This is a genomic window from Roseococcus sp. YIM B11640, assembly GCF_049727625.1.
GTDB lineage: Bacteria > Pseudomonadota > Alphaproteobacteria > Acetobacterales > Acetobacteraceae > Roseococcus.
Map to the genome: position 1 here is coordinate 1 of NZ_JBBJOZ010000005.1, position 113,767 is coordinate 113,767.

Sequence of the window (113,767 nt, forward strand, 5' to 3'; positions counted from 1 at the left end):
GAACCGCCGCGTGGAGATCGTCCTGCGCTAAGCAGGACTTTCCTCACCGGAAACGAGAAAGGGCGCCGAAAGGCGCCCTTTTTTGTGCCCTCGCCTTGCAGGTTCCGGGCATGAAAAAGGGCGCCTCGCGGCGCCCTTCTCATCGTCTCGCTGTGCCGAAGGATCAGCGCGTCGCGGTGCTCGCCGGCGCCGAAGCCTGCCGGCGGGGCTGCTGCGAGCTCTGCTCGGCGGAACGGGTCCGGTTGCGCGTCGCCGCGGGGGTGGCGCGAGCCGGGCACTCCGGCGAGGTCATCGCCTGGTGGATCTGGTTCTGCGTGGTGATCTGCGCCAGCGCGGCCGGGTTGGTGGCGGCCATCGCCTGCTGGAAGAGCGGCGTCTGGTTCCGGCAGAAGAAGCTGCCCTGCGAGATGCCGACCTGCGACTGACCGTTCGCCAGGTTGGTGATGTACTGGTCGAGCATGCGCTGGTGCGCGCCGCCGGCCGTCCGGCGGAAATGCGCCTGGATGCTGTTGTAGGCGCGGCCCAGATCGCCACGGAAATGCATGACGAAGGCGTTGTACTGATCCTGCTGCTGGCAGGAGAGCGCCACGACCATGAGCTGGCTCTGCAGAGCGCGCACGTCGAAGGCAGTCTTTTCCGCCGGCTGCAGGCAGGCCTCAGCGGCGGAAGCAATCGTCGGAGCCAGCATGGCGGCAGCCACACCGGCCAGAAGGCGTCGTGAAGGCGTCATTCCGCCCATTCTCCTAATTCCGGTTGACCGGCTCCGCAGCGGCTGGGGCATTCCGGCGCCACGGAAAACGAATCGGCCAAATCAATGTGCCCCTTACACGTATTGTCGCGAAGCGCGAAGCCCAATCAAGCCACTTTCCGCTTTGGCTGAGGCAAATCTGCTAACCTTCTGTCCAAGAAGGATAATGTTTGCTCGATATCGGGTTGTGCCGGGCCCAGCCAATACACCATCACGGCTGCATCGACGCTCATTAGCGTCGCGCGGCGCGTGTACCAGGAGAAATCGGAGGACTGATCGCCCGCCGCGTACCAGATCGCAGACGCCGTCCGCGCGGCGCAGCGCAGGGCCAGAGGAAGGTTCCAGGGCAGCGCCAGATGCCTCATCGCGCCGCGCCATGCGTCCCGGTCGGGCTCCAGCATCCGCAAGCGGATCGCGAACAGGCGGCGGATGCGCTCCGGGGTGCGGAGCGCACTGAAATCCTCGCCCGCGGCTGCCGCCTCCATCGCCGCGTTCACACTCGCGAGCCAATCCTCGATCGCGCCAGGCACGCCGCGCGGAAAGGCGCTGGAAACCATTTCCGGCGGCTCTCCGCGGTCCGCCAGGGCATCGCGCAGGGTCTGGCGGGTCCAGCCATCCCGGCCCGTGCGGGCGACGACGGCACGCAGCAGCGCGGCCTCCTCGCTCATGACTGGGGCGCCGCGGCGAGGCGGGCGAGTTCCTCGTTGAAGCCCAGCATCGAGAGATCCTGCATGCGCATCAGATAGAAGATTCCGTCGAGGTGGTCATTCTCATGCTGCAGCACGCGCGCCGCGATTCCGCTCGCCTCGCCGGAGACCTCCCTGCCCTCCTCGTCCAGCCCGCGCCAGGCGACGCGCGAAGGCCGCTCCACCCGGCCGCGCAGGCCGGGGATGGAGAGACACCCTTCCCAGGCCGCATCCGTCTCGGTGCCGAGCGGCTCGATCTCCGGGTTGAAAAGGACCCGCAGCTCGTTCCCGTCCCGCCAGAGGAAGAGGCGCAGGGGCTGGTAGACCTGGGGCGCGGCAAGGCCGATGCCACCGGCGTCCACGAGGGTCTCGGCCATGTCGTCCACCAGCCGGCGCATCTCCTCGCTGGTCGGGTCGGCGACCTCCTGCGCGCGGCCCAGGAGGACGGGATGGCCCATGCGGGCTATTTTCAGGATGGCCATGCGGCACGCTCTCCTCGGATATCCGTGTTCCGCGTGTATTTCGGGGCTTCCCGGCCGCGCGGCAATCGTGTTAATCCCCCGTCACGGCCACGGGGCGAGTCTCGCCCCGCGGTCTTTCCGTGTTTCAGTGGCCTGGGAAGGCCAGCAGGAGATTCGCCCGCGTGCAAGTCGTCGTTCGGGACAACAATGTCGATCAGGCGCTGAAGGCGCTCAAGAAGAAGCTGCAGCGTGAAGGCGTGTTCCGCGAGATGAAGCTTCGCCGGCATTACGAGAAGCCCTCCGAGCGCCGCGCTCGCGAGGCGGCCGAGGCCGTGCGCCGCGCCCGCAAGGTTGAGCGCAAGCGCATCGAGCGCGAAGGCTTCTGAGCCTCGGGGCCGGTCATCCGGTCCCTCTTCAGAGACCACGGAAAACGTGAACGCCGCTTGGCTCAGCCAAGGCGGCGTTTTCGCCGTTGGGCGCGAATTGAACGGGTAAGATAGTAAGATAGTAAGGCGAGCCTCCGCCTCCTCCGGCCGCAAAGCGGCCGGCCCAACCGACTACAACTGATGGCACTGTTGTCGCGCGGTGAAGCCAAGGCGGCGGATGCCGCCGCCCGGCGTCTGAGCGCGTGGAAACTTGCAGAAGTCTACTTCTGCAAAGCCTGCACGATTTCCTGCGTGACCTTCTTCGCGTCGCCGAAGAGCATCATCGTGTTCGGGCGGAAGAAGAGCTCGTTGTCCACGCCGGCATAGCCGCTGGCCATGCCGCGCTTCACGAAGAACACCGTCTTGGCCTTCTCCACGTCCAGGATGGGCATGCCGAAGATCGGGCTCGACTTGTCCGTCTTGGCGGCGGGGTTGGTCACGTCGTTGGCGCCGATGACGTAGGCGACATCGGCCTCGGCGAACTCGGGATTGATCTCCTCGAGCTCGTGCACTTCCTCGTAGGGCACGTTCGCCTCGGCCAGCAGCACGTTCATGTGGCCCGGCATGCGGCCCGCAACGGGGTGGATGGCGTAGGAGACCTCCGCACCCTCCTTCTTCAGCAGGTCGCCCATCTCGCGCAGCACCTGCTGGGCCTGCGCCACCGCCATGCCGTAGCCGGGCACGATGATGATCTTCTGCGCGTTCTTCATGATGAAGGCCGCGTCCTCGGGGCTGCCAGCCTTCACCGGCGCCCGCTCGCCACCGGCGCCGCCGGCCGCCGCCGCGCCGCTCTCCGAGCCGAAGCCGCCGAGCAGCACGTTGATGATCGAGCGGTTCATCCCCTTGCACATGATGTAGCTCAGGATGGCGCCCGAGGCGCCGACCAGTGCGCCGGTCACGATCAGCAGGGTGTTGCCGATGGTGAAGCCGATGCCTGCCGCCGCCCAGCCGGAATAGCTGTTCAGCATGGACACCACGACCGGCATGTCCGCGCCGCCGATCGGGATGATCAGCAGGAAGCCCAGCGCGAAGGACAGCAGCGCGATCACCCAGAAGAGGAAGCTCGAGCCCGTCGCGACGAAGACGACGATCAGCACCAGCAGCAGCGCGCCGAGGCACGCGTTCAGCATGTGCTGGCCCTTGAAGAGGATCGGCGCGCCAGACATGCGGCCGTCCAGCTTCGCGAAGGCGATGACGGAGCCCGAGAAGGTGATGGCGCCGATGGCCAGGCCCAGCGACATCTCGATCAGCGACTGCGCGTGGATGTTGCCGCGCACGCCAATGCCGAAGCTCTCGGGGCTGTAGAAGGCCGAAGCCGCGACGAAGACCGCCGCCATGCCGACGAGGCTGTGGAAGGCCGCGACCAGCTGCGGCAGGGACGTCATCTGGATCTTGCTGGCCAGGTAGGCACCGACAGAGCCGCCGATCGCCAGCCCCGCGATGATCAGCGCGAAGCCGCCGAGATCCATGTGGGAGCTCGCCATGGTCGCGATGATCGCGATCCCCATGCCGATCATGCCGAACATGTTGCCCTGGCGGGACGTCGTCGGATGCGAGAGGCCGCGCAGCGCCAGGATGAAGAGGACCGACGCCACCAGGTAGGCGAGGCTCGAAAGGGTCGCCATGGCGTTCAGGCCTTCTTCTTGTTCTGGAACATCGCGAGCATGCGCCGCGTGACAAGGAAGCCGCCGAAGATGTTCACGGCGGCGAGCGTCACGGCGATGAAGCCGAAGAGCCGCGCCGCCCCGCTCTCGGCCGAGGCCGCGGCGTGGATGGCGCCCACCACGATGACCGAGGAGATGGCGTTGGTGACGCCCATCAGGGGCGAATGCAGGGCCGGCGTCACGTTCCACACCACGTAGTAGCCGACGAAGCAGGCCATCAGGAAAATGGTGAGGAGCAGCAGGAAGGGCTCCGCATGCTCGGCCACCGGCTGGGCGGCGAGGGCCGCCTGGCGGGCCATCTCGGCCAGCTCATTGGCGCGGGCGGCAAGAGCGGAGGCCGCGTTGGCGATATCCGTCTGGGTCATGGGGAGTGCTCCTCAGGCCGCGTTGGCGGGGAGAAAGTTCTTGTGAACCACGGCTCCGCCGCGGGTCAGGCTCACGCCGGCGACGATCTCGTCCTCGGGCGGCAGCTTGGGCGCCTTCGCCTCCTTGTCCCAGAAGGTGGTCAGGAAGGTGAGAAGGTTGCGCGCGTAGAGGGCGCTGGCGGCGGCGGGAATGCGGCCGGGCCAGTTGCTGTAGCCCAGCACCTTCACGCCGTTGCCGGTCACGATCATCTCGCCCGGGACGGTCGCGGCGCAGTTGCCGCCCGCATCGGAGGCGATGTCCACGATCACGGAGCCCGGCTTCATGCTGGCGACCATCTCGGCCGTGATCAGCGTCGGCGCGCGGCGCCCCTGCACCAGGGCCGTGCAGACCACGACATCCTGCTTGGCGATGTGCGCGGCCACGACCTCGGCCTGCTTGGCGTAGAACTCGGCCGAGAGCTGCTTGGCATAGCCGCCGGCCGTCTGGGCCGCCTTGCTCTCCTCATCCTCGTAGCCGACGAAGCTGGCGCCGAGGGACTTGATCTCTTCCTTGGCCGCCGGGCGCACATCGGTCGCCGAGACGCGCCCGCCGAGGCGGCGGGCGGTGGCGATCGCCTGCAGACCCGCCACGCCGGCGCCCATGACGAAGGCATTGGCGGCCGGAATGGTGCCCGCCGCCGTCATGAGCATGGGGAAGCCGCGGTCGAAGGCGCCCGCGGCCGCGACCACCGCACGGTAGCCCGCGAGGTTCGCCTGGCTGCTCAGCACGTCCATGCTCTGGGCGCGGGTGATGCGGGGCAGGAGCTCCATGGAGCAGGCGTCGATGCCGCCGGCCGCATAGCCCGCGACCGCGTCGGCATCCGCCGCCAGCGTGCCGATCAGCAGGGTGCCGGGCGGCAGGGGGGCGTCGGGGGCACGGACGCTGAAGACGATGCCCGCGCCACTCAGGGCCGAGGCGGCGTCGGCCGCCACTTCCGCGCCAGCCGCGGCGTATTCGGCATCGGGGAAGCCGGAGGCGAGGCCCGCGCCGGCCTCCACCGCCACGGTCAGGCCCAGGGCGATGAGCTTCCTGACGGTCTCGGGCGTCGCGGCGACACGCGTCTCGCCCGCTTTTCTTTCCTTCAGAACGGCCAGACGCATCAGTTCCTATCCCCAACTCCGTTGCCATGCTGCATAGCCATGCAGGCGCATCGGAGGCAAGTGACGGGCCGCTGCCGCTGAAGCAACCGCATGGTTTCCATGCAATTGCCTGCGCCGGCCTCAGCGGCTGAAGACGACCGTCTTGCTGCCGTTGAGGATCACACGGTCTTCCAGGTGGAAGCGGATGGCGCGCGCCAGCACCCGGCGCTCGATGTCGCGCCCGATGCGGATCAGGTCGTCGGGCGTGTCATGGTGGCTGATGCGCTCGATGTCCTGCTCGATGATCGGCCCCTCGTCGAGGTCCGCCGTGACGTAGTGGGCGGTGGCGCCGATGAGCTTCACGCCGCGGGCATGCGCCTGGTGATAGGGACGCGCGCCCTTGAAGCCTGGCAGGAACGAGTGGTGGATGTTGATGCACCGCCCCGAAAGCTTGGCGGCCAGCCCATCCGAGAGCACCTGCATGTAGCGCGCGAGCACGACGAGATCGGCACCGGTTTCCTTCACCAGCCCCCAGATCTGCGCTTCCTGCTCCATCTTCGTCTGCTTGGTGACGGGCAGGTGGTGGAAGGGGATGCCGTCGAAGTCGAGATGCGCGTAGCCCTCGCGCGGGTGGTTCGCGATGATGCCCACGATGTCCATCGGCAGCTCGCCGATGCGCCATCGGTAAAGTATATCCGCCAGGCAGTGGTCGAACTTCGAGACCAGCAGCATGACCTTCTGCCGCACGGAGCGGTCGCGCAGCGTGAACCGCATGGCGAAGCGCGCGGCGACCTCGCCGACCTTGGCTTCCAGCACCGCCGTCTCCGGGACGCTGTCCAGGTGGTCGAAGACCACGCGCATGAAGAACTTGCCGGTCTCGGTGTCGTCGAACTGCTGCGCCTCGAGGATATTGGCGCCCGTCTCGAAGAGGGCGGTGGCGACGGCGGCGACGATGCCCGGACGGTTGGGGCAGGAGAAGGTCAGAACATGCTGGGGCGCGGCCATGGGGCGGCTCCTGTGACGAAGGTGGGACGATAGGGGCATGCGGGGGTGGGCGCGCGACGCGCTGCCCTCAACCTCGGCCCAGAATCGTCACAACCTCCGTCATCGCAACCTCTGCCAGAATTGACCGTGATCCTGGCGCCTCGTCCCGCCGGGCGCCAGCCTTCGAGTCCGCAAGGGAGCCAGACCGCGCTTGCAGACCGGCATCAGGCCGTGGGCGGCACCCGCGCCTCGGCCAGCGCCGCCGCCTGGCGTTCCGCGAGCTGCTGCTCGTCGAAGCCCTCGATCAGCTCGTGGAACAGGCGGTGCCAGTTCAGCCGGGCGTCGAGCCGCAGGAAGACGCTGCCGAGCCCGATCGCGGAACGGTCCATCAGCGGGAACTCGCGCGGCACGCGGACGCCACCGGTGCGCTTGAGGCCCTGGTGCACCTCCTCCGCCACCTTGCGGCCGAACATGGGGTCGTTCGTCTCGGTGATCGGGCGGACGCGGTCCTGCATCAGCGGTTCGTAGAGGAACTCCGCCCATTTCTTGAGGACCTGCATCGTGTCCTTGGAGAGGTCGCGGAAGCCCCAGATGCGGAAGCCCTCGGCCGCCTTCTCGTCGTCGCCGTCGCGCACGCCCTCGTAGAGGGTCAGCACGCCCGTGATGAAGCTCGGCGGAAAGACGCGGATCGTGCCGAAGTCGAGCAGGTTGATGCCGCCATCCCAGGGACGCACCTGGTAGTTGCCCAGATGCGGATCGCCATGGATGACGCCGTAGCGGTACAGCGGCACATACCAGGCGGCGAAGAGGTGGCGCGCATAGGTGTTGCGCTCCTCCTGGTCCGCGCCTTCCTCGATGCGCTTGAGGATGGATTCGCCCTGCAGCCAGCTCATGGTCAGCAGGCGGCGTGTCGTCAGCTCCTCGACCGGCTGGGGCACGTGGATGTCGGGCTCGCCGGCCAGCATGATGCCGTAGAGGCGCTGCTGCGCCGCCTCGCGCTGGTAGTCCAGCTCCTCGCGCAGGCGGTCCTTCAGCTCGGCGAAGGCTTCCTCGTTGTCGAGGGCATTGTCCATACGCTTGTAGAGGCTGAGCGCGAGGCGAAGCTGCTTGAGATCCGCCTCCACCACCGCCGGCATGTCGGGGTATTGCAGCTTGCAGGCGACGTCGCGTCCGTCATGCAGCGTGGCACGATGCACCTGGCCGAGGCTGGCGGCGGCCGCCGCTTCCAGGCCGAAGCTCGCGAAGCGGGATTGCCACTGCGGGCCGAGCTCGGTCGCCATGCGGCGGCGCACGAAGGCAGGGCCCATGGCGGGCGCGTTCGACTGCAGCGTCGCGAGCTCGCGCGCATATTCCTCGGGCAGGGCATCCGGCACGGTGGCGAGGAACTGCGCCACCTTCATCATCGGCCCCTTGAGGCCGCCGAGGATGGCCTTCAGATCCTCCGCATGCGCGCCCTTGTTGGTCTTGATGCCGAGGAAGCGCTGGCCCGCCACACGCGCCGCGATGCCCGTCACGGCGCCGGAGGTGCGGACCATGCGCCGCACCTCGCCGAAGAGGCTGCCCTCGCGGTCGTCGCTCAAGAAGCGGCCTCCAGCTCGTCGATGAAGCCGGAGATGACGTCGAGGCCCTTCTTCCAGAAATCCGGGTCCGAGGCATCGAGGCCGAAGGGCGCCAGCAACTCCTGGTGGCGCAGCGTGCCGCCGGCCCTCAGCATGTCGAGATACTTGGCCTGGAAGTCCGGCACCGTGCCGTCGCGATAGACGCCGTAGAGCGCGTTCACCAGGCAATCCCCGAAGGCGTAGGCATAGACATAGAAGGGCGTGTGCACGAAGTGCGGGATATACGCCCAGTAGCTCGCATAATCGGGCGTGAACTCGAAGATGGGGCCGAGGCTCTCGGTCTGGATCTCCATCCAGATCTCGCCGATGCGCTCGGGCGAGAGTTCGCCGTTGCGGCGCTCGGCATGCACGCGGGTCTCGAACTTGTAGAAGGCGATCTGGCGGACGACCGTGTTCAGCATGTCCTCCACCTTGCCGGCCAGCAGCAGGCGGCGCTTGGCCGGGTCCTTCTCCGTATCCAGCAGGGCACGGAAGGTCAGCATCTCGCCGAAGACGCTGGCCGTCTCGGCGAGCGTCAGCGGCGTGGAGGACATGAGGTAGCCCTGCTCGGCGGCGAGGCGCTGGTGCACGCCATGGCCCAGCTCATGCGCCAGCGTCATCACGTCGCGGGCCTTGCCGTGGTAGTTCAGCAGCAGATAGGGGTGGACCGCCGGCACCGTCGGATGCGCGAAGGCGCCGCTCGCCTTGCCGGGGCGCAGCGCGGCATCGATCCAGGCCTTCTCGAAGAAGGGCGCGGCGAGCTTCTCGAGCTCCGGACTGAAGGCGCCATAGGCGGCACGCACGCGGCTCACTGCGTCGGGCCAGGCGATGAGGCTGTCATCGTCGCGCGGCAGCGGCGCGTTGCGGTCCCAGTGCTGCAGCTTCTCGAGACCCAGCCACTTCGCCTTCATCGTGTAGTAGCGGTGCGAGAGGCGCGGGAAGCTGTCGGTCACGGCCTTCACCAGCGCGTCCACCACCTGGTCCTCGACCATGTTGGCGAGGTTCCGGGAAGAGCCGGGGCGCGGATACTGGCGCCACTTGTCCATCACCTCCTTGTCCTTCACCAGCGTGTTGGTGATGAGGCTGAAGAGGCGGATGCGGCTGCCGAAGGCCTCGGACACGCCCTTGGCCGCGGCGGCGCGGACCTCGCGATCCTTGTCGGACAGCTTGTTGAGCGCGGCGGAGACGGAAAGCTCCTCCTCGCCCACCTTCACCGTCATGGTGGCCAGCGTCTCGTCGAAGAGGCGGTTCCAGGCGGCCCGGCCCGTCACCTCCTTCTCGTGCAGCAGGCGCTCCATCTCGTCGGAAAGCTGGTGCGGCAGCCAGACGCGCAGGTCGCGCAGCCACGGCCGCCAGCGGGCGAGCGCGGCGCTGCCGGCGATCTTCGCCTCCAGCACCTTCTCCTCGACGTGGTTCAACTCCAGCGTGAAGAAGACGAGGTGGGAGGAGATCTCCGTCACCCGCTCCTGCATGGTCTGGTAGAATCGGCCGTTGCCGCCATTCAGCGAGTCGCCCGCGAAGGTCAGCGAGGCGAGGCTCATGGCGCGGCCCAGGATCTCCTCGATCCCCTCATAGGTGACGAGGGCCGCGGCCAGATCGTCCCCGGAAAGACCGGCGAGCTTGCCCTGATAGCGTTTCGAGAAAGCAATGGCCTCGGCCTCGGCGCGGGCCAGATCCTTCTTGAGCGCGGGGTCGTCCTCGCCCTTGTAGAGATCGGAGAGGTCCCAGGACGGCAGCGCGGCATCACCGCCGGCGGCGTCGAGGGGAGAACGCGCGATTTCGCGAGAACGGCCTGGGAGGATTTGCATTACTTCCATATATGCCTCCTGACGGCGGGGCCAAGCGGGAAGTCCAGGGAACCAGCGTATGACGCCAGGAGTGGAGGCAGCACAAAGCCTGCCGGGTCTGCATTTTGCTCTCGCGGTCGACGGGCCGGACAAGCCTTTGCTCTGCTGGTGGCGCGACGGCGCCTGGCAGCGGATGAACCGGGGCCAGTTCGTCCAACGGGTCGCCCATATCGCCGCCGGGCTGCGGCGCCTGGGGTTGCTGCCGGGCGAGCGCGTGCTGCTGGTCAGCGAGAACCGGCCGGAATTCCTGGTGGCGGACACCGCCATCATGGCCATCGGCGCCGTCTCCGTGCCCACCTACACGACCAATACGGTTGCCGATCACGCTCATATCCTGCGGGATTCCGGCGCTCGGACGGTGATCTGTTCGACGGCGGCCCTGGCGCGCAAGCTTCTGGACGCGGCGGCCGAGGCGAATGGGATCGACCTCCTGGTTTGCATGGAGGACCCGCCTCAGGGCCCCGACTCCACGACCACCGCGCCTTGGTCCGAGCTTGAGGACACGCCGGCGGATCTTCCCGCGCTCATCGCGGAGGTGGAACAAATCCCTTCGGGGCGGCTGGCCTGCCTGATCTACACCTCGGGCACGGGCGGTCCGCCCAAGGGGGTGATGCTGCCCCACCGCGCGATGCTCACGAACTGCAGGGGCGTGCGCCAGGTCATCAAGCAGCTCGGGATCGACTTCCCGGGGCGCTACCTTTCCTTCCTGCCGATGTCCCATGCCTATGAGCACACGGTCGGCGGCTACCTCATGCCCTCCTGCGGGATCGAGCTGATCTTCTCCCGCGGGGCCGACAAGCTCCTGGCCGATTTCGCGGAGCACAAGCCCCACCTCATCACCACCGTCCCCCGCCTCTTCGAAGTGATTCGCGAGCGCGTGACGGCCCAGGTGAACAAGGAGGGCGGCTGGAAGGAGAAGCTCTTCCGCAAGGCGCTGGACCTGGGCCTTCGCAAGCTCGACGGCCCGGGTCTCAACCCCATCGAATGGGTGATGGACCGGGTACTCGACCGCCTGGTGCGGGAGAAGGTGCGCGCGCGCTTCGGCGGCCACCTCAATGGCCTGGTCTCCGGCGGGGCGCGGCTCGACCCAGAGCTCTCGGGCTTCTTCCTGGCGCTCGGCGTGCCCGTGCTGCAGGGCTACGGCCAGACAGAGGCCGGGCCCGTCATCAGCGTGAACCTGCCCTGGGACAACGACCGCCGCAGCGTCGGCAAGCCGCTGGCGGGCGTGGAGGTTCGTATCGCCGAGGATGGCGAGCTTCTGGTCCGCGGCTCGCTCGTCATGGATGGCTACTGGAACAACCCGACCGCGACCGCGCAATCGCTGCGGCCGCCCGCCGGCGAGGCCGAGCCCTGGCTGCACACCGGCGATGTCGCGGAGCTGCGGGACGGCCGCATCTTCATCACCGACCGCAAGCGGGACTTCTTCAAGCTCAAGGGCGGCGACATGGTCGCGCCCGCGAAGATCGAGGCCATGCTTTGCGGCGAGCCCGAGGTCGCGCAGGTCGTCGCGGCCGGCGAGGGCATGGCGGGCGTCGTGGCTCTCATCGTGCCGGCCGAGGGCCGGGAAGCGCAGGTCGGCGATGCCGTGAAGCGCGTGAACGCGCGCCTCTCCAGCATCGAGCGCATCCGCCGCTTCGCCGCCATCGCCGAGCCCTTCACGGTCGAGAACGGGTTGATGACGCCCACCATGAAGGTCCGGCGACGGCAGGTACTGGAACGCTACGCCGAGGAGGTGCGGGAGCCGGGCTGAGGACGCGCCGTCACGCGGACGCAACCAAGCCATTCTCCCGCCGTTTTCTCCTGATGACATCTCTCATCATGTGGAGAAAACCGATGACGACCCGGCTTGCAGGCCGAATCCGCTGGAAACCGCTAATGGCTGCGGCGCTCGCGCTGGCCGTGACGCTGCCCGCCGGAAACGCGCAGGCGGAGCGCTGGGACCGTGGCGGCCGCGGATGGCATGGCGATCGCGGTTGGCATCGCGGCCCGCCGCCGCCGCCGCCTCCCCGCTACTACGGTGGCGGCCGGCGCTATGACAATTCCGGCGCGGTTATCGGCGGTGCGCTGCTGGGGCTCGGCATCCTGGGCGGGGCGCTGGCGCTGCAACAGCAGCAGCAATATGCCGCGCCGCCGCCGCCGACCTACTACGCGCCTCAGCCGCCGCCTCCGGGCTACTATTACGAGGGCGGCGGCTACTACAAGTAAGCCGTCAGGCCACCTCGCGCTGCCGGACCCAATTCGGGTTCAGCAGCGGCGAGGGAGCGCCCAGGCGCTGCCGCGCGGCCTGATACTCTGCATGAAGGCGGTCGATGAGTTTCGCCGCCGGCATGACCTCGTGGATGCCGGAGACGCTCTGGCCCGCGCCCCAGATATCCTTCCACTTCTTCTTCCGATCCGAGGCGAAGGTCATCTGCGACTTATCGCCCGTTTCCAGATTCTCGGGATCGAGCCCTGCATTGCGGATCGACGGCTTGAGGTAATTGCCGTGCACGCCGGTGATCAGGTTCGTGTAGACGATATCGCTCGCACCCGAGGCCACGAGCATGGCCTTGTACTCGTCCACGGCACGCGCCTCGTCGGTCGCGATGAAGGCGCTGCCCATATAGGCAAAGTCCGCGCCCATGGCCTCGGCCGCTAGGATGCTGGCGCCATGGGCGATGGAGCCCGACAGGGCGACCGGCCCATCGAACCAGGCGCGCGTCTCCTGGACCAGCGCGAAGGGGCTCTGCGCGCCGGCATGCCCACCCGCTCCGGCCGCGACCAGGATCAGCCCATCCGCGCCCTTCTCGATCGCCTTGCGGGCAAAGAACTGGTTGATGACGTCATGCATCACATGGCCGCCATAGGAGTGGATGGCCTGATTGACCTCCTCCCGCGCGCCCAGCGAGCTGATGACCATGGGCACCTTGTGCTTCACGCACAGAGCCATGTCCTGCTCCAGCCGGTCGTTTGACTTGTGGACGATGAGGTTCATCGCGAAGGGCGCGGAGGGGCGGTCCGGATTCGCGGCGTCGTGCGCGGCGAGCGTCTCGGTGATCTCGGCCAGCCAGTCGTCCAGCTGCTCCACCGGGCGCGCGTTCAGCGTCGGCATGGAGCCGATGACGCCCGCCTTGCACTGCGCGATGACAAGCTGCGGCACGGAAATGATGAAGAGCGGCGAGCCAATCAACGGCAGGCGCAGGCGGCCCTTGATCTTGTCACGCAGGTCCATGTCGAACGTTCCCCTGAATCCTCAGGGCGCAGGTTAGACCCGGCTCCGCACCGCGTATAGGATGTTGCGGAGCCAGTCATGTCTTGTCAAACCGACAAACTTTCGGGACTTTGCTTCGAAATGAACACATATGGCCGGGCCCAGCGCCCCACCCTTCCCGGACACGCGCTTTGATGGCCGCTGATCCCGTTATCGTCGCAGGCGCTGGTCCTGTCGGACTGGTTGCCGCCGCCTCGCTGATCCGCGAGGGCATTCCCGTCACCGTCCTCGAATCCGGCCCCACCATCTCGCAGGAAATGCGGGCCTCTACCTTCCACGCGCCCACGCTCGACATGCTGGATGATCTCGGCGCCGCGAAGGGCATGATCGAGCAGGGCATCATCGGCCCCAAGCTGCAGTACCGGCAGCGCGACCAGAAGCTCATCGCCGAATTCGATTTCGGCGTGCTGGCGGACGTCACGCGCCATCCGTACCGGCTGCAGTGCGAGCAGTTCAAGCTGACGCGCATCCTGCACGACCTGCTGAAGGACAAGCCCGGCTTCTCCATCGCGTTCAACGCCCAGGTCTCGGGCGGCACGGACCATGGCGACCATGTCGAGGCCGTTCTGGAGGGCGGCACGCGCATCCGCGGCAGCTACCTCATTGGCGCCGACGGCGCGCGCAGCGCCGTCCGCAAGGCGTCGGGGATCGAGTTCGAGGGCTTTACCTGGCCCGAGCGCTTCCTCGTCCTCTCCACCGAGTTCGACTTCGCGACGATCATCCCGGGCCTCGCCGACGTCTCCTACTACGCGGATCCGGAGGAATGGTTCTTCCTGCTGCGCGTGCCGGGCGTGTGGCGCTGCATGTTCCCCGTGGCGCCCGAGGTCTCCGACGAGGAGATCATGACCGACGCCTTCGCCCGCGCGCGCTTCGCGCGCATCGTGGCGGGGCGTGACGACTATCCGGTGAAGCACCGCACGCTCTACCGCGTGCACCAGCGTGTGGCGGAGACCTTCCGCAAGGGCCGCATCCTGCTCGCGGGTGATGCCGCGCATATCAACAATCCGCTCGGCGGCATGGGGCTCAACGGTGGCGTGCACGACGCCGTGAACCTCGTCGAGAAGCTCGCCCGCGCGATCCGCGGCGAAGCGCCGGAGGCGGAGCTGGACCATTACGTCCGCCAGCGGCGCGGCGTGACGATCGAGCACGTTCAGCGCCAGACCATCCAGAACAAGAAGAACCTCGAGGCCAAGACGCCGGAGGACCAGGCCGATTTCCGCAACCGCATGGCGGAAGCGGCCTCGGATCCCGCCAAGGCGCACGCCTATCTGCTCGGCGTTTCCATGATCAACAGCCTCCGTCGCGCGGCCGAGATCGAGTAGCGGTTCAGCAGGCAGTCACCAGCACCGGCTATCCTCAAATCAGCATGATCAGAAAGGATTGACGATGAAGCTCCGACGCGCGCTCTCCGTCACGCTCGCCGCCGCCTTCCTCGCGGGCCCTGCCCTGGCGCAGACCTGGCCCGACAGGCCCCTGCGCGTCGTGGTGCCCTTCGCGCCCGGCGGCGTGACGGACAGCATCGGCCGTCTCGCCGCCGACCGTCTCGGCCAGCGGCTGGGCCAACCCGTCGTGGTCGAGAACCGCACGGGCGCCAACGGCGCGATCGCGGTGGAATACGTGGTCCGCAGCCGGGCCGACGGCTACACCCTGCTCACCGCCAGCGCCTCGCAGATGGTGATGCTGCCGGCGCTCACGCAGCTCAGCTTCAACCCGCCGCGCGACATCGCGCCCATCTCCATCGTAGGCTCCAACCCGCAGGTGCTGGCCGTCTCCGCGCGGCTCGGCATCAACAACCTGCAGGAGTTCCTGGCCTATCTGCGCGCCAATCCGGGCCAGCTGAACTATTCGAGCGGCGGCAACGGCTCCTCCAACCATTTGGCGATGGAGCTTCTTCTGCACCGAACGGGGCTGCAGGCGACGCATGTGCCCTATCGCGGCGGCTCGCCGGCGATGCAAGCCGTGCTCTCGGGCGATGTGGGCGCCTATTTCGGCAATCCGTCCGACATCATCCCCCATCTGGGCGGGCCGGCGATCAAGGTGATCGGCGTCGCTGGGCCGCAGCGCATGTCGCAGCTGCCGGGCGTGCCCACCATCGCAGAACAGGGCCTGGACGGGTTCCAGGCTCAAACCTGGAACGGCATCGCCGCCCCGGCCGGCACCCCGCCCGAGGCGATCGAGCGCATGGGCCAGATCCTCTCCACGGCTTGCGAGGATGCCGCCTTCAAGACCGCGGTCGAGCGGCTGGGCGCCGTCCCGGTCTGCTCGACGCCGGCGCAGATGCGCGCCCAGATGGAGGCCGATGCCCCGCAGTGGCGGGAACTCGTGCAGGCGGCCGGCCTGAAGCTGGAATAGCCGCCGGCCGGATGCCGGTCAGCGGTTGACCGGCATCCTCGGCTCGCCCGCGGCCTTCCGCGTGCTGTTGCGCCGCGAGATCATGTTCAGCGCCTCGACCGCCGCCGAGAAGGCCATCGCGGCGTAGATGTAGCCCTTGGGCACCTTCACCCCGAAGCCCTCCGCGATCAGCGTCGTGCCGATCATCAGGAGGAAGGCCAGCGCCAGCATCACGACGGAGGGGTTGGCGCCGATGAAGTTGCCGAGCGGATTGGCCGCCACCAGCATCACCGCGACGGTCACGACCACGGCGATCACCATGATCTCGATATGGTCCGTCATGCCGACGGCCGTGATGATGCTGTCGAGCGAGAAGACCAGGTCCAGCAGCAGGATCTGCGCGATCGCCGCCGTGTAGCCCACGCTCACCGCCGCGGAGGTACCGCCGTCGAAGACGTCCGGCGCGCGATGCGGGTCCACGTTGTGGTGGATCTCCTTCGTCGCCTTCCAGACCAGGAAGAGGCCGCCGCCGATCAGGATCAGGTCGCGCCAGGAGAATTCCTGCCCGAAGACCGTCACCACCGGCTCGGTGAGCTGGACGATGACGAAGACCAGGCTGAGCAGCAGGAGGCGCAGCACCAGCGCGGCGCCGATGCCGATATAGCGAGCCCGGGCCCGCTGATGTTCCGGCAGCTTGTTGGTGAGGATCGAGATGAACAGCAGGTTGTCGATGCCGAGCACGACTTCCATGACGATGAGCGTGCCAAGCGCCATCCAGGCCGCGGGCTGACTCGCGAGGGCCAGAATGCTGTCCATGAACCGATGTGCCTCCGTTGGGGATGGATCGTTCTAGCGGACGATTTATGTCGTTCTAGTCGATTTCCGTGACGGAGTATGTCAGCTCCGGGCGGCGGCTGGCAGCCGGAGACCCGGCTGCCAGCCGATGCATCACATGCCCAGCGCGCGGCGGTAGAGGTCGAGCAGCGTCTCCTGCTCCTCCACCTCGGCCGGCTCCTGCTTGCGGATGCGGATGATCTGGCGGATCACCTTCACCTCGAATCCCGCGGACTTCGCTTCGGCGAAGATGTCCTTAATGTCGTCGGCCAGCGCCTTGCGCTCTTCCTCCAGCCGCTCGACCCGCTCGATGATCGAGCGCAGCCGGTCGGCGGCGATGCCGCCCACATCGGAATCGGGGTCCGCGGCCTGCCGGGCGCGGCTGGCCGCGGCCTCTTCATGATTGTCTGACATGGAACCCTCTCGAAATGCGGTGGGCGAGCGACGTAGCCGCTCTAGCCGTGCTTGGCCATGGCTTGACTGAAGGCCGCCTTCTGCTCCGGCGACGCCTCCGTCTGGTGCGCCGCCTGCCAGGCCTTGTAGTCCATGCCGTAGACGATCTCGCGCGCCGCCGGGGTCTCCAGCGGCAGGCCGGCCTCGGCCGCGGCCTCCTGATACCAGCGGCTCATGCAGTTCCGGCAGAAGCCCGCAAGGTTCATCAGGTCGATATTCTGCACATCGCCGCGCTCGCGCAGATGGGCCACGAGCTTGCGGAAGGCGGCTGCCTCGATCCGGTCGCGCGTCGCGGCGTCGAGACCGGCGGCGGCGCCCAGGGCGAGATCGGCTTCAGGCTGGGGTGCGGGCATGGGACGGTACTCCTTTGTCCCGCAGAGATACGCGAAAGGCCCGGCGGTTCAAGCCGCCGGGCCTGGGCCTGGCTAAGCCTCCACCGGCACCTTCACCACGCTGGTCCAGCCGTGCGGGTCAGGCTGTGTGCCGTACTGGATGCCGACGATCGAGTCGTAGAGCTTCTGCGTCAGCATGCCGGTATGGCCGTTGCCGATGCTGATCTTCTCGCCCTTGTAGCCGAGCTCGCCCACCGGGGAGACGACGGCGGCCGTGCCCGTGCCCCACATCTCGCGCAGCATGCCGTTGCGCCCGGCCGCCATCACCTCGTCGATGGAGACCTTGCGCTCGGAGACCTTGAGGCCCCAGTCGCGCATGAGCTGCAGGCAGGAGTTGCGGGTCACGCCATCCAGGATGGTGCCGGCCAGCGGCGGGGTGATCACTTCGTCGCCGATCTGCATCATGATGTTCATGGTGCCGACCTCGTCGATCCACTTCCGCTCCACGCCGTCGAGCCAGAGGACCTGCGTGTAGCCCGCGGCCTCGGCCTCCTGCTGGGCGGAGAGGGAGGCGGCGTAGTTGGCCGCCGTCTTGGCCTCGCCCAGGCCGCCCTGCACGGCGCGCACATGGTTGTCGCTCACCAGGATGCGGACGGGCTTCACGCCCTCCTTGTAGTAGGCGCCCACCGGCGAGCAGATCACGAAGTAGATGTAGCTGTGCGCCGGATGCACGCCGAGCATCACGTCGGTCGCGATCACGGTCGGGCGGATGTAGAGCGAGGTGCCCTTGGCATGCGGCACCCAGTCATGATCCGCCGCCACGATCGCCTCGAAGGAACGGCGCACGAGGTCGGCGTCCAGCTCCGGGATGCAGAGGGCGCGGGCGGACTTGTTCAGCCGCTCGGCATGGCGCTGAGCGCGGAAGAGGCGGATCTGCCCGTCATGGCCGCGGAAGGCCTTCAGCCCGTCGAAGATCGCCTGGCCGTAGTGCAGGACCGATGTCGCGGGGTCCAGCACGAGCGGCTCGTAGGGGACGACGCGCGGGTCGTGCCAGCCTTTGCCCTCGGTGTAGTTCATCATGAACATGTGGTCGGTCAGGACCTTGCCGAAGGACAGCGAGGAATCGTCGGGCTTCGGCAGCGGCTTGCGCGTGCGGGTGGTCTGGATCTCGCTCATGGCTCTCACTCTGGCCTTTCCTGGGTCACGCAATTATCTTGCGTACAAATACAGATTATCGCAACAACACGCCGACTGAACCCATGGGTTTGGCAAGCCACCCATGCGCCCTGCGCAGGATGGGTCAGCGATACTGCCCTTCTTGCGCGATCAATCGGCGAACTGGCCGGCGGCCAGGATCAGGGGGCGGAGCCGCTCGATCTCCTGGCCGAGGAAGGCCGCGTGGTGCGCCGGGTCGGCCTCGTTCGCCGCGGCGACAGTCGTGAAGGTCTCGCCGAAGCGCTGCTTCAGCCGTTCCTCGCCCAGCGCGGTGCGGATGGCCTGGGCCAGGCGCTGCTGCACCTCGGGCGGCGTGCCGCCGGTGGCATAGAGCCCGTGCCAGGCGGACATGGAGAGGTTCACGCCGAGCTCCGCCGTCGTCGGCAGCTCCAGCCCCGGCACGCGCTGCGGCAGGGTGACGGCGAAGCCCTTGATCCGGTTGTCGCGCAGGAAGGGCGCGGTCACGGTGGCCTGGTCGCAGGTGATGTCGAGGCGCCCGGCCATCAGCTCGGTCATCGCCGGCGCGCTGCCGCGGAACACCACATTGGTCACGCTGCGCCCGGCGGCATGCTGCAGCAGCATGGCGCAGAGCTGGTTGGACCCGCCGAGGCCGCTATGCCCGAGGTTCAGCGCATCGCCCTTCGAGCGGATCTCGGCGAGATAGGCCGCCAGGTCGGTCGCCGGGAAATCGGGCCGCGCCACGAGCGTCATGCCCGTGTGCGAGACCACGCCGAGCGGCGACAGCCCGCGTTGGATGTCGAAGGGCAGGCGGCGATAGAGCGTCGCCGCGCTGGCGAGCCCGATGTGATGGATCAGCAGCGTGTAGCCATCCGGCCGGGCCTGGGCGACGCGCGCGGCGGCGATGGTGCCGCCCGCGCCCGTCACGTTCTCGACCGCGACGGGCTGGCCCAGCTCCTTGGCCATGCCCTCGGCCACGAGCCGGCCGATCATGTCGGTCGGCCCGCCCGCGGCGAAGGGCACCAGCAAGGTCAGCGCCCGCTGGGGAAAGGCCCCCTGCGCCAGCGCCGGCGTGGCCAGCAGGGACGGAATCGCAAGCGCAGCGCGGCGAGAGATCATTCGGAGGCTTCCCCAGTTGCGGGTCAGCCTCTGTAGGGCCGCCCTTAGTCGTTGGAACTACGGATAGCCTCCACGACGGCCGCCGTCACCTCCGCCGTATTGGCCTTGCCGCCGAGATCGGGCGTGACGACGCCATTCGCCGTCGCGACCTCGATCCCGCGCATCAGCCGGTCGGCCGCCGCCTTCTCGCCCAGGTGCTCCAGCATCATGCAGGCGGTCCAGAAGGTGGCGATCGGGTTGGCGATGCCCTGGCCCGTGATGTCGAAGGCCGAGCCGTGGATGGGCTCGAACATTGAGGGCGCGCGCCGCTCGGGGTCGAGGTTCGCCGTCGGCGCCACGCCGAGCGAGCCCGCCAGCGCGCCCGCGAGATCGCTCAGGATATCCGCATGCAGGTTGGTGGCGACGACCGTGTCGATGCTGCCGGGCTTGCGGACCATGCGGGCCGCCATGGCGTCCACCAGCTCCTTCTCCCAGGTCACCTCGGGGAATTCCTGCGCGACCTTCGCCGCGACCTCGTCCCAGAAGACCATGCCGTGCTTCTGCGCATTGGACTTGGTGACGACGGTCAGCAGCTTGCGCGGGCGGCTCGCGGCCAGGCGGAAGGCCGTGCGCATGATCCGCTCGACCCCGACGCGGGTGAAGATGGAGGTCTCGGTCGCGACCTCGATCTCATGGCCCACATGGGCGCGGCCGCCATGGCCGGCGTACTCGCCCTCGCTGTTCTCGCGCACGATCACCCAGTCGATGGTGCCGGGAACGGCGCCGCGCAGCGGGCTCAGCAGGCCGGGCAGGACGCGCGTGGGGCGGATGTTCGCGTATTGGTCGAAGCCCTGGCAGATGTTGAGGCGCAGGCCCCAGAGCGTCAGCGAGTCCGGCAGGTGGGGGTCGCCCACCGCGCCGAAATAGATGGCGTCGAAGCCGCGCAGCTCGTGCAGCCCATCCTCGGGCATCATGCGGCCGGTTTCGCGGTAGTAGTCGCTGCCCCAGGGGAACTCGACCACGTCCAGCTCGAAATCGCCGGCGCGGGCCTGGAGCGCGCGCAGGACCTCGAGCCCCGCGGGGATGACCTCCTTGCCGATGCCGTCGCCGGGAATGGCCGCGATTCGATAGCTGCGCATGAGAGGCTTCCTGCTCCTGGATCTGGGGTTGCCGCCTGCATGGCATGTTCGCCGCGTGGCTTGAAGGGGCCTTACGCCACCGACATGATGCCCCCTCCCCGGAGGAAAACAGGACGCGGATGAGCTCGAACTGGACCGAAGCGCGGGCGCAGGCAGTGCTGCGCGGCTTGTTCGACGCCGGCGTCCGCGCGGCCGATCCGCTGGCCGTGCTGGCCCGCCACCTGCCGGAGCCGCCGAGGAAGGGACGCGTCGTCGTGGTCGGCGCGGGCAAGGCCGCGGCCAAGATGGCGCTGGCGGTCGAGCTCGCCTGGCCGGACGTGCCCCTCGCCGGCATCGTGATCGCGCCCCATGGCGCGGACCTGCCCGACCCGCCGGCCCGGCGCCGGATCGCCCTCCGCTTCGGCGCCCACCCCCGGCCGGATGCCTCTGGCGCCGCGGCGGCCGCCGAGATCCTGGCCGCCGTGCGCGGCCTCACGGCGGACGACCTGGTGCTGGCACTCATCTCCGGCGGCGGCTCCTCCCTCTCCACCCTGCCGGCCGAGGGGTTGACGCTGGAGGAACTCATCGCCGTGAACCAGGCGCTGCTGGATTCCGGCGCGCCCATCCACGAGATGAACTGCATCCGCAAGCATCTCTCGGCCTTTTCCGGCGGGCGGCTGGCCCTGGCGGCAGGGCCCGCGCGGGTGGTGACGCTGGCCATCTCCGATGTGCCGGGCGACGATCCGGAGGTCATCGCCTCCGGCCCCACAGTGGCCGACCCTTCCACCTTCGCCGAGGCCCGGGCGCTGGTGGCGCATTACCGCATGCCGCTGCCCGAGGCCGCGCTGCGCCACCTGGCCGAGGCCCGCGACGAGACGCCCAAGCCCGGCGACCCGCGCCTCGCCCGGCATGAGCTCCGCATGATTGCCACGCCGCTGATGGCGCTCCAGGCCATGGCCGGGGCAGCGAAGGCCGAGGGGCTCACGCCTTTGATCCTGGGCGACGCGCTGGAGGGGGAGTCCCGCTATGTAGGGCAGGCCCTGGCCGGGATGGCCCGCAGCGCCGCCGCGCATGGCCTGCCGCTGCCCGGGCCCTGCGTGCTGCTCTCGGGCGGCGAGACGACCGTGACCATGCCGCCCGGCGGCAAGGGCTCGGGCGGGCGCGGGACGGAATGCCTGCTGGGCATGGCGCTGGCCCTCAACGGGGCGCGGGGCATCTGGGCCCTCTGCGCCGATACGGACGGGATCGACGGGAAGTCCGACGCCGCCGGCGCGTGGGCCGGGCCGGGGACACTGGAAGCCGCCCGTGCCGCCGGAGTCGATCCCCGTGCGGCCCTGGCGGAACACCGCAGCTACGACGTCTTCGACGCCGCCGGCAACCTCATCCGGACCGGACCGACGCTGACTAACGTCAATGATGTCAGGATCCTGCTGGTTACTTAGTAAATTTAAGCCCCGAAGGCTTCACTTGCGATTTGGCCTTAAAGTTTCTAAGTAAGCCGCATGCGTGATCCGATCCTCGAGGAACTCCTCGCCCGCCGCGGTGCGGTCACCCGCATCGCCGACGCCCTCAATATCTCGACGGCGGCCGTCAGCCAGTGGAAGCGCGTCCCGGCCGATCGCGTCGACGACGTGGCCAAGCTCTTCGGCCTCCCGGCCGAGCAGCTGCGCGGCGAGGACGCGGCCCCGCGCCCCGCGCCCCGCGCGGAAAGCACGCCCCGCGCCTCCAACCGCATCCCCCTGCGCCGCCACCGCCGCACGAAGATCGTCGCGACCCTCGGCCCGGCGAGCTCCACCGTGGAGATGATCGAGAAGCTCTACCGCCAGGGCGCCGACGTCTTCCGCCTCAACTTCTCCCATGGCAGCCACGAGGACCACGCGGCCCGCATCGTCGCGATCCGCGAGGTGGAGCGCCGCACCGGCCGGCCCATCGGCATCCTGGCCGACGTCCAGGGCCCCAAGCTGCGCGTCGGCAAGTTCGGCGCAGGCCGCGTCCAGCTCGCGACCGGCAGCCGCTTCCGGCTCGACCTCAACCCGACACCGGGCGACGTGAAGCGCGTGCAGCTTCCGCACCCGGAGATCATCAACGCCGCCCGCATCGGCACGACCCTGCTGCTGGACGACGGCAAGCTGCGCCTGCGCGTGGTGCGCCAGGTCGCCAACGACCACCTGGAAACCGAGGTGGTGGTCGGCGGCGCGCTCTCGGACCGCAAGGGCGTGAACGTGCCGGATGTGGCGCTGCCCATCCCAGCCCTGACCGCCAAGGACCGGGCGGACCTCGACTTCGTCCTGCCGCTCGGCATCGACTATGTCGGCCTCTCCTTCGTGCAGCGGCCCGAGGACGTGGCCGAGGCCAAGGCCATCGCCGACGGCCGCGCCTGGATCATGGTGAAGATGGAAAAGCCCCAGGCGGTCGAGAACCTCGACGGCATCCTGGCGCTGACCGACTGCGTCATGGTCGCCCGCGGCGACCTCGGCGTGGAGATGCCGCCGGAGGAGGTTCCCCTCGTCCAGAAGCGCATCGTCCGCGCCGCCCGCAAGCTGGGCAAGCCCGTCGTGGTGGCGACCCAGATGCTGGAGAGCATGATCTCCGCGCCCTCCCCCACCCGCGCCGAGGCCTCGGACGTCGCGACCGCCGTCTTCGACGGGGCCGATGCCGTGATGCTCTCGGCCGAGACGGCGGCCGGCCAGTTCCCGCTGGAGGCCGTCAACATCATGGACCGCATCGTGGCCCGGGTGGAGCAGGACCCCGACTGGCGCGCCCAGACCGATGCCAGCCGCCCCGAGCCGGAAGGCACCAGCGCCGGCGCCATCGCGGCCGCCGCCCGGCAGGTGGCCCATACCATCAACGCCCAGGTCATCGGCACCTTCACCAGCACCGCCTCGACCACGCTGCGCGCCGCGCGCGAGCGGCCGGATTGCCCCATCCTGGGCCTGACCCCGCAAATTCAGTCGGCGCGCCGCCTGGCCGTCGTCTGGGGGGTGCATCCGGTTGTGGTTCAGGATATCCACTCCATGACGGAGATGGTGGCCCGTGCCTGCCGCGCCGCGCTTCAGGAGGGCTTCGTGAAGCCCGGCGAGGAGCTGGTCGTGACGGCGGGTGTCCCGTTCGGGACGCCGGGGATGACCAACGCGCTGCGCGTGGCCACCGTGAAATAGGACGCCCAGCCCATCGGCTGGTCGCCCCAAAGGGATGACTGGTCGATGATTCGCACGCTTGGCGCCATTTGCCTGATGCTGGCCCTCGCCTGGGCCGGCCCCGCCGCCGCCCAGCGCAGCGGTACCTACGACGTCACGGGCGCGAACCCCGACGGCACGCAATACACCGGCACGCTGGAGCTCGAGCAGATCGGCATGCTCAGCTTCCGCCTGACCTGGACCATTGGCAGCGAGACCATCGAGGGCGTCGCCATGGTCAGCGGCCTGACCTTCGCCACCGCCTTCTCCCTCGGCGGCCAGCCCAGCATGGGGGTCTACGAGATCAAGCCCTCCGGCGAGATGGTCGGCCAGTGGACCATCATGGGCGCTTTTGGCGGCGGCACCGAGACTATACGCCCTCGCTCGTAAGCTTCGGCGGGCCGCCGCCAAAGCCATTTTGTCGGGCCTCGGACGCCTGGCGCGGCCGCGTCGCCTTACTATCTTACTATCTTACCGCGCGCTTCGAGATCTGGGCGCAGCTAACCCGTTGATGGCGTTGAGTTTAACACAACGCCGCCGCGGATTCAAGGAATGCCAGCCTATTGCAGGCTGACGCCCGAGAACCTCACCAGCTCCGCATGACGGCGTAGTTCGCTGTCCAGCAGCGCGGTCAGCCGCTCCGGTCCGCCGCCGATGATGTCCAGCCCCTGCGCCTCGAAGCGCGCCCGGCTCTCGGGCTCGGCCAGGATCTCGTTCACGAGCCCGTTCAGCGCCTGGGTGATGGGCGCAGGCGTGCCCTTCGGCAGCATCAGGCAGAACCAGCTCCCGAACTCCAGCCCGGGCATGCCGAGCTCGGCCGTCGTCGGCACGTCGGGCAGCACCACCGAGCGCCGGTCGCTCAGCACCGCGATGGGCCGCACCTGGCCGGAGCGGATCTGCGGCTGAGCGCCCGTCACCAGGTTGAACATGACCTGGATCCGGCCGGCATAAAGGTCGGTGAAGCCCTGCCCGATCCCGTTATAGGGCACATGCACCATCTCGGTGCCCGTGGCCTGGCGGTACAGCTCGCCCGCCAGATGCATGGAGCTGCCATTGCCGGAGGAGCCGAAGGACACCTGCCCCGGATGCGCCTTCAGATAGCTCGTCAGCTCCGCGAGGCTGTGCACCGGCAGCGCGTTGTTCACGACCAGGATGTTGGGAACATTGCCCAGCAGCATCACCGGCTCGAAATCGCGGCGCGGATCGAAGGAGAGGTCCCGGTACAGCGACGGGTTGGTCGCCATCGTCCCCGCCCAGGTGAAGAGGATCGTGTGCCCATCGGGCGCCGAGCGCGCGGCGGCCGTGGCGCCCACATTCCCATTGGCGCCCGGCCGGTTGTCCACCAGCGTCCGTTGCGGCAGGCGCTTGTCCATCTCCTGCGCCAGGATGCGGGCCAGCGTATCGGCCGTGCCGGCGCCGCCGGCGGCGGGAAGGATGATGCGAAGCGGCCGGTCAGGCCAGCCGGGCGGCAGGGTGACGGCGGCGGCCGCGCCCGGCAGGGCGGCCATTCCGGCGAGCAGCGAGCGGCGTGCAATCATGAGGGGCCTGCATGGACAGTCACGGAAGATGACACCATGCTTTCGGCGCCGCAGCAAAGCCTCTCCGGATGAACCAGACGACGCGCATCGCGACCCCTCCACCCAACGAGGCGGGCCTCGCCGCCCTGGAAGCCCAGGTCGCCCGCGACCTGGAGGCGCTGAACCTGCCGCCGAAGAACTGGGTTCCGCCGATGTTGCGCGAAGGCGTGCCGGTGTTGGATGTGGTGGTCATCGGCGCGGGCATGAACGGCATCGCCGCCGCGGGCTCGCTCATCTTCAAGGGCATGCCCAACATCGCGGTGCTGGAGGCGGCGTCGCCCGGCCATGAAGGCCCCTGGTGCACGACGGCGCGCATGGACACGCTGCGCTCACCCAAGACGCTGCCCGGCCCTTGCTTCGGCATTCCCTCGCTGACCTTCCGCGCCTGGTATGTCGCGAGCTTCGGCGAGAAGTCCTGGGAAGAGCTCTACAAGATCTTCAACCGCACCTGGCAGGAATACCTCACCTGGCTGCAGCGCGTGCTGAAGCTGCCCGTGACGCATTTCTCCCGCGTCACGCGCATCGAGCCCGCGGACGGGCTGCTGCGCCTGACGGTGGAGCACCCGGACGGCACGCGCCATGTGCTCGCGCGCCGCCTGGTGATGGCGACGGGCCGTGCCGGCGCGGGCGGCCTGGACCTGCCTGGCTTCGTGGATCACGCGCTCTTCCCCGACCTCGCCGCGCTGGCGCCGCAGCCCATCGACTTCGAGGCCCTGCGCGGCAAGAGCATCGGCATCATCGGCGGCGGCGCCTCGGCCTTCGACAATGCCGCGACGGCGCTGGAACGCGGTGCCGCGCGCGCCGACCTCTACGTTCGCCGCGCCGTGCTGCCGCAGGTGAACAAGGGGCGCGGCAGCACCGGCCCGCATTTCCACAATGCGCTGGACGCCCTGCCGCCCGACGTGAAGTGGAAGCTGCACGTCTATCTCTACGACCAGCAGGCGCCCGTGCCGCATGAGACGGTGCATCGCGCGCTGCGCCAGCCCGGCTTCCACATCCATCTCTCGACGCCCACGAAATCCGCGCGGCGGGAGGGCGACGCGGTGGTCGTCTCCGTCGGCGGCGCCGAGCCGCGCGAGGTACGGCACGACTATCTCATCGTCGCCACCGGCTTTTCGGTGAACCCGATGCAGGTGCCGGAGCTGGGCGACCTCGCCCCCCATGTGCAGCGCTGGATCGACGTCATCGGCGACGTCCCGCCCGAGCTTCGCCGCGCCGAGATCGAGACCTTCCCCGTCCTCGGCCCCGGCTTCGAGCTGCAGCCGCGCGACGGCTCCGCGCCGCCGGAGCTCTCGCGCATCCATCTCGTGAACTATGGCGCCCATCTCAGCCATGGCGGCATCGCGAGCGATATTCCCGGCGTGGTCGTGGCGGGCGAGCGGGTGGCGGATGCCATCCTGCGTTCGCTCTTCCTCGAGGAATTTCCCGCCATCCGCCAGGCGCTGGTGGAGTATGACGAGCCCGAGCTGATCGGCACGCCCTTCTACGTGCCCAAGAACCAGGAGAGCCCCAGTGACACGTGACGTCATCGACGAGCTGATGGGCATCCAGCCCGGCTCGAAGCTGGACGAGCTGCGCGCGCTGCGCCCCGACGTGCGCATCGCCACCCAGGCCAGCGAGGACGCGATCTTCGGCGGCCCCAGCGGGCTGACGGAAGCCGAGCGCCACGCCGTCGCGCTGCATGTGGCGGAGCTGAACAAGGACGCCGCGCTGGCCGCGTATCACCGCGCCAAGGCCGGCGACAGCCCGCGCATCCCCGTGCTGCTCGCGCATGCGACCATGCTGACCAAGATGCCGGACCAGGCCACGCCCGAGGCGATCGCGACCCTCTCCAAGGCCGGCCTCGCGCCGCGCGACATCGTGATGCTCTCGCAGCTCATCGCGCATGTGAACTACGAGGCCCGGCTGCTCGCGGGCCTCCGTCTTCTGGAGGAAGTGTGATGGCCGCCGATTCAGACTTCCGCGCGCCCCAGTCATCGGAGGCTTGAAATGAGCACCCACGATTTCGGCTTCACCATGGACACGCTCGAATGGAAGGCCTGGGCGCCGGTCCTCGACGTGGAGAAGGCGACGCCCGACGAGATCAAGGTCCTGGAGGAGAGCCACCCCAAGGCCAAGGTGAATCCCTACTACCTGCTGCTGGTGCAGGAGGCGGAGGTGCTGCGGCAGCGCTCCAAGCTGTTCAACACCATCATGTACGGCCCGCGCGGCGCGTCGCGCGCCGACCGCGAGCTGGCAGCCACCGCCGAATCCCGCGTGAACGGCTGCCCCTATTGCGCCAGCGTGCATGCCCAGCGCTTCGTGCAGATGAAGGGCGACAAGGACCTCATGCAGCGCCTGCTGGATGACGGCGTGGACACCCCCATGCCGTCGAAGCAGCGCGCCATCGTGGACTACTCCGTGAAGCTCGGCGCGACGCCATCGGCCGCCACGAAGGAGGATGTCGAGCGCCTCCGCGCCGAGGGGCTGAACGACGCCGAGATCCTGGACATCACGCTCTCCGTCGCGATGTTCGCCAATGCCAACCGACTGATGCAGACCCTTGGGGAGGCCGTGCGCCCATGAACGACGTCGCCGTTGCGGAAACGCTGGTCGAGACCGCGCATCGCGTTCTGCCCGCCGGGAACTTCGGCAATTTCAACAGCGACATCGCCATCGTGAAGGGCGTGGGCGGCCATGTCTGGGATGCCGAGGGCCGCGAGTACATCGACTACCTCCTCGGCTCCGGCCCGATGTTCATCGGCCATGCGCATCCGGAGGTGACGGCGGCGGTGATGGAGCAGGTGCCCCTCGGCACCACCTTCTTCACCAACAACCCCGCCGGCATCCGCCTCGCGGAAAAGATCGTCGCCGCCCTGCCCTGCGCCGACCAGGTGCGCTTCCTCGGCTCGGGCACCGAGGCGGACATGTACGCGATGCGCGTGGCCCGCGCCTTCCGCAAGCGCGACAAGATCGTGAAGTTCGAGGGCGGCTACCATGGCATGAGCGACCACGGGCTCATGAGCCTGGCGCCCAAGCAGCTCAGCAACTTCCCGCTCGCGATCCCCGACAGCCCGGGCATTCCCGCCAAGGTGCGCGACGACGTGCTGGTCGCGCCCTACAACGACGCCGCGCATGTCGTGGCGCTGATCGAGGCGCAGCACGACGAGATCGGCGGCGTGATCGTGGAGCCCTTCCAGCGCCTCATTCCGCCCGCGCCCGGCTTCCTGCAGGCGCTGCGCGAGGTGACGGCGCGCTTCGGCATCCCGCTCATCTTCGATGAGGTCGTGACGGGCTTCCGCTTCGCCTATGGCGGCGCCCAGAGCTACTACGGCGTGACGCCGGACCTCTGCACCCTCGGCAAGATCGTGGGCGGCGGCTTTCCGCTCTCGGCCGTCGCGGGGCGCGCCGACATCATGGCGCATTTCGACAAGGCCAAGGTGGGCGAGGAAGGCTTCCTCATGCAGGTGGGCACGCTCTCGGGCAATCCGGTGGCGTCCGCGGCCGGCCTCGCGACGCTCGCGGTGCTGGAGCGGCCGGGCGCCTACGAGGGTGCCTTTGCCACGGGCCGCTCGCTGATGGAGGGGCTGACGAAGATCCTCGCCGGGAAGGGCCTGCCGGGACAGATCGTGGGCGAGCCGGTGCTCTTCGACGTGGTCTTCAAGGAAGGCCCGGTGCGTGACTATCGGGACACGATGAAGGCCGATGCGAAGCTGGCCGCCCATTTCAACGGGCATCTGCGCGCGGCGGGGATTCTCAAGGGCGACAGCAAGTATTATATTTCGCTGGCACATACCGCCGAGGATGTCGCAAAGACCCTCGAAGCCTTCGCTGACGCGGCCAAGGCGCTGTAACGGGAACACGCATTTGCCATGAGGCGCCTGGCCGTCCTCGCCATCCTGCTGCTGCTGGCCGGCCCCGCCTTCGCGGCGCGGGAGACCGGGGCGGCAGGCTGCCCGGATATCCTGGTGGGCGACAGCCTCGCCGTCGGCATGGGCCCCTATGCGCGCGCCTCGGGCTTCCAGGTGGTGGCCAAGACCGGCGTGGGCATCCGCTGGCTGGACGCGCAGACGCCGCGCTGCGCCCGGCGGGTGGTGGTGGTCCTCGGCACGAACGACGTGCGCGGCATGAGCCCGAGCGCCGCCGAGGCCTATACCGCGCGCATCGAGGCGGCGATGAACCGCTGGCAGGCGCGCGAGGTCATCTGGGCCACGCCCGGCTGCTTTCCCTACGACGACTCGATGGAGCGCGGCAGCCAGGCGCTGGACCGCGCGGCGCGCGGGCGCGGCCATCCCTACACCATCCATTCCGGCCGCCAGGCGCGCTGCGACAACCTCTCCGGCGACGGCATCCACCCGACGGGTTCGGGCTACCGCATGTGGTGGGCGTCGCTGTCGGAATCCATCGGCGTGGCGCCGAGCCTGGGCGCCGAGCCCTATCGCGCCACCGCCTCGCGCGGGCCGCGGCATGGCGGCTCGCGGGCCGTCTCGGCGCGGGTCACGCGCCCGGCGCCGGCGCGCGGGCGGCCTATGGCCACCGCGCGGGCCAGCACCCGGCCCGGCGTGACGGCATCGCGAGCGACGGCATCGCGCGCAACAGCATCGCGCGCAACGGCATCGCGGGCGGCCGCATCACGGACGGCCACGGCCCGCGCCACGGCATCGCGCCCGGCCGCCACGGCCACCCGCACGACGCGGCAGCAGGCGACGGTCCGCAACGCCAGCACGGCGCGTCCTGCGGGGACGCGCAACCTCGCGGCATCGCGCCCCGCCACGACGACCCGCGCGCCTGCCGCGACGACCCGCGCCGCGCGTCCCACTGCACCGCGCGCCATCGGCGCCGCCACCCCGCAGACTCGCCTGCACCGCACCTGACGGAAGCCAAGCGCGCGCCCGGCGCCTGAGGGCGGCTAAGCGTGCAAGCCCGGGGCTTCCTGCCCGGTGCGCGCCACGTATTCGGTATATCCGCCGCCATACTGGTGGATGCCCTCCGGCGTCAGCTCCAGCACGCGGTTGGAGAGCGCGGCCAGGAAGTGCCGGTCGTGCGAGACGAAGAGCATCGTGCCCTCGTATTCCGAGAGCGCCGCGATCAGCATCTCCTTCGTCGCCATGTCCAGGTGGTTCGTCGGCTCGTCGAGCACGAGGAAGTTCGGCGGGTCGTAGAGCATCTTCGCCATCACCAGCCGCGCCTTCTCGCCGCCCGAGAGCACGCGGCAGCGCTTCTCCACCTCGTCGCCCGAGAAGCCGAAGGCACCGGCCAGGTTGCGAAGGGAGCCCTGCGGCGCGCGCGGGAAGGCATCCTCCAGCGCCTGGAGGATGGTGTGGTCGCCGTCCAGCAGCTCCATCGCGTGCTGCGCGAAGTAGCCCATCTTCACGCTGCCGCCGAGCGAGACGGTGCCGGCATCGGGGTCGGTGGAGCCCGTGACCAGCTTCAGCAGCGTGGACTTGCCCGCGCCGTTCACGCCCAGCACGCAGCAGCGCTCCCGCCGGCGGATCAGCAGGTCGAGCCCGTCGTAGATCACCTTGCTGCCGTAGCGCTTGGACACGCCGCGCAGGTTCGCGACATCCTCGCCCGAGCGCGGCGCCTGCTGGAACTCGAAGCTCACCGACTGGCGGCGCTTGGGCGGCTCCACGCGCTCGATCTTGTCGAGCTTCTTCACGCGGCTCTGCACCTGGGCGGCGTGCGAGGCGCGGGCCTTGAAGCGCTCGATGAACTTGATCTCCTTGGCGAGCATCGCCTGCTGGCGCTCGAACTGCGCCTGCTGCTGCTGCTCGTTCATCGCGCGCTGCTGCTCGTAGAACTCGTAGTCGCCCGAATAGGAGGTGAGGCTGCCGCCGTCGATCTCGATGATCTTGTTGATGATGCGGTTCATGAACTCGCGATCGTGCGAAGTCATGAGCAGCGCGCCGTCATACCCCTTCAGGAAGTTCTCCAGCCAGATGAGGCTTTCGAGGTCCAGGTGGTTCGACGGTTCGTCGAGCAGCATCACGTCGGGGCGCATCAGCAGGATGCGGGCCAGCGCCACGCGCATCTTCCACCCGCCCGAGAGCGCGCCGACATCGCCGTCCATCATCTCCTGGCTGAAGCCGAGGCCCGCCAGAACCTCGCGCGCGCGGCCTTCCAGCGCGTAGCCGCCGAGATCCTCGAAGCGGGCCTGCACCTCGCCGAAGCGCTCGATCAGGCTCTCCATCTCGTCCATGCGCTCGGGATCGGCCAGCGCGGCCTCGAGCTCCGCGAGCTCGGCGGCGACCGTGCTCACGTCGCCCGCCCCGTCCATGACCTCGGCCACGGCGCTGCGGCCCGACATCTCGCCCACATCCTGGCTGAACAGGCCGATGCTGACGCCGCGGTCCACCAGCACCTGGCCCTCATCCGCCTGCTCCTGCCCCGTGATCATGCGGAAGAGCGTGGATTTGCCGGCACCGTTCGGCCCGACGAGGCCGATCTTCTCGCCCTTCTGGAGCGCGGCCGACGCCTCGATGAAGAGAAGCTGCTGGCCGTTTTGCTTGCTGATGCTGTCGAGGCGGATCATGGAGGCACTTCATGAAGAAGGCCGCGGCCCCGCCGGCAAGTCCGGCAGGGGCCGCGGCCCGGTTGTGGTTCAGGCAGGCGCCGCCGGTCAGGCCGGGCGGACGCCCATCGCGATGGTGCGCTCGTCCATGCGCGCGGCGTAGGTGAGGCCGCGGCGCGTGGCCCAGGTGTGGTTGAGCTGGATCAGCGGCATGATCGGAACCTCGCGGCCCACCCAGCGCACCAGGTCCTGCAGCGCCTTCTCGCGCTGCTCGTTGTCGATGATGGCCACCGCCTCATTGGTCAGGCGATCGAGCTCGGGCGAGGAGAAGCGGCCGGAATTGCTGGCGCCCGTCCGGTTCTCGCGGCTGTAGGTCATCATGATGTTGGTCAGCATGTAGCCGGCCTCGGCCGTCGTGCTGCCCCAGCTGGTCAGGCGGATGGCGAATTCCTGGCGGTTGCTGCGGGCCGAGAAGCTGGCCCAGGGCACGGCCTCGACCTGCGTCTGCACGCCGATGCGCGTCCAGAACTGCGCGACGGCCTGCGCGATGCGGCTGTCGTTCGGGAAGCGGTCGTTCGGCGTGTGCAGCGTCAGCTTGAAGCCGTTGGGGAAGCCCGCCTCGGCCAGCAGGCGGCGCGAGTGCTCGACATTGGGGTTCGGCACGGTCACGTCGGGCGCGTAGCCGAAGGTGCCGGGCGGCAGCCACTGGTTGGTCGGCGTCGCCTGGCCCTCCATCACGCGCTCGGCGATGTTCTGGCGGTTGATGATGCTGGTCAGCGCCTGGCGCACCCGCACGTCGAGGAACGGGTTGGCCGGCAGCGGCGTGCCGGCGTTGTCCGTCACGAAGGGCGTGCTGCCGGTGCGCGAGAAGTCCGGCATCAGATAGACGCAGCGCAGGCCCACCGTCTCGGAGACGGAGGTGCGCGGCTCGCGCTTGAGGCGCGCGAGGTCGCTGCTCGCCACCTGGTCGATCATGTCGAGGTCGCCGGCCAGCAGAGCGGCCGAGCGCGCGGCGTCGTTGGCGATGAAGCGGTAGGAAACGCGGGCCCACGGCTCGGCGCCACCCCAGTACTCGTCGTTGCGGACCAGCTCGGTGCGGTTGTTCGGCTGATAGCTGACGAGCTTGTAGGGCCCGGTGCCGATCGCCGCCTTGCCGCTGTTGTAGTCGTCGGTCGTCGCGCCCTCGCCCACGTGCTTCGACACGATGAAGATGGCCGCGAGGTCCGTCGGCAGGATCGGGTTCGGCGCATGCGTATGGAAGCGCATGGTCAGCGGATCGAGGATCTCGATGCGCTTGATGGAGCGAAGGAAGCCGCCGAAGCCGCCCGGGCTGTTCGGCACGTTCGGCGCGCGGCCGTAGGTGAACTCCACGTCCTCGGCGGTGAAGGGGCGGCCGTCATGCCACTTCACGCCCTCGCGGAGCTTGAATTCCCAGATGGTCGGCTCGATCACCCGCCAGGAGGTGGCGAGGCCCGGGACGAACTTGGCATCCGGCGTGCGGTCCACCAGGGCGTTGAACAGGTGCAGCGCCAGCGAGGAATTGGGCGCGGCGTTGAAGAAGTGAGGGTCCACCGAGGTGATGGAACCGCCGGTCGCGATGGTGAGCGTCTGGCCCTGGTTCTGCGCCACGGCAGGCAAGGCCAGGGCGCTGGAGAAGGCGGCCGCGCCAAGGGCGCGACGGCTGAGCTGCGTGGTCATGGGGATCCCTCCGATCCGAAAGATGGAGCGGCTGTTACTCCGATTGGGGCCGACTTTCCAGGGAGGCCCGCCAGACCGCCGGATTCGGCCCGAAAACACCGGGAGGAACGTTCCGCCCCCGGCGTCAAAAAATCTCGCAAGACAAGCAACCTGACCCCGAATCATCGATTCAGCCATGTCGGTACGAGCGGAAATCGAGACGCAGTATCCATCCGGCATAATTCCAGCACATGCCGCATGACGCGCAGCTCGATATCTTAGAGTTGACGGATGCCGGGAGAGAAATTGAGCCAGCGCAAGCACATTCTGGCTGCCTCGGAGGCGAGTGGAGTCCCGGCCAAGTCGATCCGCCACTACGAGAAGATCGGGCTGGTCCTGCCGGATCGCGGCTCCAACGGCTTTCGGCTTTTTTCCGATAAGGATGTGCAGGACCTCCGGCTGATCAGGCTGGCGAGGACGCTGAGCATTCCCTTCCCCCAGATCCGCGAGCTGCTGGACTTGATGTCGGCCAGCGCGAGCGGGGATGACGACGCGCGCGAGGCGGCGCTGATGGAGCTCCGCGCCATCCAGGACGCGCTGGCGGAGCTCAGCCGGATCCTGAAGGCCTGACTACGCCACGCTGCGCGCGCCGATGAAGCCGTGCACCGCCTCGGCCAGGGAGGCGGCGAGCTTCGCGCGATGATCCGCCCGGCGCAGCAACGCCTCGTCCTGGCGGTTGGACAGGAAGCCGCATTCCACCAGCGCCGCCGGCACATCCGGCGCCTTCAGCACCACGAACTGGGCCCGGCGCAGGGGCTGATTGAGCAGGATGACCTGCCCGTCCAGCGCGTTCACGGTCAGCCGGGCAAGCCGCTCGGACCCCGCGCGCGTCTCCTGCCGCATGAGGCTGAGCAGGATGCGCTGCACCTCGGGCGAGACGGAGGGCAGGCGCAGGCCGCCGGCCTGGTCGGCCCGGTTCTCGCGGCGGGCGATGGCGGCGGCGACCGCGTCGGTCGCGGTCTCGGACATGGTGTAGACGGAGGCGCCGCGCAGGGCCGCATGGCCGGGCGGCGAGGCATCGGCGTGGATGGAGAGCAGCAGGGCCGCCTCCCGGTCGCGGGCCAGCTGCACCCGGCGGGCCAGCGGCACGAAGACGTCGCGCGTGCGGGTCATGGCCACGCGGCAGCGGCCGCCATGCTCCAGCCGGCGCTTGAGTTCCAGCGCCAAGGGCAGGGTGATGCGCTTCTCCTGCGTGCCCTCGGCGCCGATCGCGCCCGGGTCGGTGCCGCCATGCCCCGGATCCAGCACCACGAGCGGAAGCTGCCGCGCCGGGCTTCGGCGGCGCGTGGCGGTCTGCGAATGTGCGGCCGGCGCCACGGCGAGTCCCGCCACGGCCGCGAGCCATGCTCTGCGATTGATCCCCATAGGCCGCGACCCCCATCGCGGTGGGCGCATGCTATCACAAAGGGGTGCGGAAATCCACCCGAAGCCTGCCTCCGGCCTAGGCAGACGGCTCCGGCTTTGGGCACCCGGGCGGCCGGAAACCCGTCAGGACCGGGTCAGGGCCGGAACGAGGCGCCATGGGGCGCCTTGTGGACAAGCTGGGCGGGGGTTATGCTGACTTGCCCCAGCGATAGGCGCTGCGGGCGGGACAGGGGCAGAACGCGCGGCTTTTCGCGCCAGCCCTGGCCAGGCACAGCCGGATGGGCAGCCCTTGCTGACACCCCGGAGAGAGCCGGCCCGTGCCGCCCCGCGCGTCCGCGGTGCAGGCCGGCCACGCCCTACCGCGCGGTTTAGCCTGCCGCAATATCGCCCGCCCGCGACGGGCGCACATAAGTGGGGGTGTGCCATTGGGCATCGCGTTCGCGCCTGCCGCCGAAGACGGCGCAGACGCCCCGATGCCCCCGAGTGAGGACGAAGACGCGCATGATGTCCCCGACATCGCCGCTTATCGGCCCGCACCCGGAGTCTGTTCCCCTTTTCCGCCGCAGGCCAGGCCTCACATCGCCCCGCCGCGGTGCGGAGTTTCCCACGCATGACCAAGCGCATGTTGATCGACGCGGCACACCCGGAAGAGACCCGGGTGGTCGTGATGGATGGCCATCGCGTCGATGAATTCGACCTGGAGGCCGCCAACCGGCTGCCTCTCAAGGGTAATATCTACCTCGCCCGGGTCGTCCGGGTGGAGCCGAGCCTCCAGGCCGCCTTCGTCGAATATGGCGGCAATCGCCACGGATTCCTCGCCTTCGGCGAGATCCACCCCGACTACTACCAGATCCCCGTCGCCGACCGGCAGAAGCTGATCGAGGCGCAGGAGGCCGAGGCCCGCGAGGAAGCCGAGGCCGAGGCGCGCGACGAGGAACGCCGGGCCCAGGCCCAGGCCGCGCGTGCCGCCGCACAGGCCGCCCGCGCCGCGGCCAAGGAAGTTTCCGCCGCGACCGGGGACGGAGCCGGCGAGACCCCGCTGGAACTGCCGCAGGACCTCACCTCCGAGGAGCCCTCGCCGGAGGAAATGGCGGCCGACATCGTCGCCGAGCTCGAATCCCGCGACGAGGCCCAGCCCGCGGAGGCCGCCGCCTCCGAAGGCGAGGAGGAGGAACGCGGCCGGGTCGAGATCCTGCCCCCCTCCGACGCCCCGCCGCCCGAGACCATCGGCGTCGCCGAAGGCGATTCCGAGGGCGAGGCCGAAGCCGAGCAGGAGGACCGCCGCGAGCGCCGCTCCACCCCGCGCTTCCTGCGCAACTACAAGATCCAGGAGGTCATCCGCCGCCGGCAGGTCCTCCTCGTCCAGGTCGTGAAGGAGGAGCGCGGCACCAAGGGCGCGGCGCTCACCACCTATATCTCGCTGGCCGGCCGCTTCTCCGTGCTGATGCCCAACAGCCCGCGCGGCGGCGGCGTCTCCCGCAAGATCACCTCCAGTTCCGACCGCCGCCGCCTCCGCGAGGTGATCGAGGAGCTGGAGATGCCCAAGGGCATGTCGCTCATCGTCCGGACGGCAGGCGCGCAGCGGCCCAAGCCCGAGATCCGGCGCGACTGCGAGTACCTGCTGCGCCTCTGGGACGACATCCGCGAGCGCACGCTGGCCAGCACCGCCCCCGCCCTGATCTACGAGGAGGCGGACCTCATCAAGCGCTCCATCCGCGACGGCTATGCCCGCGACATGGACGAGATCATCGTCGAGGGCGACAGCGCCTACGCCCAGGCGCGCGAGTTCATGCGCATGCTGATGCCGGAGCACGCGCGCAAGATCCAGGCCTATCGCGACGGCACCGTGCCGCTCTTCTCGCGCTTCCAGGCCGAGGCGCAGCTCGATGCGATGCATGAGCCCAACGTGCAGCTGCGCTCCGGCGGCTACCTGGTGATCAACCAGGCCGAGGCGCTGGTCGCCATCGACGTGAACTCCGGCCGCTCGACGCGCGAGCGGAACATCGAGGACACGGCGCTCCGCACCAACCTCGAGGCCGCGGACGAGATCGCGCGCCAGCTTCGCCTGCGCGACCTCGCGGGCCTCATCGTCGTCGACTTCATCGACATGGACTCCAACCGTCACAACGCGATGGTGGAGAAGCGGATGAAGGACGCGCTGCGGCACGACCGCGCGCGCATCCAGGTCGGCCGCATCAGCCATTTCGGCCTGCTCGAGATGTCGCGCCAGCGGCTGCGCCCCTCGCTGGCCGAGACGACCTTCGTCACCTGCCCGCATTGCCTGGGCCGCGGCACCGTCCGGGGCCTGGAGAGCAGCGCGCTCGCCGTGCTGCGTGCGGTCGAGGAAGAATGCGCGAAGCGCCGCGCCGCCGAGATCACGGTCCATGTGAACTCGCCCTGCGCGCTGTACCTGCTGAACAAGAAGCGCGACCGCCTGGCGGATATCGAGAGCCGCTGGGGCGTCTCCGTGCTGTTCGACCCGGACGACTCGCTGCACGGCGCGGAGACGCGGATCGAACGCAGCAAGGCGCCGCCCGCCCCGGTCGAGGAGCGCCCGGCCGCGCTGCGCATGGATTATGTGGACGAGCCCGAGGCGCCCGCCGCCGAGGACGAGGATGACGCGGCCGAGGCCGTGGAAGCCTCCGAGGGCGCCGAGGGTGGCAGCGAGGCCGAGCGCAGCCGCCGCCGCCGTCGCCGCCGTGGGCGCGGCCGCCGCGATGGCGCGCCGTCCGAGACGAATGGCGAAAGCGAGGGCGAGGCGGAGGCCGAGGGCCAGGAAGCCGCCGCCGAGGCTGGCGCCGAGGGCGAGGCCGGTGCCGAGCCGGTGGCCTCCGAGGATGGCGAGGACGGCAACCGCCGCCGCCGCGGACGCCGCGGCGGCCGCCGCCGGCGCGAGGAAGGCGAGGCCGAGGCCCCGCCGGCCGCCGCTGCCTTCGAGGGCCCCACGCCGGCCGATCCCTTCGCCAATACCGTGGACTCCCTGATGGCGGCCATGGAGGCCGCCGAGATGGCGGCCGAGGCCGCGCTGACGGCGCCGCCGGCTGCCGCCGCGCCGGAGGCCCCTGCCCCCGTGCCGCTGGAAGCCGCCGCCCCGGAAACCCCGCCGGCCGAGGCGCCTGCCGCCGAAGCCCCGGTCGCCGAAGCCGCTGTTGCCGAAGCCCCTGCGGCCGAGGCTGCGCCCGTCGAGGCGCCTGCCGCCGAGGCCCCCGCGATCGAGGCCCCCGCGGCCGCCGAACCCGCGCCCGCCGCGGCGGAGACGCCCGCGCCGCAGCCCGAGCCCGAGCCCGCCGTCGTCATCGGCCCGGCCATCCAGCCCAAGTCGGTCGAGGAAGTCGCAGCCGCGGCCCCGCGCCGCGGCGGCTGGTGGAAGCGGTGAGCAGCGACGCGCCGGTCCTCGTCCAACGCGAGGGCCCGGTCGTCCATGTCACGCTGAACCGCCCCGCCCGCCGCAACGCCATCGGCGGCGGCATGGGCGAGGCGCTGGACGAGCTGGTCGGCCAGCTTCGCGTGGATCCCACCGCCCGCGTGGTCGTGCTGCGCGGCGCGGGCGGGCATTTCTGCGCGGGGCTCGACCTCACGGAAATGGCGCAGGGCCCCGCCGAGGACCGCATGGGCGCGCAGCTGGCCCGCAACCGGGCGATCGGCGAGCGCTACCTCGCCATCGCCTCGCTGCCGCAGGTGGTGATCGCAGCAGTCGAGGGCGCGGCGCATGCCGGCGGCCTGGGCTTCGTCTGCTGCGCCGACATCGCCTTCGCCAGCGCGGATGCCCGCTTCTCGGCGCCCGAGACGCGCCGCGGCCTGGTGGCCGCGCAGATCCTGCCCTGGGTCGCGCGGCGCATCGGCCGTTCCAACGCCACGCGCATGGTGCTGGAGGCTGGCGTCATCGACGCCGCGACGGCGCTGCGCTGGGGCATGGTGCATGAGGTGGCGGCCGACCGCGCCGGCCTGGACGCGCTGGTGGCCCAGAGCCTCGCGCTGATCCTGGAGGGCGCGCCGGGCGCGCTGGCGGAGACGAAGCTGCTGCTGGCGGCGCTCGGCCCCGTCTCGCCCGAGGGCTATCCCGAGAAGGCGGCCGATTCCTTCGCCCGCACGGGCTCCGGCCCCGAGGCGATCGAGGGCATCGCGGCCTTCAAGGAAAAGCGCAAGCCGAGCTGGGCAGCGGGTTGAGACGCCCCCGCCTGCGAGGACCATCCGGCCGCGAATAGCGGCCGGCGCCTTCAGCGGCGTCCGGGGGCAGAAAATATCACCGCGCGGTGAGGCTCAGCCCGAACATGTTCTGCCAGCCGGCCAGCGTCGTCTGCGGCTTGCCCTGGACGTAGGACATCCGCAAAGGCACGCGCGGATTGGCGCTCAGCTCCAGCACCGTCGCCTCGCCGCGCAGGAAGCGGGCCATGGCGTTGCGGGCATCGGTGAGGGTCGGGCCCGCCAGCGCCGAGTTGGCCTGCCGCACCAGCCGCTGGCGGAAGGCGTCCTCGCCCATGTTCTCGCGCGCCGCGGCCGTCCGCACCCAGCGCCGGAAGAGCGACAGATCCGCATAGCGAAGCCGCGCGGAGATCAGCCGGATGTCCTGGGCCGCTTGCGGCGTCATGTTCTCCGGCACATGGCTGGCGCGGAAGGCCAGCGCGATCTGCCCGACGTCGCGCAGCTCGATGGAGAGGTCGGGCATGTCGACGGTCTGCGTCGCGGGGTCATGCGTGGCCTCCATCCGCGCCTCGGCGCCCAGGCGGTCATAGCCCAGCCGCTGCATCCATTCGGCATGCGGCGGCGCGGGCAGCACCTCGAGGCCGCGCAGCGCCAGGGAACCATTGGGCGGGCGGCTGCCGCCCAGCTCCCCTCGCATGGAGAAGGAGCCGAGGCGCGCGACGGCCTGGCCCTGCCGCGTCACCGCCACGCTCTCGATGTCCAGGCTGGAGCGGCCGGGCTGCGCCTGGGGCGGACGCTGGTCGATGACGGCGGTCAGGATCTCGGCCGTGTCGAGACCGGAATAGCCCATGCGCGCCACCGTCACGCGGTCCACCGGCCCGCCGGAGATGCCGACCTCCAGCGCCGTGACGCTCACCTGGCCTTGGCGGCCGGCGCCGTAGTTCTCGACGGTGACGAGGCCGATCTTGACCGGCGTCGGCCCCTCGCTCTGCCAGTTCTCGATGCGGAGCAGGTCGGCCGCCAGCGCATCGGGCTTGGGCGTCTGGCCCCGGGGCGGGCGGCGGACCGTCAGCGACTCGAGATCCAGCCGGCCGATGCGCATGGGAACGCCGCCGCCCTGCAGCTGGATGTCCCGCAGCGAGAGCCGGGCAATGCCGTCCTCGCGCAGCCCCTCCAGGCGGGCCTCGGCGATGCGGATGGTCTCGGCGTCCTTGGTGAGGACGACGCCGGTCAGCGCCGCGCTGCCCTGGACGTCCGTCGCGGTCGCGCTGGCGTAATCCAGCCGGACGTTGGAGCCGAGCATGCCTCGCAACTGCGTGACCGCCGCGGGCTCCGGGGCCTGGGCGAAGGCGCCGGCGGGAAGAATCGCGACCAGCGCCGCGAGAACGTATCTGCGCATGCGTGGAACCTAGCCTTGGCCGCCGCGCATGCGCCACCCTTTGCGCGGGGGGCGAAGCGGGCCATGTGCAAGATATGACGAAGCTTCCAGCCAGGTCAGGCAACGCCTCCGTCGCGGCCTTCCTCGACAAGGTCGCCTCGATGCCGGCCGTGCGCGCGGGCGGGGCGGTGGGGCGCCTGGTCTTCGCGGTGGACGCCACCGCCTCCCGCCAGCATGCCTGGGACCGTGCCTGCCACCTGCAGGCTGAGATGTTCCTCGCCGCGCGGGACCTCGGCGGTCTCGCGGTGCAGCTCGCCTATTGGCGCGGCCACGGCGAATTCGCGGCGACGCCCTTCCTCACCGGCGCGGAGGAGCTCGCGCGGCGCATGTCCGGCGTCACCGTGCTCGGCGGCATGACGCAGATCGGCCGCGCGCTGGAGCACACCCTGGCCGAGACGAAGCGGCAGCGGGTGAACGCCCTGGTCCTGGTGGGCGACGCCTTCGAGGAGGATGTGGACGCCGTCTGCCACCTCGCGGGGCAGCTCGGCCTGCATGGCACGCCCGCCTTCTGCTTCCAGGAGGGCAACGACCGGACGGCCGAGCTCGGCTTCCGGCAGGTCGCGAAGCTTTCGGGCGGCGCCTGGGCGCCCTTCGACGGGTCCAGCGCCGATGCCCTGCGGGATCTTCTGCGCGCCGTCGCGGTCTTCGCCGCGGGCGGGCGGGCGGCGCTCGCGCGGCTGGCGGGCCCCGGCGCGCGGCGGCTGGCGGGCCAGCTTCCCGCGCCGGGGCGCTGAGCCATGCTCGCGCTGGCCGTGGGCGGGGCGCTCCTGCTGGGCCTGCTCGGCCTCTTGCACCTTTTCGCGAATGCGCGGCCGGCGGCGGTCAAGACCTCGCTGGCCTGGGGCCTCGGCACGCTCGGCGTGGCGCTGATGGCGGCGCTGCTGCTGACCGGGCGCGGCGCGAGCGCCTATCTGGCGCTGGTGATGTTCGGCCCCGCCGCGCTCCAGGCGTGGCGAAGCTGGCGCACGCGGCGCAGCTTCAGCCGCCCCGCCGGCACCAGCGACGTAGAGACGGCGACGCTCGCCATGCGGCTGGACCACGAGACCGGCATCATGTCCGGCACCGTGACGCGCGGCCGTTTCGCGGGCCGCGAGCTCGCCACGCTTCACCTGCCGGAGCTGCTGGAGTTGCTGGAGGATTGCCGCCAGGCCGACCCCGATAGCGTGCCCCTGCTGGAAGCCTGGCTGGACCGCGCGCAACCCGAATGGCGCGAGGAAGCCCCTCCCCCGCCAGCCTCTCCCGGCGGCCCGATGACCCGCGCCGAGGCGCTGGAGGTTCTTGGCCTGCACGAAGGCGCGACGGAAGCGGATATCCGCGCCGCGCACCGCCGGCTGATGCAGGCGGCCCACCCCGACCGGGGCGGCAGCGAATGGCTCGCCGCCCGGATCAACGCGGCGCGGGACGTGCTGACCGGTTGAACGGGCTCATGTGAGCCCATATATTGGATCACATGAGCCAAGCCCTGCGCCTTGCCGAGCCGGTCCTGCTGGAAGCCATCGCCGATGCGATGGGCGGCGAGCGCGTGCTCAAGAAGCAGGTGCACTCGCTGCTCGACCTGCATCGCGTGATCCTGGACGGCGTGCCGAAGGGCGCCGTCACGCATCTCTGGAAATCCGGTTTCCAGGAGCGGATACCTCAGCGCGACTTCATCTCGATCTTCGCCTCGCCCGCCACGATGAAGCGGCGCGGCGCCCTTTCCGTTCCGGCCGGCGAGCGGGTAGAGCGCGTGGCGCGGCTCAGCGCCCTGGCCGAACAGGCCCTCGGCAGCCGGGAGAAGGGCACGGCCTGGCTGACGACCTCGCATCCCATGCTGGGCCAGACGACGCCGCTGGAACTCGCCAGGACCGAGCTGGGCGCCCGCCAGGCGGAACGGCTGCTGACCAACCTGCTCTACGACCTTCCCGCCTAGTGTCGCTCCGCATCGTGCGCATCGGCCGGGCCGCGCATCCGGTGTGGTCCGGGATGGGCGCGGCGCTGGGGGGCGGCCGGTGGAACGCGGTGGGCGTGCCGGTGATCTATGCCGCCAGCAGCCAGGCCCTCTCCATGCTGGAGGTGCTGGTGCAGGGCGGCGACTTCTCCCTGCCCCGCGCCGCCGTCGCCGCCCTTCTCCCCGACGATCTGCACGTCGAGACGCTGGACCCGCTTCCCGCCGGCTGGCGCGAGGTGGACAGCCCCACCGCGCGCGCGGCCGGGATGGAATGGCTGCTGTCCGGGCGCGGCGCGGTGCTGCGCGTGCCGTCGGTCATCGTGCCGGAGGAATCGAACTATCTCGTGAACCCCGCGCACCCGGACGCAGCACGGATCGCGGTCGGCGCGCCCGTGCCGGTCGAGTGGGATCCGCGCCTCTTCGGGATCGCCGCGCCGGGCGCCTGACGCTCAGGCCATCGCCCCGCGCGCCGCGACGGGCCACAGGCATTCCACCCGGCCCTTTCGCACGCCCACATACCAGTCGTAGCGGTCCACCGTCGGGTCGCAATGGCCGGGGATGAGGCGCAGCTTCTCGCCGAGGCGCGGGCGCAGAGCCGGGTCCTCCACCGTCAGCTTGCCGTGCTCGTCCGAGGCGCCGACGTAGGAGACGTAGGGCCGCCCCTCGATCAGCGGATAGCCGCTATCCGTCGGCATCGCCTTGTGACCCGCATCCACCACCGAGACATGCGGCGAGGAGGCGCTCATCACCGTCGCCAGCACGAAGAGCGCGTGGCGGAACGGTGGCGGTTCGCTGTTGCGGGCGTAGTCGGCATCCATGAACGCGTAGGAGCCGGCCTGGAGCTCGGTATAGATGCCGCTCGCCAGCTCGTGCCGGAAGCTGCCGGAACCCGCGCCGCCCACCACCGGGCAATCGAGCCCGCGCTGGCGCAGCTGCTCCACCGTGCGGCGCGAGGCGTCGATGGCGCCGCCGATGGCGTTCGCGCGCTGCTCGGGGTCGCGGATGTGCTGGGCACTGCCGTGATAGGCCTGGATGCCGAGGAAGCTGAGATGCTTCGAGGCCGCGATGATCTCCGCCAGCGCGACGGCCGGCGGGCCCGCTTCCACGCCGCAGCGCTTGCCGCCCACGTCGATCTCCACCATCACCGGGATGCGCACGCCCGCATCCTCGGCCGCCTGCTCGATGGCCGCGATCTGCAGCGGATCGTCCACGCAGACGGAGATGTTGGTGATCCGCGCCAGCGCCGCGAGCCGCGCCAGCTTGCGCGCGCCCACCACTTGGTTGGTCACCATCACGTCCGGGATGCCGCCCCAGGCGAGGACTTCCGCCTCGCCCACCTTCTGGCAGCACTGGCCGATGGCGCCGCGCGCCATCTGCAGCTTGGCGATGACCGGCGACTTGTGGGTCTTCGCATGGGCGCGCAGCTTGACGTTCGTGCCCGCGAGGAAGCCCGCCATGGTGTCGAGATTATGCTCGAAGGCATCGAGATCGAGGATCAGCGCGGGGGTATCGACCTCGTCCTCGCGCATGCCGGGCTCGGCGGGAGGGGGTTGCAGCATCGGGCTTCCTTGCGATCTGGCTTCGAAGAGTGGGTGCAGGATGCGGTGATGCGGCAAAATGATCCAGACGTGGCGCCCGAGGTGGTGGTCGTCGGCGCGGGTTGCGCGGGAATCGCCGCCGCGCGCGCCCTGGCCGCGGCCGGGAAGAGCTGCGTGGTGCTGGAAGGCGGCCCGCGCGTGGGCGGCCGCGCCTATACCGCGACGCTGGGCGGCGCGCCCTTCGACCACGGCGCCACCTGGCTGCACCAGGCGAACGAGAACCCGCTGACGCCCTTCGTCGGCGCGCATATCGACCATGACACGGTGCGTGGCCGGCACCTGCATCTGGGCGATCGCTTCGCGACGCGCGTGGAGATGGCGGACTACCTGCGCGCCTGCGACGTCTTCGAGGAGGCGATCGCGAACGCCCCGCAGGAGCCCGACCGCGCGGTGTCGGAGGTCGTGCCGAAGGATGGGCGCTGGGACGCGACCATCGGGCACTGGCTGGGCGCGCAGATCAACGCGGCCGAGCTCTCGCTCATCTCGCTGCGGGACTATGTGGCGGTCGACCTGGAAGGCCCCAACCTGCTGCCGCGCGAGGGGCTGGGCACGCTGGTCGCGCGGCTCGCGGAGGGCCTGCCGATCCGGCTGAACCACGCCGTGACGCGCCTGCGCTGGGACGGGCCGGGCGTGGTGGCGGAAGGCGCCTGGGGCAGCCTGCGCGCGGGGGCGGCCATCGTCACCGTCTCGACCGGCGTGCTCGCCTCGGGCGGGCTGCGCTTCGCGCCCGATCTGCCGCCAGGGGTCATGGAGGCGATCCACGGCCTGCCCCTCGGCCTCCTCACCAAATACGGCTTCCGCGCCACCGGCCATCGGCGGCTGGGCATGCCCCCCTTCCATTCCGCGCGGCGGGAGGGAGCGGGCGGCATGAGCTGGATCTTCTGGCCCTTCGAGCGCGACCACGTCTTCGGCTTCGTCGGCGGCGCCCGCGCCTGGGAGCTTTCGCGCCAGGGCCCGGCCGCGACCGAGGAGGCCGCGCGCGCCGATTTCACCGCGATGTTCGGCGCGCAGGGCGCGGCGCTGCTGGGCGAGGCCGTCATCACCGACTGGGGCACGAACCCGCTCTTCCGCGGCAGCTACACGCATGCGCGGCCGGGGCACCACGAATCCCGAGCGGTACTGTCGCGCCCGCTCGGCGGGGGGCGGCTGCGCTTCGCGGGCGAAGCCTGCCATTCGCGCTTCGCGGGCACGGTCGCCGGCGCCTGGCTTTCCGGCGAGGCCGCCGCGCGCGATCTGCTGGACAAGACCGCGGCGGTAGCGGACCCTTCCTGACAACGGCGCCAGAACGCCGGTCTGGGAGAGATATCGATGTCCATCAGCCGCCGCGGTCTCGCGGCCCTTGCCGCCATTCCGCTTGCTGCTCCCGCCTTCGCTCAGGGCCGCGGCGATCCGCGCGTGCTGCGCGTGAAGCTCTTCGGCGACCTGCGCGCCCTCGATCCCTTCATCAGCCCCGAGTACATGGCACGCAACCATGGCTACATGGTCTACGACACGCTCTTCGCGCTGGACTCGAAGATGCGGCCGCAGCCGCAGATGGTCGAAAGCCACACGGTCTCGAGCGACGGCCTCACCTGGGACTTCACGCTGCGCGAGGGCCTGCGCTTCCACGATGGCGCGCCCGTCACCAGCGAGGACGTGATCGCCTCGCTGCGCCGCTGGGCCATCCGCGACGGGCACGGCGCGCAGATGCTGGCCGAGGGCAACAGGCTCGACCCCGTGGATGCGCGGCGCTTCCGCCTCACGCTGCAGCGCCCCTGGGCGCTGGTGCTGGACGCGCTGGCCAAGCCCTCCGGCCTGCCTGCCTTCATCATGCCCGCGCGCGTGGCGGCGACGCCGATCACCACGCCCATCACGGACCCCACCGGGTCCGGCCCCTACATGCTCCGTCGCGAGGACTGGCGCCTGGGCGACCGCACCACCTACCGCCGCAATCCCGACTACCGCCCGCGCGCCGAGGCGCCGGACGGGCTGGCGGGCGGCAAGCATGCGCGCGTCGAGACCGTCGAATGGGTGATGCTGCCCGATGCGGCGACGGCGCTGAACGCGCTGCAGACCGGGGAGATCGACATCTTCGAGGAGCTGCCGCCCGACCTCTTCCCCGTGGTCCAGCGCAACCGCAACCTGCGCCTCGCCGCGCAGGACAGCGCGGGCGTGCAGCCCATCTTCCGCATGAACCACGCCGCCGCGCCCTTCGACAATCCGAAGCTGCGCCAGGCGATGCGCCTTCTGGTCGACCCGTCGGAGATGATGCCGGCCTACATGACGGACCCGGCGCGCTGGCAGGACGCGAAGAGCTTCTTCCCCGCCGCGTCGCCCTTCCACACCAGCGAGGGCTGGATCGCCCCCAATCCGGACCTCGCGCGCACGGCCGTGCAGCAGTCGGGCTATGATGGCACGCCGGTCGTGGTGCTGGACGCGCAGGACAGCACCATCAGCAGCACCTTCGCCCGCGTCTCCGCCGACCGGATGCGGCGCGCGGGGCTGAACGTGGACCTCCAGGCCATGGACTGGGCGACGCTGGTGACGCGCCGCCTCTCCAAGAACCCGGTGAACCAGGGCGGCTGGAGCCTCTTCTGCTCGGCGCCCGCGGCGGTGGACCTGATGGACCCGGTGAGCCACATCGCCCTGCGCTCGGCCGGCGCGCGCACCGCGCTGCCAGGCTGGCCCGATGATGCGGAGATGGAGCGCCTGCGCGACGCCTTCGCCTTCGCGCCGACGGTCGAGGAACGCCGCCGCATCGCCGCAGCCACGCAGGCGCGCGCGCTGGAGGTGGTGCCCTACATGCCGATCGGCATGATGAGCCTCGTGCGGGGGCACACGACGCGGATCTCGGGGATCCTGGAGGCGGCCATTCCGGTTTACTGGAACATCGCGAAGACCGCCTGATCCGCCGGGTCAAATTCGCCGGGCGCCCGCCGGGGCAGGTCGCGTTCAGCCGGAATCACCCGGGCGCGTGAAGATGCCCGAAAAGCAATTGGCCAGAGCATGCTGCGTGAACGCATTCGAACGCAGCATGCTCTAGGGCTTGATCGCCCAGCGGCGGAAGGCCAGCGCCCACACCGCCCGGAACAACGGCCAGCGCAAGCGCCACATCGCACCGAGCGCCAGGTCCTGCGCCGGATCCTTGAAGGGAAGGAGCCCCGACCAGGGGTAGAGCGTAATCTCGCCCACCATCAGGCGGTCGCCGCAGTCGAAGACATCCACCCGCGCGAAATCGAGACCCGCGGCAACCCTCTCCGCCCAACCCAGCAGCTCCTCCAGGCGCGCGGGCCGCTCGACCTCCGGGGGCCGGAACGTGCTGAACAGGAAGATCGGCAGGGCCTCCCATGCGCGATCGAAGAAGCCCAGGGTGCGCGAGCGGCCATTCGGGTCGATGTCGGTCACATGGACCACTCGCGCCGTGCCGTTGAAAACCATGACGCGATATTCCGTCGGCCGGCCGCCATCGGGCGCGACCAGCCGCTCTTCCACGATCAGCCTGGGGGGCACGGGAACGTAGCCCGGCTCGACCATGTTCAGGCCAAAGCGATCCTCCAGCCAGGCGGTCGCCCTCGCCCGCACCTCGTCGCGATCGCTCTCCGCTGTCAGCATGATGACATGGCCGGACGCATGGGTGCTCTTCAGCACGCAGGGCATGGGCAGCGCATCGAACGGAATATGCGCGGCATCCGTGCCGACCCAGAGCAGCCGCGCTTGCTTGCCCTGTCCCAGCCGGGCCGAAACCCAGTCGCGTGACGCCAGCTTGTCGGACAGGCTGGCGAAGGCGGGGTCCAGCCCGAACAGCTTTCGCCACTGGATCTTCTCGGTGAAGCGCCGGGGGCGGAAAAGCGCCGGAAAACGGCCGTTGGCCATGTAGTACATGAAGCGGACACGGCGCACCGCCCAAAGCCACTGCGCCAGACGCCCGGCTGGGAAAGCAACCGTCGCGCACTCATGCGAGGCCGGCGCGGGCGGGGCGGAGGTGGACTTGTCCGAAGGGGGCCGGGCCGCCGCGCCCCAAGCCCGCAGCCGGCGAGCGAAGCGGCGGGCCGTCCGGCCCAGCAGCGGCATTCGCGCGCCGATCATGCGCAGCGGCGCCATGACCCGCCAACTGGCGGAGGCCAGCAGAGCGGCCCTCGCCTCTTCCACCTCGGTCAGGCGTGAGGCCAGTCGGTCGGTTTCGGTCTCCGCCTCCTCCATGGCCGCCGCCGCCGTCAGCAGGTTGGTTTCGGCCTCCGCTTCCACCGCGGCCAGACGAGCGGTCAGCCGCGCGGTTTCGGCACGCAGGCCGGACGCCAGCTCCAGCGCGTCCTGCCGACCCTCCGCGAGGTCCAGGAGGGCTGCCTGGATGGGCCGCGGCAGGCTTGGTGCCGGATCGGCCTCGTCGCGCAGCTTGAGCATGAGGCGAAACACGGCGCCGCCATAGGCATCGCGCGTCAGCCTCGCCAGCGCCTGAGCACGTGCGGCCTGACCCATGGCTGCCGATGCGGCTGAATCATCCAGCAGGGCCGCGACGCGCCCTGCCAGCGCCATGGCATCTCCGGGCTCATAGGCCAGGCCGGTCACGCCATCGGTCATGAACTCAGCCATGCCGCTGCCGCTGGGATAGATCACCGGCCGGCCGAGCAGCATGCCTTCGGCCACCACACGGCCGAAGGCCTCGGCGCGCGAGCAGACGACCAGGACCTCGCAGCCGCGCATGGCGCCATAGGGGTCGTGCAGGTGATCCCGCAGCACGACGCGGTCCGCGACATGGAACTGGCGCGCCAAAAGCTGCAGCGCCCGCACGTAGACCGGCTCATGCCGGCCGGCGAGAAGCAATTCGGCGTCGTAGCCGCGCCGCACGAGCTCGGCCAGGGCCAGGATGGCGTCGAACTGGCCCTTGCCTTCATGCATGGTGCCAAAGAGCCCGATCCGCCGTGCTCCGGGCCTTTGGAAATGGCTCCGGTCTTCGACGACGGTTGCCGGGTCGAGCCGTATGTGGCGGGCAATTGCCACGGTCGGCACATTGGGGAAAAGCGCCCGGCCGAGCCGGGCTGTGGGCACCAGGATGCGGCCACCGGCGGCGATGTCGGCCAGAACCTGGTCGAAGGGGCGGGCAAAGTGCAGATCGTGATCGCGCTGGCCGTATTCGCAAACCGACCATAGATGCGGCCTGCCGAGCCAGGCCGCGGCCGTGGCGCCCCAGGGCAGGGTCATCGTCTGCGTATAGACGAGGTCGGGGTCGATCCCGCGCAGGGCGGGCAGCAGCGCAAGGAGCGCCGAGGTGCCCTCGGCCATCCGTCTCGCCATCTCCGCCGGTTCCGGCGGGGTGCTCTGGCACCACTGGCCGAGCCGCCGATCGGTCAGGATCGCCGCGCCGGTCCGCCGCGCGGCGGCCACAAGCGGGCCCTCGCCGGGCACGACGAGCGTGCAGGGCACGCCATGGTCGCCCGCCAGCTCCTCCAGCAATTCCAGCAGGCTGCGCTCGGCACCGCCGATCTCGCTGCTGTGCACGAAGAACAGGCCGCTCACGGCGCGGGCCATGCGGGTGGCGTAGAGCCAGCCGGGCGGGATCTCGGCCGGTCCACGCAACCGGCGGAAAGTTTCGGTGCGATCGTCGATGTGGAACAGCGCGAAGCCGTGCCTGGCGAGCCAAGGCGGCAGCTCGGCGTGACGAGGGTCGGCCGGGTCGAAGGCGAAAGCCAGGCGCAGATCGCCCTCGATGGCCAGAAGCGGTTCCAGCGCGGACGCGCCGGGCGCGTCGGCCATCCGCACCAACACCGGCTCGGTGAAGCCAGTGGACGGGGGGGCGAAAGTGGCGATTTCCTGCACCGCGACGGCGCGGGCCTGCGCCGCCAGGAACCGCAGGGAAAGAGGGGCCTCGGCCGGGGGCGTAGCCCAGCTGGGCACAGGCGGCCCGGCCATGGCGGGGCTCTCGGGCGGCGAACCGCCTGCCTGGGACGCTCCTGCGGGCGGTTCGATGGCGCCGGCGCCGAGGGCGCTCAAGTCCCTGGCATGAAAAGGGGCCTGAAAAGGCGGCCGCGAAGGTTTCAGATCACTTTCAAGCAGCAACTCGCTCGAATCCTGATCCGCCGGATTCAAGTCCATCTGACTTCCCTTGGCGAAGAGCATGGCGTCTGGCGCGGCGAATTCAGAATCTGACCTGGGCGTTTACCGGCACAACTCTTTATAATCATTTAAATAATCAGCCCGTCAATAGACGCGCGGAACCGGAAACACCTCGTGCCGCGAGCGCGCAGGCGGCGCCACGATCGCCCCCGGCAGGAACCCCAGGTTCCTGCCGCTCCGGGCCATCAGTGGCGCGCCAGGAAGTCCAGCACGGCCTTGTTGAAGAACTCCGGATTGTCGTGGTTCAGGCCGTGCGTCCCGTTGGGTACCGTGACGCGCTCGGTGCGCGGCATGGTGCGTTCCAGCGCGTCCATGATCTTGCCGAAGCTCGGCTGGCTCTTCTCGCCGCCGATGAGCAGCGTCGGGATGTCCACCGCCTCCGCCGCCGCGCGCGTATAGGGCTTCCGGTCCTCGTGCATCTGGCCGAGCAGCGTGCGTGCGTTGTCGCGGTTGATGGCCTTGCGGTGCTCGGCGCGGCGCCCCCAGGCGCCGGGGCCCCCGGTGCGCTCCGCGACCTCGCTCAGCCCGCCCTCGATGTCGCCGGCTGCGATCTTCTGCGCCGCCGTGGCGAAGTTGGCCGCCTGCTGGCCGCTGGCGGGCACGCCGCCCAGCGTCTCGTCCAACTCGCCGCCCGGCTCCGCCAGCACCAGCGCGCGGACAAGCTCGGGATACTTCTCGCCGATGCGGAAGGAGATGTGGCCGCCCCGCGAATGGCCGAGCAGCCGCACCTTTCCGAGCCCCATCCCCCGGATGAAGCCGGCCACATCCTCGACATGGCGGGCGATGGTGAAGTTCCCGCCCTCCTGCCAGTTGCCCGGCCAGGTGTGGCGCATGCTGAGCGACAGCACGCGGTACTTCGCGGCGAAGGCCTCCATCTGCGGGGCGAAGCTGCGCTGGTCGCCGAGCGTGCCGTGGATCATGACCAGCGGCTCGCCGATGCCGGCCTCGGCATAGGAGATGGGGTAACCGTCAACCTCGAAGCTGGGCATAGGCGTTGCTCCCTTTGTTTCGGGGATGAGCCTAGGCCGGGATCGGCTGCCGCTCCATCCTCGACCCAGGCGAGGCCAGCAGCCGGACGCGAAGCATCACTCCACCCGCATGTTCAGCGCCTGCACCAGCGGGCGCACGGCGGCGATCTGGCTGTGCACCTGCTGCGTGAACTCGGCGCTGCTGTTGCCGCCCGGCTCGGCGCCGAGTTCCTGGATGCGGCTCGCCACGGTCGGATGACGGGAGGCCGCGGCGATCTCCGCCTGGAGCTTCACCAGGACCGCCTCGGGCGTGCGGGCGGGCGCGAAGAAGCCGTTCCAGCCCAGCATCTCGGCATTGGGGAAGCCCTGCTCGCGCACCGTCGCCACGTTGGGCATGGCGGTGGCCCGCGTGCTGGCCAGCGTCGCCACCGGCTTCAGCGCGCCGCTGCGCATATGCTGCAGCGAGGAGGAGAGCTGATCCCCGCCGAACTGGATCCGCCCCGCCAGCATGTCCTGCACCAGCGGCGCCGCACCGCGGAAGGGCACGTGCTCCATGTTGAAGTTGGCGTCGCGCTTCAACACCTCGGCGATGAGGTTCACCGTGCTGCCCGGCCCCGTGGAGCCGTAGAAGGGCGGCGTCGGCTGCGCCCGCGCCCAGGCCGCGAGCTCGGTGAGGTTGGAGACCGGCACGTCCTTATGCACCAGCAGCATCATGGGCACGTTGGCGCCCAGCGTGATGGGCGCGAAGTCGCGCTCGATGGAATGCGGCGCGCGGTTCGCATGCTCCAGCGCCGCGGTCGTCGTGCTGAAGGTGAGGTTGTGGAAGAGCAGCGTCTGCCCGTCCGGCGCCGCCTTGGCCACCACGTCCGCGCCGATGGAGCCGCCTGCGCCGCCGCGGTTCTCCACCACGACGGAGTTCCCCAGCGTCTCGGTCAGGCGCTGGGCGTAGAGGCGCGCCAGCACATCGGTGGTACCGCCCGCCGGGAAGGGCACGATCACGCGGATCGGCCCGTTCGGCGTCCAGTTCTGGGCACGGAGGATGGCGGGAGCCAAGCCGAGGCCGAAACCTGCGACGGCGAGCGAACGGCGGGCGATCATATCGGACAACCTCCTGTCGGGACCGCCTTCTGGCGGCCCTCGTTCAGGAAAGTTGACCGGGCAGATGAACTCCCGTCAATCCGGAGTTGAGCCGGGGTTCAGTGGCCCGCGTTCTGGCCCGAGAAGTCCGGCGCCGCGAGGCCCGAGGCCTCCAGCTGCGTCACCAGCTGCGCCTTCAACCGCTCCAGCCCTGCCTCGGTCTTCGCCTCGGCACGGGCGACCAGCACCGCCTGGGTGTTGGAGGCGCGCAGCAGCCACCAGCCGTCGTCGCTCAGCACGCGCACGCCGTCCACGGCCTGCACCTGCGCGCCCTCGGCGGCGAGGCGGGCCTTCACCTCCTCGATGACGACGAACTTGCGGGCTTCCTCGCAGTCGAAGCGCAGCTCGGGCGTGTTCAGCACCTTGGGCAGCGCGTCGTGCATCTCGGCCAGGCTCTCCTCGCTGCGGGCGAGGATGTCGAGCAGGCGGACGGCGGTATAGGGCGCGTCGTCGAAGCCGTACCACTTGTCGGCGAAGAAGGTGTGGCCCGACATCTCGCCCGCGAGCGGGCTGCCGGTCTCGGCCATCTTCTGCTTGATGAGGCTGTGGCCCGTCTTCCACATGAGCGGCGTGCCGCCGGCCTTCTTCACCTCGTCGAAGAGCACCTGGCTCGCCTTCACGTCGGCGATGATGGTGCCGCCGGGGTGGTTCTTCAGCACGTCGCGCGCCAGCACGACCAGCAGCTGGTCGCCGAAGAGCATGTGGCCGTTGCCGTCCACCACGCCGATGCGGTCCGCGTCGCCGTCGAAGGCGATGCCGAGGTCGGCCTTCGTCTCCAGCACCTTGGCGATGATCTGCTCGAGGTTCTTGAGCACCGTCGGGTCGGGATGGTGGTTCGGGAAGGTGCCGTCGATCTTCTCGTTGATGACGATGTGCTTGCCCGGCAGCTTCGCGGCCAGCCGTGCCGTGATCTCGCCGCCCGAGCCGTTGCCCGGATCCCAGACCACCGTCAGCTTCTTCGCCCCGCCGCCGTAATCCTGCAGCATGCGGGCGAGATAGGCCTCGCTGACATCGACCTCGCGCGAGGAGCCCTTCGCCTCGGCCACCACGTCGCCGGCCGCCGCCATGGCGCCGAGCTGCTGGATGTCCTTCCCGAAGAACGGCTTCTTGCCGATCATCATCTTGAAGCCGTTGTAGTCCGGCGGGTTGTGGCTGCCGGTCAGCATCACGGCGCCATCGGCCTTCTGGTCGTAGCTGGCGAAGTAGAGCATCGGCGTCGGGCCGCAGCCCACGCGCACGACCTCCATGCCCGAGGCGACCAGCCCCTCCACCAGCGACTTCTCGAGCTCCGGCGAGGAGAGGCGGCCGTCGCGCCCGACCGCGACGCGGCTGCCGCCGGCGCGGGAGATGATCGTGCCGAAGACGCGGCCGATCGCGAAGGCATCGGCGGGATGCAGCGTCTTACCGACGATGCCGCGGATGTCGTACTCGCGCAGCGAGGTCTTGTCGAAGCTGTGGGAGAAGGCTGCCATCAGGGTCGTCCGATCGAATGATAGGTGAAGCCGGCCTCACGCATGGCGGCGGGATCGTAAACGTTGCGAAGGTCGAGAAGGATGCGCCCCTTCATGGCCGTCGCAAGCTTGTGCGGGGCGATGTTCCGGAACTCGTTCCACTCCGTGATGAGCACCAGCGCATCGGCGCCGGTCGCGGCATCGGTCGCGTTCTCGGCATAGTGCACGGCGGCGGGCAGAAGGGGCTTCGCCACCGCCATCGCCTCCGGATCGAAGGCGCGGATCCGGGCGCCGGCGGCCACGAGGCGCGGCACGATCTCGAGCGAGGGCGCGTCGCGCATGTCGTCCGTCTCGGGCTTGAAGGCCAGGCCCAGGATGGCGATGGTCTTGCCCTCGACGGAACCGCCGCAGGCCGCGATCACGCGGTCCGCCATGGCGATCTTGCGGTCGTCATTGACCGCGATGGTGGTCTCGACCAGCCGCAGCGGCGCGCCGAGCGCCTGGCCCGTCCGCGCGAAGGCCAGCGTGTCCTTGGGGAAGCAGGAGCCGCCATAGCCGGCGCCCGCATGCAGGAACTTCCGCCCGATGCGCCCGTCGAGGCCGATGCCGCGCGAGACCTGGTGCACGTCCGCGCCGGCCTTCTCGCAGAGATCCGCGACCTCGTTGATGAAGCTGATCTTCATCGCGAGGAAGGCATTGGCCGCGTACTTGATGATCTCGGCCGTCTCGAGCCCCGTGGAGACGATGGGCGTCTCGATCAGGTAGAGCGGGCGGTAGAGCCGGCGCAGCACGGCCTCGGCCCGCTGGCCCGATGGCCCCTCCTCCACGCCCAGGACGATGCGGTCCGGGCGCATGAAATCGCCGATGGCCGCGCCCTCGCGCAGGAATTCGGGGTTGGAGGCCACGGCGATGTCGAGGTCGGGCCGCACGGCTTGCACGCGGCGCTTCACCTCGCGCCCCGTGCCCACCGGGACGGTGGACTTGGTCACCAGCACCAGCGGCCCCTTGGCCGCCTTCGCCACCTGCTCGGCGGCCGCGAAGACATAGGTGAGGTCCGCATGGCCATCGCCGCGGCGGGTCGGCGTGCCGACGGCGAGGAACACCGCCTCCACCCCGTCCATCGCGGCTTCGAGCTCGGTCGTGAAGGTGAGCCGGCCCTCGCGGGCATTGTCGGCCACCAGCGTGTCGAGGCCCGGCTCGTAGATCGGGATGCGCCCGGCCTTCAGGGCCTCGATCTTCGACGCGTCCATGTCCACCAGCGCCACGTCCACGCCGAACTCGGCGAAGCAGGCGCCGGAGACGAGGCCGACATAGCCCGCGCCGATCATGGCGATCTTCATGGCAGGACTTCCTGGTCCGTCACGCGCCGTAGGGGCTCAGACATACTTGCCCAGGAAGCCCTTCACCTGCTCGGCGAGCTCGGGGCGCTTCATCGCGAAGGCGATCTGCGCCTCCAGGAAGCCGACCTTGTCGCCGCAATCGAAGCGGCGGCCCTCGTAGCGAACGCCGTGGAAGGGCTGCTTGCCGATGAGCTTGGCCATGCCGTCCGTGAGCTGGACCTCACCGCCCGCGCCCTTCTCCATCTTCGCCAGATGGCCGATCACCTCGGGCATCAGCACATAGCGCCCGATGATGGTCAGGTTGGAGGGCGCCTGGTCGATGGGCGGCTTCTCCACGAGGCCCTTCACCGAGACCAGCTTGCCCATGTCCTTCTCGACATCGAGCACGCCGTACTTGTTCACGCGCTCCATCGGGACTTCCTCGATGGCCACCACGTTGCCGCCGGTCTCGTTGTAGGCGTCGGCCAGCTGCTTGGTGCAGGAGACATCGCACTGCATCAGGTCGTCCGGCAGCAGGATCGCGAAGGGATCGTCGCCGATGAAGCTCCGGGCGCACCAGATGGCGTGGCCGAGGCCCATGGGCACCTGCTGCCGCGTCGTGGTCAGCGCGCCCGGAACCAGCGCCTGGTCGCGGAGCTCCTTGAGCTCCTTGGTCTTGCCGCGCTCCTCGAGGGTGCGCTCCAGCTCGTAGGCCACGTCGAAATGCTCGACGATCGCGGTCTTGCCGCGGCCGGTCACGAAGCAGAACTGCTCGATGCCGGCGGCGCGGGCCTCGTCGACGGCGTATTGGATCAGGGGCCGGTCCACCACGGGCAGCATCTCCTTCGCCAGCGCCTTGGTGGCGGGAAGGAAACGGGTGCCCAGGCCCGCGACGGGCATGACGGCCTTCTTCAGCGGCTTCAGCACAGATGGATTCCCCTCAAGAATGGGCCTGTTGCCACGCCCGTCCCGGGCGCGGCAAGCCGATCAAGCGGCCAGGCGGCGGATTTCATAGCAACGCCGCGATCCCGGCAACCGGTTGCCGGCCCCCCGTGCCTAGCCGGGGTTTCGGGCGAATTGTTGGCGAGGCGGGGTGGCCGGCGCCGGGGCCGCCGCGGCATTGCGCGTGGCCGGGGCGGTCCCGCGCGCCTGGGTCGTCGTGGCGCTACGGGTCTGCGTGGTGGTGCCGGCGCTTCGCGTCTGGCGCGTGCGGGTCGTGGTCGTCCGGGCGGCGCGGGGCGCGGCGGGGGCGGTTGCCGCGGCCGTGGCGCGGGTCCGCGTGGTGGTGCGGGTGGCCTGCGTCGTGGTGGCGGCCCGGGCGGAACGGGTCGCGCGGGTCGTCCGGGTCGTGGCGGTGGTCGTGGCCACGGCGCGTCCGGCCCGGGCCGGCGCCTCCCGCAGCGAGACCTGGCGGATGGCGGCGCGCGGGCCCGGCCCGATGGTGGCGTCGCGGCCGGCCATCACGCGCGGCGTGGCCACGGCCGGGACGGAGCGCACACCCAGGCGGGCGAAGCCATCATCCAGCAGCTCGGCCATGCGGTTGTTGCGCTGGGCCCAGGAATTGCCGCCGAAGACCGCGCCCACCAGCCGCACGCCGTCGCGCTGGGCCGAGGTCACGATGTTGAAACCGGAGGCGTTGATATAGCCCGTCTTGATGCCGTCGGCGCCCGGATAGTCCCGCAGCATGCCGTTGTGATTGCGGATCATGCGGTTGCCATGGGCAAAATGCGTCAGGCCGAAATAGTGGTAGCGATCCGGGAAATCCTGGATCAGGCGGCGGCCGAGCTGCGTCATGTCCCGCGCCGTGGTGATCTGGTCCGGGTCGGGCAGGCCGGAGGCGTTGCGGAAGGTGGTCCGCGACATGCCGAGGGAGCGGGCGCGCTGGGTCATCATCCGCGCGAAGCTGTCCTCGTCGCCATTGGCCAGCATCTCCCCCACCGCGGTCGCGATGTCGTTGGCCGAGCGGGTGACGAGGGCCAGGATCGCGCTCTCGACCGAAATGCTGCCGCCCGCCGGCACGCCGAGCTTGGACGGCGGGCGCGAAGCGGCCTCCGCGCTCACGACCACGGGAGACGACAGGCTGACCCGCCCGTCCCGGAGCGCCTCGAACAGCAGATAAAGGGTCATCATCTTTGTCAGCGAGGCGGGGTGGCGCGGCTCGTCCGCGGCCTCGGCGATCAGGGTATTGCCGGTCCTCATGTCGACGACGATGCCGGAGTAGCGGAGACTCTGCGTAATCTGCGCCTCGGCGCGGACCGAGAGCAGGCCCAAGGCCAAGGTCGCGCCGAGAACGGCGCGGAGCATCGCTGAAACAGCCATCGGATTCCCCAAAGCGGCCCGGATCCGCCTCCCCCAAGGCTTCTGCCGCGCCGCCCGCAAAGAAACAGCGATGGCGTCGTTTGTCCATCCGTTTCGTACCATCGCATGTCGAAAACAGCGCTCAAGGCCCTGTTAGTCTTAGATTTCATGAGATTTTGTGCAGCGCACAAAAATCGCTTGCATTGGACCGGACCAACCCATAGATAGGGCATGCTGCATCGCAGCAAAAACCAGATGCCACCCTCACGGGTCGGCAACCGTGAAGGAAGACACAGACATGGCCACCCCGGCTGACGTGAAGAAGACCATGGCCGCGGCCGCCCAGAACGGCGCCGCCCAGGCCAAGCAGATCGCCGAGGACGGCGTGGCGCAGGCCCGTGCCGCCGTCGAGAAGACGATGGAGACGGCGAACAAGGCCGCCACCGACCTGATCAAGGCGACCGAGGAGGCCGTCGAGCTCGGCCGCGGCAATTTCGAGGCCGTTTCCAAGGCTTCGCAGCTGTACGTGACCGGCGTGCAGGACCTGACCCGCCAGACGGCGGCGATGTTCCAGGCCTATTCGGACCAGGCGATCGAGGCGGTGAAGACCATGTCCTCGATGAAGAGCCTGAAGGAGGCCACGGATTTCCAGGCCACCTACAGCCGCAGCTCCTTCGAGCGCGCCATGGCCGACGCCTCCAAGATCCAGGAGGCGACCATCAAGCTCGCCGAGACGGCCTTCGAGCCGATCTCCTCGCGCATGAACATCATCGTCGAGAAGATGACCAAGCCCCTCGCGGCCTGATCATGCCCCCGGCCCTGCCGGAGGATTTTCGAGGGCTCCTTACCGTCCGCCAGGGCGGGAAGGAGCCCTTTCCTTTTGTTCATTCCGCCTGCGATACCCGGCGACCCCTTCCCCCGGGCACGCGGCAACCGATATCCTGCCGGATGACTCAAGAGCAAAGATGCACCGGAAGACCAAGATGATCACGATCACCATGTCCGACCAGGACAAGCGTGAGGGCGACGGCGGCCCCGCCACGGGCGTCGTCGTCAAGCCGCGGCCCAAGACCAAGAAGCCGGCCATGTACCGCGTGCTGATGCTGAACGACGACTACACCCCCATGGAATTCGTGGTGCACGTGCTAGAGCGCTTCTTCCAGAAGAACCGCGACGAGGCCACGCGCATCATGATGCACGTCCACCGCCGCGGCGTGGGCGTCTGCGGCGTCTATACCTATGAGGTCGCCGAGACGAAGGTCACGCAGGTGATGGACCTGGCCCGCCAGAACCAGCACCCGCTCCAGTGCACCATCGAAAAAGAGTGATACAAAATTTCTGGTGCGGAATCGCGCCACGCAACTGTCTTATGCGTTGCAAGCTGATGTGTAGGCAGGGGGAGAGCCACCACATCGATACCAACCCGCCGCCTGCCAGTTCCGGCAGCGGCAACCGCTAGGGGAGCGTTGAACCATGCTGTCCCGCAATCTTGAGCAGACGCTCCATCGTGCGCTTGGCCTCGCCAACGACCGCCGCCACGAATATGCCACCCTCGAACATCTCCTCCTCGCACTCGGCGATGACTCCGATGCGACCACCGTGCTCCGCGCCTGCGGCGTGGACGTCGAGAAGCTGAAGCGCGAGCTGACCGAGTTCCTGGACAAGGATCTCGCCGGCCTCGTCAGCGACCGCAGCGGCGATCCCAAGCCCACCGCCGGCTTCCAGCGCGTAGTGCAGCGCGCCGCGATCCACGTGCAGAGCAGCGGCCGGGACGAGGTGACGGGCGCGAATGTCCTCGTCGCCCTCTTCTCCGAACGCGAATCGCATGCCGTCTATTTCCTGCAGCTGCAGGACATGACGCGCCTCGACGCCGTGAACTTCATCAGCCACGGCATCGCCAAGGCCCCCGGCCGCTCGCAGCCGCGCCCCATCCAGGGCCAGGCGCCGACGCCCGAGGAAGGCGGCGGCAATGGCGAGCGCGAGGAGAAGCCGCGCGGCGGCAACCGCAACCAGGACGCGCTCAGCACCTATTGCGTCAACCTCAACAAGCGGGCGCTGGCCGGCAAGATCGATCCGCTGATCGGCCGCGACCAGGAGATCGAGCGCACCATCCAGATCCTGTGCCGCCGCACCAAGAACAACCCGCTCTACGTGGGTGATCCGGGCGTGGGCAAGACCGCCATCGCGGAGGGCCTGGCCAAGCGCATCGTCGAGAACGACGTGCCGGAGGTGCTTGCCAAGAGCACCATCTACTCGCTCGACATGGGCAGCCTGCTCGCCGGCACGCGCTATCGCGGCGATTTCGAGGAGCGGCTGAAGGCCGTGGTGAACGAGCTGGAAGCCCAGCCCGGCGCCATCCTCTTCATCGACGAGATCCACACCGTGATCGGCGCCGGCGCGACGTCCGGCGGCGCGATGGATGCATCCAACCTGCTCAAGCCCGCGCTGGCCCAGGGCACGCTGCGCTGCATCGGCTCGACGACCTACAAGGAATATCGCAACCACTTCGAGAAGGACCGCGCCCTCGTCCGGCGCTTCCAGAAGATCGACGTGAACGAGCCTTCGGTCGAGGACACGGTGAAGATCCTCACCGGCCTCAAGGCCAACTACGAGAAGCACCACAAGGTGAAGTACCTGCCCGACGCGATCCGCGGCGCGGTGGAGCTCTCGGCCAAGTACATCCATGACCGCAAGCTGCCGGACAAGGCGATCGACGTGATCGACGAGGTCGGCGCCTCGCGCATGCTGGTGCCCGAGAACAAGCGCAAGAAGACCGTGACGCTGAAGGATGTGGAGGAGGTGGTCGCCAAGATCGCCCGCATCCCACCCAAATCCGTCTCGGCCGACGACAAGGAGACGCTCCGTACGCTGGAGCGCGACCTCAAGGCGATGGTCTTCGGGCAGGACAAGGCGATCGAGGCGCTGTCCTCGGCGATCAAGCTCTCCCGCGCGGGGCTCCGCGATCCGGAGAAGCCGATCGGCAACTACCTGTTCTCGGGCCCGACCGGCGTCGGCAAGACCGAGGTGGCGAAGCAGCTCAGCAAGACGCTCGGCATCGAGCTGATCCGCTTCGACATGTCCGAGTACATGGAGCGCCACAGCGTCAGCCGCCTGATCGGCGCGCCGCCGGGCTATGTCGGGTTCGACCAGGGCGGCCTGCTGACCGACGGCATCGACCAGCATCCGCATTGCGTGCTGCTGCTGGACGAGATCGAGAAGGCGCACCCGGATCTCTACGCCATCCTGCTGCAGGTGATGGACCACGGGAAGCTGACCGACCACAACGGCAAGACGGTCGATTTCCGCAACGTGATCCTGATCATGACCACCAATGCGGGCGCGGCCGACATGCAGAAGTCCGCCATCGGCTTCGGCAGCCCCGTCCGCACGGGCGAGGACGAGGACGCCGTGAAGCGGATGTTCACGCCGGAGTTCCGCAACCGCCTCGACGCCGTGATCCCCTTCGCGGGCCTCTCGGCGGAGATCGTGGCCCAGGTGGTCGAGAAGTTCGTGATGCAGCTCGAGGCCCAGCTGGCCGACCGCAACGTCACGATCGAGCTCTCGAGCGGCGCCAAGGAGTGGCTGGCCGAGCGCGGCTACGACCCGCTCTACGGCGCCCGCCCCCTGGCCCGCGTGATCCAGGAGCACATCAAGAAGCCGCTGGCCGAGGAGCTGCTCTTCGGGCGCCTGGCCAAGGGCGGCTCGGTGAAGGTGAACCTGACCGACGGCGCGCTCACCTTCGACATCGCCGAAGCCCCGGTCGCGGCGCTGCCGAAGCCGGAAGGCGACGGCGAGCCGGAGAAGGAGAACAACGAGGCGGCGACCGAATAGGCGCCCTCTCCCCGCTTGTGGATCGGGCTCCGGTGGGAAACCATCGGGGCCCTTTTCATGTCCGGGAGAAAGCCATGACCACCGACACGCGCATCGAGGACTGGGACGGCTACAATGCCGCCCTGCGCGACCGCGGCAAGGAGTTCGCCGCCCTGCACCCGGAGGCGGTGAAGGGCTTCTCCGCGCTCAACCGGGGCGCCGCCGTCACCAAGCACCTGGACGCCAAGACGCGGGAGCTGATTGCCATCGCGGTGGCCGTGACCACGCGCTGCGAGGGGTGCATCGATTCGCATGTCCGCCGCGCGAAGGCGGCCGGGGCGACGAAGGAGGAGGTGGCGGAAACGCTGGGCGTGGCCGTGGCGCTGAACGCCGGCGCGGCCTTTACCTATTCCCTGCATGTCCTGGATGCGATGGACGGGGCCGGTTGAGGATTGACCGCGCAGCCCATCGCCTCTAAGCCGCGCGGCACGGTACGTCCCCATCGTCTAGAGGCCTAGGACACCAGCCTTTCACGTTGGCAGCACGGGTTCGAATCCCGTTGGGGACGCCACCGCTGTTTTCCTCGGGTTTTTTCGCCCTCCGGACGAAGCGTCTCCACGCTGCGGACCATCTTGAGGGCCACCGGCCCTGTCGCCCGCAGACGCGGAATGGGTCGCGGTGGTCATAGAGGCGCCCCAGCGTGGCAGCCAGCGTCCGAGCTTCCATGGCCTGCCGCGGGTGGTAAGTAGCGAAAATTCGGGGTCTTTTCCCGAATTCGGCATCCACCATTTCAATCGCTTCGGCCATGGAAGCTGGGGCCCAGCCCATCGAGCGCGGCGGCTTGGCTCGGAGTGGAAGCCTCAATGCAGGCGCGCGCGCGCTGCCGCCAGCGCGACCCGGCTCCTGACAAGCCATTCCTTCGTTGTGGTGATCAGGATCTGGGCCGAGGTCTCGATATGCGGCGCGATCTTCGGTGGCAGGTTCAGGATAGCGCGCCGCTGATCCGCCAGCTTCCCTTCGATATGCGCGACGAGCTGGATCAGCTCCTCGATAGTGCGTGCTTTCGGCATGACCCAATCCTTCCGATTGGTTCTTCGGCGAAATCTTCCCGTCGAATTGATGCATGGGTCGGATGTACGACCGGGTCGTGGCCATCAAGCCCTGAGCCATCTCGAGGACGGCTCGTCTCGGTCTGCCCGGCACTGGGGTCTGTGCCCGGGTCAGCAATCCGCCTGCTTTCGGAGAGCGACGGCCATCACCAGCCGCGCCTCGGCCAGCCGGTCCTGGGTGACCAGGAGAAGAAGCTCAGCCAGGCACTCTTCGTGGATCGAGGCAGCGACCAGCTGATCAGCAACTTCAGCGCGCCGGGAAACGAGTTCCGCGTCGAGAACAGCAATGAGCTGTCCCAGCCTTCGACAGTCCGAGCGTAAACCATGGCAGGAGGGCCTTTGATGGGGCTCCTCAACGGCGCGGGCGCTGCGCTGCTGGTGCCCCATATCCAAGAACGCGTGCCGGAAGCTTCCAGCGGCATCGCCGCGGGAATATTCCCCGCGACGTCGACGTTCCGCCCTGACCCGAATGGCGAGCGCTCAACCCGGCCCTTAGGCCAGCCGCGCACGCGCGGCCACCAAGTCGGCCTTGCTCTGAGCCAGGCTGTCTATCGTGGTGGCGGTCAGGATCTGAGCGGTGATTCTGATTTGCTGGGCGATGTCCGGAGGCAAATCGCGAAGGGCTCTTTGCTGGGCGGCCAGCCTCGCCTCGATCTGGGCGACGACCCGGATCAGTTCCTCGATGCTGGGCGTCACGGCCTGGGGCGGAACGGCGCCGTGCTGTCCATCGCTGGTCACGACGGCGCTGCCGGGTCGGCGTCCAATTCGGGCGGGCCTTCCCGGCCAAGCGCTAGAGCCAATCTGCGTCGCGTGTCCGTCACGTGTTCCTCCGCAGCTTGCAGCAGAAGTTCGGAAAGACACTGCTCGTAGACGTCGTTCTCCCCTGTTGCATTGATCACCTCGGCCTGTCGGACAAGGATTTCAGCTTCTAGGGAGCTAATAAGGCGTCGCATGCCTGCGATGGTTGCTGCATTGGGCAAGGCTTAGCCTCCAATGGCTCCCGACTGCGCGGGGCGAGCGCGGTCGTTGGCCTCTCCCACCAGAACGTCCGCGGGCAGACAAAGGTGGCACTGCCCTGCGAATAACGGACCGCCGCCATGGGTAGCGGCGGGGCGGCGGGCTTACCGCGCACTGAAACCTTCTCCATGCAGCTGCCGGAGCGCTTCCGGAGAGCGGTCATGCGTCGGAAGCTCGGGCGTTGAACTCTCGATCAGGACTGATTTCCGGTGTCATCCACATCCGCCGCCCAGAAATTCGACCCAGCGCGGGCCCACGAATACCAGACGCAGAGCCGTATCGCTCTCGCAGGCTACGACGCATGTCATGAACTCTCCGCCTGCATGTTGTCGGCCGCGCTTGGCAGCGATGATGGCGCCGAAATCCTTGTCGTGGGGGCGGGCGGCGGCGCGCAGGAGGTCGTCGCGGCCAGCAGGCTTTCGCCGTCGTGGCGGTTCACCGCCGTCGATCCATCGCGGCCGATGCTGGATATAGCCATCGCGGAAGTGACGCGGGCTGGCCTGGCGAGGCGAACCGATTTTCATCTCGGCTACGTCGAGGATCTCCCTCCTGACCGGCTATTCAGTGCTGCGACCCTGATCGGGGTCCTGCATCACCAGCCGGGGGATGATGCCAAGCGGCGGCTCCTGAGTTCGATTGCCGGCCGCCTCCGGCCAGGCGCGCCGCTCATCCTGGCGGGAAACCGCTACGCCTACGCCAGCCAGCCGCTGCTCCTCGCCGCGTGGGGCGAGCGCTGGCGCATGCAGGGCGCGACGCCGGAGGAAGTGCGCGCCAAGCTCGGCAAGATCCTGGAGGGAGCGGACCCGCCGGCCTCGGAAGAGGCCGTGGCGGAACTTCTCTCGGCTGCCGGCTTCGAGCCCCCCACCTGGTTCTTCTCGAGCCTGTTCTGGGGAGCGTGCCTCGCAAGGCGGAAATAGCCAGCGCGGAGCTACTTCGCATCCATCGTCAGCCCGACGTGGACGGCGATTCCAATGGAATGACGATCTCCACTTCCAGACCGCCGGTTTCGTATCGGTGTTGAACTTCGCCCTCGAGGCCAAGCCGGACCGCAGATTCAATCAGCTCACTTCCGTAGCCTTTCACGACCGGCGCTTCTATCGGGGGACCGCCTCGTTCCGTCCATGTGAGCCGAAGTGTGTTGCCGTCATCCTCGACCTGCCAGGCAACACTGACCCGGCCGTGCGGGACAGAGAGGCACCCATATTTGGCGGCGTTCGTAGCCAGCTCGTTGAAGACGAGGCTGAGCGACATTGTCGCTTTAGAGGGCAGCAAAACATTGACCGCACCCTGAATGGAGATGGCCTCCGGCCCAAACCCATAGGGGGCAAGGATGGTATGGACCAAAGCCTCAACGCTGGTTTCGGTTTGAGCAAAGGCCAAATCCTGCGCGGCAACGAGCGAACGGAAGCGGCCGAGAAAGGCGTCGCGATACTCTTCCGCCGAGCGATCTTCGGTGGTGGTTCGGCGGGCAATGGACTGGGTGAGCGCGAAGAGGTTCCGCATCCGGTGACGCAGCTCTCCGATCAGCAGATCTTGGGCCGCTTCACGCTTCGCGGAGGCTGTCGCATCCACGATCACCAGCAACATGGAATGGCTGGCGTAATCCGGATGATGCAGGGTCCGGGCAGTCAAGAGCATGGTCCTTGGACCAAGACCAGGAAAGTCTTGCTCCACCTTGAAATTCACGACCGCAGCGCTGCGGGGAATCACTTGCGACAGCAGTAGTCGCAACTCCGGAATGTCCCACTGGCCATTGCCCAAATCGAAAATACGTTGGCCGACGGTATCATCCCGATCGACCTTGAACGTTTCGCAGAAGGATCGGCTCGCGTTCTGGACGCGAAGCGCCTCGTCCAGCACGAGCATGGGATCGGTAATGGTATCCACGATCCCCTGCGCCTGAACGTGACCCGCCCGGAGGAGGCGATAAAGGTCTTCAACGTTGGACATCATGGGCCGCTCGTATCCCGGGTGAAGGCATAGGAGTGAAAGCAAATTGGCCGTTCATCGGCTCTTAGGCAATCGTCCCGAAAGTACTTCACGTCCCAGCAGCGGACGCCGAGCCGGAAAGGCTCCGGCGGGTAGTCGCTCCCCAACGCCTCCTGTCGCGGGGGACGATCCACAAGGCTGGCTTACTTCGCGGTTGCCGGGGACCAACGCCCGCCCATCTCCGGGGGCCAGGTGACGCCCCGAACCCTTGCCGCGACCGCTATTCCGCTTCAGGCGGCCTCGACGGCGGCGAGACCCACGGCTTTCCCGAGCTTCTCCCGCGTCATGCGCGGCAGCTGCCTGACGCTTTTCACGCGCGGATAATCCAGCCCGGCCATCTCGTGCCGATCCTCGCCATGGAGCGCGACATATTCGTCGTGGTTGTCGAAGCGCCGGCGCGTGACGGTGTCCAGGAAGGTTTCGGTGGGCGCGCCCTCCGCCAGGATGATCTCGTGCTCGGCCGTCTCGATATGATGGACGGTGAAGCGCTCACCCAGTTCATCCCCTCCCATCCGGCGGATCGTCGTGCCGTTCACCAGCGCGCCCGCATGGATCAGCACGCCGTCCAGCAGCAGGGCGTGATCCGATGTCACGCGCAGCTCGCGCCGGGGCAGGTTGCCCCCCAGCGCGCCGGGCGCGATGGACACCGGACCACGATTTGCCGGCGGCCCGAAGGCCGTCACCACGGTCTGGCGTCCCATCCAGCGCACCGGGACCGACCGCCCGTCGGCGGTCAAGACCGAGTCCCCGATGGCAAGATCCTCGACCGCCCGTTCTCCGTCCGGGGTGACGATCCTAGTGCCTTCCAGAAAGCAGGTGAGAAAAGCGCCGCCCATAACCTGGGACGGGTTAAAAGGTGGCGGCCCCTGCATATTAGGATAATTACCGAACAAGTATATATTTCCACTTGGGTTATACGGGCTTCCAAGAATAACGTAGGTCCTGCCAGCTAAACTGACGGTTCCTCCGAAAGGAAGATTGGGCGGGGAGACCGCGCCGTAGATCATGTCGTTCAGCTCGAACGTCCCGTCCCCCTCAATATCGTTCAAGGTTCCGACTTGGCTACTCCCAGTCCCAACTTGCCACTGCTGCTGCGCCGAGTTCCAAGACAGCCCGAAGGACTGATTATAGGAATAGGTTGCCATTCGCGGAGCCCTCGCCTGAAATACAAAGGCTAGGCATGCGCCCCCGGTTCAACAAAGGGATTTCTTGTCTCTTCCCTGTATTATTCGAACGACACAACTCCAAGTTGAAGATGTGCGCGTTTGTTGCCCCGCATCGATCTCGTTGCAATGCAACCAAATGCCATGATTCCAAAGGAACATCTTGTCTTGCCGCCAGGCGCCAGGAAGCTTGTGCCTCCTACACCTCTGCCCAGCGCCGCAGCAGATTGGCGTGGCTTTTCGCCAGCAGGTCGAAGGTTGCGCTCTTGCCCTCGCGCTCGAAGACCTGCCGCCGCGCGGTGTCCAGGTCAAAGAGGATCTCGCGCTGCGCCGCATCGCGCACCAGGCTCTGCACCCAGGTCACCGCCACGCGCCGCTCGCCGCTGGTCACGGGGGCCACGCGGTGGAGGCTCGTCGCCGGATAGGCGATGGCATCGCCCGCGCCGAGCCTGAAGGCCTGCTCGCCGGCGGGATCCTCGATCACCAGCTCACCGCCCCCATAGGTCGCGGGGTCCGCCAGGAAGACCGTCACGGCCACGTCGCTGCGCAGCGGGTCCGTACCCATCAGGGCATCGTCGACGTGCGTGCCGTAGCTCTCGCCGCCGGCGTAGCGGGCGAAGAGCGGCGGTGCGATGCGGCGCGGCTGCACGCCCGCGCGGAAGACCGGGTGCTCGCGCAGGGCAGCGCTCACCAGCACCGCCGCCTCGCGCGCGCCGGGGTGCCGCGGCACGGCCTGGCGGTTCGCCTTCACGAGGCGCGCATGCCAGCCCGCCGTGGCCGCGCCGTCCTCGAAGGCGGCGTCCTCCAGCAGCGCGTCCAGGCGCGCGCGCAGCGCTGCGTCCAGGACTTGGGAGAGGCAAAGGATCATCGCCGCATGCTAGGCTGGCCGGGGATGGGCGTGGAGTATCGGCGATGATCGGCCGTCGGGTTTCGACGAAGATGTGGCTCGGGCTGGGGGTCTTCACCATGGCGGGCGCCCCGGCCTTCGCGCAGCCCGCGCCGCAAACGATCCCCTCCGTGCCGGTGACCCAGGGCGGCGAGGGCGGCGAGGCCGGCGGCGAAGGCGGTATCGACCCCGCGCGGGCCGAGCACGACCCGGTCGAGTTCCTCATCGCGATGGATGTGATGGCCGCGCACTACGTTGCCGGCCGCGACATCTACCGCCTCGGCGAGGCCCAGGCCGCCGGCGAGATGTTCGCCCATCCCATTTCCGAGGTTTACGCAGAGCTGGAGGAGGTGCTGGCCCGCCTCGGCGTCGCCGAGTTCCGTGAGGCGATGGAGCGCGCCTCCGCGCTGGCGCTCGACCGGGCACCGCTGGCCGAAGTCGAGCAGGCGGCGGCCGCCGTGCTCGCCGCGCTGCTGGCAGCCGAGGCCCATGCGCCGGGCGGCGGCGCCACCCCCAAGGCCCAGGCCGCGGTCGTCGCCGACATGGCCGGCCGGGCCGCGCAGCAATACGCTGCGGCGCTGGACGCACCCGGGCAATTGGAGCCCTATCTCGACGGCTACGGCCTCTATCGCGCCGCCGCCGACCGCGCCGCGCGGGCCGGAGCCCAATGGCGCGCCGCCCAATCCGCCGAGGTGAGCGCGGCGCTGGATGCGCTGCTGGCGGCCCTCGCCGCCGCCTATCCCGGCCCGGCCCGGCCCGTCTCGATGGCCGGGGCCGGGCCCGTGCTCGCCGCGGCGAAGCGGCTCAGCCAGGCCGTGGACCGACCGTAGTGATGTACATGCAGATGAAGCTGGTCGACTGCTCGATCTGCTGCTGGGTCAGCTGCGTGGGCGTCACGGCCATGGCGACCTGCGCGGTCTCTCCCGGCCGGAACTCCATCCGCGTCAGGTAAGTCCGGCGGTCGAAGTCGACCAGCAGCATGTACTTGCGGTTGCTGGTCGCATTGCGGATCTGGATGCTGTTCTGGAACTGGCCATCCGGCCGCGCCGTGCTCGACCAGCTGTCCACCGCCAGGATGGCCTGGCAGGAGCCCGTGCGGACGAAATCCGCGGAGGCCTGGCCGATCGGGAGGAGCGCCAGCAGCGGCGCCAGAAGGACAAATCGCATGAGGTTTTCCGTCGCACTCCGTTCGCCATGCAGCTTACGCGGCGGGCCGGCGATGGCCATTCGGTGACGCCGATGGCCGCGATCGCCGCGCCCGGCCTCTGGTGGCTTCACGTGGAATCCCCGCTCGGCCGGCTGCGCCTCGCGGCCGGCGAGGCGGGTCTGGCAGCGGTTCTCTGGCCCGGGGAGGACGGCCGCCGTGTGCCCGTCACGCTCCTCGGCGAGGCGCCGGAGCATCCCGTCCTGCGCGAGGCCGCGCGCCAGCTCGGAGAGTATTTCGCCGGCACGCGCCACCGCTTCGGCCTGCCGCTCGCCGCCACCGGCACGCTCTTCCAGCGCGCGGTCTGGGAGGCGCTGCCCACGATCCCGGCCGGGGAGACGATGAGCTATGGCCAGATGGCCGCGCGGCTGGGCCGTCCCGCCGCCGCCCGTGCGGTGGGGGCGGCGAATGGGCGCAACCCTCTGTCCATCATCTGGCCTTGCCACCGCCTCGTGGGCGCTGACGCCTCGCTGACCGGCTTCGCGGGCGGGCTGGAAGCCAAGGCCTGGCTGCTGGCCCATGAGCGCAAGGGTTCTGCCCCGGGCGGCTGATTCAGGCGGCCCGGTCGGTCTCCGCCAGGGCGGCCAGCGCGCGGCGGTCGCGGATGGCAACCAGCCGGGCGCTCGGCAGGTCGATCACGCCCTGGCGCCGGAGGACGGTCATCTGCCGGCTCACGGTCTCGATGGTCAGGCCCAGCACGTCAGCCATCTCGGCGCGCGTCATGGGGAGGGCGAAGCTGCCGTCGGGCCCCGCCTCGACATGGCGGGAGATCTCCAGCAGGAAGCCCGCCACCCGCTCGCCCGCCGTCATGCGGCCGAGCATGAGCATGCGCGAGCGCGCCTCGTCCAGCGCGGTCAGGGTCCGCTCCAGCAGCTTGCGTTCCAGCCGGCCGCCGCCCTCCAGCAGGGCCTCGAAGCCGCGGCGGGGGAATGCGCAGAGCGTGGCGCCGGTCAGGGCCGTCACGCTGTGGCCGGCCTGGTCCGCGAAGGGGCGGCCCACGAAATCGCCGGGGTAGAGCAGGCCCAGGATCTGCTCCCGCCCATCCGCCATGGTGGCGCTGAGCTTCAGGACCCCCGATCGCAGGTTGGCGCAGATCGGCGCGTCGTCGCCCGCCCAGATCAGCGTCTCGCCACGTTCCAGCACGCGCTCGCGGCCGAGGCGCGCCAGCGCGGACAGCTCCGCCGCTTCCAGGCCGCCGCAGAGGGATTCGTCACGCACTTCGCAGGCACTACAGGACTGGCTCATGCCGGGCTCTCTGTCGGAGAGCCCGGATCATACCCTCGCCTGAAATTCCTGAAAGCTTGCCGCGCCGCGCGGCTGGATTGTCAGCCTTGCGGGCCGTCCGGATCGTCCGCGGGCAGATGGAACTCGTGCCAGATCCCGTTCAGGATTCCGAAGCCGACGGCGAGGCCGAGGCCCAGCACCCAAGTGAAGTACCACATGGCCGGCTCTCCTCAGTAGAAGTGCGAGTTGGCGGCGACATCCTTGCTCGTCACCCGGCCCCACAGCACCTTGTAGACCCAGGCCGTGTAGAGCAGGACAAGCGGCAGGAAGATCACCGTCGCGATGAGCATGTTGAACAGCGTCCGATGCGAGGAGGACGAGTTCCACACCGTCAGGCTCGACGTCGCGTCGATCGAGCTCGGCAGGATGAAGGGGAACATGGCCAGGCCGACCGTCGCGATGATCCCGGCGCCGGAGAGCGAGGAGCCGGCCAGCGCCGCGATCGCATTGCGCGTGCGGATGCCCGCCAGCGCCAGCGCCGCGCCGATGAAGCCGAGGCCCGGCGCCAACATGGCGAGCGGCCAGGCGCGGAAATTGCCGAGCCACGCGCCGGCCTCCTGAACGGTGCGGGTACGCAGCGGGTTGGACGGGCCCACCGGATGCGCGCCGGAGACGATGCGGTATCCGATGTCGCCCCAGGCCACATAGGCCCAGCCTGCCGCGAAGAGCAGGATGGACAGCACCGCCGCGACGGTGCCGAAGCGCCGCGCGCGCTCCAGCACCGGCCCCTCCTCCACCTTCACCGCCAGGAAGGAGGCGCCGTGCAGCACGATCATCGAGACGGAGAGCAGGCCGCAGAGCAGCGCGAAAGGCGTGAAGAGGTTCCAGAGATGGCCCTCGTAGAAGGAGCGCAGATTGCCATCCAGGCGGAACGGAATGCCCAGAAGCACGTTGCCGACCGCGACGCCGAAGACCAGGCTCGGCACGAAGCCGCCGATGAACAGCGCCCAGTCCCAGCGCGTGCGCCAGGCCGGGTCCGGCTTCTTGGAGCGGTACTTGAAGCCCACGGGCCGCAGGATCAGCGCCGCCAGCACCAGGAACATCGCGAGATAGAAGCCCGAGAAGCTGACGGCATAGACGAAGGGCCAGGCGGCGAAGATCGCGCCGCCACCCAGGATGAACCACACCTGGTTGCCCTCCCAGGTCGGGCCGATGGAGTTGATGACCATGCGGCGCTCGACATCGGTCCTGGCCACGAAGGGCAGCATGGTGGCCACGCCCAGGTCCCAGCCGTCGGTCAGGGCGAAGCCGATCAGCAGCACGCCCAGCAGCAGCCACCAGACGAGGCGCAGGATGTCGTAGTCGATCAGGGTTTCCATCGCCGCCTCCTCAGGCCGTCACCGGCGTGGCGGGCAGGTCGCCCGGTCCGGGTTGCGGTTCGTGCGAGGCATAGGGCCCCTTCTTCACCGTCCGCACGATGAGGCCGACCTCGATCACGGCGAGGATGCCGTAGATCAGGGTGAAGCCGGTGATCGTGATCCAGAGGTCGGTGCGCGTCAGGCTCGAGACGCCGAGGAAGGTCGGCAGCACGCCCTCGATCGACCAGGGCTGGCGCCCCGTCTCGGCCAGCACCCAGCCGAGCTGCGCCGCGATCCAGGGCAGCGGCATGGCCCAGAGCGCGCAGCGCAGGAACCAGCGGTCCTCGAAGCGGCGCAGGCTGCAGAGCACGAACGCCGTGGCGAAGAGCGCGATCATCAGGAAGCCGATGCCCGCCATGATGCGGAAGGCCCAGAACATCACCGGCACGTCGGGGACCGTGTCCCAGGCCGCGCGCTGGATCTGCTCCGGCGTCGCCTGGCGCGGATCGGCCACGTAGCGCGTCAGCAACAGGCCGTAGCCCAGGTCGCGCCCATGCTGGGCGAAGACCGCGCGGGCGGCCTGGTCGTTGGGATCCGCCTTCAGGGCCTCGACGGCGCCGAAGGCGAGGCGGCCGGATTCGATGCGCTCCTGCGCCAGCAACACCAGTTCCGACATGCCCGTGACCTCTCGGTCGAAGCTGCGGGTGGCGATGATGCCGAGCACCCAGGGCACGCTCACCGCAAAATCCGTGCGGCGCTCGCCCACATTGGGCATGCCGAAGAGCGTCAGGCCCGCGGGCGCGGGCTCGGTGTGCCACATGGCCTCGATGGCCGCGAGCTTCATGCGCTGGTTGTCGGTGAGCGCGTAGCCCGACTCGTCTCCCAGCACGACGACGGAAAGCGAGGAGGCGAGGCCGAAGGCGGCCGCCACCGTCATGGAACGCCGCGCGAAGGCCACGTGCCGCTTCCGCAGCAGGTAGAAGGCCGAGATACCCAGCACGAAGGCCGCGCCGATGACGTAGCCGGCCGAGACGGTATGGACGAACTTCGCCTGCGCGATGGGGTTGAACATCACGTCGAAGAAGCTCGTCACCTCCATCCGCATCGTCTCGGGATTGAAGGCGGAGCCGACCGGGTTCTGCATCCAGCCATTCGCGATGAGGATCCAGAGGGCGGAGAGGTTGGTGCCGAGCGCGACCATGAAGGTCACGAAAAGATGGCCAAGCTTGGAGAGCCGCTCCCACCCGAAGAACATCAGCCCGACGAAGGTCGCCTCCAGGAAGAAGGCCATGAGGCCCTCGATGGCGAGCGGCGCGCCGAAGATGTCGCCCACATAATGCGAGAAGTAGGACCAGTTCGTGCCGAACTGGAACTCCATGGTCAGGCCGGTGGCGACGCCGAGCACGAAGTTGATGCCGAAGAGCAGGCCCCAGAACTGCGTGATCGTCTTCCAGATCGCGCGGCCGGTCATCACATAGACGCTCTCCATGATGAACAGCATGAAGGAGAGGCCGAGCGTCAGAGGTACGAAGAGGAAGTGGTACATGGCGGTCAGCGCGAATTGCAGCCGCGAAAGGTCGACGACGCCTGGATCCATGGTCATGCTCCGCCCCTGGCCGTGGCGCGCGACAGGCGGGCCCGGCGTTCCTGGGGTGGGATGGTAGCTCCCATGTTGCTGCTTCCACCACCTTGATTTGGATCAAGACCTCGTGACGGGATCGCGCGATATTGGGCCCATGGCCCTCCCCTCGCCCGACCGCGACGGCGCTCGCCGCCGAAATGCCTGGTTACGGGAGGCCGCGAAGCCGGGTGCCGGCCCGCTCCGCCGCGCGGCGCTCTTCCTGTGCCTCGACGGCGTGGCCGCCATGGGCTTCGCCTTCGCCCTGGCCTCGGGGCTGGTGGCCCTGCCGCACGGCGTCCTCGCGCTGCTGCCATGGCTCGGGCTGGCGCTCGCCGCCATGGCGGCACGCGGGCTGCTGGCGCGGCTGGCCCTCGGCGCGGGGGCCGAGGCCGCCCGCCGCGCCAAGACCGCGCTGCGCCGCCGCATCACCATCGCAGCCCTGGCCATTCCGCCCGGGGAGCGGCCGCCCACCGGCCAGCTGGCGGCCGCGGCAGTGGAGGAGGTGGAGGCGCTGGACGGCCATGTCGCGCGCTTCCTTCCCGCGCGGCTCGCGGCCGGGCTCGTGCCCTTCCTCGTCGCCGCCGCGACCGCCGCCGCCAGCCCCATGAGCGCGGGCATCCTGGTCTTCACCCTGCTGCCCTTCGTCCTGGCGCTGGCCCTGGCGGGCGGCGCGGCGGCAGATGCGGCGCGTCGGCAGTTCCTCGCGCTGTCGCGCCTTTCCGGCCTCTTCGCCGACCGGCTCGGCGCCCTGCCCGTCATCCTCGCCTTCCAGGCCGAAGGGCGGGAGACGGCACGCCTCGCCCAGGCAGCGGACGACCTGCGGCGGCGCAACATGAGCGTGCTGCGGATCGCCTTCGTCTCCTCCGGCGCGCTGGAGTTCTTCTCCGCGCTCTCCGTGGCGCTGGTCGCGGTCTATTGCGGCTTCAACCTGCTGGGCCTGCTGCCCTTCCCGGCCCCCGAGAAGCTCGACCTGCACCGCGCCTTCTTCGTGCTGGCGCTGGCGCCCGAATTCTACGCGCCCATGCGCCGCCTCGCCGCCGCCTATCACGACAGGCAGGCGGCCGAGGCGGCGGCGGATCGCCTCATGCCGCTGGAAGCGCGGCCGCGCCTGCCCACCCCCGCCGCGCCTGCCCTCACGGCCCCGCCCGCGATCCGCTTCGAGCGCGTGACGGTGCGCTTCGCCGGCCAGGACCGGCCGGCGCTGGAAGAGCTGACGCTGGAGATCGCGCCCGGCGAGACGGTGGCGCTGCTCGGCCCCAGCGGCTCGGGCAAGAGCACCGCGCTGAACCTGCTGCTCGGCCTGGCGCCGCTGACCTCTGGCGAGGTCCATGTCGGTGGGCTGGTGCTGTCCGAGGCCGGGTCCTTCGCGCCCTCCATTGCCTGGATGGGCCAGCGGCCGCTCATCATCCCCGGCACCATCGCCGAGAACCTGGCGCTCGCCCGCCGCGACGCCACGCCGGCCGAGATCGCCCGTGCCGCCGCCGAGGTGGGGCTGGAGCCGCTCATCTCCGGCCGGCAGGGCGGGCTCGGGGCCCGGCTGGACGAGCGCGGCGGCGGGCTCTCGGGCGGCGAGCGGCACCGGATCGGCCTGGCCCGCGCGCTGCTGAAGCCCGCGCCCATCCTGCTGCTGGACGAGCCGACGGCGCATCTCGACGCCGCCGGGGAACATGCGCTCATCGCCGCGATCCGGCGCGCCGCCCAAGGCCGCACCACATTGATCGCGACGCATTCGGAAGCGGTGGCGGCGGCGGCCGATCGCGTCATGCACCTGGGCGTGCCGGCATGAGCGGGCCGCTGGAGACCCTCCTGGCCGTCGAGCGCCGGCGGGAGCGCCGCCGCTTCCTCGCCGCGGGCCTCTGCGCCGCCGTGGTGGGCTGCGGCTCCGTCCTGCTTCTCGGGCTGTCCGGCTGGTTCATCACGGCGGCCGCGCTGGCCGGGCTGGCCGGGCCCGCCGCCGCCCATGCCTTCAACTACATGCTGCCGAGCGCCGCGATCCGCCTCCTCGCGATCCTGCGGACGGGCGGGCGCTATGCCGAGCGGTTGCTGGGGCACGAGGCCGCGCTGCGCGCCATGTCGCGCATCCGGCCCGCCCTCTTCGCCCGGCTGGCCGCCGCGCCGCCGGGCGTCGCCCTCTCCCTTCCGGTCGGCGAGGCGGGGGCCAGGCTGGTGCAGGATGTCGATGCGGTGGAGGCGGGGTTGGTCCGCCGTTCCGCCGCCTGGGGCGCGGTTTCGGCCTGGGTGTCAGGCACCGCGCTGCTGGCCTTGGCCGGACCCTGGCCCGCCTTGGCGACCGCCACCATCCTGGCGCTGGCGCTGCTGCTCGCTCACCGGCTGGCCCGCGCCCTGCAGGCCCCGGGCCGCGCGGCGCAGCGTGCCGCCGGAACTCTGAAGGAGGAATTCCACGCCCTGGCCGCCGCCGCGCCCGAGCTCCGCGCCTATGGGCTGGAGGATTGGGCCGCGCAGCGGCTGGGGGCGCGCAGTGCCGCGCTGGCCGGCGCGCAGGCCCGCGCCACGGCCGCCGCCGGCTGGCTGGACCTGCTGCATGCGAGCGCCACGGGCCTCGCCGCCGCGCTGGCGATGCTGCTCGCCTCCGGCGGTCCATTGCCGCTCGCCGCGCTCGCCGCGCTGGGCGCCGCCATGACGCTGGAGGGCGCGGCGGGCTTCGCCCGCGGGCTGGAACGTCGTGGCGCCACGGAGGAGGCCGGGGCGCGTCTCGACGCGGTTCTGGCGGAGGCCGGGGGCCCTTCCCCCACGGCGGCGGCCACCGCCTTTCCGCCCGCCATCCGCCTCGCCGCGCAGCGCGCGGTGCTGGAGCCGGGAAGCCGCGTCGCGCTGCTGGGCCCTTCCGGCAGCGGCAAGACGACGCTGCTGGAAACATTGCTGCGCCTGCGCGAGGTCGCGCCCCGGCAGATCGCGCTGGGTGGCGTGGACCTGCATGAGCTGAGCCCCGCCGCCGCGCGCCGCGGCTTCTCACTGGCCCCGCAAGACGCCGCGCTGCTCGCGGGCACGGTGCGCGAGAACCTGCGCCTCGCCGCGCCCGAGGCCGATGAGGATGCGATGCGCGCCGCCCTGCACACGGCCGCGCTGGAGGAACGGCTGCGGGATCTCGACGCCTGGATCGGCGCGGACGGCGCGCGGCTTTCGGGCGGCGAGAGGCGGCGGCTGGTCCTGGCCCGCGCCCTGCTGCGGCCCGCCCCCTGGCTGCTGCTGGACGAGCCGACCGAAGGCCTCGACGCCGCGACCGAGGCGCTCGTGGTGGCGCGCCTGGCCGCGCATCTCGACAGGACAGGCCAGGGTGCCATCATCGTCAGCCACCGCGCGGCACCTCGGACGCTTTGCCGCGAGATCATCCGGATCGGCGGGCCGGCCGGCGGGCAGGAAGGACACACGCCCATCCGCGCGTGACACACGCGACAATCCTAGCGATTTGATTCTTGCGCGAAATGCGCCCTCCGAGCATCTTCCGGAATATATTAACTTCCCATAGACATCGTCCGGCGACACGGGGGAACGACGCGAATGGACGCGCAGGCACGAAGCCTTGTGCAACCGCTGGTGGTGCCCTTCGCGCTCCTGGTGACCCTGTCCGGCCCGGCGCTCGCGCAGCCCTTCGGCGCTGCCGTCATCCCGCCGGGCGGCACGCCCATCCCGCAGCTCGAGCCGCCCTCGCAGCCCAGGCTCGGCCCCGGCATGGCGCCCCCCGCGCCCGCGCGGCCCGGGGCGGCGCCCGAGGGCAGCGCCTCGGTCCGGGAGGTCGCCTTCCTTGGCACCACCGCCTTCACGCCGGCGGAGCTCATCGCCGCCACGGGATCGCTGACCGGCGCGGCGACGCCGATCGCGCGCATCGAGGAAGCGCGGGCGGCCATCGTCACCCTCTACCGCGACCGCGGCTATCCCTTCGTGACCGCCGACGCGACGCTGGGGGCCGATGGCGTGCTGCGCTTCCAGGTGGCCGAGGGCTACGTCACCGAGGTGAAGCTCGACGGCGATATCGGCCCCGCCGGCACGCAGGTGCTGCGCTTCCTGAACAGGCTGGTGAACGTCCAGCCGCTCGACATCGCCTCGCTGGAGCGGCAGCTGCTGCTGGCGCAGGACATTCCGGGCCTGACCGTGCGCTCCGTGCTGCGGCCGGCCGGCACGGCGCCGGGCGCGCTCTCGCTGGTGGCGCAGGTCTCGCGCCAGGCGGTCTCGGGCTACGTCACGGCGGATAATCGAGGCCCCCGCTTCTCCGGCCCCTTCCAGGCGCTGGGCAGCGTGCAGTTCAACTCCTTCACCTCATTGGGCGAGCGGACGGAGCTGCAGATCTTCTACGCCCGCGACACCACGCAGGTCTTCGGCCAGGCGAGCTGGCAGGGCTTCGTCGGCGGCTCCGGCCTGCAGGTGCGGCTCTATGCGGGGCATGGCCGCACCAATCCTTCCGGCCAGCTCAGGCAGCTCGGCTACGAGGGCGAGAGCACCGTGGCGGGCATCCAGTTCCTCTACCCCGCGATCCGCCGCCGATCGCAGACGCTGAACCTCGTCGGCTCCTTCGACGCGATCGAGACCGAGATCTGGGTGGACGGCAGCAACGGCCAGCAGCAGCGCCTCTCGCGCGACAGCCTGCGCGTGCTGCGCGCGGGCGGCGACTGGTCCGTCTACGACCTGCTGGCGGGCGATACGCGGCCGGCGACGAACTTCCTCTCCATCCGCCTCTCGCAGGGGCTGGACGGGTTCGGCGCCTCGGCCAGCGGGCCCGGCGCCTCGCGCCCCGGCGCCCGGACGGACTTCACCAAGATCTCGGGCGAGATCAGCCGCACCCAGGCGCTCTTCTCGCCGTGGAACGGCGCGGTGGTTTCGCTGCAAGGCACGCTGGCGGGGCAGTGGAGCAACGACGTGCTGCCGGTCTCGGAGAAGTACTATCTCGGCGGCAACCGCCTCGGCCGCGGCTTCTATGCGGGCGAGGTAACGGGCGACAACGCACTGGCCGTCTCGGCCGAGCTGCAGCTCTCGACCTCGCATGAATTCACGGCCTGGCGTTGGCCCATCCGCCTGCTGCCGACCTACTACCTGTTCTACGACCAGGGCTGGACCTACGAGAACCGCGCGAGCGACCCGAACCGCGAGCTGCGCTCCGCCGGCATCGGCGTGCGCATGCAGGTGAACGAGCGCTTCGAGGCGCAGTTCGAGGGCGTGCGCCGCTTCACCCGCCAGCCCCAGGGCCCGGCCGTTCCGGCGCAGCACGAGGACGCGTTCTTCTGGCGCGTCCTGGCCCGGTTCTGAGGCAGGAACGAGCGATGGCGAGAACCCGTCCCCTCCGCGACACGCTGCTGGCCGGCACGGCCCTGTTCTGGCCCGCCGCCGTCCTCGCGCAGCCCGCGCCCAATGCCGCGCCACAGGGCGGCACGGTGGCGGCCGGCGGCATCACCATCCAGGGCACGGCCGGCCAGACCACCATCAACCAGTCCACCCAGCGCGGCATCATCGACTGGCGCAGCTTCGACGTGGGCTCCCAGCACACGGTGCAGTTCAACCAGCCGGGCGCGAGCTCCGTCACGCTCAACCGCGTCACCACGCCCGTGCCCTCGCAGATCGCGGGCCGCATCCAGGCCAATGGGCAGGTGGCGATCGTCAACCAGTCGGGCGTCGTGTTCCATCGCGGCGCCACGGTGGATGCGGCGGGGCTCGTCGTCTCCACGGCGAATATCGCCAACGAGGCCTTCATGCGCGGCGGGCGCATGCATTTCGACCAGCCGGGCGACCCCAACGCGCGCATCGAGAACAACGGCCGCATCACGGTGCGCGAGGCCGGGCTCGCCGCGCTCGTCGCGCCGCAGGTGGCCAATCGCGGCACCATCGTCGCGCGTGCGGGCCGCGTGGTGCTGGCGGGCGCCGAGACCTCGGTCGTGGACCTGCATGGCGACGGGCTGCTCTCGCTGGAGATCGCCTCGCCGGTGCGGCAGGCGCCCACGAATGGCGAGGCGCTGGTGACCAATACCGGCACCATCGCCGCGCGCGGCGGCACCGTGGTGCTGACCGCGCAGGCGGTGGACGGCATCGTGCAGGACCTGGTGCGCGCGGGCGGGCGCATCGCGGCGAATACCGACGCTTCCGGCCGCACGGGCCGCGTCGTGATCGCGGGTACCGGCGGCACGGTGCGCATCGAGGGCGAGGTGAGCGCCCAGGGCCTCGCCGCCAACACGCGCGGTGGCACGGTCGACATCATGGGCGACCGCAACTGGGTCGCGCCCGGCGCCACGGTCAACGCCTCCGGCCGCGCGGGCGGCGGCACGGTGCGGATCGGCACCAATGGGCGCGGCAATTCCGCGACGCAGGTCACGCGGCGCAGCGGCATCGCGCAGGGCGCCACCGTGCGCGCCGATGCGACCGAGCGCGGCGACGGCGGCACCGTGCTGGTGAACTCCACCGAATACACGGCGCATGCGGGCACCATCACCGCGCGCGGCGGGCCGCAGGGCGGCAATGGCGGCTTCGTCGAGGTCTCGGGCCATAACGGGTTGCTGATCACGGGCGCCGTAAGCGTGATCGCGGGGCCGGGCCGCACCAACGGCACCTACCTCATCGATCCCGACACGCTGAACATCGTGGCCGATGGCGACCCCGCGGTGAACGTCACGCCCGCCGACGTCGCGGACGGCATCCTGGGTGCGGGCGACCCGCCGGGTGCGGCCTTCATCGCGGCGGGTACCGTCAACGCCGTGGCGGGGGATCTCGTACTCCAGGCGCGCACGCTTCTGACGGTGGATTCGGCCGTGAACAAGCCGACCGGCGGCCTCACGCTGCAGGCGGGCACGAGCCTGGTCATCAACGCCCCCATCGTGCTGAGCGGCGGCGACGTGCTGCTGCAATCGAGCATGAACTTCGGCGAGGGCATCAGGCTCGGCGCGCTCGTGCAGGTGCCGGGCACCAACCGCATCACCATAGATGGCGAGGTGACGACCACGAATACGAGCGGCCGCTTCGTCGGCGGCTTCCTGAACAGCGTGCAGCCCGTCACCACGCAGTCTCTGCTGAACGACAACCAGATCGGCACGCTGGAGAATCTCGAGACCTATGGCGGTGCCGAGTTCCGCAACATCGGCTCGCTGCGCGTCACCGGCGCGGTGGGCGGGACCAGCAATTCCTATGTCCGCATCGACGTGGTCGGCGGCGACCTCGTTATCGACGGCACGATCCGGGCGGGCGGCGGTTTCGGCGGATATGCCGGCGCGTCCACGCAGCTGCGTGCTAGCGGCAATCTGACCGTCAATGCGAGCGGCACGGTGGATTCGACGGGCATCCGCGCCCAGGCCGGCTTCAACTTCGCGACCAACGCGGCCGACCCGACCGCGCCGGGCGCCATGCAGCTTTCCGGCCTGCTCAGCAACTACAGCACGAGCGATCCTTCGACGGTGGAGCTCGCGGCCGGCACCGGCGGCATCACGCAGACGCAGGGCGCCATCCGCGCCGATCGCCTCCTGATCCAATCGGGCGGCGATGCGCTGCTGAACTCGAATCCGGGCAGCGTCAGCGACGGCAATCTCGTGAATGTCATCGGGCCCTCCACCATCGCACGCGACTTCGGCTTCACCGGGCGAAGCCTGACCTTCGCGACCGACATGGCGATGGACGGCGACATCCGTGTGGGCCGCACCGCCGATTTCACGATCCGCGAGACCGACCTGACCCAGCTGGCCGGATCGCGCCTCTTCGCGGAGACGGTGAATGCCCAAGCGCTGGTCAACGGCATCCTGCTCACCGGCGACAATCAGATCGCCAATATCGGCACGATCATCGGCGAAGGCACCGCCAATATCCGCAACGTGATCTCGCTGCGCGTGAACGGAAGCTTCGAATCCCGCAGCTCCGCCGCACGGATCGACGTGGACGGCGGCGACTTCACGCTCGCGCCCGGCGCCCTGGTGCGCGGCGACGCCTCCACCTTCATTCGCGCCACGGGGTCCATCACCACGGGCGCGGGCAGCGTCATCGAGAACGAGCCGGGCTCGCCGCCCACGATCCTGCTGAGCGCGGGCTACGACTTCGCCAGCTCGGCCACCAATCCCGCCTCCCCCGCCGGCATCTTCCTGGGCGGCCGCCTCGGCACCGCGGACATGACCACCGCGATCACGCTCAATGCCGCGCAGGGCGGCATCGTCCAGAGCGGCGGCGAGATTTCGGCCGGCACGCTCGCCGTGAATTCGCTGGGCAACGCGCTGCTGGCGGGCGCGGACGCCACGACGCCGAACAATGTCGCGCGGCTGCTGCCGAGCCGTGCCGCGGGCGACTTCGCGCTCGACAACGGCACGACGCCCCTGCAGATCGACGCCGGCAACTTCACGGCGCGCAGCTTCACCTTCCGCACGGCGGGCGCCATCGGCCTTCTCGGCGGGGCCAACATCACGGCCACCGAGCGCGTGGGCTTCCGTTCCGGCTCGCTCGAGGTCGGCGGCGGCGCCACCCCCGCCGCCATCGCGGCCCCGCTGGTCGAGATCGCTCCCGACGCCAATGTCGCCATGGCGATCAACACCCTCGCCGCGCCCGAGCCCTATGACCTGACGCCGGTCGTGCTGGGGCAGATCACCGCCTCCACGCTGCGGCTCGGCGCCGTCACGCTCAACGGGGTCACCACGACGACCGCATCGGGCATCCGCTTCCCCGTGAACTACGCCTTCCCGGGCACGCTGGACCTGCGCGCGACCGGCGACGTGACGCAGGCGGCGGGCACGACGCTCGGCGCCGGGACGCTCACGGGGATCGCGGGCGGCAGCGTCATCCTCACCGGGCCGGCGAACCAGCTGCCGGTGATCGGCGACCTGTCGGCCGGAAGCACCATCTCGCTGGTGACGCTCGGGAGCCAGGCGCTGACGGGCCATGTGAGCGCGCCGGGCGTCGCCTTGGCCACGGGCGGAGACCTCACGGAAACCGGCGCCGGGCGCATCTCGGGCGGCGCGCTGGTCCTGCAGGTGCCGGGCGATGCGCTGCTGACCGGCGCCAATGGCATCACGCAGCTCGGCGCCTCGCAGATCGGGGGCAACCTGCGTCTCGCGAACAGCTCCGCGCTGCTCAGCGTGCCGCTGGGCAACCTGGTCTTCACGGGCGGCACGCTGCAGCTCGCGCAGACCGGCGATCTGCGCGTGGACGGCACCGTCAGCGGCACCACCACGCTGCTCACCAGCACCGGCGCGGGCCAGGTAAACGGCAATTCCGCCATCGCCCGAACCGGCGACCTCACCATTAACGCCGGCAGCTTCGCGCTGAACGGGCTGCTGCAGGCGGCGGGCGCGGTGCGTATCAACGCCTCCACTCTGGCGAGCCTCGCCGGCCGGGTGCTGACCACGGGGACGCTGCAGGTGACGGCGCCCGCGATCACCTTCGGCGGGCTGGACGCGACGCTGGCCAACGTCTCGCTCTTCCTGGGCGGAACCGGCAGCACCAGCGGCACGATCGGGGCCGGCGCCCTCGCCGTCTATGGCGGCTCCACGGCCAATCTCTTCGGCACCATCGCCGGGATCACGGGCGGCGCTGCCGCGGCACAGGGAAGGCGCGGAACCGCGAGCGGCACGCCGCTGGCCGAGCCGCTGCCCAACGCCAACCAGTTCCTGTTCAACAACTGCCCGCTGGGCGTGGCCGTCTGCAACCCGGTCGTGCCGCCGGCACCGCCGCCGCCGACGCCGCCCGAGCCGCCGCCTGCCGCCGCGCCCACGCCGGAACCTGAGCCCCGCCCCGCGGGCTTCATCGCCACCGCGGAAAACCAGCCGGCGGCGGCCGCCACGCTGCAGCCCGTGCCACCCTTCGTCGGGCTGCTCCAGGCACCGCGGCCCAACCTAACCCTCCGTCCCTTCCGCGACCGCGCGGAGGCCGAGGAGATCGGGCCGCCCAACATTCGCGGCGGGGATTTCTGACCATGCGCGCCGGCTTCCTTCTGCCCCTCCTCGCACTGGCGGCCTGCCAGGCACCGCCGCCGGAAGCCTATGTCGCGCCCTCGGGCGGCGGCGCGGGGCTCGCCGTCGTGGGCCGCACCGCGGCCGGCGAGGAATGCCGCTTCGCGCGCTCGGGCACCGGCGGCGATGTCTGGTGCGGCGAGTGGTCCTCGCCCAGCGCGCGCATCCGCGCCTCAGGCGCGGCGGATCCGATGGCGGCGCTGGCCAGCTCCAACGCCGCTCTGGCGGACCGGCTGGATTGCGGCCCGGCGCGCGCCACCACCGCGCTCGGCGGGCAGCCCGCCGCGCTCGCCGAATGCCGCCGCCGCGCGGGCGGGTGGCCGGCCTTCCTCCTGGCCGTGCGATCCGGGCCCGGCACCTGGGTGGCGGAGGGCGTGCTGCCCGCCTCGGCCGCGGCCGAGCAATCCATCGGCGTGCTCGGCGGGCAGGTCACGCCGGATGCCGCGCCGCTGTCCTCGGCGGCGATCGACCAGATGGCCCAGCGGCTTTCCCGGCAGGCCTTCAGCACGGGCGATGTGGGCCAGTTCGACACGCTGATGAACCTCGGCCGCGACGCGAACCAGGCGGAGCGCTTCGTCGCCGCCGAAACCGCCTACCGCGCCGCGCTCGGCCTGCAGGAGCGCGCACTGGGCGCCGATTCCCCGGACCGTTTCCTGCCCATGGTCCTGCTCGCGCTGCAGCTCTCCAACCAGGGGCGCTTCCCGGAGGCGGACGCGCTGTTCCAGCGGGCCGCCGCGATGGCGCCCCGCGCGTCAGAGCCGCTCGCCGGGGCCATCCTCGCCCATTATCGCGGCCTCAACGAGGCCAATCGCGGCCGCCACCCGCAGGCGCTCGCGCTGCTCGACGAGGCCGGCCGCGCCTATGCCCGCCGCGTGCCGCCGGAACTGCGCGCCGGCCGCACCGGCGGCCCGCCCGCCGCCATCACGGATCCGGTCGCGGGGCGCGCGCTGCTCGGCCTCATCGAAACGCGGCGCAACACCGCCGCCGTCCTGCGGGCCACGGGCCAATACGCCGGGGCCGAGGCCGCTGCCGCCGAGGCCGAACGCCTGCTGCCCAGCGTCACCGGCACGGCATCCTCCACCGACGTCATGGTGGCGCGCGTCTCGCGCACCGGCGGCGCGGCCTTGGCGGGCACGGGCGATACGGGCGCGGCGGGCCGTGCCTTCGAACGCTCCGCCGGCCGTTTCGCGCGCGGCATCCCGCGCTCCCGCCCCCTGGCCGAGACCCTGCTGCTCCAGGCCGCCGCCTCCTCGGCCTCCGCCGCCATCCGCCCCTGCCGCGATGCGGCCGCCGTGCTGCGCCAGCTGCGCGAGGGCACGACGCCGCAGCGCATCGCGCCCTGCGTGGACGCCTTCATCGCGCTCGGCACGCCCGAGGGCCGCGCCGAGGCCTTCGAGGCCGCGCAGCTGGCCCAGGGCGGCGTCACCACCACGCAGATCGCCACCGCTGCCGCGCGCCTGACCGCCGGCGCCCGCGATCCCGCCGTGGCGGAGGCCCTGCGCCGCCGCGAGGAGGCCGATCGCTCGCTGGCCGCCCGCTACCGCGAGCGCGACGCCGCCGAGGCCGAGGGCCGGCGCGACCTCGGCGAACTCAACGCCCGCATCGCCGAAGCCGAGAACGCGGCTTCCGAGGCCGATGCCGCCGCGCAATCGGCGGCGCCCGGCTACGGGCAGCTCGTGCAGTCCGTCTCCTCCACCGCCGATGTGCTGGCCGCCCTGGCGCCGGGCGAGGCGCTGGTCGCCACCACCCTGCCGGCCGACCGGCGCGGCTGGACCTTCGTGCTGCTCGACGGGACCGTCAGCGTGGGGCGGGTGGGCGCCGACACCGCGCAGATCGCGACGCTGGTCGCCCGCCTCAGGGACAGCGTGGAATCCGGCAATTCGCGCAAGCCCTTCGCGGCCGGGGCGGGATGGCAGCTGCACCAGGCGCTCTTCGCCGGGGTGACGGAGCCCCTGGCCCAGGCACGCGCCATGGTCGCCCTCCCAGAGGGGCCGCTGCTCTCGCTGCCCTACGGCATGCTCGTCACGGCCGCGCCGCCTGCGGCGGAGGGGCATGAGAACGTCGCCTTCCTCATCGCGAAGATGCCGGTGGCGCATGTGCCCGCGGCCTCCAGCCTCGTGGCGCTGCGGCGCGCGGGCAATTCGGCGGCCGCGCGCCCCTGGTTCGGCTTCGGCGACCCGCGTCCCGTGCCCATCGCCTTCGCGCAACGTTCCTTCCCCGCGGCGCCGGATTGCGGGCGCGGGCTCGCCAGCCTCTCGCGCCTGCCGGCGGCGGCGATCGAGCTCCAGGCGGCGCAGCAGGTCATGGGCGCGACGGCGGCCGAGCGCCGCACGGGCGATGCCTTCACCGTCTCCTCCGTCCGCGCCACGCGGCTGCGGGATTTCCGCATCGTGCATTTCGCGACCCATGGCGTGCTGCCGGGCGAGCTCTCCTGCCTCACCGAGCCCGCCATCATCGCCTCGCCCGCGCAGGGGCCGACGGCGGCGCAGGCGCTGCTGACCGCGGGCACCGTGCTCGACCTCGATCTCGATGCCGATCTGGTCGTGCTCTCGGCCTGCAATTCGGGCGGCGGCGCCGCGGCGGGCGAGAGCCTCTCCACGCTGGCCCGCGCCTTCTTCTTCAGCGGCGCCCGCGGGCTGATGGTGACGCATTGGTACGTGAACGACGCAGCCGCCGCGCGCGTGGCCTTCTTCACGCTGGAGCATATCCGCAACGGCAAGCCGCCCGCCGAGGCGCTGCGCGAGGCGCAGCTCGCCCTCATGCAGGTCGGTGGCGCGGGGCACCCGGCACTCTGGGCGCCCTTCGCCATTCTGGGGCCGGGGCCGGCGCCCCGTGTGACGACCGCCCGCGCGGGGTGAGTTCCCTGATGGCTTTACTGCTGGAACACCGCCCCGCACCGCCCTGGATCTCCGCGAAGGCCGTCACCTTCCGCTCGGAGATCGCGAGCACGGGCCTCATGGTCGCGCTGCCCTGCTACGGCGGGATGCTGTCGGCGGCGACGCTGCGCGGGCTGCTGGATACGCAGCGCGCCTGCCTCGCCCTCGGCCTGCCGCTGGTGGTCGCGACGCTGACCAATGAGAGCCTCGTGACGCGCGGCCGCAACCGGCTGCTGGGGCAGTTTCTGCGCTCCGACGCCTCGCATCTGCTGTTCGTCGACAGCGATATCGGCTTCGGCGCCGATGGGGTGCTGCGGCTGCTCGGGCATGGGCTGCCCTTCATCGGCGGGCTCTACCGCAGCAAGAACGGCGCGCGGGCGGATTGGGTGGCCCAGTTTCCCGCCAGCGGGCAGGTACGGCACGACCCGCGCACCGGCGCCGTCGAGGCCGAGGCCGTGGGCACGGGCTTCCTGCTGCTGCATCGTTCCGTGCCCGAGCGCCTGGCCGAGGCGCATCCCGCGGCGCTGTACCAGGGCGAGGAAGGGCCGCTCCACGCGCTCTTCGAGGCCGGGATCGACCCCTCGGCCGCGCCCGGCCAGGGACGCTATCTCAGCGAGGACTACCTCTTCTGCGCCCGCTGGCGCGCGCTGGGCGGCAAGGTGTGGTGCGACCCGGCGGTGGTGCTGGAGCATCACGGGCAGGTGGCGGTGGCAGGCGATGCGATGGGGCTGTTCGCGCCGGGTTGAGCGGGGCGACGCCGTGCCTGGACAAGCGATGGACCTCTTTTCACCCGGATCGAGGTCAAACTAGGTCGCATATTCTGACCAAAATGCTATGTTGCACCGCAACAACACCCGTCCTCCGCGGTTGTTGTTCTGGCCCGGGCCGCCTTTCCCCGCCCGGCAGGAGCGAAGCATGCGGCCCTTGTCCGACACCCTCGCCCGATTGGCCGCCTTCCGCATCTTCCCCATCGAAGAGACCGGCAACGACCATCTGGTTGAGCTCACCGATTTCGGTTCTAACCCGGGTGCCCTGCGCGCCTGGACCCATATCCCCGAGGCGCTGCGCGCGCGCTCGCCGCTCGTCGTCGTGCTGCACGGGTGCCGGCAGACGGCCGGCGGCTACGACCTCTCGGCCGGCTGGTCGCAGCTGGCCGAGGAGCGCGGCTTCGCCCTGCTCTTTCCCGAGCAGCAGCGCGCCAACAACCCGCGCCGCTGCTTCAACTGGTTCGAGCCCGAGGATGCGACCCGCGATTCGGGCGAGGCGCTTTCCATCCGCGAGATGATCGGGCGCGTGATGCTCGACCACCGCATCGACCCGCGCCGCGTCTACATCACCGGGCTTTCGGCCGGCGGCGCCATGGCCTCGACCATGCTCGCGACCTATCCCGAGCTCTTCGCGGGCGGCGCGATCATCGCGGGGCTTCCGCATGGCGTGGCCCGCACGGTGCCAGAGGCCTTCGACCGCATGCGCGGCCATGGCATGCCCACGCCGCGCGCGCTCCAGGCGCTGGTGCGCGGGGCCTCGGCGCATGAGGGGCCCTGGCCGGTGCTGTCCATCTGGCAGGGCGATGCCGACAGGACGGTGGCGCCTTCCAACGCGCATGCCGTCCTCGCGCAATGGCGCGGCCTCCACGGCCTGCGCGCCCGCCCGACACGCATCGAGAAGGAAGAGGGCCATGCGCGCGAGGTCTGGTGCGACGCGCACGGCCGCCCGGTGATCGAGCGCTTCACCATCGAGGGCATGGGCCACGGCACGCCGCTGCTCTGCACCGAGGAGGGCGGCGAGACGGCCGGCCCCTTCATGCTGGATGCGGGGATTTCCTCCACGCGCCGCATCGCCGAATTCTGGGAGCTGGCGCCGCCCGGCGCGGTGCGGCGCGGCATCGAGGCCGCGCTGCGGAAGACGGGGTTGATCTAGCTCCCGCGCCTATCCCCGCGCGACCTGGCTGCCCGCCACTGCCGCCAGGTTCGCGATCCCGCGCGCGGTCACGCTCGGCACCAGCACGTGGATGGGCTTGTTCATGCCCAGCAGCATGGGCCCGACCTGCAGCCCGTCCGAGACCGCCTTCACCAGGTTGAAGGCGATGTTGGCGCTGTCGATGTTCGGGAAGATCAGCAGGTTCGCCATGCCGCTCAGCTTGGGGTCCGGCACGGCCTTGGCGCGGATGGCTTCGACGATCGCAGCGTCGCCATGCATCTCGCCATCCACTTCGAGATCGGGCGCCTGGGCGCGGATCAGGCGCAGCGCCTCGCGCATCTTCCGGGCGCTGGGCGCGCCGGAGGCGCCGAAGGATGAATGGCTCAGCAGCGCGACCTTGGGCGGCAGGCCGAAGGCCCGCACCTGCTCGGCCGCCATCAGCGTCATCTCCGCCAGCTGCTCGGCCGTGGGGTCGATCAGCAGGTGCGTATCGGCGAAGAAAAGCGTGGCGCCCTGGGTGATGACGGCCGAGAGCGCATAGGCCCGCCCCGCATCCGCGCGCTTGCCGATGCAGGCCCGCACATGCTCCCACTCGCGCATCCAGTCGCTGCGGCCGCCGACGATAGCGGCGTCCGCCTGGCCCGCCTCCAGCAGCATCGCGGCCGCCACAGTGGGACGGTTGGACATGCGGCGCTCGGCGGCCGAGGGGTTGATGCCGTGGCGCCCGACCTTGAGCGCGTAGAGATCCGTGAGTGGCGCGAAGAGCTCCGGCTGCTCGTCCGGATGCAGCACGGTGACGGAGCTGCCGAGCGCCATGCGCAGGCCGAGCGCGCGGACCTTCTCCTCCACCACGGCGCGGCGGCCGATGAGAATGGGCATGGCGGTGCCCTCGTCCAGCACGGTCTGGACGGCACGCAGCGTGCGCTCGTCCTCGCCCTCGCCGAAGACGATGCGGGCCTGGCGCGCCTTCGCCAGCTCCTGCATCGGGCGCATGAGGTTGCCCGAGCGGAAGACGAAGCGCGAGAGATCCGCCTTGTAGGCCACGAAGTCCAGGATCGGCCGGCGCGCGACGCCGCTGTCCATCGCCGCCTTCGCAACCGCGGGCGCGACCTCCAGGATCAGGCGCGGGTCGAAGGGCTTGGGGATGATGTACTCGGCGCCGAAGACCGGCGCGACGCCGCCATAGGCCGCCGCCACCACCTCGCTCGCCTCGACGCGCGCCAGCGCCGCGATGGCCTCCACGGCCGCGACCTTCATCGCCTCGTTGATCGTGGTCGCGCCCGCATCCAGCGCGCCCCGGAAGATGAAGGGGAAGCAGAGGACGTTGTTGACCTGGTTCGGGTAGTCCGTGCGGCCCGTCGCGACGATCGCGTCCGGCCGCGCGGCGCGCACGGCCTCGGGCAGGATCTCGGGCTCGGGGTTGGCCAGTGCCAGCACCAGGGGCTTGGGACCGAGCTTGGAGAGCCATTCGCCCTTCAGCACGCGCGGCGCCGAGAGGCCGAGGAAGATATCCGCGCCGTCCAGCACCTCGGGCAGCGTGCGGGCGTTGGTCTCCTGCGCGTAGCGGGCCTTGGTGGGATCTAGGCCGGGGCGGCCCACATAGACCACGCCCTCCACGTCGCAGACCGTCACGTTCTCGCGCTTCAGGCCCATGTTCACGAGCAGGTCGAGGCAGGCGAGCGCCGCCGCGCCGCCGCCCGTGTTCACGAGCTTCACGTCCTCCAGCTTCTTGCCCTGGATCAGCAGCCCGTTGCGGATGGCCGCCGCGACGATGATGGCCGTGCCGTGCTGGTCATCGTGGAAGACCGGGATGTTCATCCGCTCGCGCAGGCGGCTCTCGATCTCGAAGCACTCGGGGGCCTTGATGTCCTCCAGGTTGATGGCGCCGAAGCTGGGCTCCAGGGCCGCCACCGTGTCCACGAAGCGGTCGATCTCCAGCGCATCCACCTCGATGTCGATGGAATCGATGCCGGCGAAGCGCTTGAAGAGGACGGCCTTGCCCTCCATCACGGGCTTGGACGCCAGCGGGCCGATATTGCCGAGGCCCAGCACGGCGGTGCCGTTGGTGATGACGGCGACCATGTTGCCGCGGGTCGTGTAGTCCCAGGCCTTGTCGGGGTCGGCCGCGATCTCCTCGCAGGCGGCGGCCACGCCGGGCGAGTAGGCGAGCGCGAGGTCCCTCTGGGACGCCATGCGCTTGGTGGGCTCGATCGTCAGCTTTCCGGGCCGGGGCAGGCGGTGATAGTCGAGCGCGGCGCGGCGGAAATCGTCATCCATATGGGAACACCTCTGTCGCCAAAATGCGCGCTGGATGGCGGCGAGGCAACCTTGCCACGGCCTGTTCCCCACCTTGAAATACGCTGGCGCCGGCTCGGGTTGAGGCAAATTTGCCGCAGGACCGCCCCAAGAACTCGCGCGGCCGTCATGGGCCATTGATGAGATTGCGAATCACTATCATTAACGCATGGGCGCCCTGCCCGGGCCCGTCAACCATCCGCGGATCCTGCCCATGCCCATTGCTCCCCTGCCCGAGCGAGCCGTCCTCCTCCCTGCCCTCGCCACGGCGCTGGCTCTGGCGGCGCCCGCCGCGCAGTCTCAGACGCCGCTGGCCCAACCCGCCTCCACGGCCAGCGCCGTCGACCTGCCCGAATTGCGCGTGCAGGGCGCGGGCGAAACGGCGCTCGGCCCCGTGCGCGGCATTTCCGCCGAGCGCAGCTCCAGCGCCACCAAGACCGACACGCCCCTGATCCTGACGCCGCAGAACGTGACCGTCGTCACGCGCCAGCAGATGGACCTGCAGAACACCAGCAACCTCGGCCAGGTCCTGGGCTACACGGCGGGCGGCCAGGGCATCCTCTCCGACTTCCGAGGCGAGTACGGCACGGTCCGTGGCTTCACGCCGGACATCTACCTGGACGGGCTGCGCCTGCCCGTGCCCGTCACGGCTCACAGCTTCCGCGTCGAGCCCTGGGGCATGGAGCGCGTCGAGCTGCTGCGCGGCGCCAATTCCGGCCTCTACGGCCAGGGCAACCTGGGCGGCATCATCAACAGCATCAGCAAGGCGCCCTATCGCGGCCAGACCAACGAGGTCGCGCTACAGGGCGGCAGCTTCGGCCGCATCCAGGGCATGTTCGACGTCGGCGGCGCGGCCGGCGAGAACGTCCTCTGGCGCTTCAACGGCCTGGTCCGCGATTCCGACACCTATGTCGAGGGCGGCCGCGACAACCGCATCTACCTCGCCCCCTCGCTGACCTGGCGGGCGAGCGACCGGACCAGCGTCACCTTCCTCGCCAGCTACATGCGCGACGACGCGGGCATCACCGGCCAGTGGCTGCCCGCCTACGGCACCGCGCTCTACAACCGCAACGGCGTCGTCCCGCGCGACCGCGCCACGGGCGAGCCGGGCTGGGACCGCTACCACCGCTCGCAATACGGCTTCGGGACGCGGATCGAGCACCAGCTGAGCGACAATTGGACGCTGCGCTCCAACTCCCGCATCACCTATCACGAGCTGGACTATGCCTCGATCTACGCGAGCGGCTTCAGCCCGGCCAACCAGCAGCGCCAGCTGGCGCGCGTCGCCTCCTACCAGAACCCGACCTATCGGAGCTTCGCCACGGACAACACGGCGGAGGGGCGCGTCGTCACCGGGCCGCTGGAACACACGCTGCTCTTCGGCGTCGACTTCCGCTGGACGAGTGCCAATGCGCGCACCTATTCCGCCGCAGCCGGCCCGCTGGATGTCTTCACGCCGGTCTACGGCTACCGCCCCGGCAACCTGCCGCTGACGGCCTCCACCAACCAGTCGCAGCTGCAGACCGGCCTCTACGTGCAGGACCAGATCCGCTGGAACCGCTGGTACCTGACCCTGACCGGGCGCCAGGATTTCGCGGACACCTCCACGGTCAACAACCGCACGACCGGCCAGACCAGCCAGCGCGACTCGCACTTCACCGGCCGCGCCGCGCTGCTCTACGCCTCGGAATACGGAATCTCGCCCTACTTCTCCTACGCGACCTCCTTCCTGCCGGCGCTGGGCACGCTGGCGCCGCAGCGCGGCAGCAGCTCCTACGCGCCGACGACGGGCGAGCAGTTCGAGGCGGGCATCAAGTACCAGCCTCCGGGGCGGCAGAGCCTCTACTCGGCCACCATCTTTCAGCTCACCCAGCAGAACGTGCTGACCACCGATCCGCTATACGCCGGCTTCTCCGTGCAGACCGGCGAGGTGCGGGTGCGCGGCCTGGAGCTCGAGGCACGGGTTGCCGTCAACGACCGCCTCAACGTACTCGCCGCCTGGACGGCGCAGGACCCCGAGGTGACGAAGTCCAACACCACCACGCTCGGCATGCGTCCGGCGGCCATCCCGGCCCATACCGGCGCGCTGTGGGCCGACTACACCTTCCCGGTGACGGAGGAACTGCGCATCACGCTGGGCGGCGGCATCCGCTACATCGGCAACACGATCGGCAACGGCGCGCCGAGCGCGACCTCGCCGCAGTTCCATGTGCCGAGCTTCGTGCTGGGTGACGCGGTGGTGCGCGCTGACTGGCGCAACTGGCGCGCGACGCTCAACGCCACCAACATCAGCGACGAGAAGTATGTGAACGCCTGCTACGCCTATAGCTCCTGCAGCTACGGCGCGGGCCGCGCCGTCTACGCGACGCTGGGCTATCGCTGGTAATCCGGCGGCGCCTCAGGGGTGAACCGGCGGGGGCCTGGCGCAAGCCTGGCCCCCGATTCGTTTCGGGTGCCTGAGAGGCTTCGCGCTCGGCCCCCACAAGCTGCGGCTGGCGCCGATGGCCAGGGGAGGAGCCGGCAGGGCCGCCATGCGGCGGCGTTCCTTGAAAAGGGAATGCCGATCCCGCCATATCGCGGCGGTTCCGGAGATATCGAGTGAGTGATTTGGGAATGGTGCGGTCGAGAAGATTCGAACTTCCAAGGGGTTTCCCCCACCAGCACCTCAAGCTGGCGTGTCTACCATTCCACCACGACCGCAGACGCAGAGCCCTCTAGCGCATGATCCCGAGCTGTTCAACCGACCCCCTGACGATTCCTGAGTGGCGCGTCTCGGAAGGCCTCACCCCCTACCCCGACGCGCTGGCCGCCATGGAGGCGCGGGCCGCCGCCATCCGGGCCGGAACGGCCGCCGAGGCCGTCTGGCTGGTGGAGCATCCGCCCAGCTACACCGCTGGGACCAGCGCGAAACCCGAGGAATTGCTGGAGCATCGCTTCCCCTCCTACGCCGCCGGGCGCGGGGGGCAGTGGACCTATCACGGCCCGGGCCAGCGCACCGCCTATGTGATGCTGGACCTGCACAAGCCGCATGGCTCGGTGCCGGCGCGCGACGTCCGCGCCTATGTTCACGGGCTCGAGGAATGGATGATCCGGGCGCTCGACCGCTTCAACATCAGGGGCGAGCGGCGCGAAGGCCGCGTGGGCATCTGGGTCGTGAAGCCCGGCGGCGCGGAGTTCAAGATCGGCGCGATCGGCGTGCGCGTGACGCGTTGGGTGAGCTGGCATGGAATCGCGCTCAACGTGGACCCCGAGCTCTCGCATTTCGGCGGCATCGTGCCCTGCGGGATCGCGGAGCATGGCGTCACCAGCCTCCACGACCTCGGCGTGCTGGCCACGATGGAAGAGGCCGATTCCGCCCTCATGGCGGCCTGGGCGGAGGTTTTCGGGCCGCAGGCGATGCCTGCTGCCCCAGCCAGCTTGCAAACCACGCCGTCCTGATGGCCTGATTCCCTCGGATCGGGAATCGCCCGGAAAGGGCGTGGGAGACCATGCAATTGCCTGAACGTTCGGTTCCAGAGGACGCATTGCGCGGTGAGCGCGCCATTCTCATCGGCTGCCTGCTCGACGGCGTCATGTGGGCCTCGATCCTCTTCGTCGCGATCTGGGGCAATTCCCTGACCCTGATCGGCGAAACCGTCCGGGGCGGCCCTCTCCTGGCCCTGGAGGCGGCCTTGCTGATCGTCCTGCGGCGGATCAACCGCGGAACCCTGACGGACTACGACTACGGCACCCGCAAGCTGGAGCAGTTCGGCAATCTCATCGTCGGCGTCGCGCTCATCCTGGGCGCGTTCTGGCTGCTGAACGGCGTCGCCGACCGTTACGACGAGGTCCAGGAGCAATCGCCCACCGGCCTGGTCTTCGGCGCGATCGCGGCCGTCGCCAATCTCGGCATCAACAGCTGGGTCTTCGCCATGCTCTGGCGCGCGAGCCGGACCGGGACCTCCATCATCGTGAACGGGCAGCTGCTGTCACGCCTGTCGAAGGTGATCTCCTCCGCGCTGGTGGCCGTGGCGGTGATCGTCAACGCCATGGTCGGCTCGGAAGGGATCGGTCATTGGGCGGACATCGTGGGCACGCTGATCGTGGTCACGGTCATGCTCAGCTTCGGCGTGCGCATGTTCCGCTCGGCCCTGCCGCATCTGCTGGACCGCGCGCTGGGCGAGCGGCAGCAGGCCACCATCAACCGCGTGCTCGCCGCGAGCTTCGACCGCTACGACGAGCTGCTGGAAGTCCGCACGCGCACCCAGGGCAGCGACGCCTGGATCGAGATCGAGGTCGGCTTCGCGCCCGACCGGCGCATGGGCGAGGTTGCCCAGCTCGCCGATGAGATGGCCGAGCGGATTCGCGGCGTGATCCCCGGCGCGCATATCCTGGTGATCCCGCGCGCGATCGGCTGAACCGCCGGTCTGGCGCGGTCCGGGGCCTGGGCCTCGGACCGGGCGCCGGCTTCGGCGCGCTTTAGCGCCCGCGCGCCATGAAGCCGCGCTGGCCCTGGCCCTGGCCCTGGCCCTGCGTCGGACGGCGGCGCGTGCCGTCGCCGAAGGGCTTCACGTAGCTGCGCTGCTCCTGCGGGGGACGCGGCGCCTGGGCGCGCGGCTCGTGCCGCTCGCCCTGCTCGTGGCGGCCGCCCTTGTGGCCCTGCTGCTCGCGCTTCGGCGCCCGGTGCTGCTGCTGGGGCTGGCCGCCCCGGCCGCGTTGCGGGCGCGTCGGCGTGGCGCGGTCGTTCAGCGGGATGGTCGGGTTCTGGCGCTGGTCCTCGGCGTCGATCTTCTGCCGCGTCGTGCGCTCGATCGCGCGCAGCAGCCCCACCTCGTCCGGCGCCACCAGCGCGATGGCCTGGCCCGAGGCGCCGGCGCGCGCGGTGCGGCCGATGCGGTGGACGTAGGTCTCCGGCACTTCCGGCAGCTCGTGCTGGATGACATGCGTCACCTCCGGCACGTCGATGCCGCGGGCGGCGATGTCGGTCGCGACCAGGATGGGCGCGCGGCCGGACTTGAACTCCGCCAGCGCGCGCTCGCGCTGGGACTGGCCCTTGTTGCCGTGGATCGCATTGGCCTGCAGGCCGTCGCCCTCCAGGTTCTTCACGATCTTGTCGGCACCATGCTTCGTGCGGGCGAAGACCAGCACGCGGCCCACGCCCTCACCGCGCAGGATGCCGGTGAGGATGCGGCGCTTGTCGGCGCCGTCGAGGATGATGACCTTCTGGTTCACGCGCTCGGCCGTGGTGGCGACGGGCGTCACCTCCACCTTCACCGGGTCGGTCAGCATCGCGTCGGCGAGCTTGGCGATCGCCGGCGGCATGGTGGCGCTGAAGAACATCGTGGTGCGCTGCTTGGGCACCTGCGCCACGATCTTGTTGATAGCCGGGAAGAAGCCCTGGTCGAGCATCTGGTCGGCCTCGTCCAGGACCAGCACCTCGGTGTGGTCCAGGCGCGCGTGGCGGGTGCCCATGTGGTCGAGCAGGCGGCCCGGGGTGGCGACCAGCACGTCCACGCCGCGGGCGAGCGCGCGCTGCTGCGGCACGGCGCCCACGCCGCCGAAGACGGTCGCGACGGAATAGCCCATGTGCTTGCCGTAGCGCTTGAAGGACTCCGCGATCTGCGAGGCGAGCTCGCGCGTCGGCGAGAGCACCAGCACGCGGCAGCCGCCGCGCGGCGGGCGGCCGCCCAGCTCGGCCAGGCGGTGCAGGATGGGAAGCGCGAAGGCGGCGGTCTTGCCGGTGCCCGTCTGGGCGATGCCCAGCACGTCGCGGCCCGAGAGCGCGGGAGGAATGGCCTGCGCCTGGATGGGCGTCGGCGCGGTGTGCCCCGCCTCTTCCAGAGCGGTGAGGAGGAGCTGATTGAGGCCGAGTTCGGCGAAAGTGGTCATGACAAATCCAGCTGCGCGGCGCCGCATCGCGGGCCGCGGAAGTTCGGGATGGAAACCCCGCGTGGCTGGGTTATTCCGGGAGGCATCGTCAGGAGGCCCGGCAGTTCGGCCGGTAGATCGCCGCTCACGCGGCCGGACCCTGGCGGGCCGTATGCCCGCGTCGATGGCAGGGGATATGCTGCATCGCGGCACGAAATGCAAGGATCGAATGCGCGGGGGTTCCGGTCCTGGCATGACGAAAGGGCGTTGGGAATCCCGGCGCCCGTCCGGCACAAGGCAAGCATGCTGAAGCAGTTCCTGAGCTTCTATCGCCCGCACAAGCGGCTTCTGATGCTCGATTTCGGCTGCGCGGCCGTCTCGGGGATGCTGGAGCTCGGCTTCCCGATGGCCGTTCGCGCCTTCATCGACCACCTGCTGCCGCAGCAGGACATGCAGCTCATCCTCATCGGCATCCTGGCGCTGGTGACGGTCTATGCGGCCAATGCCGCGCTCATGGCCATCGTTACCTATTGGGGCCACGTGCTGGGCATCGCCATCGAGACGGAGCTGCGCAAGCGCGCCTTCGGCCACCTGATGAAGCTCTCCTTCCGCTTCTACGACGGGCAGAAGACCGGCCACCTCGTCGCCCGCGTGACCAAGAACCTGGAAGATATCGGCGAGGTCGCGCACCACGGGCCCGAGGACCTGCTGATCGCCATCCTCACCTTCCTCGGCGCCTTCGCGCTGATGATGGTGGTGAGCCCGCCGCTGGCGCTGATCACCGCCGTCATCATGCCTGTCATGGCCTGGGTCGTGGCGCGCTACGGCGCGCGGATGACGCAGAACTGGCAGGCGCAGTTCGGCCGTGTCGGCGCCTTCAACGCCCGCATCGAGGAAGCCGTCGGCGGCATCCGCGTGGTGAAGGCCTTCGCCAACGAGGCGCATGAGCGCGCGCTGTTCGCGCGCGACAACGCCCGCTACCGCGACACCAAGCTCGAGGCCTACCGCACCATGGCGGTGAGCCAGACGCTCAGCTACCTCGGCATGCGGCTCGTGCAGGTGGCGGTGATGCTCGCCGGCTCGGTGATGATCGTGCGCGGCAGCCTCTCCACCGGCGACTTCGTGGCCTTCCTGCTGCTGGTCGGCGTCTTCTACCGGCCGCTCGACAAGATCAGCTCGGTCATCGAGACCTATCCGCGCGGCATCGCGGGCTTCCGTTCCTTCCTCGACCTCATGGCCACCGAGCCCGACATCCAGGACCGCCCCGGCGCGCGCGCCGTCGCGAACCTGCGCGGCGAGGTGCGCTTCGAGAAGGTGCGCTTCGGCTACACGAGGGATCGCCCGATCCTGCGCGCCCTGGACCTGCATATCGAGGCCGGGCGGACGGTCGCGCTGGTCGGCCCTTCCGGCGCGGGCAAGACGACCATCTGCTCCCTGCTGCCGCGCTTCTACGAGGCGGATTCGGGGCGCATCAGCATCGACGGCATCGACATCCGCGACATGACGCTGGAATCGCTGCGCCACCAGATCGGCATCGTGCAGCAGGACGTCTTCCTCTTCGCGGGCACGATGCGCGAGAACATCGCCTATGGCCGCCTCGGCGCGAGCGAGGCGGATATCCGCGAGGCCGCCCGCCGCGCGCGCCTCGACGAGGTGATCGCCTCCATGCCGGACGGGCTGGATACCGTGATCGGCGAGCGCGGCGTGAAGCTCTCGGGCGGGCAGAAGCAGCGGCTCGCCATCGCGCGCATCTTCCTGAAGAACCCGCCCATCCTGATCCTGGACGAGGCGACCTCCGCGCTCGACACCGTCACCGAAGGCGCCATCCAGCAATCCCTCGCCGAGCTTTCCGAGGGGCGCACCACGCTGGTGATCGCGCATCGCCTGGCGACGATCCGCAACGCCGACCGCATCCTGGTGGTGACGGAGGACGGCATCGTGGAGCAGGGCTCGCATCGCGAGCTCATCGCCGCCGGCGGCGTCTATCGCGGCCTGCACCAGGCCCAGTTCGAGGGGCCCGGCCAGGGAAGCCAGGCATCGTAGCAACCGGGGGCGCCGCCCCCGGTCGCCAGCTTCGCCAGAAGGCGTGGCGAACGGCCTCCCTCAGAGCGTAGGCCTGCGGCTGAAGCCGGGCTCGGAAGGGGGCTCGGCGAATTGCTCGTCGATGCCCGTCACGCGGGCGGAGGGCGGGCCGCGCCGGCAGGCGGTCAGCACGGCCTGGAGCGCATCGAGCTCGCCCGCGACCAGCGCCTCGACGGTGCCGTCGGAACGGTTGCGCACCCAGCCCCAAAGCCCATGGCGCCGCGCCTCGCGCACCAGCCAGTCACGGTAGCCCACCCCCTGCACCTGTCCCGAGATGCGCAGAAGGCTCGCCTTCATGCCGGGGCCAGCCGCGCCAGCCGGGCCGCGACCGCGAGGTCGCCCGCGACCTTCCCGCGGCGCTCCTCGGCCTCCCAGTCGAGGCCCCAGCGCTCCTCCTGGAAGAGCTCGTCGATGAGGGCGATGCGCTGCGCCTCCTCATGCGTCAGCGCGCCGCGATGCACGGCGAGCCCGAGCACCAGGCTGCTCAGCACCGGCACCAGCACGCCGAGCGCCGAGAGCGCCATGGGCGAAAGCGCGCCCACCGCGCGATGCAGCGTCTCCAGGCTCGCCGGGTCCTGCCGGATGGGCATGATGCCGGTGGTGGACACCAGCCGCGCGCCCACTTCACGTGCCGCCCAGCCCAGCCACGGGTCCCAGGCCGCGGCCTGCCGCGCGGCGAGGTCCGGATCCTCGGCGCGGTAGCAGAGCAGGTCCGTCTCCGCGTATTTCGCGATGGCCGCGGCGGTGGCGGCCGGGTTGGGCGCGATGCGCTCGGCTGCCGTGCCGGCGAGGCGCGTCAGCGGCACGTCCTCCCAGCTCATCTCGCCGCCCCTCTCGCCGCCCGCCGCCTGCCATTCCTCCGCCAGCGCCTCGGCGAGGTCGCGGCTGGGGACGCGCAGGACGCCGCCGCCGGGCAGGCGCATGGGCTTGCCGTCCAGAGCCACGGTGAAGGCCCCTTCGGCCTCCACCCATTTCGCATGATCCCAGAAGCGCTTCATGTTCCGCGAAACCTACCGGCCGAAGAGGCCACGCAAAAGCTGATTGACGTCGGGCCGCTGGGGGGCCTGCGGGGCCGCCTGTTGCGGCTGCGGCGCGGGCGTGGGCACCGGCCCCGACCGCCCGCCGCGGGCGACGTTGAGCGCCGTCGCGCAATCCGGCAGGTCCGGCGCGCCGCTCTGTTGCGGCAGCAGGCCGCCGAGGCCCGGCACCGCCCGCTCCAGTTGCCGGCCGAGGTCGCCCGCCAGCGCCCCTTGCGCGAGGCCGGCAGCTTCCAGCCGGGGCTGGAGGAAGGTCCCGGTCAGCGGCACCGGCGCACGCACGCGCACACCCGCCACGCGCAGGTCGACCGAGAGGCGGATGTTCAGCGTCTCGTCACGCAGGCTCGCCTGCCCCTCGCCGCCGACGCGGCCGGGCGTGCCCTCCAGATAGAGACTGCGGATCTGCGCGATGCCCCGATCGGCGTCGCTGCGCAGCGCGAGGCAGTTCACCGCCACCTCGCCGCCGAAGCCCGGAAGCTGGCCCAGCGTCTGCGCCGGCCGGCCCGAAAGGCGCCCATCCGTCACGGCGAGGCCGAGGCGCCCCGTCGCCGTCGCGGCCAGCGCACGCAGATCGCCGCCCTGGCCGCGCACGTCGAGGTCCAGGTCGGTCCGCCCTGCGATCGGGCTCTGCACCCCCAGCACGCCGAGCAGCGCGACGGGGTCGAGGCCCTGCCCGCTGGCGGCGATCTGCAGGGCGGGCGGCGTCGCCGTCGCATCCGCCGCCGCGCGCAGCGTGAGCTGCCCGCCCGGCGGGGTGACGGAGAAGGGATCGAGCCGCGCCTTGCCATCGGCATTCTGCAGGCGGCCGGAGACCTGGCGCACGACCGTCTGGCCATGCCGCAGCTCGGCGAATTCGAAGCGCAGGTCGGCATCCGCGAGCCGCAGCGGCGAAAGGTCGACCGGCACGTCCGGGATCAGCCGCCCCGAAGCCGGCGCGGGCGCCGGTGCCGCTGGGGCCGCCGGGGCGCCCGGGGCGGCATGCGCCGACGGGGGCACTAAGGCCGCGAGGTCCAGCCGCCGTGACGTCACCTGCCCCGAGATGCGCGGGCGCGGCGCCCATTGCACGTCCAGCGCGCCCGAAAGGTCGCCGCCCGAGGAGGTCAAGGTCAGCTGTCCGATCCGCGCACCCGTCGCGAAACGCTCGCCGATGGAGGTGACGCCCGCTCGGAGCGCGACCCCCCGCAGCGGCGGCAAGGGCCGGCCCGCCAGCGCCTGCAAGGCCGCCAGATCGGTCGATTGCGCCTCCACCACCATCTCGCCCGGCCAGGCGCCGTAGATCGAGAGGTTGGATCCGGCGCCGTTCAGCTGGAGCGAGAGCGGCGCGGGGTGGCCGGACTGGAGCGCGACCGGGTCGAACTCCCCGCCGAAGGCCACCGGCTGGTCACGATAGCTTCCCTGCCCGTCCAGCCGCAGCGCCGTGCGGCCGGGCGCGGCGAGGCGGATGGTCGCGCTCTTGAGCGTCACGCCCGCGAATTCGCCGCTGCCTGCGCGCCCCTCGATGGAGGTGATGCCCGAGGCCCCGGCGGCCATCGCCGCCTGGACGCGCAGGTTGATCTCGTTGATGCGGGGCAGAGGCCGGCCCGCCAGGCCGCTCAGCGCATCCAGCCGCGGCACGTCCGCCACCAGTGTGACACGCCAGTCGGTAGCGCGCTTCTCGCCCTCGGCCAGCAGGCGCGCACCGGGGATGACGGCGTTGATACGGAAGGGCCAGGCATCCGCGCCGGTGAAGGCGCTGGGCGCGGCGATGGAGCCCTCGATCAGAGCCTCGGCGCCGCGCGCCACCACGGTCGCATGCAGTTCCAGCGGCGTCAGCAGGCCGGTGCCCGTCAGGCGCGCCTGCGGAATGCGGATCTCCTCGCCCTCGTAGGTGACGACCCAGTCCTTCAGCGTGGCGCGGCGGATGTCGATCTGCAGCGGGCGCGCGGGCTCGGCCGGCGCGCCGGGCGTGGCGGAAGGCGTCGTGACGGGCGGTGGCGCGGGCGCGGCGACGGGCAGCCAGTTGCCCTTCTCCAGCAGCAGCCGCCCGCCTTCCAGGTTCAGCCGCGCGACCTCCAGCCGGCCGCGGATGAGCGGGATGAGGCCGAGGCTGATCTCCGCCTGCGCCACGCGCAGCATCTCCGGCGCGCTACCCCCGGGGATATTGGCCAGAACCAGCCCGGTCGCGGAGACCGTCGGCGTCAGGGCGGGCGTGAGGCGCAGCGGCCCCTCGATGCGGAACTCGCGCCCCGTGGCGCGCTGCACCGCCTCGGCCAGGCGCGGGCGGAAGCTGTCCGCGTCGAAGAAGAGCAGGAAGCCCGCGAAGGCCAGCACCGGCACCGCGATCACGATCGCGAGGAGGATGAGGAGAAGCTTCTTCATTTGCTGCGCTTGGGAGGCCTGGGGGCGGGATTGTCGAAGCCGAAGAACCGCATGGTGGTCTCGAAATGGGGCGGGGGCGCGGCGCTCACCTCCAGCGTCCCGCCCTCGGGATGCGGCAGGCGCAGCGAGCGCGCGTGCAGGTGCAAACTCCCGGAGAGGCCCTCGAGATGCGCGGCCTCGCCGCCATATTTGCCGTCGCCCAGGATGGGGCAGCGCAGCCCCTCGGCGCAGTGGACGCGCAGCTGGTGGGTGCGGCCGGTGTGCGGATGCATCTCCAGGAAGGCCGCGCGCCGCTTGGCGACGTCGAGCGTGGTGTAGTCGGTGACCGAGCGCGCGCCCTCGCCGCCCGGCGCGGCGGGGACCGTTCGCTCGCCGCGCGGGCCGTTCTCGCGCGCCAGCAGCATGGAGATGCGGCCGGACCGGTGCTCGGGCTCGCCGACCACGATCGCCCAATAGGTCTTTTCCATGTCGCGGCCCCGGAACGCCTTGGCGAGATGCGCGGCGGCCGGCGCGCTGCGCGCCAGCACCAGGACTCCCGAGGTGTCGCGGTCGAGGCGATGCACGAGGCGCGGGCGCTCGCCGTCATAGGCCAGCGCGTCGAGCAGCCCGTCGAGATGCTTGGTGATGCCCGAGCCGCCCTGGACCGCGAGGCCCGGCGGCTTGTCGATCACGATCACGCTCTGGTCGCGAAAGAGCACGCGGGAGCGGATCTCCTCGGCGTGGGCCTCGGGGATCGCCTTGGGCTCGGCCTTCGGGGCCTGCTCGGTCGGCATGGGGGGGACGCGCAGCTCGGCCCCGGCGGCGAGGCGCGTATTGGCCTCGGCGCGCTTGCCGTCCACGCGGATCTGCCCGGTGCGGAGCATCTTCTGCAGCGCGCCCTGGGTGAGCGCGGGAAAGCGCCGCTTCAGCCAGCGGTCGAGGCGGGTGTCGGCCTCGGCGGGCGGCACGATGAGGGTCTGGACGGACATGGCCGCCCTTCTACCTCAATGCGCCGCGCCGTGCGATTGGGTGGGCATCCCGCAACCGAATCCGGCCGCACAATGGCCGGCGGCGCCCATAGGCCAAGCGCGCGCCCGGAGCTCGAGGGCGTGAAACTAGCTTCTCACGAACTTCCACTGGTAGCCCTTCTCCGCTCGGCTCAGGCGGCCGACCGTGGGGCTCGGGAAGTGGATGGGCAGGATCATGGTGTCGGTGTCCACGACATCCTCGAAGACCTTGCGGCGGCTCTCGCCTGCCTGCTTCGGGTCCCAGCAGAAGATGGTGGACATGGTCGGGTCGATGCATTGCAGCTGGTGATGCATCATGTCGCCGGCCACGATCGCGCGCTGGCCGCCGCTGCGGATGTCCACGCAGACATGGCCGGGCGAATGGCCGGGCGTGAAGATCAGGCCGAAGGTGTCGTCGAGCTTGAAGTCGGCATCCACCAGCAGCGCCTGGCCCGCCTTCACGATGGGCTCGCAATTCATCTTCCAGACGCCGCCGGCGCCGCCCATGCGCTCCTCGCCCTTCTTCGCGAGCTCTTCCCACGCCTCGTACTCGCCCTTGTGGAAGATGTACTTCGCGTTCGGGAAGGTCGGCACCCATTCGCCGTTCACGAGCTTCGTGTTCCAGCCGCAATGGTCGATGTGAAGATGCGTGCAGAAGACGTAGTCCACGTCCTCCGGCTTCAGCCCTTCGGCGGCAAGGCCGTCCAGCCAGGGCTGCTTGGGGAAGTCCATGGGCGGCCCGTAGCCCTTGTCCTCGCCCGTGCAGGTATCCACCAGCACCACATGCTTCGGGGTGCGGACCACGAAGGTCTGGTAGGTGATGACCATCCTGCCGGAGGATTTCTCGAAGACCTCGGGCTCCAGCATCTCGACATCGGCGGCCTTGGCTTCGGTCTGGTAGCCGAGGAAGAAATCCTCGGGGCGGCGCCAGGGGCCGTCGCGCTCGGCGAAGCTGGTGATGGAGACGTCGCCGACCTGAAGTCGCTTCATGGATGTTTGCTCCCTGGAATGAGCCTCTCAGCCCCTCCGCGAAGTCTGAGCGGAATAGCGCAATGCGTCCAGAGCAGGTCAATCACGGTAGAATAACGATCGGGGTGCCATTCGTTGATTTCTGGGGTCGGAGGGTGGCATGTCCTATAGCTCCAATACGGTCGCCAAAATCCAGATTGAGCCGGAGGACCTCCGGAAGATTCTAGGCGATCAGTTCCGCAGTGAGGTTACAGACAACGTCTGGACACGCGTACGTTCGACACTAACGCTTGGTGGGGTGCTCTCAGTTGGCCTGTTAGCGGCTGCTGTAACGGGCGCGTTCACCTGGCTGGAAAGGAATTCCAGAACCTTCGTGGAAACCGAGATCACCCGCCGGGCCCCCGGCGTGGAACGGGCGATGGAGGAGCGGCTGAAGCCCATCGCGCAGATGGAGGCCCAACGTGCCATCCAGCAGGATCTGGCGAGCGTAACGGTTGTAAGGAACCGTATATCAGAGCAGCTCCCACCGACGCTCCTGGAAGCGCTGAACACCGAGGCGATCCGCAACATCATCCGCGAAGAGGCTATCCGGCAGACTCAAAAACAGCTCTTGGATCGCGACTGGCGCCGAGGCATCGAGCGATCCGTGGCTGAGCAGCAAGCTGGAGACCAGAGCCTTTCTGCCCTGGCGCGGTTCATTTCCTTCACCGACCTTCTACGCGACATGCCCGGCCAGGTAGTCGCCTTACGATTGCTCAGCGAAAGCGCCGCACGATTGCACGCCAGGAATGTCGGGATCACCGACCAGGATCAGGAGGCCTATTTTTTGGGCCAAGCGATAACGAGCTACGTCCCCGTACTTGCAACTCGAGTAGGAGCGGACGATTTCGGAGCCCATGAACCTTTGCTCCGTACAGTCGCAGAGCTGCTGCCGGATCAAGCACGACCCGACAACGCCTTCGAAATTCTGATCCGCAGCTTCTCCAGCCCAGCCGCCATCACCTTCCTCTCCCGCCGAGCGAGGGAGTCGACAAGCATTAAGCGTGACATCGCGCTCCAAGCCCTTCTCTCCCATCCCGCTGCCGAAGCCAGGGAGCGAGAAGATTATCTGTTCTGCAATGTGGACGGCCAGCTCAGGGAGGACTTCCTCCGCGCTGTCTCGACGCGAAGCGGCATTCTGACCGGCGATGCAAGCGGCCAGCGCTTTGTCTATCTCGTGCGCTGCGCTGAGGATCTCATAAATGCGCGCAGACTTCCTACGGTCGACCTTTCCTGCCTGCCGTCGCGCGATCTATCCCTCCCATGGCGCGTTTCCCGCGCCATCCCGGCCCCCCCGCGCTCAAGAATCGGCCCGCAGCCGGAGACAGATGTTCAGCGAGCCGTCCAACAGGCAGCAAGAAGGCCGGGCTGCGCACCCGTTGTTCAGGCGTTCGAGGCAGCCAGGCTTCGGTCGTCGCGAGGCTGGAGCAGTTTGTTCAACCCGGCGGCAGCCACAGTCCCAACGCCGCTAATGCTTGGTTTCGCGGGCTTATTGCCGTCCAACGAGGACGGCACGGCGCCGAGCTGGCTTACCGACCTGGCCACCGGTCGTGGAGTAATGGACAGCCTTGTAGCTGCTCCCGATCGAAACCCCGCGCACATCGCGCTACTCATTGAGCGCCTCAGTGCCATGCCAGGCGATATGGACGGCGTCAGTGAGGCTAAGCGGCGTATCGTCATCGCGCTGGCCCAAATGCCTGCAGCGCCAGATCGCCTCATAGAACGACTCCTCTTGGAAGCCATGGTCACCGGAGGCACGTCGCTCTGCCAGAACGCTCTCAGCACCTTCGCCCGGCTACCCGACGATAGGGTCACCGCTATGCCTTTCGTCGGTCTTGCGGAAAGTATCGCATGTAGCCGCGGGACGCAGGAGCTATCCGCCGAATATAATGCGGATGTACTCAACATTATCCGCAGCATTTCAACCGGTCTGGTGCGCAATTCCGGCGAAGCACGCCGCGCGCTGAGTCTGATCGCGCTTGCCCTCGGAAGGGAAACTTCTGAGGCCCGATCCCCCGCAGCTTTGCTCGACTGGATTATGATGCGGCCGGCAGACACAGATTCTGCATCGATCGCCGCTGCAGTAAGCGCGTTACTGGAGCTGGAAGGACCTGCGCTTGTTACGGCGACAATTGAACGCTCGCGCGCCCCAGAGGCCCTGCGCCGCGCACAACGGCAGATCACTACGCATCCCGTGGGCCTCGCGTCGATTGCTACCGTGGCTCCCTACCTCGAGCCATCCTTCATCGAGACCATTCCGGAGAATGCCGAAACACCTCGCGCCGTAGGAGGGCGGTACTGGCGAACCATACGCCTGACGAGCCCGGCCATCCTGTCGCTGCCAACAGACCCCATGCTCGTCCTCATCCGGTCGGAACCCCTCACTGTTCTGCCTAACAGCTCAACCGATGATACCCACGAAACGGAGCTTCTGCGCAGCGGGCTGTACTTGGTGGGCGCGAGGAGCGCCCAAGCCGCTGTGGAGGTACAGCAGATCAGGCAGCCGCCACTCTTTGCGGGATATGCGGGCCTTGCCACCGTACCTCCGATCGCCATCGACACCGACTTGCGAAGCCAAATCCTACAAAACGGCTCTCGCTTCTATCCGTTCGAGTTGACAGCCGGCCGTTTCTATCAGTTCACGACCGCGCGCCTGGAGGAATCTCTCGACACGGTGATCGAACTCCTCGACAGAGACGGCTTGCCGATACCAGGAGCCAGGAATGATGATTACGGCCCTGGCTATGCGTCACAACTCTGCCTTCTTGCGCCGGAAAGCGGCATCCACTGGCTTCGCGTAGAGAATTTCGATGGACGCGCCCCGCGCGCGTTGAGCTTCGAGCTTCGAGTCCGCGCGGTTTCCAGTTGCGGCTCATCACGGCAATGACCGTGACTTCTTGTTTTTCTGAACATCTTCATGTGCTCAATTGATCCCATCTGCCCGCGCCTAGCCCCGTGCGTGCAGGGTCCGCGCCATCGCGTCGAATTCCGCGACCGTCAGCTCCTCCGCGCGGCGGTCGCCCGCGATGCCGCAGTGCGCCAGCAGCGCATCCGCCTGGCCCAGCGACTTCAGCGCGCCGCGCAGCATCTTGCGGCGCTGGCCGAAGGCGGCGGCCGTCAGCTTCTCCATGGCGCGGAACAGCGCGGGCTCCGGCTGTTCCGCATGCGGCGTGATCGTCACCACAGCCGAATGTACCTTGGGCGGCGGGCGGAAGGCGCCCGGGGGCAGGCGCAGCGCGACGGCGCAATCGGCCACCCATTGCGCCAGTACCGCGAGCCGCCCGTAATGCTCCGTGCGCGGCGGCGCCACGATGCGCAGCGCCACCTCTTCCTGGAACATGAGCGTCAGGCGTTCCCAGGCCGCGCCCTGGCGCAACCAGCCAATCAGCAGGGGCGTGCCGACATTGTAGGGCAGGTTCGCCACCACCTGGCGCGGCGCGGGCAAGACCTCCACGCCGTCGAAGCGCATCGCGTCCTGCCGCAGCACCGTGAGGCGGCCGGGATGCGCCTCGCCCACCTCGGCCAGCGCGGCCAGCGCGCGCTCGTCCAGCTCCACGGCGGTGAGATGCGCGATGGGCCGGTCCAGCAGCGCGCGCGTCAGGCCGCCGGGGCCGGGCCCGACCTCCAGCACCTGCCGGCCCTCGAGATCGCCCGGCAGGCGCGCGATGCGCGCGCAGAGCGTCTCGTCGAGCAGGAAGTGCTGGCCGAGCGCCTTGCGCGCATCGAGCCCGTAGCGGCCGACGACCTCCCCGAGGGGGGTGAGCTCAGCCACGCGTCTCGATCACGGCGCGGCGGCGCAGCTCGCGCTGCAGCTGGCGCGCCAGCACCTCGACGCGGTCGCGCAGGATCTGCTGGCGCGCAGCGTCAGGCGTGAACTCGTTGAGGTTCTGCTGCTCGCGCGAGCAGACCATGAGCAGCAGGATGCCGTCGGGCGCGATCACCGGCTGGCTGGCGCGGCCGATCGGCAGCGTCGCCATCATGTTCCGCAGCGGCGGCGGGTTCAGGCTCTCCAGCCGCACCGGGCCGGGGTCGGCCGGGCGGTCGCCCGTGCGGGGCTGGGCGTCCATCTGGTCGCAGCCGCGCAGCGAGCCCGAGAGGCGCTGGGCGCGCTCCAGCATGGCGCGCTGCTGGTCGGTGGGCGCCTGCGGGTCGAGCGGCCGGTCGAAAGGCAGGAAGAGCTGACGCATGGACAGCACGGTGGAAAGCTGGTCGCGGCCGCCGTCGCGCTTGCCGCGCGTGGTGACGATTACGAAGCCGCCTGCGACGCGGATCGGGTTGCTGATCGCGCCGGGCGGCATGCGCTCGACCACGGCCGCGACTTCGGGATCGAGCTGCGCGGCCGTCACCCAGCCCAGATCGCCGCCCTGAACAGCGGTCTGGGATTGGCTGAACTGCGTGGCCACCACCGCGAAGGGCGAGCCGCGGCGAAGCTGGCCGATGACGTCCTCGACGAAGCGGCCGACATCGCGCTCCGTGGTGGGATCGTCCACGGGGATGAAGATCTCGCCGACCTGGTATTCCGTCTGGCCCGCACGGGCGCGGCGGTTGGCGATGGCGTCGTCGATCTCGCGCTGGCTGATCTCGCCCAGGGGGCCCAGCGCCTGGCGGAGCAGGCGGCCCCAGCCGATCTGCGCGCGGATCTGATCGTAAAGCACGCGCGGCTGGATGTTCGATGCGCGCAGCTGGGCGCGCAGCATGCCGGGCGGCATGCCGTTGCGCCGCTCGATATCGCCGATCGCCTCGGCGATGTCATTGTCGGAGACGGGGATGCGGCGCCGCTGGATTTCCTGGATGCGCAGCCGCTCCTCGATGGCGAGGCGAAGCACCTGGGGCTGCAGGCGCTGGATGGCCTCCGGCGAGACGCTGCCGCCCGCATTCATCGCGAAAAGCCGCGAACGCGAATTCACCTCGCCCTGCGTGATCGGATCGCCGTTCACGACCGCCAGGATGCGGTTGGTCGTCCCGGGCGCGGCGGCCGGCGCCGGGCTGGGCACGGCGGGAACGCGCTGGGCCGCGAGCGGCGAGGCCAGTCCGGTCAGGACGGCGGCGAGGAGGAAGGCGTGACGTGGCATGCTGCTCCGTCTCTTAGATCGGAATGTGAGGAATCGCCAATCTCAGGGGGAACAGTGGCTCTCAGATGGCACGGAAGAAGTAGTCGCCGACCGTTTTGAAGCCGACCCGGACGAGGAAGACCGTATTGCCGATGTAATCCTCGCGGGTCACGGGGTCCTGGGCAAAACGGCGCATCAGGCGCCCCTCCAGGATGAAGCACTCATCCTCATAGCCTGCCACGCCCTGGATCAGCACCGGCCGCTCGATCTTGAGGTCGTAGCGGATGGAGGCGCTGACCCGCCAGACGCCGCCGCCCGCCGTCCGGTACTGGGCCCCGCCGCCGACCGAGACCTCGTTGCGGCCCTGGTCGTTCGGGAACAGGTAAGGCTGCGGGCTGGCGTAGAGGTAGCCCGCATTGGCGAAGACATTGTCCAGCGGCCCGACGCGGCCGAAGGAGATGTTGGCCAGAGCCTCGCTGGCGCGGTGCTGGCCCGTCTGCCCATCGAGCCTGGCGCGGCCGATCATCTCCATCCAGGACACGGGGGAGATGGTGGCGCGGCCCACCCAGTCGGAGGCCTGGCGGTCCAGGCCCTGGCCCGCCGGGAACTGCGAGCTGCCGGCGATGCGGTAGGAGCGGCCGACGAGGCCCTCCACCCGCCCGCCATTCACGAAATTCCAGCTCCCGCGCAGCGCCGCATCGACGCGCGTGCCGCCCTCGAGCCGGTCGCGGCCCGTGAAGCGATTGAGCTGGAAGAGGTTGGCATCGTTGAACTCGAAGTCGAGGCTGTCCTCGTTGGGGAAGCGGATCTGCTTGCCCATGTTGGGGCCGGTCACGAACTGCACGCGCGGCTCGATGGTCTGCGTGCCCCAATCGCCGGCGCTGCGCATCCAGGGCATGCGCCAGTCGAGCGCCGCGCGGAAATTGCCGTTGGCGTGCACGCCATTGGCGGCCGAGTTGCCGGTGTTCGTGATCAGCTCCTGTCCGCCGGCCGCATAGCCGGCCGCGTCGCCCTGGCCGCGCACCGTCCAGATATCGCCGAAGCTGCCGTAGAAGGGCCGCTCCCAGCTCACGCGGGTCGCGAGCCGCTGGCTGTAGGAGCCGACATCGCGGGTCAGGCCCAGGATGCCGATATCGGTGGTCAGCCAGCCGCCGCCGATCTGGCGGCGCGGCGCGTAGTCGAAATAGGCATTGGGCGCCACATAGGGAATCTGCCGCACATCGTCGGTCGAGCGCAGGCCCTGATAGGCGCGTACATCCACGCGCGCGTAGGATTCGGTACCCCAGAAGCCCTCGGCATAGGCCTGGCTGGACAGGACGCGCCGATACTCGAAGCGGAAGGTCCGCAGATAGGACTCGCTCGACGCGCGGTTCAGGTCGAAGCCGACGCGCCAGTTCTCGTCGATGTTGAAGCGCCCGCGCGAGAAGATATGGCCCGCGATCTGCTCGCTGGTCGGCGTGCCGGAATTGAGCCGCGTCGCGGCGTCGTTGTCGAAATAGCCGATCGAGCCCTGGACCTGCAGCTCGCCGTTGTTGAAGCGGCGGCGGTATTCGAGGGCCAGGTTGGGCAGCACCTTCTCGGCGAAGGTCGGCGTGATCAGCAGGTCAGACTGATCGTCGATCGCCCAGAAATAGGGAGTCTGCGCGAAGGCGCCGAGGTAGCGCGTATAGCCGAGCGTCGGGAACAGGAAGCCCGAGGCGCGCGGGGTCTGCGGATCGGGATGCGAGAAATAGGGCGTGTAGAGCACCGGCACGCCGCCGATCTGGATCGTGGCGTCGCGGTACGAGATCCGCTGCGTGTTGCGGTCCTGCGTCGCCATGCGCGCGCGCATCTGCCAGAGCGGCGGGCGCGTCGGGTCCTCGGCGCAGAGATTGCAGGAGGAATATACGACGCGGCTGAGGTCGTTGACCGTGCCCTCGGTGCGCCGGGCGCCGTTCGCCGCCATGCGCGCATTTTGCGCGAGCCGGGCACGGACCTCGGTCATCACGCCGTCGCGGAAGCCTTCGCCGAGCTCGGCCTCCTCGGCGTAGAAGACCTGCCCATCGGCCTCGATGACCTGGACGTTGCCCTGCACCGTCGCGATGCGGGTGGTGCGGTCGTAGGTGAAGCGGTCGGCGCGCAGGAAGCGCCCGCCCTGCCAGGCCTCCACGCGGCCGGTGGCCACCACGCGCTCACGCTCGCGGTCGTATTCCACCTCGTCGGCGGTGAAGGTGACGGGGCCGTCGTCGCCCTGGCCGACCGGGCCGCCGAGCGGGGTGGCCGCCCCCGGCGTGGGCCGTTCGGAGGCCGGCGCGGCCACCGGCATGTCGGAAAGCGGATTGCCCAGCCCCTGCGGGTCGGGCGCGCCGATGAAGGTCGTGTTCTGCTGCTGGGCACCCGCCGGGATCGAGATGGCGAGCACGACCAGGGCCGCGAGGCCGGCCTCGCGGCGGCCGCGCGCCGCGGGCGTGCGCCCGCCCCGGCCCCCGGCGGCGCGCGGCCGCCGCGCGGCCGGCCGCGCGGCGGCCGCGCGCCGCGGGCTTGCGCCCGCAACGGCAGCAGGCGAAGCGCGGAAGGCGTCCAGGGGTCACAGGGGGAGGAAGCCGCATGGTCTCAGCCATCCTCCAGATGCAGCAGCAACGCAATCGCCAGCAGCAACCCCGCCGCCGTCGGCGCCCAGGCCGCGAGCCAGACGGGCAGCGTGCCCGCTTCGCCGAACTCGCCCGTGATGCGGTCCAGCACGAAGAGGCCGAAGCCCGCCGAGACGCCCGCGGCAATGGTTTGCGCCACGCCGCCGCGCCGGCTGTTCCGCATGGAGAAGCCGGCCGCGAGCAGCGCCATGGTCATCGCCAGCGCCGGCATGCTCAGAAGCGACTGGAATTGCAGGCGGTGCCTGAGCGCCGAGAAGCCCGCATGCTCCAGCACCGCGATGAAGCCCGGGAGCGCCCAGAAGGAGAGGGTGTCGGGCGAGGCGAAGCTGTCCTCGATACGGTCGGGCGTGAGATCGGTCGGGATCTCGAGGGTCTGGGCCGGGCGGGGCTGGCGGTCGGCGCCGAAGACCACCGCATCCTCCAGCACCCAGCGCCCGGGCATCAGCTCGCCCTTCGGGGCCTCGATCCGGCCCAGGCTGCGGTCCCGCGAGGAGAGGCGCCAGACCGTGACATCCGTCAGGCTGAACTGCGCGTGGCGGTCGGTGCCGAGCAGCCGCTCGGGCCGGCCGGAGAGGATGGCCGTGCCGCCGGCATCGAACTCGCGGTCCGCCTGGCGCAGCCAGAGCCGCCCGCCGGCCAGCGCCGTCACGCCGCCGCCCGCGCGCAGGTAGGACGCGTCGAGCCGCTCGGCCCGCGCCAGCATCGCCGAGGACAGGGGCGAGATGGCCATGACCGCCGTGGCGCCGAACAGCAGGGCCACCACGACCGGGCCCGACAGGAAGCCCCAGGCCGAGATTCCCGCCGCGCGCGCGACGATGAGCTCCGAAGAGCGCGTCAGGCGCCAGAAGGCGACGATGCCGCCCAGCAGGATCGCGAAGGGAAGGATCTGCATGCCCACGAAGGGCATGCGCAGCCCCGCGATGCTGGCCACCAGGGCGAAGGTCGCATCGGGGCGCGTCGCCGCGCGGCGCAGCAGCTCGATGAAATCGAACATCGAGACGAGCAGCGTCAGCGCGACCAGCATGGCGAAGGTCGCCGTCAGGAAGCGCCGCCCGACATAGAGCGTGAGGGTGCGCGCGACGATCATCGTGCAAAGCCGCGCAGCTGGGAGGGGAGGCCCGGCATGCCCGAGATCACCCAGGCGGAGATCATGCCGGGCAGCAGCGCATGGGCCCAGATCAGCGGCAGCAGCACCTTCTGCCGCGCCGCGAGATTGCCGATGCCCAGGCCCAGCGCCAGCAGCCCCACCATCAGCACGCATCCCACGAAGAGGTTCGCGCCGCCGCCGAACCGCCGGAACTGCCCGCTCAGCGAGACGGCGAGCGCGAGGAGCGCGAAGCTGATGGCCGTGACCGGCCCGCTGAGGCGCTGATGCGCCTCGGCCAGGAAGCGGCCGCGGTCGCGGGCGGAGACGCCCTCCTCCGGATGGAACAATTCGCTCAGGTTGCGCTCCTGCGCGTTGCGGAAGCGCGCGCCCTCGCTGCGCGAGGCGCGCGCGAGGTCGAGGCTGTTCTCGCGGAAAGACAGCACCGAGAGGCGCTGCGTCACGGTCCCGTCCGGCGCCACCGTGCGCTCCACCTGCTGGCGCTGGCCGTTGTAGAGCGTCACGCGCGGGCCTTGCGGCGAGGACGTGATACGGCCGGTCTCGGCCAGGATGGTCACCGGCGCGCCGCGCTCGCGCGTGTCATGCACCAGGATGCCGGAAAGCGTGCCGTCCCGCGCCCGGTCGCGCGCATAAACGGTGAGGTCGTCGCCCACGCTGCTGAACACGCCTTCCTGCAGCAGGAGTCCGGCCATCTGGTTGCGGATCTCGAACTGCCATTCTCGGAAGGCCTCGTGCGAGGCCGGGGTGATCCAGATATTGAGCACGAAGCAGATCGCCATCGCGCAGGAGGCGACAAACAGCGCGGGGCGCGAGAGTTGCCAGTTGGAGAGCCCCGCCGCGCGCATCACCACCAGCTCTCGGTCCGAGGACAGGCGCACATAGGTGAAGAGCGTCACCACAAAGGCCGTGATGGGCAGGATGACGCCGAAGAAGCTCGGCAGCAGCAGGCCCGTCAGCTCTAGGAAGACCCAGATCGAGAGGCCGCGATCCAGGACCAGCTCGATGAAGCGAAGCGACTGCGTCAGCCAGACCAGCGCCGCCAGACCGACCGTCACGGCGATCAGGGACAGCCCGAGTTGCCGCGTGATGTAGAGGTCGATGCGCTTCATTCGCCGCGGTCTTTACCAGCCGCGGGCGGTGGGGTCACCCACCCCCGTCACGGCAGCACCTTGCCCGGGTTCATGATGCCCCGGGGGTCCAGGGCGGCCTTGATGGCCCGCATGGCGGAAAGCTCGGCCCCGCCGCGCCATTCCTCCATCATGTCGGTCTTGAGGCGCCCCACCCCGTGCTCGGCGCTGAAGCTGCCGCCCAGCTCGCGCACGATGGCGTTCACGCAGTCCATGATGTCATGGGCGCGGGCCAGGAAGTCCTCGGCCGCCATGCCCTCGGGCTGCTCCAGGTTCATATGGATGTTGCCGTCGCCCATATGGCCGAAGGGCACCGGCCGGCTGCCGGGGATGAGCTCCCTGAGCGCCGCGGAGGACCGGCGGATCATCTCCGGCACGGCGGAAACGGGCACGGAGACGTCGCTCTTCACGCTGGCGCCGGCGCGCTTCTGCGCCTCGGGATGCTCCTCGCGCAGCTTCCACAGGGCCGCGCGCTGGGCCTCCGACTCTGCCAGGGCGGCGTCCTCGACCTCGCCCGCCTCCATGGCGGCCTCCAGCACGCTTTCCAGCAGGCCGCGCAACCCAGCGCCCTCACGCGAGGCCGAGAGGTCCACCAGCACGAAATGCTGCGCGTCCTGGCCGATGGGCAGGCTCGTGCCCTCGATATGGTTCAGCACCAGCCCCATGCCGATGCCCGACATGTATTCGAAGGCGCGCACCGCGCCCTCATCGGCCGCGCGGAAGCGGCGGAACAGCGCCAGCGCCGCATCCTCCGACGGCACGGCGCAGAGCGCGGTCGCCGTCTCCTTCGCGGCGGGGAAGAGGCGCAGCACGGCGGCGGTGATGATGCCGAGCGTGCCTTCCGCCCCCACGAAGAGGTGCCGCAGCGCGTAGCCCGTATTGTCCTTCCGCAGCCGCCGCAGCCCATGGATGACGCCGCCGTCCGGCAGAACGACCTCGAGCCC

General features: G+C 69.9%; 94 protein-coding genes and 2 tRNA genes (1 of these 96 cut by a window edge). 43 read left to right on the plus strand and 53 right to left on the minus strand.

All coding sequences use genetic code 11. From position 1 onward, the window contains the following. Positions 1-163 precede the first annotated feature (163 nt). The 3 genes from WJM96_RS18620 to def all read right to left on the minus strand — a co-directional run bounded on the left by WJM96_RS18620 (position 164) and on the right by def (position 1,916). Positions 164-730 (minus strand): hypothetical protein, encoded by a 567-nt coding sequence (locus WJM96_RS18620; RefSeq protein WP_424814045.1) that lies wholly within the window; start codon positions 728-730, stop codon positions 164-166. A 125-nt stretch (positions 731-855) separates the two neighbouring features. Beyond that, entirely contained in the window at positions 856-1,416 is a 561-nt protein-coding gene (locus tag WJM96_RS18625; protein ID WP_424814046.1) for a COQ9 family protein, read from the minus strand. Then, complete coding sequence (def, locus tag WJM96_RS18630) at positions 1,413-1,916, minus strand: peptide deformylase (protein ID WP_424814047.1); 504 nt, start codon at positions 1,914-1,916, stop codon at positions 1,413-1,415. The genes WJM96_RS18625 and def overlap by 4 nt, the downstream gene beginning before the upstream one ends. Before the next feature lie 161 nt (positions 1,917-2,077). On the opposite strand from def, the gene rpsU reads away from it, so the two are divergent. Further along, positions 2,078-2,281 carry a 30S ribosomal protein S21 gene (rpsU, locus tag WJM96_RS18635; RefSeq protein WP_027286066.1) on the plus strand — a complete coding sequence of 68 codons (204 nt, stop codon included), beginning with the start codon at positions 2,078-2,080 and terminating at the stop codon, positions 2,279-2,281. A 260-nt stretch (positions 2,282-2,541) separates the two neighbouring features. On the opposite strand, the gene WJM96_RS18640 is transcribed toward rpsU, so the two are convergent. From WJM96_RS18640 to WJM96_RS18665, 6 genes are all read right to left on the minus strand, one after another. After that, positions 2,542-3,945, minus strand: coding sequence for an NAD(P)(+) transhydrogenase (Re/Si-specific) subunit beta (locus WJM96_RS18640; RefSeq protein WP_424814048.1), 1,404 nt, complete (start codon positions 3,943-3,945; stop codon positions 2,542-2,544). A gap of 5 nt (positions 3,946-3,950) precedes the next feature. Beyond that, positions 3,951-4,349 (minus strand): NAD(P) transhydrogenase subunit alpha, encoded by a 399-nt coding sequence (locus tag WJM96_RS18645; RefSeq protein ID WP_424814049.1) that lies wholly within the window; start codon positions 4,347-4,349, stop codon positions 3,951-3,953. Between the two features lie 12 nt (positions 4,350-4,361). Then, on the minus strand, positions 4,362-5,489 hold the full coding sequence (locus WJM96_RS18650; RefSeq protein WP_424814050.1) for an NAD(P) transhydrogenase subunit alpha: 1,128 nt from the start codon (positions 5,487-5,489) through the stop codon (positions 4,362-4,364). Positions 5,490-5,609: 120 nt separating this feature from the next. Next, positions 5,610-6,473 (minus strand): formyltetrahydrofolate deformylase, encoded by an 864-nt coding sequence (purU, locus tag WJM96_RS18655; RefSeq protein WP_424814051.1) that lies wholly within the window; start codon positions 6,471-6,473, stop codon positions 5,610-5,612. Between the two features lie 203 nt (positions 6,474-6,676). Further along, a complete protein-coding gene (locus WJM96_RS18660) occupies positions 6,677-8,032 on the minus strand; it encodes an ABC1 kinase family protein (protein ID WP_424814052.1) in 1,356 nt (451 codons plus the stop codon). Then, positions 8,029-9,858, minus strand: coding sequence for a M3 family oligoendopeptidase (locus tag WJM96_RS18665; RefSeq protein WP_424814317.1), 1,830 nt, complete (start codon positions 9,856-9,858; stop codon positions 8,029-8,031). The genes WJM96_RS18660 and WJM96_RS18665 overlap by 4 nt, the downstream gene beginning before the upstream one ends. A 58-nt stretch (positions 9,859-9,916) precedes the next feature. On the opposite strand from WJM96_RS18665, the gene WJM96_RS18670 reads away from it, so the two are divergent. Both WJM96_RS18670 and WJM96_RS18675 read left to right on the plus strand, forming a co-directional pair. Further along, entirely contained in the window at positions 9,917-11,647 is a 1,731-nt protein-coding gene (locus WJM96_RS18670) for an AMP-dependent synthetase/ligase (RefSeq protein WP_424814053.1), read from the plus strand. Positions 11,648-11,772: 125 nt separating this feature from the next. Continuing rightward, the gene (locus tag WJM96_RS18675) at positions 11,773-12,102 is read left to right on the plus strand and encodes a hypothetical protein (RefSeq protein ID WP_424814054.1); all 330 of its coding nucleotides are present in this window, start codon (positions 11,773-11,775) and stop codon (positions 12,100-12,102) included. A gap of 4 nt (positions 12,103-12,106) precedes the next feature. Here the strand turns inward: WJM96_RS18675 and WJM96_RS18680 are convergent, their stop codons facing one another. Beyond that, positions 12,107-13,108, minus strand: a complete 1,002-nt coding sequence (locus WJM96_RS18680; protein WP_424814055.1) for an NAD(P)H-dependent flavin oxidoreductase — start codon at positions 13,106-13,108, stop codon at positions 12,107-12,109. A gap of 173 nt (positions 13,109-13,281) precedes the next feature. Here WJM96_RS18680 and WJM96_RS18685 point away from each other — a divergent pair, with 173 nt between their 5' ends. Both WJM96_RS18685 and WJM96_RS18690 read left to right on the plus strand, forming a co-directional pair. After that, a complete protein-coding gene (locus tag WJM96_RS18685) occupies positions 13,282-14,469 on the plus strand; it encodes an FAD-dependent oxidoreductase (protein ID WP_424814056.1) in 1,188 nt (395 codons plus the stop codon). A 64-nt stretch (positions 14,470-14,533) separates the two neighbouring features. Next, positions 14,534-15,499: a Bug family tripartite tricarboxylate transporter substrate binding protein gene (locus WJM96_RS18690; protein WP_424814057.1), complete on the plus strand. Its 966-nt coding sequence runs from the start codon at positions 14,534-14,536 to the stop codon at positions 15,497-15,499. 18 nt (positions 15,500-15,517) lie between these two features. Here the strand turns inward: WJM96_RS18690 and WJM96_RS18695 are convergent, their stop codons facing one another. The 6 genes from WJM96_RS18695 to WJM96_RS18720 all read right to left on the minus strand — a co-directional run bounded on the left by WJM96_RS18695 (position 15,518) and on the right by WJM96_RS18720 (position 20,507). After that, positions 15,518-16,294: a TerC family protein gene (locus tag WJM96_RS18695; protein ID WP_424814058.1), complete on the minus strand. Its 777-nt coding sequence runs from the start codon at positions 16,292-16,294 to the stop codon at positions 15,518-15,520. Between the two features lie 132 nt (positions 16,295-16,426). Then, complete coding sequence (locus tag WJM96_RS18700; RefSeq protein ID WP_424814059.1) at positions 16,427-16,726, minus strand: DUF2312 domain-containing protein; 300 nt, start codon at positions 16,724-16,726, stop codon at positions 16,427-16,429. 41 nt (positions 16,727-16,767) lie between these two features. After that, positions 16,768-17,118 (minus strand): DUF1244 domain-containing protein, encoded by a 351-nt coding sequence (locus WJM96_RS18705; protein ID WP_424814060.1) that lies wholly within the window; start codon positions 17,116-17,118, stop codon positions 16,768-16,770. A gap of 72 nt (positions 17,119-17,190) precedes the next feature. Continuing rightward, positions 17,191-18,273 carry a branched-chain amino acid aminotransferase gene (locus tag WJM96_RS18710; RefSeq protein ID WP_424814061.1) on the minus strand — a complete coding sequence of 361 codons (1,083 nt, stop codon included), beginning with the start codon at positions 18,271-18,273 and terminating at the stop codon, positions 17,191-17,193. A 150-nt stretch (positions 18,274-18,423) separates the two neighbouring features. After that, positions 18,424-19,389: a tripartite tricarboxylate transporter substrate-binding protein gene (locus WJM96_RS18715; protein WP_424814062.1), complete on the minus strand. Its 966-nt coding sequence runs from the start codon at positions 19,387-19,389 to the stop codon at positions 18,424-18,426. A 44-nt stretch (positions 19,390-19,433) separates the two neighbouring features. Then, positions 19,434-20,507, minus strand: a complete 1,074-nt coding sequence (locus WJM96_RS18720; protein WP_424814063.1) for a tartrate dehydrogenase — start codon at positions 20,505-20,507, stop codon at positions 19,434-19,436. A gap of 119 nt (positions 20,508-20,626) precedes the next feature. Between WJM96_RS18720 and WJM96_RS18725 the strand changes: the two genes are divergently transcribed. From WJM96_RS18725 to WJM96_RS18735, 3 genes are read left to right on the plus strand one after another with little or no spacing between them, the layout of a single operon-like run. Then, a complete protein-coding gene (locus WJM96_RS18725) occupies positions 20,627-21,928 on the plus strand; it encodes a glycerate kinase type-2 family protein (RefSeq protein ID WP_424814064.1) in 1,302 nt (433 codons plus the stop codon). 60 nt (positions 21,929-21,988) lie between these two features. Beyond that, the gene (gene pyk, locus WJM96_RS18730) at positions 21,989-23,644 is read left to right on the plus strand and encodes a pyruvate kinase (RefSeq protein WP_424814065.1); all 1,656 of its coding nucleotides are present in this window, start codon (positions 21,989-21,991) and stop codon (positions 23,642-23,644) included. A gap of 45 nt (positions 23,645-23,689) precedes the next feature. Beyond that, positions 23,690-24,052, plus strand: coding sequence for a hypothetical protein (locus WJM96_RS18735; protein WP_424814066.1), 363 nt, complete (start codon positions 23,690-23,692; stop codon positions 24,050-24,052). Between the two features lie 170 nt (positions 24,053-24,222). Here WJM96_RS18735 and WJM96_RS18740 read toward each other — a convergent pair whose 3' ends face one another. After that, positions 24,223-25,200 (minus strand): Bug family tripartite tricarboxylate transporter substrate binding protein, encoded by a 978-nt coding sequence (locus tag WJM96_RS18740; protein WP_424814067.1) that lies wholly within the window; start codon positions 25,198-25,200, stop codon positions 24,223-24,225. Positions 25,201-25,268: 68 nt separating this feature from the next. Between WJM96_RS18740 and WJM96_RS18745 the strand changes: the two genes are divergently transcribed. The 5 genes from WJM96_RS18745 to WJM96_RS18765 are packed head-to-tail and all read left to right on the plus strand — an operon-like array spanning position 25,269 to position 30,092. Next, a complete protein-coding gene (locus tag WJM96_RS18745; protein ID WP_424814068.1) occupies positions 25,269-26,762 on the plus strand; it encodes an FAD-dependent oxidoreductase in 1,494 nt (497 codons plus the stop codon). Continuing rightward, positions 26,752-27,180: a CMD domain-containing protein gene (locus WJM96_RS18750; RefSeq protein ID WP_424814069.1), complete on the plus strand. Its 429-nt coding sequence runs from the start codon at positions 26,752-26,754 to the stop codon at positions 27,178-27,180. Before WJM96_RS18745 ends, WJM96_RS18750 begins: the two co-directional genes overlap by 11 nt. A gap of 48 nt (positions 27,181-27,228) precedes the next feature. Further along, on the plus strand, positions 27,229-27,804 hold the full coding sequence (locus WJM96_RS18755) for a peroxidase-related enzyme (RefSeq protein ID WP_424814070.1): 576 nt from the start codon (positions 27,229-27,231) through the stop codon (positions 27,802-27,804). Beyond that, the gene (locus WJM96_RS18760) at positions 27,801-29,072 is read left to right on the plus strand and encodes an aspartate aminotransferase family protein (protein WP_424814071.1); all 1,272 of its coding nucleotides are present in this window, start codon (positions 27,801-27,803) and stop codon (positions 29,070-29,072) included. Before WJM96_RS18755 ends, WJM96_RS18760 begins: the two co-directional genes overlap by 4 nt. Before the next feature lie 18 nt (positions 29,073-29,090). Further along, positions 29,091-30,092 carry an SGNH/GDSL hydrolase family protein gene (locus WJM96_RS18765; RefSeq protein ID WP_424814072.1) on the plus strand — a complete coding sequence of 334 codons (1,002 nt, stop codon included), beginning with the start codon at positions 29,091-29,093 and terminating at the stop codon, positions 30,090-30,092. Between the two features lie 35 nt (positions 30,093-30,127). On the opposite strand, the gene WJM96_RS18770 is transcribed toward WJM96_RS18765, so the two are convergent. Together WJM96_RS18770 and WJM96_RS18775 are read right to left on the minus strand one after the other, a co-directional pair. Then, the gene (locus WJM96_RS18770) at positions 30,128-31,750 is read right to left on the minus strand and encodes an ABC-F family ATP-binding cassette domain-containing protein (protein ID WP_424814073.1); all 1,623 of its coding nucleotides are present in this window, start codon (positions 31,748-31,750) and stop codon (positions 30,128-30,130) included. Positions 31,751-31,837: 87 nt separating this feature from the next. After that, on the minus strand, positions 31,838-33,427 hold the full coding sequence (locus WJM96_RS18775; protein ID WP_424814074.1) for an ABC transporter substrate-binding protein: 1,590 nt from the start codon (positions 33,425-33,427) through the stop codon (positions 31,838-31,840). 285 nt (positions 33,428-33,712) lie between these two features. On the opposite strand from WJM96_RS18775, the gene WJM96_RS18780 reads away from it, so the two are divergent. Further along, positions 33,713-34,036 (plus strand): MerR family transcriptional regulator, encoded by a 324-nt coding sequence (locus WJM96_RS18780; RefSeq protein ID WP_424814075.1) that lies wholly within the window; start codon positions 33,713-33,715, stop codon positions 34,034-34,036. Here the strand turns inward: WJM96_RS18780 and WJM96_RS18785 are convergent, their stop codons facing one another. Continuing rightward, positions 34,037-34,798, minus strand: a complete 762-nt coding sequence (locus WJM96_RS18785; RefSeq protein ID WP_424814076.1) for an N-acetylmuramoyl-L-alanine amidase family protein — start codon at positions 34,796-34,798, stop codon at positions 34,037-34,039. A gap of 643 nt (positions 34,799-35,441) precedes the next feature. On the opposite strand from WJM96_RS18785, the gene WJM96_RS18790 reads away from it, so the two are divergent. Together WJM96_RS18790 and WJM96_RS18795 are read left to right on the plus strand one after the other, a co-directional pair. Continuing rightward, positions 35,442-38,207: an Rne/Rng family ribonuclease gene (locus WJM96_RS18790; protein ID WP_424814077.1), complete on the plus strand. Its 2,766-nt coding sequence runs from the start codon at positions 35,442-35,444 to the stop codon at positions 38,205-38,207. Further along, positions 38,204-38,998 (plus strand): enoyl-CoA hydratase/isomerase family protein, encoded by a 795-nt coding sequence (locus tag WJM96_RS18795; RefSeq protein ID WP_424814078.1) that lies wholly within the window; start codon positions 38,204-38,206, stop codon positions 38,996-38,998. Before WJM96_RS18790 ends, WJM96_RS18795 begins: the two co-directional genes overlap by 4 nt. A gap of 76 nt (positions 38,999-39,074) precedes the next feature. On the opposite strand, the gene WJM96_RS18800 is transcribed toward WJM96_RS18795, so the two are convergent. Then, positions 39,075-40,373: a hypothetical protein gene (locus tag WJM96_RS18800; RefSeq protein WP_424814079.1), complete on the minus strand. Its 1,299-nt coding sequence runs from the start codon at positions 40,371-40,373 to the stop codon at positions 39,075-39,077. Positions 40,374-40,447: 74 nt separating this feature from the next. Here WJM96_RS18800 and WJM96_RS18805 point away from each other — a divergent pair, with 74 nt between their 5' ends. Genes WJM96_RS18805 through WJM96_RS18820 form a run of 4 tightly spaced genes read left to right on the plus strand, consistent with a single transcriptional unit; the run spans position 40,448 to position 42,785 of the window. Further along, the gene (locus WJM96_RS18805) at positions 40,448-41,146 is read left to right on the plus strand and encodes a VWA domain-containing protein (protein WP_424814080.1); all 699 of its coding nucleotides are present in this window, start codon (positions 40,448-40,450) and stop codon (positions 41,144-41,146) included. 3 nt (positions 41,147-41,149) lie between these two features. Beyond that, the gene (locus tag WJM96_RS18810; protein WP_424814081.1) at positions 41,150-41,830 is read left to right on the plus strand and encodes a hypothetical protein; all 681 of its coding nucleotides are present in this window, start codon (positions 41,150-41,152) and stop codon (positions 41,828-41,830) included. 32 nt (positions 41,831-41,862) lie between these two features. Continuing rightward, positions 41,863-42,321, plus strand: a complete 459-nt coding sequence (locus WJM96_RS18815) for an antitoxin Xre/MbcA/ParS toxin-binding domain-containing protein (RefSeq protein ID WP_424814082.1) — start codon at positions 41,863-41,865, stop codon at positions 42,319-42,321. Then, positions 42,321-42,785, plus strand: coding sequence for an RES family NAD+ phosphorylase (locus WJM96_RS18820; protein WP_424814083.1), 465 nt, complete (start codon positions 42,321-42,323; stop codon positions 42,783-42,785). The genes WJM96_RS18815 and WJM96_RS18820 overlap by 1 nt, the downstream gene beginning before the upstream one ends. Positions 42,786-42,788: 3 nt before the next feature. On the opposite strand, the gene WJM96_RS18825 is transcribed toward WJM96_RS18820, so the two are convergent. Further along, on the minus strand, positions 42,789-43,898 hold the full coding sequence (locus tag WJM96_RS18825) for a DSD1 family PLP-dependent enzyme (RefSeq protein ID WP_424814084.1): 1,110 nt from the start codon (positions 43,896-43,898) through the stop codon (positions 42,789-42,791). Positions 43,899-43,946: 48 nt separating this feature from the next. On the opposite strand from WJM96_RS18825, the gene WJM96_RS18830 reads away from it, so the two are divergent. After that, positions 43,947-45,209, plus strand: a complete 1,263-nt coding sequence (locus tag WJM96_RS18830; protein WP_424814085.1) for a flavin monoamine oxidase family protein — start codon at positions 43,947-43,949, stop codon at positions 45,207-45,209. A 36-nt stretch (positions 45,210-45,245) separates the two neighbouring features. Next, a complete protein-coding gene (locus tag WJM96_RS18835; RefSeq protein WP_424814086.1) occupies positions 45,246-46,823 on the plus strand; it encodes an ABC transporter substrate-binding protein in 1,578 nt (525 codons plus the stop codon). 132 nt (positions 46,824-46,955) lie between these two features. On the opposite strand, the gene WJM96_RS18840 is transcribed toward WJM96_RS18835, so the two are convergent. The 7 genes from WJM96_RS18840 to WJM96_RS18870 form a co-directional block, all read right to left on the minus strand. Next, positions 46,956-49,823: a glycosyltransferase gene (locus tag WJM96_RS18840; protein ID WP_424814087.1), complete on the minus strand. Its 2,868-nt coding sequence runs from the start codon at positions 49,821-49,823 to the stop codon at positions 46,956-46,958. A 389-nt stretch (positions 49,824-50,212) separates the two neighbouring features. Further along, a complete protein-coding gene (locus WJM96_RS18845; RefSeq protein ID WP_424814088.1) occupies positions 50,213-51,016 on the minus strand; it encodes an alpha/beta fold hydrolase in 804 nt (267 codons plus the stop codon). Between the two features lie 96 nt (positions 51,017-51,112). Continuing rightward, on the minus strand, positions 51,113-52,093 hold the full coding sequence (locus WJM96_RS18850) for a Bug family tripartite tricarboxylate transporter substrate binding protein (protein ID WP_424814089.1): 981 nt from the start codon (positions 52,091-52,093) through the stop codon (positions 51,113-51,115). Between the two features lie 98 nt (positions 52,094-52,191). Then, the gene (gene pgmG, locus WJM96_RS18855; protein WP_424814090.1) at positions 52,192-53,604 is read right to left on the minus strand and encodes a phosphoglucomutase/phosphomannomutase PgmG; all 1,413 of its coding nucleotides are present in this window, start codon (positions 53,602-53,604) and stop codon (positions 52,192-52,194) included. Further along, positions 53,604-54,923: a UDP-glucose dehydrogenase family protein gene (locus WJM96_RS18860; RefSeq protein ID WP_424814091.1), complete on the minus strand. Its 1,320-nt coding sequence runs from the start codon at positions 54,921-54,923 to the stop codon at positions 53,604-53,606. The genes pgmG and WJM96_RS18860 overlap by 1 nt, the downstream gene beginning before the upstream one ends. Positions 54,924-54,959: 36 nt before the next feature. Beyond that, positions 54,960-55,829: a UTP--glucose-1-phosphate uridylyltransferase GalU gene (gene galU / locus WJM96_RS18865; protein ID WP_424814092.1), complete on the minus strand. Its 870-nt coding sequence runs from the start codon at positions 55,827-55,829 to the stop codon at positions 54,960-54,962. A gap of 129 nt (positions 55,830-55,958) precedes the next feature. After that, complete coding sequence (locus WJM96_RS18870) at positions 55,959-57,221, minus strand: D-alanyl-D-alanine carboxypeptidase family protein (protein WP_424814093.1); 1,263 nt, start codon at positions 57,219-57,221, stop codon at positions 55,959-55,961. A gap of 277 nt (positions 57,222-57,498) precedes the next feature. Between WJM96_RS18870 and WJM96_RS18875 the strand changes: the two genes are divergently transcribed. The 5 genes from WJM96_RS18875 (at position 57,499) to WJM96_RS18895 (ending at position 61,581) form a co-directional block, all read left to right on the plus strand. Beyond that, positions 57,499-58,005: a phasin family protein gene (locus WJM96_RS18875; protein WP_424814094.1), complete on the plus strand. Its 507-nt coding sequence runs from the start codon at positions 57,499-57,501 to the stop codon at positions 58,003-58,005. A 178-nt stretch (positions 58,006-58,183) separates the two neighbouring features. Further along, a complete protein-coding gene (gene clpS / locus WJM96_RS18880; protein ID WP_424814095.1) occupies positions 58,184-58,528 on the plus strand; it encodes an ATP-dependent Clp protease adapter ClpS in 345 nt (114 codons plus the stop codon). A gap of 145 nt (positions 58,529-58,673) precedes the next feature. Further along, positions 58,674-61,031 (plus strand): ATP-dependent Clp protease ATP-binding subunit ClpA, encoded by a 2,358-nt coding sequence (gene clpA / locus WJM96_RS18885; RefSeq protein WP_424814096.1) that lies wholly within the window; start codon positions 58,674-58,676, stop codon positions 61,029-61,031. Between the two features lie 92 nt (positions 61,032-61,123). Continuing rightward, positions 61,124-61,459 carry a carboxymuconolactone decarboxylase family protein gene (locus WJM96_RS18890; RefSeq protein WP_424814318.1) on the plus strand — a complete coding sequence of 112 codons (336 nt, stop codon included), beginning with the start codon at positions 61,124-61,126 and terminating at the stop codon, positions 61,457-61,459. 46 nt (positions 61,460-61,505) lie between these two features. Then, positions 61,506-61,581 (plus strand) — tRNA-Glu (locus WJM96_RS18895). A 289-nt stretch (positions 61,582-61,870) separates the two neighbouring features. Here the strand turns inward: WJM96_RS18895 and WJM96_RS18900 are convergent. After that, a complete protein-coding gene (locus tag WJM96_RS18900) occupies positions 61,871-62,080 on the minus strand; it encodes a hypothetical protein (RefSeq protein WP_424814097.1) in 210 nt (69 codons plus the stop codon). A gap of 141 nt (positions 62,081-62,221) precedes the next feature. Between WJM96_RS18900 and WJM96_RS18905 the strand changes: the two genes are divergently transcribed. After that, positions 62,222-62,440 (plus strand): hypothetical protein, encoded by a 219-nt coding sequence (locus WJM96_RS18905; RefSeq protein WP_424814098.1) that lies wholly within the window; start codon positions 62,222-62,224, stop codon positions 62,438-62,440. Positions 62,441-62,611: 171 nt separating this feature from the next. Here WJM96_RS18905 and WJM96_RS18910 read toward each other — a convergent pair whose 3' ends face one another. Continuing rightward, on the minus strand, positions 62,612-62,815 hold the full coding sequence (locus tag WJM96_RS18910) for a hypothetical protein (RefSeq protein WP_424814099.1): 204 nt from the start codon (positions 62,813-62,815) through the stop codon (positions 62,612-62,614). A gap of 530 nt (positions 62,816-63,345) precedes the next feature. Here WJM96_RS18910 and WJM96_RS18915 point away from each other — a divergent pair. Then, positions 63,346-64,053: a class I SAM-dependent methyltransferase gene (locus WJM96_RS18915; protein ID WP_424814100.1), complete on the plus strand. Its 708-nt coding sequence runs from the start codon at positions 63,346-63,348 to the stop codon at positions 64,051-64,053. Between the two features lie 28 nt (positions 64,054-64,081). Here the strand turns inward: WJM96_RS18915 and WJM96_RS18920 are convergent, their stop codons facing one another. The 3 genes from WJM96_RS18920 to WJM96_RS18930 all read right to left on the minus strand — a co-directional run bounded on the left by WJM96_RS18920 (position 64,082) and on the right by WJM96_RS18930 (position 67,156). Further along, positions 64,082-65,089 carry an HWE histidine kinase domain-containing protein gene (locus WJM96_RS18920; protein WP_424814101.1) on the minus strand — a complete coding sequence of 336 codons (1,008 nt, stop codon included), beginning with the start codon at positions 65,087-65,089 and terminating at the stop codon, positions 64,082-64,084. A gap of 266 nt (positions 65,090-65,355) precedes the next feature. Further along, entirely contained in the window at positions 65,356-66,270 is a 915-nt protein-coding gene (locus tag WJM96_RS18925) for a Hint domain-containing protein (RefSeq protein ID WP_424814102.1), read from the minus strand. Between the two features lie 217 nt (positions 66,271-66,487). After that, on the minus strand, positions 66,488-67,156 hold the full coding sequence (locus WJM96_RS18930) for a Fe2+-dependent dioxygenase (RefSeq protein WP_424814103.1): 669 nt from the start codon (positions 67,154-67,156) through the stop codon (positions 66,488-66,490). A gap of 44 nt (positions 67,157-67,200) precedes the next feature. On the opposite strand from WJM96_RS18930, the gene WJM96_RS18935 reads away from it, so the two are divergent. Further along, positions 67,201-68,004: a hypothetical protein gene (locus WJM96_RS18935; protein ID WP_424814104.1), complete on the plus strand. Its 804-nt coding sequence runs from the start codon at positions 67,201-67,203 to the stop codon at positions 68,002-68,004. On the opposite strand, the gene WJM96_RS18940 is transcribed toward WJM96_RS18935, so the two are convergent. Continuing rightward, complete coding sequence (locus WJM96_RS18940) at positions 67,979-68,341, minus strand: hypothetical protein (RefSeq protein WP_424814105.1); 363 nt, start codon at positions 68,339-68,341, stop codon at positions 67,979-67,981. The two genes, WJM96_RS18935 and WJM96_RS18940, sit on opposite strands and share 26 nt — an antisense overlap. A gap of 27 nt (positions 68,342-68,368) precedes the next feature. Between WJM96_RS18940 and WJM96_RS18945 the strand changes: the two genes are divergently transcribed. After that, positions 68,369-68,929 (plus strand): methylated-DNA--[protein]-cysteine S-methyltransferase, encoded by a 561-nt coding sequence (locus WJM96_RS18945; protein WP_424814106.1) that lies wholly within the window; start codon positions 68,369-68,371, stop codon positions 68,927-68,929. A gap of 1 nt (position 68,930) precedes the next feature. Here WJM96_RS18945 and WJM96_RS18950 read toward each other — a convergent pair whose 3' ends face one another. The 4 genes from WJM96_RS18950 to WJM96_RS18965 all read right to left on the minus strand — a co-directional run bounded on the left by WJM96_RS18950 (position 68,931) and on the right by WJM96_RS18965 (position 72,557). Beyond that, on the minus strand, positions 68,931-69,623 hold the full coding sequence (locus tag WJM96_RS18950) for a Crp/Fnr family transcriptional regulator (protein ID WP_424814107.1): 693 nt from the start codon (positions 69,621-69,623) through the stop codon (positions 68,931-68,933). Between the two features lie 80 nt (positions 69,624-69,703). Beyond that, positions 69,704-69,820, minus strand: a complete 117-nt coding sequence (gene cydX / locus WJM96_RS18955; RefSeq protein ID WP_424814108.1) for a cytochrome bd-I oxidase subunit CydX — start codon at positions 69,818-69,820, stop codon at positions 69,704-69,706. 12 nt (positions 69,821-69,832) lie between these two features. Continuing rightward, positions 69,833-70,981 (minus strand): cytochrome d ubiquinol oxidase subunit II, encoded by a 1,149-nt coding sequence (cydB, locus tag WJM96_RS18960; RefSeq protein WP_424814109.1) that lies wholly within the window; start codon positions 70,979-70,981, stop codon positions 69,833-69,835. 10 nt (positions 70,982-70,991) lie between these two features. After that, positions 70,992-72,557, minus strand: a complete 1,566-nt coding sequence (locus tag WJM96_RS18965) for a cytochrome ubiquinol oxidase subunit I (RefSeq protein WP_424814319.1) — start codon at positions 72,555-72,557, stop codon at positions 70,992-70,994. Between the two features lie 139 nt (positions 72,558-72,696). Here WJM96_RS18965 and cydD point away from each other — a divergent pair, with 139 nt between their 5' ends. The 7 genes from cydD to WJM96_RS19000 all read left to right on the plus strand — a co-directional run bounded on the left by cydD (position 72,697) and on the right by WJM96_RS19000 (position 87,297). Further along, a complete protein-coding gene (gene cydD / locus WJM96_RS18970) occupies positions 72,697-74,367 on the plus strand; it encodes a thiol reductant ABC exporter subunit CydD (RefSeq protein ID WP_424814110.1) in 1,671 nt (556 codons plus the stop codon). Then, positions 74,364-75,986, plus strand: a complete 1,623-nt coding sequence (locus WJM96_RS18975; RefSeq protein ID WP_424814111.1) for an ATP-binding cassette domain-containing protein — start codon at positions 74,364-74,366, stop codon at positions 75,984-75,986. The genes cydD and WJM96_RS18975 overlap by 4 nt, the downstream gene beginning before the upstream one ends. 114 nt (positions 75,987-76,100) lie before the next feature. Beyond that, positions 76,101-77,840 carry a ShlB/FhaC/HecB family hemolysin secretion/activation protein gene (locus WJM96_RS18980; protein ID WP_424814112.1) on the plus strand — a complete coding sequence of 580 codons (1,740 nt, stop codon included), beginning with the start codon at positions 76,101-76,103 and terminating at the stop codon, positions 77,838-77,840. Between the two features lie 14 nt (positions 77,841-77,854). Beyond that, positions 77,855-82,462: a beta strand repeat-containing protein gene (locus WJM96_RS18985; RefSeq protein WP_424814113.1), complete on the plus strand. Its 4,608-nt coding sequence runs from the start codon at positions 77,855-77,857 to the stop codon at positions 82,460-82,462. A gap of 2 nt (positions 82,463-82,464) precedes the next feature. Further along, positions 82,465-85,359 (plus strand): CHAT domain-containing protein, encoded by a 2,895-nt coding sequence (locus tag WJM96_RS18990; RefSeq protein ID WP_424814114.1) that lies wholly within the window; start codon positions 82,465-82,467, stop codon positions 85,357-85,359. An 8-nt stretch (positions 85,360-85,367) separates the two neighbouring features. After that, complete coding sequence (locus WJM96_RS18995; protein WP_424814115.1) at positions 85,368-86,123, plus strand: hypothetical protein; 756 nt, start codon at positions 85,368-85,370, stop codon at positions 86,121-86,123. A gap of 169 nt (positions 86,124-86,292) precedes the next feature. After that, entirely contained in the window at positions 86,293-87,297 is a 1,005-nt protein-coding gene (locus tag WJM96_RS19000; protein WP_424814116.1) for an alpha/beta hydrolase family esterase, read from the plus strand. Between the two features lie 9 nt (positions 87,298-87,306). On the opposite strand, the gene WJM96_RS19005 is transcribed toward WJM96_RS19000, so the two are convergent. Beyond that, the gene (locus WJM96_RS19005) at positions 87,307-89,574 is read right to left on the minus strand and encodes an NADP-dependent malic enzyme (protein ID WP_424814117.1); all 2,268 of its coding nucleotides are present in this window, start codon (positions 89,572-89,574) and stop codon (positions 87,307-87,309) included. A 232-nt stretch (positions 89,575-89,806) separates the two neighbouring features. On the opposite strand from WJM96_RS19005, the gene WJM96_RS19010 reads away from it, so the two are divergent. Then, positions 89,807-91,978, plus strand: coding sequence for a TonB-dependent siderophore receptor (locus WJM96_RS19010; protein WP_424814118.1), 2,172 nt, complete (start codon positions 89,807-89,809; stop codon positions 91,976-91,978). A gap of 228 nt (positions 91,979-92,206) precedes the next feature. Here the strand turns inward: WJM96_RS19010 and WJM96_RS19015 are convergent. Beyond that, positions 92,207-92,292 (minus strand) — tRNA-Leu (locus WJM96_RS19015). Between the two features lie 21 nt (positions 92,293-92,313). Here WJM96_RS19015 and lipB point away from each other — a divergent pair. Beyond that, positions 92,314-93,030, plus strand: a complete 717-nt coding sequence (gene lipB / locus WJM96_RS19020) for a lipoyl(octanoyl) transferase LipB (protein WP_424814119.1) — start codon at positions 92,314-92,316, stop codon at positions 93,028-93,030. 86 nt (positions 93,031-93,116) lie between these two features. Continuing rightward, the gene (locus WJM96_RS19025) at positions 93,117-93,989 is read left to right on the plus strand and encodes a cation diffusion facilitator family transporter (RefSeq protein WP_424814120.1); all 873 of its coding nucleotides are present in this window, start codon (positions 93,117-93,119) and stop codon (positions 93,987-93,989) included. Positions 93,990-94,050: 61 nt separating this feature from the next. Here WJM96_RS19025 and WJM96_RS19030 read toward each other — a convergent pair whose 3' ends face one another. After that, complete coding sequence (locus WJM96_RS19030) at positions 94,051-95,460, minus strand: DEAD/DEAH box helicase (protein ID WP_424814121.1); 1,410 nt, start codon at positions 95,458-95,460, stop codon at positions 94,051-94,053. 282 nt (positions 95,461-95,742) lie between these two features. On the opposite strand from WJM96_RS19030, the gene WJM96_RS19035 reads away from it, so the two are divergent. After that, entirely contained in the window at positions 95,743-97,482 is a 1,740-nt protein-coding gene (locus tag WJM96_RS19035; protein ID WP_424814122.1) for an ABC transporter ATP-binding protein, read from the plus strand. A gap of 60 nt (positions 97,483-97,542) precedes the next feature. Here the strand turns inward: WJM96_RS19035 and WJM96_RS19040 are convergent, their stop codons facing one another. The 5 genes from WJM96_RS19040 to WJM96_RS19060 all read right to left on the minus strand — a co-directional run bounded on the left by WJM96_RS19040 (position 97,543) and on the right by WJM96_RS19060 (position 102,892). Then, positions 97,543-97,818, minus strand: a complete 276-nt coding sequence (locus WJM96_RS19040; RefSeq protein WP_424814123.1) for an acylphosphatase — start codon at positions 97,816-97,818, stop codon at positions 97,543-97,545. Then, positions 97,815-98,519, minus strand: a complete 705-nt coding sequence (locus WJM96_RS19045; protein ID WP_424814124.1) for an ATP12 family chaperone protein — start codon at positions 98,517-98,519, stop codon at positions 97,815-97,817. The genes WJM96_RS19040 and WJM96_RS19045 overlap by 4 nt, the downstream gene beginning before the upstream one ends. Before the next feature lie 12 nt (positions 98,520-98,531). Beyond that, positions 98,532-100,916 carry an AsmA family protein gene (locus WJM96_RS19050; RefSeq protein ID WP_424814125.1) on the minus strand — a complete coding sequence of 795 codons (2,385 nt, stop codon included), beginning with the start codon at positions 100,914-100,916 and terminating at the stop codon, positions 98,532-98,534. Further along, on the minus strand, positions 100,913-101,884 hold the full coding sequence (locus WJM96_RS19055; RefSeq protein WP_424814126.1) for an RluA family pseudouridine synthase: 972 nt from the start codon (positions 101,882-101,884) through the stop codon (positions 100,913-100,915). The genes WJM96_RS19050 and WJM96_RS19055 overlap by 4 nt, the downstream gene beginning before the upstream one ends. A gap of 126 nt (positions 101,885-102,010) precedes the next feature. Next, complete coding sequence (locus WJM96_RS19060; RefSeq protein WP_424814127.1) at positions 102,011-102,892, minus strand: MBL fold metallo-hydrolase; 882 nt, start codon at positions 102,890-102,892, stop codon at positions 102,011-102,013. 139 nt (positions 102,893-103,031) lie between these two features. On the opposite strand from WJM96_RS19060, the gene WJM96_RS19065 reads away from it, so the two are divergent. Further along, the gene (locus tag WJM96_RS19065; protein WP_424814128.1) at positions 103,032-105,797 is read left to right on the plus strand and encodes a hypothetical protein; all 2,766 of its coding nucleotides are present in this window, start codon (positions 103,032-103,034) and stop codon (positions 105,795-105,797) included. 60 nt (positions 105,798-105,857) lie between these two features. Here the strand turns inward: WJM96_RS19065 and rsmA are convergent, their stop codons facing one another. The 6 genes from rsmA to WJM96_RS19095 form a co-directional block, all read right to left on the minus strand. Continuing rightward, the gene (rsmA, locus tag WJM96_RS19070) at positions 105,858-106,682 is read right to left on the minus strand and encodes a 16S rRNA (adenine(1518)-N(6)/adenine(1519)-N(6))-dimethyltransferase RsmA (RefSeq protein ID WP_424814129.1); all 825 of its coding nucleotides are present in this window, start codon (positions 106,680-106,682) and stop codon (positions 105,858-105,860) included. After that, a complete protein-coding gene (locus WJM96_RS19075; RefSeq protein WP_424814130.1) occupies positions 106,675-107,982 on the minus strand; it encodes a peptidylprolyl isomerase in 1,308 nt (435 codons plus the stop codon). The genes rsmA and WJM96_RS19075 overlap by 8 nt, the downstream gene beginning before the upstream one ends. Before the next feature lie 61 nt (positions 107,983-108,043). Beyond that, positions 108,044-110,362, minus strand: coding sequence for an LPS-assembly protein LptD (locus WJM96_RS19080; protein ID WP_424814131.1), 2,319 nt, complete (start codon positions 110,360-110,362; stop codon positions 108,044-108,046). A gap of 191 nt (positions 110,363-110,553) precedes the next feature. After that, positions 110,554-111,678: an LPS export ABC transporter permease LptG gene (lptG, locus tag WJM96_RS19085; protein ID WP_424814132.1), complete on the minus strand. Its 1,125-nt coding sequence runs from the start codon at positions 111,676-111,678 to the stop codon at positions 110,554-110,556. After that, on the minus strand, positions 111,675-112,805 hold the full coding sequence (gene lptF / locus WJM96_RS19090) for an LPS export ABC transporter permease LptF (RefSeq protein ID WP_424814133.1): 1,131 nt from the start codon (positions 112,803-112,805) through the stop codon (positions 111,675-111,677). Before lptF ends, lptG begins: the two co-directional genes overlap by 4 nt. Before the next feature lie 47 nt (positions 112,806-112,852). Beyond that, positions 112,853-113,767: the 3' portion of an FAD-binding oxidoreductase gene (locus tag WJM96_RS19095; protein WP_424814134.1), read on the minus strand. The gene runs 525 nt beyond the window's last position; 915 of the gene's 1,440 nt are visible here — the last part of the coding sequence; its start codon lies off the right edge, out of view — the gene reads right to left on this strand; the stop codon is at positions 112,853-112,855.

Bases quoted from the DNA above. Each gene is read 5' to 3' on its own strand.
- WJM96_RS18620 (WP_424814045.1), bottom strand. From the start codon at position 730: ATGACGCCTTCACGACGCCTTCTGGCCGGTGTGGCTGCCGCCATGCTG.
- WJM96_RS18625 (WP_424814046.1), bottom strand. From the start codon at position 1,416: ATGAGCGAGGAGGCCGCGCTGCTGCGTGCCGTCGTCGCCCGCACGGGC.
- def (WP_424814047.1), bottom strand. From the start codon at position 1,916: ATGGCCATCCTGAAAATAGCCCGCATGGGCCATCCCGTCCTCCTGGGC.
- WJM96_RS18640 (WP_424814048.1), bottom strand. From the start codon at position 3,945: ATGGCGACCCTTTCGAGCCTCGCCTACCTGGTGGCGTCGGTCCTCTTC.
- WJM96_RS18645 (WP_424814049.1), bottom strand. From the start codon at position 4,349: ATGACCCAGACGGATATCGCCAACGCGGCCTCCGCTCTTGCCGCCCGC.
- WJM96_RS18650 (WP_424814050.1), bottom strand. From the start codon at position 5,489: ATGCGTCTGGCCGTTCTGAAGGAAAGAAAAGCGGGCGAGACGCGTGTC.
- purU (WP_424814051.1), bottom strand. From the start codon at position 6,473: ATGGCCGCGCCCCAGCATGTTCTGACCTTCTCCTGCCCCAACCGTCCG.
- WJM96_RS18665 (WP_424814317.1), bottom strand. From the start codon at position 9,858: ATGCAAATCCTCCCAGGCCGTTCTCGCGAAATCGCGCGTTCTCCCCTC.
- WJM96_RS18670 (WP_424814053.1), top strand. From the start codon at position 9,917: ATGACGCCAGGAGTGGAGGCAGCACAAAGCCTGCCGGGTCTGCATTTT.
- WJM96_RS18675 (WP_424814054.1), top strand. From the start codon at position 11,773: ATGGCTGCGGCGCTCGCGCTGGCCGTGACGCTGCCCGCCGGAAACGCG.
- WJM96_RS18680 (WP_424814055.1), bottom strand. From the start codon at position 13,108: ATGGACCTGCGTGACAAGATCAAGGGCCGCCTGCGCCTGCCGTTGATT.
- WJM96_RS18685 (WP_424814056.1), top strand. From the start codon at position 13,282: ATGGCCGCTGATCCCGTTATCGTCGCAGGCGCTGGTCCTGTCGGACTG.
- WJM96_RS18690 (WP_424814057.1), top strand. From the start codon at position 14,534: ATGAAGCTCCGACGCGCGCTCTCCGTCACGCTCGCCGCCGCCTTCCTC.
- WJM96_RS18695 (WP_424814058.1), bottom strand. From the start codon at position 16,294: ATGGACAGCATTCTGGCCCTCGCGAGTCAGCCCGCGGCCTGGATGGCG.
- WJM96_RS18700 (WP_424814059.1), bottom strand. From the start codon at position 16,726: ATGTCAGACAATCATGAAGAGGCCGCGGCCAGCCGCGCCCGGCAGGCC.
- WJM96_RS18705 (WP_424814060.1), bottom strand. From the start codon at position 17,118: ATGCCCGCACCCCAGCCTGAAGCCGATCTCGCCCTGGGCGCCGCCGCC.
- WJM96_RS18710 (WP_424814061.1), bottom strand. From the start codon at position 18,273: ATGAGCGAGATCCAGACCACCCGCACGCGCAAGCCGCTGCCGAAGCCC.
- WJM96_RS18715 (WP_424814062.1), bottom strand. From the start codon at position 19,389: ATGATCTCTCGCCGCGCTGCGCTTGCGATTCCGTCCCTGCTGGCCACG.
- WJM96_RS18720 (WP_424814063.1), bottom strand. From the start codon at position 20,507: ATGCGCAGCTATCGAATCGCGGCCATTCCCGGCGACGGCATCGGCAAG.
- WJM96_RS18725 (WP_424814064.1), top strand. From the start codon at position 20,627: ATGAGCTCGAACTGGACCGAAGCGCGGGCGCAGGCAGTGCTGCGCGGC.
- pyk (WP_424814065.1), top strand. From the start codon at position 21,989: ATGCGTGATCCGATCCTCGAGGAACTCCTCGCCCGCCGCGGTGCGGTC.
- WJM96_RS18735 (WP_424814066.1), top strand. From the start codon at position 23,690: ATGATTCGCACGCTTGGCGCCATTTGCCTGATGCTGGCCCTCGCCTGG.
- WJM96_RS18740 (WP_424814067.1), bottom strand. From the start codon at position 25,200: ATGATTGCACGCCGCTCGCTGCTCGCCGGAATGGCCGCCCTGCCGGGC.
- WJM96_RS18745 (WP_424814068.1), top strand. From the start codon at position 25,269: ATGAACCAGACGACGCGCATCGCGACCCCTCCACCCAACGAGGCGGGC.
- WJM96_RS18755 (WP_424814070.1), top strand. From the start codon at position 27,229: ATGAGCACCCACGATTTCGGCTTCACCATGGACACGCTCGAATGGAAG.
- WJM96_RS18760 (WP_424814071.1), top strand. From the start codon at position 27,801: ATGAACGACGTCGCCGTTGCGGAAACGCTGGTCGAGACCGCGCATCGC.
- WJM96_RS18765 (WP_424814072.1), top strand. From the start codon at position 29,091: ATGAGGCGCCTGGCCGTCCTCGCCATCCTGCTGCTGCTGGCCGGCCCC.
- WJM96_RS18770 (WP_424814073.1), bottom strand. From the start codon at position 31,750: ATGATCCGCCTCGACAGCATCAGCAAGCAAAACGGCCAGCAGCTTCTC.
- WJM96_RS18775 (WP_424814074.1), bottom strand. From the start codon at position 33,427: ATGACCACGCAGCTCAGCCGTCGCGCCCTTGGCGCGGCCGCCTTCTCC.
- WJM96_RS18790 (WP_424814077.1), top strand. From the start codon at position 35,442: ATGACCAAGCGCATGTTGATCGACGCGGCACACCCGGAAGAGACCCGG.
- WJM96_RS18800 (WP_424814079.1), bottom strand. From the start codon at position 40,373: ATGCGCAGATACGTTCTCGCGGCGCTGGTCGCGATTCTTCCCGCCGGC.
- WJM96_RS18805 (WP_424814080.1), top strand. From the start codon at position 40,448: ATGACGAAGCTTCCAGCCAGGTCAGGCAACGCCTCCGTCGCGGCCTTC.
- WJM96_RS18810 (WP_424814081.1), top strand. From the start codon at position 41,150: ATGCTCGCGCTGGCCGTGGGCGGGGCGCTCCTGCTGGGCCTGCTCGGC.
- WJM96_RS18815 (WP_424814082.1), top strand. From the start codon at position 41,863: ATGAGCCAAGCCCTGCGCCTTGCCGAGCCGGTCCTGCTGGAAGCCATC.
- WJM96_RS18825 (WP_424814084.1), bottom strand. From the start codon at position 43,898: ATGCTGCAACCCCCTCCCGCCGAGCCCGGCATGCGCGAGGACGAGGTC.
- WJM96_RS18830 (WP_424814085.1), top strand. From the start codon at position 43,947: ATGCGGCAAAATGATCCAGACGTGGCGCCCGAGGTGGTGGTCGTCGGC.
- WJM96_RS18835 (WP_424814086.1), top strand. From the start codon at position 45,246: ATGTCCATCAGCCGCCGCGGTCTCGCGGCCCTTGCCGCCATTCCGCTT.
- WJM96_RS18840 (WP_424814087.1), bottom strand. From the start codon at position 49,823: ATGGCCGGGCCGCCTGTGCCCAGCTGGGCTACGCCCCCGGCCGAGGCC.
- WJM96_RS18845 (WP_424814088.1), bottom strand. From the start codon at position 51,016: ATGCCCAGCTTCGAGGTTGACGGTTACCCCATCTCCTATGCCGAGGCC.
- WJM96_RS18850 (WP_424814089.1), bottom strand. From the start codon at position 52,093: ATGATCGCCCGCCGTTCGCTCGCCGTCGCAGGTTTCGGCCTCGGCTTG.
- pgmG (WP_424814090.1), bottom strand. From the start codon at position 53,604: ATGGCAGCCTTCTCCCACAGCTTCGACAAGACCTCGCTGCGCGAGTAC.
- WJM96_RS18860 (WP_424814091.1), bottom strand. From the start codon at position 54,923: ATGAAGATCGCCATGATCGGCGCGGGCTATGTCGGCCTCGTCTCCGGC.
- WJM96_RS18870 (WP_424814093.1), bottom strand. From the start codon at position 57,221: ATGGCTGTTTCAGCGATGCTCCGCGCCGTTCTCGGCGCGACCTTGGCC.
- WJM96_RS18875 (WP_424814094.1), top strand. From the start codon at position 57,499: ATGGCCACCCCGGCTGACGTGAAGAAGACCATGGCCGCGGCCGCCCAG.
- clpS (WP_424814095.1), top strand. From the start codon at position 58,184: ATGATCACGATCACCATGTCCGACCAGGACAAGCGTGAGGGCGACGGC.
- clpA (WP_424814096.1), top strand. From the start codon at position 58,674: ATGCTGTCCCGCAATCTTGAGCAGACGCTCCATCGTGCGCTTGGCCTC.
- WJM96_RS18900 (WP_424814097.1), bottom strand. From the start codon at position 62,080: ATGCCGAAAGCACGCACTATCGAGGAGCTGATCCAGCTCGTCGCGCAT.
- WJM96_RS18920 (WP_424814101.1), bottom strand. From the start codon at position 65,089: ATGATGTCCAACGTTGAAGACCTTTATCGCCTCCTCCGGGCGGGTCAC.
- WJM96_RS18925 (WP_424814102.1), bottom strand. From the start codon at position 66,270: ATGGCAACCTATTCCTATAATCAGTCCTTCGGGCTGTCTTGGAACTCG.
- WJM96_RS18930 (WP_424814103.1), bottom strand. From the start codon at position 67,156: ATGATCCTTTGCCTCTCCCAAGTCCTGGACGCAGCGCTGCGCGCGCGC.
- WJM96_RS18935 (WP_424814104.1), top strand. From the start codon at position 67,201: ATGATCGGCCGTCGGGTTTCGACGAAGATGTGGCTCGGGCTGGGGGTC.
- WJM96_RS18940 (WP_424814105.1), bottom strand. From the start codon at position 68,341: ATGCGATTTGTCCTTCTGGCGCCGCTGCTGGCGCTCCTCCCGATCGGC.
- WJM96_RS18945 (WP_424814106.1), top strand. From the start codon at position 68,369: ATGCAGCTTACGCGGCGGGCCGGCGATGGCCATTCGGTGACGCCGATG.
- WJM96_RS18950 (WP_424814107.1), bottom strand. From the start codon at position 69,623: ATGAGCCAGTCCTGTAGTGCCTGCGAAGTGCGTGACGAATCCCTCTGC.
- cydX (WP_424814108.1), bottom strand. From the start codon at position 69,820: ATGTGGTACTTCACTTGGGTGCTGGGCCTCGGCCTCGCCGTCGGCTTC.
- cydB (WP_424814109.1), bottom strand. From the start codon at position 70,981: ATGGAAACCCTGATCGACTACGACATCCTGCGCCTCGTCTGGTGGCTG.
- WJM96_RS18965 (WP_424814319.1), bottom strand. From the start codon at position 72,557: ATGGATCCAGGCGTCGTCGACCTTTCGCGGCTGCAATTCGCGCTGACC.
- cydD (WP_424814110.1), top strand. From the start codon at position 72,697: ATGGCCCTCCCCTCGCCCGACCGCGACGGCGCTCGCCGCCGAAATGCC.
- WJM96_RS18975 (WP_424814111.1), top strand. From the start codon at position 74,364: ATGAGCGGGCCGCTGGAGACCCTCCTGGCCGTCGAGCGCCGGCGGGAG.
- WJM96_RS18980 (WP_424814112.1), top strand. From the start codon at position 76,101: ATGGACGCGCAGGCACGAAGCCTTGTGCAACCGCTGGTGGTGCCCTTC.
- WJM96_RS18985 (WP_424814113.1), top strand. From the start codon at position 77,855: ATGGCGAGAACCCGTCCCCTCCGCGACACGCTGCTGGCCGGCACGGCC.
- WJM96_RS18990 (WP_424814114.1), top strand. From the start codon at position 82,465: ATGCGCGCCGGCTTCCTTCTGCCCCTCCTCGCACTGGCGGCCTGCCAG.
- WJM96_RS18995 (WP_424814115.1), top strand. From the start codon at position 85,368: ATGGCTTTACTGCTGGAACACCGCCCCGCACCGCCCTGGATCTCCGCG.
- WJM96_RS19000 (WP_424814116.1), top strand. From the start codon at position 86,293: ATGCGGCCCTTGTCCGACACCCTCGCCCGATTGGCCGCCTTCCGCATC.
- WJM96_RS19005 (WP_424814117.1), bottom strand. From the start codon at position 89,574: ATGGATGACGATTTCCGCCGCGCCGCGCTCGACTATCACCGCCTGCCC.
- WJM96_RS19010 (WP_424814118.1), top strand. From the start codon at position 89,807: ATGCCCATTGCTCCCCTGCCCGAGCGAGCCGTCCTCCTCCCTGCCCTC.
- lipB (WP_424814119.1), top strand. From the start codon at position 92,314: ATGATCCCGAGCTGTTCAACCGACCCCCTGACGATTCCTGAGTGGCGC.
- WJM96_RS19030 (WP_424814121.1), bottom strand. From the start codon at position 95,460: ATGACCACTTTCGCCGAACTCGGCCTCAATCAGCTCCTCCTCACCGCT.
- WJM96_RS19035 (WP_424814122.1), top strand. From the start codon at position 95,743: ATGCTGAAGCAGTTCCTGAGCTTCTATCGCCCGCACAAGCGGCTTCTG.
- WJM96_RS19040 (WP_424814123.1), bottom strand. From the start codon at position 97,818: ATGAAGGCGAGCCTTCTGCGCATCTCGGGACAGGTGCAGGGGGTGGGC.
- WJM96_RS19045 (WP_424814124.1), bottom strand. From the start codon at position 98,519: ATGAAGCGCTTCTGGGATCATGCGAAATGGGTGGAGGCCGAAGGGGCC.
- WJM96_RS19050 (WP_424814125.1), bottom strand. From the start codon at position 100,916: ATGAAGAAGCTTCTCCTCATCCTCCTCGCGATCGTGATCGCGGTGCCG.
- WJM96_RS19055 (WP_424814126.1), bottom strand. From the start codon at position 101,884: ATGTCCGTCCAGACCCTCATCGTGCCGCCCGCCGAGGCCGACACCCGC.
- WJM96_RS19060 (WP_424814127.1), bottom strand. From the start codon at position 102,892: ATGAAGCGACTTCAGGTCGGCGACGTCTCCATCACCAGCTTCGCCGAG.
- WJM96_RS19065 (WP_424814128.1), top strand. From the start codon at position 103,032: ATGTCCTATAGCTCCAATACGGTCGCCAAAATCCAGATTGAGCCGGAG.
- WJM96_RS19075 (WP_424814130.1), bottom strand. From the start codon at position 107,982: ATGCCACGTCACGCCTTCCTCCTCGCCGCCGTCCTGACCGGACTGGCC.
- lptG (WP_424814132.1), bottom strand. From the start codon at position 111,678: ATGATCGTCGCGCGCACCCTCACGCTCTATGTCGGGCGGCGCTTCCTG.
- lptF (WP_424814133.1), bottom strand. From the start codon at position 112,805: ATGAAGCGCATCGACCTCTACATCACGCGGCAACTCGGGCTGTCCCTG.